Origin of the sequence: Bordetella genomosp. 2 (assembly GCF_002261345.1) — a bacterium.
Classification (GTDB): domain Bacteria; phylum Pseudomonadota; class Gammaproteobacteria; order Burkholderiales; family Burkholderiaceae_B; genus Bordetella_A.
Genome location: NZ_NEVT01000002.1, coordinates 1 through 110625 on the forward strand (window position 1 = coordinate 1; position 110625 = coordinate 110625).

Here is a 110625-nt window from a genome sequence, read left to right on the forward strand (position 1 = left end):
GGCCGGGCCGCGGCGCCCTGGCGCGGCGCCTGGCCGGGGCGGCCCTGGCGTTCGCCGCCGTTGCCGCGCGGCGCGCCGTGGCGGCGCGGCTGGCGGCTGTCCTCGTCGCGCTCCTGGCGCTCGTAGGCGGCGGCGCTGCTGCCGGCGGGCGGGGTCCAGCCCACCACCGGCTTGCGCTCGATGGTCTTGCCGATCAGGCGCTCGATGCCCTTGAGCAGCTTGATCTCGCTGCTGTCGACCAGCGACACGGCCGCCCCGGTGGCGCCGGCGCGGCCGGTGCGGCCGATGCGGTGGACGTAGTCTTCCGGCACGTTGGGCAGCTCGAAGTTCACCACTTGCGGCAACTGGTCGATGTCCAGGCCGCGCGCGGCGATGTCGGTGGCCACCAGCACGGCGACATTGCCGTCCTTGAAGCCCGACAGGGCGCGCGTGCGCGCCGCCTGGCTCTTGTTGCCATGGATGGCGGCGGCGCTCAGGCCGTCCTTCACCAGCTTTTCGGCCAGGCGGTTGGCGCCGTGCTTGGTGCGGGTGAACACCAGCACCTGGTGCCAGCCGCTTTCGCGGATGATGTGGCTGATGAGGTCGCGCTTGTGGTGCTGCTCGACCAGGTGCACGGTCTGCGTGACCAGCTCGGTGGCGGTATTGCGCGGGGTGACCGAGACTTCGCCGGGATTGTTCAGCACGCCGCGCGCCAGGCTGCGGATCTCGTCCGAGAAGGTGGCCGAGAACAGCAGGTTCTGGCGCTGCTTGGGCAGCAGGGCCAGCACCTTGCGGATATCGCGGATGAAGCCCATGTCGAGCATGCGGTCGGCTTCGTCCAGCACCAGGATCTCGACGCCGGACAGGTCGACGGTTTTCTGGCCGCAGTGATCCAGCAGGCGGCCGGGCGTGGCCACCAGGATGTCCAGCGGCTTCTTCAGGGCGCTGATCTGCGGGTTGATGTTGACGCCGCCGAACATCACCATGGACGTCAGGGGCGTGTGCTTGCCGTAGGTTTGCACCGACTCGGCCACCTGGGCGGTGAGCTCGCGGGTGGGGGTGAGGATCAGGCAGCGCGGGCGGCCCGGCTTCTTCAGCGCGGGCTTGTTCTGCATCAGCAGGTGCAGGATGGGCAGGGTGAAGCCGGCCGTCTTGCCGGTGCCGGTCTGGGCGGCGGCGAGCAGGTCGCCGCCCTTGAGGACCTGCGGGATGGCCTGGGCCTGGATGGGAGTGGGCGCGGTATAGCCGGTATCGGCGATGGCGCGCAAAAGGGGATCGGCCAGACCGAGGTCGGCGAAAGAAACAGTGGCAGTCAAAACAACTCCAGCGGCAGCCTGTCGCTCAAGTTGAGAGACTCCAATCCAGGCGTACGAGTGAGGAGAAAAGGAATGGCCCGAAACCGGGCCTGGCGTGGCGGCGGTGCGCCAGCGAACGTGTGCCGATTGGCTAGACACACTGCCCGCATTGTAGCGCATGCGTACAGGATTGAGCGGTGCCGTATCGCGTAACAATAGATAGAGCGCGTTACATCGCCGCCTGGGCAAACCCGCCCCGACCTGCTGTAATGGCGGCACTCCCGCACCGTGCCAAGGGGGCGCGGCGACGGGCGCCATGTTCCAGGACAGGAATCACGACACCATGAACATATCCCGCTGGCTGGGCCTTTCTTTGATCGCCATGGTTACCGCGCTGCTGTCGGGCTGCGGCTACAACAGCATCCAGGCCGCCGACGAACAGGTCAAGGCGGCCTGGTCGGAAGTCTTGAACCAATACCAGCGGCGCGCCGACCTGGTGCCCCAGCTGGTCAAGGCGGTGGACGCCTACATGACGCACGAGCGCGATGTGCTGACGCAAGTCACCGAGGCGCGCAGCAAGGTCGGCAGCGTGCAGATCACCGCCGACCAGCTCGAAGACCCGGCCGCCGTGCAGCGCTTCCAGGAGGCTCAGGGCCAGCTCACGTCCGCCCTGTCGCGCCTGATCGCGGTGTCCGAGAACTACCCGCAGCTCAAGGCCGATGGCCTGTTCCGCGACCTGCAGGTGCAGCTCGAAGGCACCGAGAACCGTATTTCGGTGGCGCGCGGCCGCTACGTGCAGTCGGTCCAGGCATACAACGTGCTGGTGCGCCAGTTTCCGGGCGTGATCACCGCCAAGATCTTCGGTTATGCCCCGAAAGCCAATTTCGGCGTCGCCGACGAGGCGGCCATTTCCCGGCCGCCGGAAATTCGTTTCAGCAATGATGCAAGTGCTCCCAAGCCGGCCCAGTAGCCGGCAGGCGGTCCCGCGGCGCGGGGTGCGCATGTGGCTGGCCGGCCTGCTGTTGCTGGCGCTCGGCCTGCTGGCGGGCGCGCCGGCAGGCGCCCAGCCGGCTCCCCCGGCCGCCGTGCCGGCCTTGCAGGCGCGCGTCACCGATACGACCGGCACGCTCGACGCGGCGCGCCGCCAGGCCCTGGAGCAGCGGCTGGCGGCGCTGGAGCAGCGCAAGGGCGCCCAGGTGGCGGTCCTGATGGTGCCCACCACGGCGCCCGACACCATCGAACAATACGCCACCCGTGTATTCGACCAATGGAAGCTCGGACGCAAGAATACCGATGACGGCGTGCTGCTGGTGGTGGCCAAGGACGACCGCGCCCTGCGCATCGAAGTGGGCTACGGCCTGGAAGGCGCCATTCCCGATGCAATGGCGGGCCGCATCATCCGCGAGCAGATCGTGCCGCACCTGCAGGCGGGCGACTTCGGCGGCGGCATCGAGGCCGGCGTCGCCGCCATCGAGAAACTGATCGACGGCGAGCCCTTGCCGGCGCCCGCGCCGCAGGCCGATGGCGGCGGCCAGGAAGAGAACTGGCCGTTCTTCCTCATGCTGGGGGCGTTCATGCTGGGGCTGCCGGCCATCGTGGCCGGCCTGGCCGCCGCGGCAACGTCGTGGATCGTGTTCGGCACCTGGTGGGCGGCCCTGCTGGGGGGCGTCGGCGGCTTCGCCATCAGCGGGCTGCTGGGCATGCTGGGCATCAAGCGCCGCTTGTTGAACTCGGCGCGCCGTGGCGGCCGGGGTGGCGGCGGCGGCTTCGGGGGAGGCTTTGGCGGCGGCCGTGGCGGCGGCTTCGGCGGCGGCGGCGGTTTTGGCGGCGGTGGCGGCCGCAGCGGCGGCGGCGGCGCGTCCGGCCGCTGGTAGCCGGGGCGCGGCGGCAGGCTCAGCCGCAACAATTGCCACGGTCCGCCAGCCGCTTCACCCCAGCGCGCCGGCCACCAGCACGCCCTGCTTGAACACGGCAACGTGGTGCTGCGCGTCGGCGGCCCGGCCGATGTCTTGCGTGGGGTCGCCGCGCACCAGCAGCAGGTCGGCCACGGCCCCCGCGGCGACGAATCCTCGGTCGGCCAGCCCCATCAGGTCGTGCGCCCGCGAGGTGCCGGCCACCAGCGCGTCGCTCGGCGTCATGCCGAACTCCACCATGTAGGCCAGCTCCTCGGCATTGCGGCCATGGCGGTTGAACGGCGTGCCCGCGTCCGTGCCCATGGCGATGCGTCCGCCGGCGCGGTAATACATCTGGAACGATTCCCGGTGGCGCTGCTCCACCGCGCGCGCCTTGTCCACGACGTATGACGGAATGCCGCGCTCGGCGTTGTCCAGGATGTTGCGCAGCGCGGCGATGGTGGGCACCAGGTAGGTCTGGCTTTCCAGCATCTCGCGCAGGCACTGTTCGTCCATGAAGATGCCGTGCTCGATCGAGTCGATGCCGGCGCGCACGGCGTTCAGGATGCCTTCGGTGCCCTGCGCGTGGCTCGCGGTGCTCTTGCTGAAACGCTTGGCCTCGTGCACGCCGGCGCGCATCTCGTCGAAGCTGTAGTGCGCGTCCATCGGGTTCACGCCCGGGGTCATGACGCCGCCGGTGGCCATGATCTTCACCAGGTCGCAGCCGGCATGCACCTGCTCGCGCACGGCCTTGACCACCTCGTCGCAGCCGTCGGCCACGCGGCCGGTGCGGTTGCCGTGGCCCCCCGTCATGCAGATCATGCGGCCGGCCGCCTTGATGGTGGGGCCGGGGAAGGTGCCGCGCGCGATGGCGTCGCGCACGCCGAATTCCAGATAGTCCTTGCCGCCGCAGTCGCGCACCGCGGTGATGCCGCCGCGCAGCGCCGCCTGCGCGTTCTCGAGCGCGGTAAGGGTGATCTGGGCCGGACCCTGGCGGCTCATCTGCGCATGCGGGTCGGCGCCGCCGGTGAACACCAGGTGCACGTGGCAGTCCGCCAGGCCCGGCATCAGCGTCATGCCGGCAGTATCCACGCGGCGGCCGGCGTAGCCTTCGAACTGGCCCGCCGGCGCGACCCGGGCGACCCGCCCGCCTTCCACCAGCACCGCATGGCCGGGCAGCAGCGCGCCGCGCCCGTCGAACACATTGCCGCCCGTGAACAGCAAGGGGTCGGGCTCGCTCATGATTCCACTTCCAATCCTTCGCGGGACATCGCCTGCAGCTTCGGCATCAGGCCCAGCAGGTGCCTGGTGTAGTCGTGCTGCGGGGCGTTGAACAGGGTTTCGGTATCGGCCACTTCGAGCAGCTCGCCGTATCGCATGACGCCGACCCGGTCGCACATCTGGCGGATGACCGGCAGGTCGTGGCTGATGAAGAGCATCGTCAGGCCCAGTTGTTCCTGCAGGTCCTTGAGCAGGTTGAGGATCTGGGCCTGGATCGACACGTCCAGCGCCGAAGTGGGCTCGTCGCAGATCAGGAAGCGCGGCCGGGTGGCCAGCGCCCGCGCGATGCAGATGCGCTGGCGCTGGCCGCCGGAAAACTCGTGCGGATAGCGGCGCGCCGCCGCGGCGCCCAGCCCGACGATATCCAGCAGGTCGGACACCACCTGGCGCGTCTGCGCTTCGCCGTCGGCCAGCCGGTGGAATCGGATCGGCTCGGCCACGATGTCCAGCACGCGCATGCGCGGGTTCAGCGACGAATACGGATCCTGGAACACCATCTGGATCTGGCGCCGGAAGGCATTCATCCGCTTTTCGTCCTTCAGCGCGGTGAGGTTGGTGCCGTTGAACGTCACCGCGCCGCCGCTGGGCGTGTACAGCCCGGAAATCAGCCGGGCCACGGTGGATTTGCCCGAGCCGGATTCGCCCACCAGGCCGAACACTTCGCCTTGCCCGATCGCCAGGCTGACGCCCTTGACCGCGTCCAGGGTGCGCCGGTTGCGCACCAGGAAGGCGTTCTTCAGGATGAAGCGCATGCTGAGGTCCTGGGTCTGCACCAGCGGGCCGCCCGCGTCCTGCCCGAAGTCGCGGCGCTGTCCCAGCCAGTGCGTCCCGATGTCGAGCGGCTTGGTGGGCGTCTTGACGTCCTCGATGTACGTCACCAGCGGAAAGCGCCGCAGTTTCACGTCGGGCCGCGGCACCGCGGAGATCAGGCTGCGCGTGTAGGGATGGTCGGGGTCGCCCAGGATCTTGGCGGTGGGCCCCTGCTCCACCAGCTTGCCGCGGTACAGCACCGCCACGCGGTCGGTCACATCGGCGATCACGCCCATGTCGTGCGTGATGATGATCATGCCCACCTGCTTTTCCTTGCACAGCTTGCGCAGCAGGTCGAGGATCTGCGCCTGGATCGATACGTCCAGCGCCGTGGTCGGCTCGTCGGCGATGATGATCTCGGGCTCGCAGCACAGGGCCAGCGCGATCACCACGCGCTGGCGCATGCCGCCGGAAAACTGGTGCGGATACTGCTTGACGCGCAGCTCCGGCGAATCGATGCCGACCTGCCGCAGCAGGTCCACGGCGCGCTGCTGCGCCTGCGCCGGGGTGAGGTCCAGGTGCACCAGCATGGTCTCCACCAGCTGGCTTTCCACGGTCTGCAGCGGGTCCAGCGAGGTAAGCGGATCCTGGAAGATCATGCCGATGCGGCGCCCGCGCACCTTGCGCTTGTCCGCCTCGGGCAGGGCATCGATGCGGCGGCCATCCAGGTGGACTTCGCCGCCGGCCAGGCGGCCGGGGAACTCCAGCAGGCCGATCACCGCGTTGCCGATGGTGGACTTGCCGGCGCCGGATTCGCCCACCACGCCCAGGATCTCGCCGCGGTCGAGCGTCAGCGATACGCCGTCGACGGCCACCAGCGTGCCGCGCCGGCTGGCGAATTCGATGCGCATCTTGTCGATGTCGAGCAGTGCCATGGCGTCCTCAGCGCAGCTTGGGGTTGAGCGCGTCGCGCAGCCAGTCGCCCAGCAGGTTCACCGACAGCACCAGGGCGACCAGCGCAATGCCCGGGAAAATGGAGATCCACCACATGCCGGAGAACAGGTAGCTGTTGCCGATGCGGATCAGCGTGCCCAGTGACGGCGCGGTGGGCGGCACCCCCACGCCGAGGAACGACAGGGTGGCCTCGGTGATGATGGCGATCGCCAGGTGGATGGTGGCGATCACCAGCACCGGGCCCATCACGTTGGGCAGGATGTGGCGGCGCAGGATGGTCAACGGGCCGATGCCGATCAGCTTGGCGGCCTGCACGTATTCCTTGTTGCGCTCGACCATGGTCGAGCCGCGCGCCGTGCGCGCGTACTGCACCCAGCCCGATATGCCGATGGCGAAGATCAGCACATACAGCGCCAGCTGGTCGTGCAGGTGGCGCGGCAGCAGGCCGCGCGCCACGCCGTCGATCAGCAGCGCGATCAGGATGGCGGGAAACGACAGCTGCACGTCGGCGATGCGCATGATGACGCTGTCGACGCGCCCGCCCACGTAGCCGCTGATCAGCCCGAGCGATACGCCCAGCACCATCGAGAACACCACCGAGGCGAAGCCGACGAACAGCGACACGCGCGAACCGTACAGAATGGCGGACAGGATGTCCCGGCCCTGGTCGTCGGTGCCCAGCAGGAAGGCGGCGTTGCCGTCCGGGTTCCAGGCCGGCGGGGTGTTGGCGTCCATGATGTTCAGCGACGCCAGGTCGAACGGGTTGTGCGGCGCGATCACCGGCGCGAACAGCGCGCCGGCCAGGATCGCCAGCGTGACCACGGCCGAGATCACCGCGCTGGGCGAACTCTTGAAGCTGTGCCACAGGTCGCTGTCCGCGGCGCGCGAGAAAAACGGGGCTATGCGAGCAATCATCCGGCTTCCTTTACTACTTGCTCTGCACGCGCAGGCGCGGGTCGACGGCCACGTACAGCAGATCGACGATCAGGTTGATGACCACGAAGAAAAAGGCGATCAGCACCAGGTAGGCCGCCATGACGGGGATGTCGACCATGCTGATGGCCTGGATGAACAGCAGGCCCATGCCGGGCCACTGGAACACGGTCTCGGTGATGATGGCGAAGGCGATGATGGAGCCGAGCTGCAGGCCGGTGATGGTGATCACCGGCACCAGTGTGTTCTTCAAGGCGTGGCGGAAATTGATGAGCCGTTCCGGCAGCCCGCGGGCCCGCGCGAACTTGATGAAGTCGGCGCGCAGCACCTCCAGCATCTCGGCGCGCACCAGCCGCATGATCAGCGTCATCTGGAACAGCGCCAGCGTGATGGCGGGCAGTATCAGGGCGGCCAGCCCGGACGGCGTGAGCAGCCCGGTGGTCCAGCCGCCGATGGCGATGACCTCGCCCCGGCCGAAGCTGGGCAGCCAGCGCAGCTGCACGCTGAACACCAGGATCAGCAGGATGCCGATCAGGAAGGTCGGCAGCGAGATGCCGGCCAGCGACAGGGCCATGAAGGCGCGCGACAGCGCGCCATGGCGCCGCAGCGCCGTGTAGATGCCCATGGGGATGCCGAACGCCAGCGCCATCAGCGCCGAAATGAACGACAGCTCCAGCGTGGCGGGCAGGCGTTCTTCGATCAGGTCGCTGACCGGGCGGCGATGCCGGTACGACATGCCGAAGTCGCCCTGCGCCGCGTCGCGCACGAAGCGCGCGTACTGCACGATGAACGGGTCATTCAGCCCCAGGCGCTCGCGCAGTTCGGCGCGCTGGGCCTCGGTAGTATCCTGGCCGACCATGCTGACGATCGGGTCGCCGACATAGCGGAACATGGCGAACGCGATCAACGCGACGGTCAGCATGACCAGCAGCGACTGCAGCAGGCGTCGCCCGATGAAACCAAGCATGAATCAGCGTCCTGTTGGAAGGCCGGCCGTGACGCCGGCCGGGTGGGAATGGGTCAGTCGTTCATGCCGGACCCGGCGCTGCCCGGGCATGGACGGGATAGGTGGCAGGTGTCTGACACCCTTTGGGTGCCAGACACCTGTAAGAGGCGGAACGCGCGCAGCGCTTCAAAGGCGGCCCCGCTTCACGGCATGACGACGTGGCGCAGGTCCAGCACGTCGTCGGCGCGCTGGATCACTTGCAGGCCGTCCTTGATGCCCCACGACATGGGCTGCTGGTGCAGCGGCAGGTAGCCGTAATCGTTGCGCACGATGTCGAAGGCTTCCTTGATCATCGCGTTGCGCTTGGCCTGGTCGGTTTCCACGCCGATCTTGGCGGTCAGCTCGTCGACCTTGGGGTTGCAGTAGCCGCCCAGGTTGAACTGGCCGGCGGCCGTCTTGCTGTCGCGGCACGCCGCCAGGTTGAGCAGCACGTTGTGCGCGTCGGTCGAGCTGGGGGTCCAGCCGAGCATGTACATGCTGGTCTGGTTGCCGGCCTGCAGCAGGATCTTGCCGAAATACTTGGACTTGGTCTGCGCCAGCAGATTGATCTTGATGCCCACGCGCGCCAGCATGCCGGCCACTGCCTGGCAGACCTTTTCGTCATTGACGTAGCGGTCGTTGGGGCAGTCCAGCGTGACCGTGAAGCCGTCCGGATAGCCGGCCTCGGCCAGCAGCTTCTTGGCCTTGTCCGGATCGGGCTTGTAGGGCGTGCCGAACGAATCGTCATAGCCGTTGACCGAGGTGGCCACCAGCGAGCCCAGCGGCTTGGCCGCGCCGCGCATGATCTTCTTGTTGATGGCCTCGATGTCCACCGCCAGTACCACGGCCTGGCGCACGCGCGCGTCCTTGAAGGGGTTCTTGCCCTTCACGTTGGAGAACAGCAGTTCGTCGCGATCCTGGTCCATGCCGATGAAGATGGCGCGCGCCTCGGGTTCGGTCAAAGGCTTGACGCCCGGCGCGTCTTCCAGGCGCTGCCAGTCCTGCACCGGCACCGGCTGCACGATGTCCATTTCGCCGGAGATCAACGCCGCCACGCGGGTGGCTTCCTGGGTGATCGGCTGGAAGATCACTTCCGTGACGTTGGTCTTGATGTTCTTGTCCCAATAGCCGTCGAAGCGCTTGAGCACCGTCTTCACGTCGGGCTGGCGCTCCACCAGCATGAACGGGCCGGTGCCGTTGGCGTGCAGGTTGGCGTAGTTGCCCTGGTTGTCGCCTTTGACGTTGGTGGCTTCCGTGGTCTTGTTCTTCTCGGACCACGACTTGCTCATGATGTAGAGGAAGGTCCACTCGCGCGGCAGGATCGGGTTGGGCGTCGGCGTGGTGACCTCGATGGTGTGGTCGTCGATCTTCTTCACGTCGGACGCCTTGGCGCCATAGCCCTTCATGTCCGAGCCGGGCGTCAGGCTGCGCTTCCACGAGAAGATCACGTCATCGGCCGTGAACGGCGAGCCGTCGTGGAACTTGACGTCCTTGCGCAGTTTGAAGACCCACTTGGTGGGTTCGGTGTTTTCCCAGCTTTCGGCCAGCAGCGGGGTCAGCTTCATGTCGCCGTCATAGCCGGCCAGGGTTTCGTAGATGTTGCCCTGGAAGCCCAGCGTGAACGTTTCGTTCAGCGCCATCGGGTCCATGGAGGTGGCGTCGCCCTGGTAGGCCCAGCGCAGCGTCTTGGCGTGCGCGGTGCCCGCCAGCGCGGCGGTGCAGATGGCCAGCGCCAGCGCTGATTTCTTGATGAAGGGAGTGATACGCATAGCCCTTTTGCTCCGTGTGGTGCGCGGGTGGCGCACAGAAGTGACAGGGCCCCCGCCCCAGTTCGGTTCAGGCCGGGGGCACGGCGTGCTGCTTAGGACGACGCGAGGTCTTGCGGATGGCGCTTGGCGGACGCACGCGCGGCGTGCGGGAAGGCGGCGGCGATCACTGCATAGGGCTTCGGGTTCACGATAGACCTGACCTCTGGTGATTCTGTTTTCTGGCGCGGGGTCGCCGGCGCCAATGTAGTCGAATCTTATAGAGGCAATGATTTAAGCGTCAATCGTTTTGACTTGGGGTTAGTACTTGGTTGCGTCGCGTTGGGAATGCTGGGGTGTCTGGCGTTTGCGGGGGAGCGTTCTGCTGGCCGTCGTGGCGGGGCGGGGCAGCGGGGCGGGCTTCACGGGGCCAGTCGGCCCCCTCCGCGGCCGACACCGCGTCGCTCACCTCGTCCGGGCCCTGCGGCCCTCCCTCACCCAGGTGTCAGGCACCCCATGCATGTGAGCTTGCCAGGCGAGACAGTGCACAGGGGGGTGTCTGACACGCGCACGCTCAGAAGACCGCGGGTCGAGAAGTCTTCTTCCCCCCGTCATTCCTCGGCGGCCAATTCCCGCGCCAATTCCGCGACTACCAGCTTGCGCCGCGCATCGTCTTCATGTCCCTTGGCCAGCGCCGACCATTCCGGCCGGCTGCGGGCTTCTTTCAGGGCGTCGGGCAGGCGGCCCGTGCGCCACGCCTGGTCGGCCGGGCGGTCCAGGCGCAGCGGGTCGCGCGCGGCGTGGCCGCGGTGTTCCAGGGCATGGATCAATTGCCGTTGCCGCAGCGCCAGCAGGCGCAGCACGGCGTCGTCCACGCTGATTTCGCGGTAGCCGCGCAGTTTGCCCAGGACGCGTCCGCCGAAGCGTTCCACGCCTTGCCACAGCCCGCCGGCCGCTGCGCCGATCAGCATGCCGGTGCCCAGGCTCAGGCCCGCGCTGAACAAGTCGACCGCCGCGCCCGCCATGGCGCCCGCCGCCATGCCGGTGCCCAGGTGGATGCCCATGTCTTTCAGCGCCTGCGGGTGGAACAGGTCCATGCCCCAGCGCGTGCCGTCCAGCGGCAGCTCGTCTTCGGCATAGTCGCTGCGGCGGAAGTTGTACAGGGCCAGCAGCGCGTCCACGCAGGCTTGCTCGCGGCGGCGCACCTGGTCGCGCAGCTTGCCGGCGTGGGCCTGCAGGGCGTCGTCGTCGGGCGGGCTGGCCAGGCGCAGCGCGGCCACGTCGACCAGCAATTCCGCCGCCAATTGCCAGGCCGCCTGGACGCGTTCGCGCCGTTGGCGGACCAGATCGTCAGACAAGCGTGTCAGCATGGCGGCGTGGCGATCCAGCAGCACGGCCAGCTTGGCGTACAGCTGCCGCTCGCCGTCGAGCGGCGGGGCCACGGTGTCGAATTCCAGGGCGGCATGCAGCCCCAGCCGCGCCATCGCGTCGCGCCATTCGGCCGCGCGGTGCGTCGGCGCGTTGACGAAATTCAGTATCGGCAGCAGCGGACGGCCGCAGGCGGCCAGCAAGGCCAGTTCGTCGCGATGCTTGCTCAGGACCGGATCGCGCGCGTCGATGACGTACAGCGCCGCATCGCAATCGAGCATCTTGGCCAGCACGCGCGCTTCTTGTTCGTAGCGGCGGTGCGCTTCGGGCGAGTCCAGGAAGCGCCGGATGCGCGCCGGCCCGTCCAGGCGCTCGCCCGGGGCATCCAGGCGCTCCAGATACTCCAGCAGGGCGATGCTGTCTTCCATGCCGGGCGTGTCGAACCATTCGAGCACTGGCCGGCCGTCCAGCCGCAGGCGCGCGCCTTCGACGTGGCGGGTGGTGCCGGGGCTGTCGGCCACCTGGCCGAATGCGCTGTCGCGCGTCAGCGTGCGCAGCAACGAGGTCTTGCCGGTGTTGGTGTGGCCGACCACCGCCACTTTCAACATGGATTCAGTCATCGCCGGTCTCCAGCCAGCGCAGCGGCTGGTCGGCATCGCGCAGAATGTCGGCCGGCGCCATGCCGGCGGCTGCCAGGCGCTCGCGCCAGGCGTCCAGGCGCGCGGGGGCCGCGCCGTTCTCGGCCTGGCCGGCGGACAGCCAGACGCGCGTCCGGCCAGCCTTGCCGGCCAGCGCGGCGATGAGCGCCAGCGTGCCGCGATCGGGCGTCTGGCGCGCGTCGCAGGCGATCAGCAGGCGTCGCGCGCCGGCCTGGGCCAGCGCATCGAGCAGCCGATTGCGCTGCTCGCGCGTATCGAGGTTGCCCGCGTCTTGTACGCCGGCCGGCAGATCCATGGGCGGCCAGGCGCGATCGGACGGCAGTTCCAGGCCCACCAGCACGGGCTGGTCGCCCAGGTTGGCCAGTTGCGCCGGGCCGACCTGGGGTTGATGCAGCGGATCGGCGGGCCGGTCGATGCCGGTCGATTGCGCCGGCGGCTGCAGCCGGTCGCGCAGCGCCGCGTAGCCCGGCAGGGCCGTGTCGATGCGCAGCCGCCGGCGTGCCCGCCCGGCCTGCGCCAGGCACAGCAGCCCGGCCAGCAGGCGCGGCAGCACACCATAGACGGCCACCACGCCGATCAGCCACACCGACCATTGCGCCTGCGCGGCCGCCGGCAGCACCTGGCTGTTGTCGCTGGCGCGCACCACCGCATCGGCCGGGGCGGCGAAGCCGAGCTGCGCCGGCAGCCAGCCCAGCACCCGCGTGAGCGCGACGAATGTGTCGGGTTGCAGCAAAGTGGTGGCCCAGACGAAGCGGTAGCTGGCGGTCGACAGCATGACGACCAGCGTGGCCAGCGCCGCGCCCAGGCCCACCAGCCAGAGCAGGTGGCTGATCGTGCCGAACAGCCAGCGCAGCGCGCCGGCCCGCGCCAGCAGGTTCATCAGTGCCTGGGGCACCAGGGCGGCGTCGGGGCCGCGCGCCAGCTTGCGGGTCGCCCACAGCCACAGCCGGCCCAGCCCGGTGGCGCCGCCGGGGCGCAGCAGGAACGAAGCCAGCCACAGCAAGAAGGTGACGACATGCAGGCCCAGCAGCGCGCCCACCGCCCACAACACATTGACCGGGCGGCCGCCGTCGCCGAGCGCGCCGGCCGCCGAGGCGATGCCGGCCGCCAGCGCAACCAGCAGCAGCGCGGCGAGGCTCAGCACGGCGCCCTGGCGCCAGCGGGCCACCAGGCTGTCGAGCCCTTCGCGCCGGCCGAGCAGCGCGGCGCGCAGCAGGATGCGCGCTTCCAGCGCGTCGGGCCCGCCGCGCGCCTGGCGCACCGCATCGGCGTCTTCGAGCGGGCCCCAATGTTCTTCGCGCAGCCGGATGGTCTCGGCCAGCCAGTGCGCCTGCCAGCCGTCGGATGCGGCGGGGGGGAGAGAGTCGGCGGCCGGCCGCGTCATGTCAGCGCGGCCCCGGGCAGGCGCGCCGGCCGCGGGCCGGCGGAAGGCGGCATGCGCCGGTGGCGGGAATGGCCATTCACCCGGCGCGGGGCGGGGCGGAAGGCGCGGTCGCGCCGAACCAGTCGGCCAGCTTGCGGCTGGCCTGCTGCTTGACGTCGTCGTTGATATAGAACGCCACGGTGGCCAGCGCGGCCGTCATGACGCCGAGGTCGTCGGTGTAGCCCACCAGCGGCGCCAGGTCGGGGATGGTGTCCAGCGGCAGGACGAAATAGCCCAGCGCGCCATAGATGACCCGGCGCGCCCACTTGGGCGTGTCCGGGCTTTTTACGGCGTAGTACAGCCAGAGGGCTTTCTCCAGGGCCTGCCGGCCCGCCGCGGACGCGTGGCGCGTCGCCTTGCGCCAGAAGCGCTGGTCGGAGTAGGCCTTTTCGTAGGTCGGATTGGCAATCGGCATGGTCGGTCGGGATACGGGTTGCGTCCCCGGTCAGTCATGGGCAATAGCCCATTGTAGACCCCCGGCGGGGGTTGTGCCGCGGGCGCGCCGCGCCTACCGGCGCCCGCGCATCGCCGCGCGATATTGGCCGGGAGTCACGCCGGTGGCCTGCAGGAACGCCCGGCTCAGGTGGCTGGCATTGCCGAAGCCGCAGGCCTGGGCCACGCTGGCCAGGTCGTCCGGCGTGGCGGCCAGCAGCGTCCGGGCGTGCGCCAGGCGGCGTCCCAGCACCCAGGTATGGGGCGGCTCGCCGAACGAGGTGCGGAACATGCGCGCAAAATGGTAGGTGGACAGGGCCGCCACCCCCGCCAGCGTGTCCAGCGTCAGGGCGTCGGCCAGGTGCGCGTCGATATAGTCGCGCACGCGGCGCCGCACCGCCGGCGCCAGGCCGCCCAGCGCCGCCGGGCGGCGCGGCCGGCCGGTGTTCTCGGCCAGCAGGTGGTGCAGGATGGCCTCGGCGGCGCTGCTGGCCGCCAGCCGCGCCGCCGGCGCGTCCCAGTCGGTGGCCAGCAGGCCCCGGCACACGGCGGCCAGGGACGGGTCCTGGATATAGGTGCGGTCGCGCAGCTCCAGTTCGCGCGGTTCGCGGTCCAGGCGCATGACCGCTTCGCGCGCCAGGCGTTCCGGCGCGATGTACAGGTGCAGGAAACGCACTTCCTCGTTCATGCTCCAGCGCGAATGGTGGCGCGCCGGCAGCACGCAGAACTTGCCCGCGCCGCCGTGGCGGTCGCGCTGTTCCAGCCGGAAGCAGGTTTCGCCGCCCTGCAGGTACAGCGACAGCGTATGGTGGCCGGGAGTGTCGTAGTCCATCAGCGCGCGGCCGGCGCGCTGGTCGCGGTCCCATTGCGCCACCGCCAGGCCGGCGCCCAGCGAGGCGGCACGGTCCAGCCGGACGTGCGCGTCCCGCAGGGTGTGGAACAGGGCGAAATCGGACGGTGCCGATGCGATCTTGGCCATGACACGGCCATCGTACGCCAAGGCGCCGCCGCCTGCGCGCCGGCGCCCGGCGCCTGGCGGCAAAAACCGCAAGAAACGGCAATCGCCGCCCGCCCCGGCATCCTAGACTGGGCGCTCCACGCCATTGTTCCGGCCCGCCATCGTGAATCTGTTCCTGTATTTGTTGACCGTGCTGGTATGGGGGTCCACCTGGATCGCCATCAAGCTGCAGCTGGGGGTGGTCGCCATCCCCGTATCGATCTTCTACCGCTTTGCCCTCGCCGCGCTGCTGATGCTGGCCGGCCTGGCCGCCCTGCGGCGCCTGCAGCGGCTGGACCGCCGCGGCCATCTGCTGTGCCTGGGACAGGGCGTGTGCCTGTTCTGCCTGAACTTCCTGTGCTTCTACAGCGCCACCCAGTGGATTTCCAGCGGCCTGGTGTCGGTGGTGTTCTCGGCCGCGACCATCTGGAATGCGCTCAATGCCCGGCTGTGGTTCGGCACCCCCATTGCGCCGCGCATCATGGTGGGCGGCGCGTTCGGCCTGTGCGGCCTGGCCCTGCTGTTCTGGCCCGAGCTGGCCGGCCAGCAGGCCAGCCACGAGACCTTGCTGGGCCTGGGGCTGGCCCTGCTGGGCACGCTGTGCTTCTCGACCGGCAACATGCTGTCGTCGGCGCAACAGCGCGCCGGCATCGGCCCGCTGACCGGCAATGCCTACAGCATGCTGTACGGTTCACTGGTGCTGCTGGCCGGGTGCCTGCTCAGCGGCCAGCCGTTCGCCTTCGATCCGGCGCCGGCCTACGTGGGCGCCTTGCTGTACCTGGTGTTCATCGGCTCGATCGTCGGGTTCACCGCGTACCTGACCCTGGTGGGCCGGCTGGGCCCGTCGCGCGCCGCCTACTGCACGGTGCTGTTTCCCGTGGTGGCGCTGGCCATTTCGACAGTGGCGGAGGGCTATCGCTGGACATTGCCCGCCGTGGCCGGGCTGGCGCTGGTGATGCTGGGCAACGTCCTGGTGTTTGCCCGCCGCGGCGCGGGCCGGGCGCCGGCCCCGGCCGGGGCGACGCCGGCCAGGTAAGGCCCGCGGATTTCAGCGGAACGATACATCGATGGTGGCGGTGGCCTGGAAGGGGCCGATGCGCGGCGTCGGGCTCAGCCACTTCAACGAAGCGATGAAGCCGTGCTGCACCACATTGCTGTTGATGACGCCGAGCGGCACCACCGTGTTCATGGCCAGCTCGCGCGTCGGCTGCTCCGCATCCGCCAGCACGATGCCGAAGCCGCTGTCGCTGCGCGGCAGGATGGTCGTGCCGTTGACGACCGGATGGCTGGTGCTGAAGCTGCCCACCAGCGACCGGTTGCTGCACTGGTTGCCGGCGTTCGGGCCGGTCATGTTGATCTCCACCGTGAACGGCACGGATTTCTCGATCGCGCCGACTTGCGCGCGGTTGGCCGGGATGCGCCCGAAATTCACCGAGTTGCCCTGGTTGGCAATTACCTTGATGTCCGGGTTGCAGGCGATGAAGTGGATGCGTCCCAGGCCCGAGATCGCGGCGCGGTAGTTGGAGTTGGGACGGCTGTTCAGGCCGCCCACGCCATCCACCTGGAACAGGTCGTAGGTGCCGGTGTTGTTGATCTGCCCGTTGGCCGGCGGCGCCGCGCCGGTGGCCCTGATGAACACCGAAAACGTGACCGTCACCACTTGCGAGGTGGCGCAGCGGGACGCCCGCGAGGTGTTCCAGTACAGCCTGCAGTTGGTGCTGTTGGCGGGCGGCGCGGTGCCGGGGCCGACAATGACCCGACCGCCGTAGTCCAGCTCGTGGTTGACCGACTGGTAGGTCACGCCGACCTCAATGGAGGGATGGATCTGCGACAGCGTCTGGGCCGGGTCCCAGTACAGGTAGGCGTTCTCGCCCTGCGGGAAATTGTCGGTATCCACGCAGCGGAAGCTTACCGTGAAGTTCTCCGAGCGCCACAGCAGCCGGCCCGCGGTGATGTCGCCGGTCGACACGTAGATGTCCTCGTTCAGCGTGATGGTGCGGCGTATCGCCTCGGTCTGCGCATCCTTGCACGACAGCGCCAGGGCCGCCTGGGGCACCCCCAGCAAGGCCGCCAGCAAGACGATGAGTTTGGTCCAGTACGGATGAAACATGGCTAGCTTCCTTGTGGCCGCCCGTCGGGACGGCATTGCATTGCGACGTGCCGGTAGCCCGCCTCGGACGGCTCGAGCTCGGCAGGCGGCAGGTCATCCAGGTTCAGCAGGCAGCGCTCGCCCGGGGCGTCGCCCCACTGCACCGCCAGCACGTCGCCCGGCCGGACGCCGCTGACGAAGACCTGGCCTTGCGGGCCGGCCACGCCGCGATTGAGCCCGTCGCTGTTGAACACGTTGGCGCCCAGCGGCAGCGGCTTGCCATCGGGCCGCGTGGTGCGGATCATCAGGCTGCTGCCGCGCCGCGTGTCGAAGTCGACCCGGGCGATTGCTCCGCGCGTCGGCACTACGTTCACCGCCGCCTTGCTGGCGTCGATGTCGCTGCCCAGGTCGTCGGTGCGCAGCGCCACGCGGTTGAAGCGGTACGGGCTCATGCCCGAAATGACGGCATAGCCGTTGTCATCGACGCGCACGCCCGACTGGTTCTCGACGCCGATGCCGGCGCCGTCCGGCGCATGCACCAGCACGCTGGTGCGCTGCAGCGGCTGGCTCAGGGTCAGGCCGCCGCCGTGCACGATCGCGCCGCCTCGCACGCCCCAGTTGAACTGGCTGTATCGCTCCGAGCTCATCACGCCGGCGCTGAGCGCGCCCTTGCTGCCCAGGTAGTCCACGTTGGCCGTGCCGGTGGTGCCGGCGCCGTCCGAATGGCCGGCGCTCACGCCGTAGCCCAGGCGGTTGTCGTCCAGCGCGGTGCCGCTGACGCCGGTCTGGTAGCTGCTGCCGGACTGGCGCGAGTGGGTATAGGAAGAATTGGAACTGATGCGCGACGTCTCCGGGCGGCCCAGCGGGAACGACAGCGTCAGGCCGACCATGCGGTCGTTGTAGCCGTACTGGCTGCGCGTATCGCGCACGAACAGGCCGTACGTCATGAATTTCACGCGGCCGTTCACGCCGACCTGGATGTTGCGCTCCTTGTCATTCGAGCCCCAGTACGTCTGGTTGTTGTAGCTGGCGTACAGCGAGTGATCGTTCGACAGGCGCTGGTTGACGGCGACTTCCAGCCGGCTGCGCTTGTTGTAATAGCGATTGGACTGCACGTGGCGCTCGCGCGACGAGGACCAGCTCGGCGTGCCGTCGAAAGTCTCGCGCGGGTCCCAGTAATTGGCCTCGTAGTAGCCGTTGCGCCATTGATCGCGCTCCGCCGCCGCGTCATTGAAGTCGTAGTAGCCCGAAGTCGAATAGCGGTGGCCCACCAGGCGGAACTCGGTGCCGAGCTCATTGAGCGACTTGGAATACAGGAAGCGGTAGCTCTGCCCGGTCTTGGTGTCGCCGTTGGCAAGCTTGGTGCGGGCCGCCGTGACGTCGAACGACACCGACCCGAAGCTGCCCAGGCTTTGCGCCACGCCGAGCGCGGCCGCGCTGTAGTTCTCCGCCAGCAGCAGGCCGCCGTACGGGGTCGTGTTCGATTCCAGGCCGCGCGCCAGCGTGGCCTGCACGAAGGCCGGCCGATAATCCGTGTAGCCGTTGCGCAGTTCGCCGGCGTTGATTTCATAGCGCCACAGGCCCGGGCGCAGCATGGTTTCCACCGCCGAGAATGCCTGGCTGTAGCGCTGCACCGAGCCATCGGCCTCGATCACCGACACTTCCAGGTCGCCGCTCATGCGGTTGGGCACGATGTCGCTGATCTGGAACGGGCCCGGCGCCACATTGACCGCGTAGATCAGGCTGCCGTCCTGGCGGATCTCGACTCGCGCATTGCTGGCGGCCACGCCGCGCACCACTGGCGCGTAGCTGCGCTGGCTGTACGGCAGCATTTCGTCGTCGCTGGCGAGCTGGGCGCCGCGGAACTGCACGCTGTCGAACACGCCGTTGGCCGTGTAGGTGTCGCCCAGCGTGACGCGGCTGCGTATCGATTGCAGGTCGCGTTCCGCCCACACGCTTTGCGTGCGCCACTGCGTGTCGCCGCCGCTTTCGTGGTTGACCGTGGCATTGTGGCGCAGGCGCCAGGCGCCCAGGTTGATGCCGCTGTTGAACGAGGCGAAAAAGTAGTCCGAGTTGCCGTAGCCTTTCTGGTGGTTGTGCGTGCCGTTCAGGTTGTAGTTCACGAACGCGGCATTGATGCCCTGGTCGCGCAGCGACGGCTGGATGAAGCCGCGCGGCACCGCCACCAGGTAGCGCTGCGGCACGCTCAGGTCCAGGCGCTGCTGGTTGCCGTTATAGGCGACGTGCGCGTCCGGAATCAGCGCGGCGATGTTGGCGCAGGCCGCCGGCGTGGCGGCCTCGGTGGCCGTTTCCGGCAGCAGCACGCCCCAGTTGGCCAGTTGTGTCCGGTTCAGGCAAGGTTCGACGCGGGCCGCGGCGGACTTGACGAAAACGATGTCTTCGCGCGCGGTTTCCGTGCCGTTCAGGTAGACCGTGAACGGATACGTGCCCGGCAGGATGCCGCCCGGGCTGGTCAGCGCGGATACGTCGGCCTGGCGCGCGTCGCCGCGCAGGAAGTCCAGGTTGAATTCCTCTTGGGCGGCGGCGGGCTGGCCTGCGCCCAGCGCGCAGACAGCGGCGGCCAGGGGCGCCAGGCGAGGGACGACGAGGCCCCTCCGCGCCGCGGCGCGGATTCTGCAAAGCAAGATAGGCATGGTGAGCGGCGTGCGGGTCGTCAGTGCTGCAAGGGCACGTCGGCAACGTCGGAAACGCCGCCGTAGTCGTTGATGTAGCCGAAGCGCAGCGTGCCGCGCGAGGCGAGGTTCAGCTGCCGGAGCGGCACGGACAGCGTCTGGCCGGGCGCGATCATGTCTACATCGATGCCCTGGCCGGTGCCGCCGGCGGGCCGGTCCTGGATGTGCGCGAAGGTGACATGCAACGGGCTGGCGTTGCTGATCTTCAGCGTCTGGCCGTCGATACGCCATTGCAGGGCGCGCGCGGCCTCATCCAGGGTCGTCTTCAGGCCGGCCGGCCGGTAGAACAGCTTGATGCGGGTGCGGATCGCCACTTGCAGCGCATTGGCGGCCTCCGAGCGCGGCGGGATTTCCTGGATGTTGATCCAGAACAGGGATTCTCGGTCGCCAGGCAGGCCCTGGCCGGCATAGATGGTGCGCACCAGGGCTTCTTCCCCGGGCGCCAGCCGCATCAGCGGCGGCGTGATCGCCATCGGCAGGTTTTCCGGCATGACCGTGGCGTCGCCGGTATCCAGCCAGGTCTGCACCATGTAGGGCAGCGTGCTCTTGTTCGAGATCGCCACTGATGCCGAGGCGGCCTGTCCGTGGTAGACCACGCGCGTGGCCTGTACGTGGACGGCTGCCTGCGCGGCGCCGTGCAAGGCCAGGCCGAGCGTCGCCGCGCAGGCCAGGCGCCTGGCCCATGCCGCGCAGCGGTCGAATGCTTGGAAGAAAATCATGACAGTGCTCTGCGATAAAGCTGGCTATGCGCGGCGACCGGTGCGGGAATCGCTCCGCCCGCCGCGTTGCTTCGTTGCCGGACGCCGGCCGGATACCGCCCCGGCCGGCGCCCCGCCTTGCCGATCAGCGATACTCGATCGAGAAGGTCGAGGTGGCGTTGGCTTCGCCGGCGCCCACGGTCTGCTCGAAGGACTTGTAGCGAGCCTTCAGGTTGACCGTCGCGGTGCCGTCGGCGCCGACATTGACGATGGCCGGATCGGTGATGTCCTGGTTCAGCGGGAACACCTTGTCGGTGTTATCCAGGATTTCGATCCCCACGCCGGTGGCCACGCTCACGGCCAGCAGCTCGGGATGGCCGGCGGGAGCCTGGCCGTCGAAGCGGATGGTGTAGGCGCCCGGGTCGCAGTTCTCCAGGCCGATGGTGAAGGCCTTGGACGACGACACATCGCCGACGTTCTTGAACAGCGAAGTCGGGTACGTGCCGATGACCACGGTCTGGTCCTTGGTGGCGCTGGTCACGTCGCAGGTCGACTGGATGATCTCACCTTCGAATTTGACCGTGCCGGTCGCGGCCTGCGCGGCCACCGGCAAGACCCCCGCCAGGGCCAGGCCCAGGGCGGTCCGTTTGAAAATAGAAGTCACGCTGGAGTTCATGAAGAGTTTCCTGAAAATAAAAAAACGGAGATCCGGGCAAGTGCCTTATGGCAGTTTGTTTCGTGTCGCCGGCAATTATTCGAATGAATTGCAATGAGCCCAGCAGTTAATGCCCTTCTCCTTTCCGAATAATGCCGAACAACACAACTGATAATGAGCTCGGCGACAGAATATCGAAGGGATAACAAAAAGCTACGTTTTCTACGATCAAGAAAAGTCAATTTTCAAACCTTTTGTTTTTTGCGATGTCAGGTTTGAAAAGCAAATCGAAAGCTGCGTTTTTATTCGTATGAATATCCACTTCTTTCATTATGTCGGCTGAATGGACATAATTGGAAATGTTGTTTTAGTGGCTTAATGTAAATAACGCGCCGGCATTCCGCCCACGACAAAAAAGGGCTGGTGTCAAGCCCTTCGTACCAATGACTGACGGCATGAAACGGTAAGTGGGACAATAGGTTATCTATTGCGGAGGCGGCTATGGGAGGTCTCAGTATTGTGAGCTAGGAGCCACATAGGAGCGTCGGGAGAGTAAGGGGCATCGTGCTTCGTAGGGCTCGATTGCCTACACAGCGGCGCTTATCGGTTCATCGTAGCCCAATACGTCGTCACTTTTCAGAACAACGAATGCGCAGCTTCGGGCTACGCGCCCGAGGAATCATCCGTTTAGTCAGCGACCAGCATCCGCTCGATTTCGGGTGTGTGGTATTGCTGCAAAGGGATCGGGCGACTCATGCCGGCTGATGAACGCAATGCGCATCAGCCGGCCAGTCGATTTTTCGGATCCACGCTTGGCGTTGGAAAGCGCCACGCTCGGCTTGTCCCCTGATGGAGGACGCGCACAGTCTCATGCAAGCGACCGGGTCAGGCTTCCAACAGGTGCTGCAGGTAATGCGCGACATCGACTGTTTCAATGCCGTGTTTTGCATTGAAGGTGTTGGCCTTGTCCCACCACATCCCATCACCCAGCGCGAAGGCGGCCCGGTAGCGCGTCATGACATCATCAGGAGCCAATGCAAGGTCGGCGCGCAACTTATCCAGCGACCACAGCGTCTTCTCGAACGCATATCCGGTGACGCGCTCGACGACCTCGGCCAACTCGCCATAGGAAATCGTATCGCCGGCCACATACACCACCTCGTTGGCGATGCGCGGCTCGGCCAGCAGTATCTCCGTGGTGAGCCTGCCAATGTCTTCCGGCGTCGTGACCGTGACCCTGGTGTCCCAGGTGCCCAGGCCATGGACAGTCCTGGCGGCAAGGTTCACCACGTCGAACGCCGGCTCGAACAGGAAGCTGGTGAACATGCCGGTGGAGATGATCACCCACTCGGTCTGCTGCTGCGCGCGCAGCAGTTGGCGTACGTCGTATTGCTCGTCGAACACCGGCTGGCCGCTGCCTTGTCCGACCACATCGTAGTCAACGCCGAACTGCCACGGGAAATAGCGCTCGACCTCGGCGTCTAGCGCGGCGCGGGTGATTTTCAACTGCGTGCCGGGGCCAGCGACAAAGCCGGTGCAATTGACTACCGTGCGATAGCGCTCAAACAAGGCTTGCAGGGCGGCGGCATCGCCCGCCAGATCGAAGCCAATGACCTCCACGCCCAACGCCTGCAGGATACCGAGACTTTCGATATCGCCGGGGCGGGAGCTAGAGACAGTCTGCGGTGAGACAACAACCGTGACCGATTGGCGGCGCTCGGCCGCGCGCGGAGCGAGCGCACGCAGCACCGCCATGCCCAGTTGACCGGCGCCAAGGACCAACAGGTCACGGCGATTGGATTCTTTTGCTGACATAGACATAATTTCTCATAATCAAATAAATGAATGATTTCGCACCAGCCCGCGAGAACGGTCAACGAGCGACTCCGTGACGAGAATCACGCAAAATTGTGCTTCCATACTTGTCACATGCATGGAAGTTTAGTTCCATGGCAGTAGATGAAAAAGCGGACAAAGCAACATTCAATATTTGAATAAATGCAATAATTAGTCATTTCAGTCCTGATGCGATGAAGGCTCCAACCCTGGCGCCTTAGCGCGCCCACCCTCACAAGGAGATGTTCACCATGGATAGACTGCAAGCCATGGAGACTTTCGTGCGCGTGATCGAGGCCGGCAGTTTCAAACAGGCTGCCAATACGCTGAACGTGCTTCCCTCAACCGTCACGCGCAACATCAAGGAACTGGAATCGCACCTCGGCACGCGGCTGCTCAATCGCACGACGCGCGCTGTCAGCGCCACCGATGCGGGTCTGCGCTTCTACGACAGTTGCAAGGCGATCCTGCGTGAACTGCAGGAGGCAGAGGCCCAAGCCTCTCAACAAGCCGAAGCGCTGCACGGCACGATCAAGATCGGCACCACCTCGTCGCTGGCGAGGCATTGCCTGATTGCAGCCTTGCCGGCGTTCATGCGCCGCCACCCCCGAGTCGAACTGGAACTGCATCTGTCTGACACCACGGCAGATGTCGTTCGACAGGGACTGGACTGTGTCATCCGCACCGGCACCCTACGCAGCTCACAGTTGGTGGCCCGGCGCATCGGCCGCTTTCACTGGATCGTCTGCGGCGCCCCGGATTACCTTTCGCAGCACGGAACGCCTGACAGCCTGCAGGCCTTGCAACAGCATGTCGCGGTAGGCTACCTCGGCGGCCACGCTGGCCGCCTGGCACATTGGAATTTCCAGGACGGCGCGCAGACCATTGCCATTGCCATGCGGGAATGCATACGCGTTGATGACACCGACGCCTACGTGGAAGCCGGTATCGCCGGCCTGGGCCTGATCCGCGTGGCCAGCTACATGGTGCGAGATCACTTGGCTGCAGGCCGACTGGTCCGTGTGCTGGAGGCGGCGCATGCCGAACCGGAGCCAATTTCCGTTCTTTACCCACACAGCCGGCACCTTTCCCCGGTCGTGCGGGCTTTCGTCGACTGGGGCAGCGAAGTGGTGGCGCGGGCATCAAGCCAGTGGTGATGCAACTGGCCATTGAAGACCTGCGGCTCCACCCTGATTCTGCGCTCTTACAAGTTTTCGATCCTGTGCGATGAAGGCTCCCAGCACGCGGGTGACTACGACTGCCTCAGTCCCCCGGCTGTGCTCGCCAGAATCTCGGCCAGAGAACACGGCGCGCATCCAGTCAAACGCTCGATGTCACCGCTGACGAGGTCATAAGCGCCGCGCGCCTGCCGCGCCTTCATGGATATCACTGCGTCGATAATGACCTCAGGCAGCCCCGCCTTGATCAGCCCGGCTCGCAGTCCTTCGGCGGGCATCACGTTCAAGACGAAAGGACGCTGCACAAGCTGCTCAATCAACCTGCAGACCGTTTCACTGCGCAGGACGTCAGATCCCGTCAACTGATAAATGGCGCCCTCGTGGCCCTCACTGGTCAGTGCAGCGGCTGCCGCTTTGGCCACATCACTGCGCGAAACGAAACTGACGCGACTGTCCGCGAGCGCGGAAAGCCCGCCTGCAGTCAAGGACATCCGCACCTCTTCGGCCAGCGTCTCGGAAAAATAGCTCATTCGCAGAATCGTCCAAGCCGGGATCGTGCTCTTGATCAACGCCTGCTCACTGTGCCAGTACGCCGCGCCAACGGCTGGCTCCTCCTCACGTTGCGTCCCGGTTGCCGACAACAGGAAGACGTGGCCGACCTGGGCGCGTGCCGCCGCATCCAAGGCCGCCAGCATCTGGCGTGAGCGGATCCCCGGCCGCAAATCAGGCCCGGGAATCAAGAGCAGGCGATCCAGGCCCTGATAGGCCGCCACCAATGTCTCGGGTTGGTCGTAGTCGCCCACGCGGCCTGCATAGGCTCGATCGGTCTTGGGCGTGCGCGAAATCGCCACCAGATCTTCGGTCGCGACCGTTTCCACCAATGCCTGGACCACTGCGCTGCCAAGCTGGCCACTGGCACCGCTCACACCTATTCTCATCATCACACTCCATAGTTATTTATTGTTCGTTAGGATAAATTGGTTCCTATAATCCAACAAGAACGCACTAATTCATGCGTGAGGTACACCAATGTTCCTGTCGGCACAAAGGAGAAGCCATGGAGAATTTGGAGGCTGAATGTCGCGGCCTGGCAGACGTGATTGCACGCATTGGCGACAAGTGGACGGTCATGGTCTGTGGCCATCTGTCAGAAGGCACCCACCGTTTCAACGCGTTGAAGCACCGTATCCCCGGCATCTCTCACCGGATGCTGACCATCACCCTGCGCGGACTCGAACGCGATGGACTGGTGGCGCGCAAGGCCTATGCCACCGTCCCGCCGAAGGTCGAGTATTGCCTGACCCCATTGGGGCGAAGCCTGACAGAACCTCTGGCAGCCCTGGCAAGTTGGGCGCGAGAGAACCGGCCGGCCCTTGAACAAGCCCGTGCCGCATTTGATCGTCGTACCGCGCAGGACTGACCTGACCTTGTCGGAGAGCAGCGCTGGCGCTGTGAAGTGATGAAGCACGCCGGTAATCAGCGGCGCATGCGAGGCCTCATCCCATCAAGTCGCGCCACTTGGTCATGCGCGCGCCCAGGTCGAGCGTATCGCCATCCACGCTGAAGCGGCCGTCGCCCTGGTGATGGATCAATCGCGTTTCCTTGCGCGCGGCGTCGATCCAGATACGCTGGACCTCCAGCACCCAAAGGTTGTAGCGGCGTGCCCAGCCGTCATCGGCGACGCGGCATTCCAGGTTCGCCCAACACTCGCGCACCAGTGGCGCCTCCACGGTTTGCGCGGATGCGGGTGTCAGGCCGAAATGGGCGAACTTGTCGAGCGACTCGCCCGAGCAGTTGCCGATGTCCACCACCGCCTCGGCCAAATCCACCGTGGGCACGGCCAGCACGCATTCGCCTGTGTCCGACAGGGCGTGATGGCTGTGGTCCCATGGCCCTATGATGGCCCCGACCAGGGGCGGATCGTGCTGCATCATCATGTGGAAGCCCATCGTCATCAGGTTGGCGCGGCCATCGGCATCGCGCGTGGCGACCAGCACGATAGGGCCGGATTCGAGGATGCGGTAGGCCTTTTCGGCAGGCAACTCGTTGAGCATGGTGTGATCTCCTGATGCACCAGAGAGGCACGCAGCATCCAGCCGCGTGCCCGCCCTCGTGCGAATTTACTCCGCGAAATCAGTGGCATCGGATGCGCCACGCCATGCGTCCAGATCCTTGCGAACCGCCTGCATCTTCTGCTCGGCCTCGACGATCCGGCGGCCAATCTCCCAATAGCTGGCCGTCATCAGCGCATTGACACTGCGCGCCGTTGCCTGCCGCGCAGCATCCAGTAACTCCACAATGCCGCCGTGGATGCCGGCATAGCCAGTCGGTAAGGCGGCGCGTTTCCCCGCTGCCGTAGGCGTCTTCCTTGTCATGCTGTCGCCTCCATAGAACGGGATGCCCCAGTAATGGCCAGCCGCCGATTCGCCACCAGTTCGGCCGCATCCCGCACCGGCTTATCCTCGGTATGAACATAGTGCATAAACATCGCCACGGTCTTGTGGCCTGTGAGCCTCATGCCCACCTTGGTCGGCACGCCCGAATTGGCAATATCGGTCGTCGCACGGTGGCGGATGCCGTGCGTACCGACGTGCGGGACACCGGCAGCCTTGAGCACGCGCGTCCAGCCACCGTAGTGTTCGCCGTGAGTCATGTGCCGGGCCGGGTCATTGGGTGACGGCAGGACGTAGGGGCAGCCCTCCCGGCGCGGCGCAGTGGACAGCAACCGATAGGCTTCCTCGCTCATGGGCTTGGAAATGCCACCCGTCTTGCTGTCGGGCCAGACGACCCGCCGATTCTCCAGATCAACCCAGCCCCATTCGAGTGGGCAGATTTCAGAGCGGCGGGCAGCGAACTCGAATTGCAGGCGAATCGCCAGCGGAATGACGTAGTTCTCTAGTCCCTCGGTCTCCAGATGCTCCAGGTGACGGAAGATCCGTACCAACTCGTCGTCCACGATAAGCCGGGTTTCCTTGCCGGGCGGGTACATCGGGACGTGGCGGCACGGATTCGTGCCGTCCGGGCGCAGCCCCCACACCTCGGCCAGGTTGAACATCTTGCGCAGCACGCCGAAGGTACGGTTGGCCTCGGCCTGCTTGTAGGCCAGCTTCTTCATCAACGCAGCCACGTCCGGGCGCTTTACGTCCTGCACCTTCGTCCGGCCCATGATCGGGATGATGCAACGGTCGATGACGCCCTGATAGCCGCGCTGCGTGCTGGGCTTGTTGCGCTGCTTCGAGTAGTCCTCCATGAAGGTGTGGCAAAACTCCTTCATCGTCGGTGCCTTGCGGGCGGCATTCTTGGCTGCGCTGGGGTCGCCGCCCTTGCGCACCTCGGCCAGCCATTCCTGCGCCATTGTGCGTGCCTGATCGACCGTCAGTTCCCCGTACTGGCCCAGGGCAGGCTTGCGGCGCTCGCCGGCGTTCGTGCGGTACTGGAGCATGAACACCTTGCGGCCCGCCGGGGTGATCTTGCACAGGAAGCCGGGCACCAAGGTGTCCCGCAGTTCGACGGCCTTGTCTTGGGGGTGTGCCGCATCGACTGCGGACTTGGTGAGCTTGATCTTCGCCATGATGACTCCTAGGAAAGCCCGGTTTACAAGAGCCGCATGGGAGCCACGCGAGGGGAAGCCGGGTCAAGTTTCGGAAAGCACCGGCATATGTTGAACTCGCCTAAGTGATTGATAAACCTGCTGTATCGAGCCTTGGCGTAGTCCAGCGAAATGCGATGCTGGAGTCATCGTGAAACAAAAAACCCGCTACGCGGGCGTCGTCGTAGCGGGTTTCAGGGGGGCTAGAAGGGAATAGCGATGGTGCCGGTGAAAGGAATCGAACCCTCGACCTTCTCATTACAAGTGAGCTGCTCTACCAACTGAGCTACACCGGCGGGTGCGCCGCTGCGCGGAGGCGGCGGGCAAAGGGACTGCATTGTAGTAAATCCGGGCGCCACGGCCCAGCGAGCGGCCTACTTGACGATGGTCAGGTGCGGGCGCTTGGGTTCGTCGCCCCCTTCGGCCGGTTCCGCGGGCGCGGATTCGGACTGGCCGGGGACGGCCTCGGCCGCCGGGGCGGCGCTGTCGTCGCGGACGGGAGGCTCATAGGGCTGGACTTCGAAACCCATGCCGGCGCCTGTCTCGCGGGCGTAGATGGCGCTGACCGCCCCGATCGGCACCGACACGTTCTCGGTGACGCCGCTGAAGCGGGCCTGGAATTCGATGAATTCATTGCCCAGCACCAGCTTGTTGGTGGCCAGCGTGCCCACGTTCAGCGTGATCTGGCCGTCGCGCACGTGGGCCGCCGGCACCATGGTGTGCTCGTCGACCTGCACGGTGATGTACGGCGTATAGCCGTTGTCGGTGCACCATTCGTGCAGCGCGCGCAGCAGATAAGGCTTGGTGGAAGTTTCACCCATATTGGACAACCCTTGGCGCTCAGCGACGCATGACTTTTTCGGACGGCGTCAGCGCTTCGATGTAGGCCGGACGCGAGAAGATGCGTTCCGCGTATTTTTGCAGCGGCGCGGCGTTCTTCGGCAGTTCGATGCCGTAGTGGTCCAGGCGCCACAGCAGCGGCGCGACGGCCACGTCCAGCATCGAGAACTCGTCGCCCAGCATGTATTTGTTCTTGAGCAGCAGCGGGGCCAGCTGGGCCAGCCGGTCACGGATGTTCTGGCGGGCGTTGACCAGCTTCTTCTCGTCGGGCTTGGCGCTGCGGTCTTCCAGCGTGGAAACGTGGACGAACAGTTCTTTCTCGAAGTTGTACAGGAACAGGCGGGTGCGCGCGCGCATGACGGGATCGGCCGGCATCAGTTGCGGGTGCGGGAAGCGCTCGTCGATGTACTCGTTGATGATGTTCGACTCGTACAACACCAGGTCGCGCTCGACGAGGATGGGCACCTGCCCGTACGGGTTCATGACCGAAATGTCTTCGGGCTTGTTGTACAGGTCGATGTCGCGGATCTCGAAATCCATTCCCTTCTCGAACAGCACGAAGCGGCAGCGTTGCGAGAAAGGGCACGTGGTTCCGGAATAGAGCACCATCATGGCGGTAAGTCCTTGTATGAAAAGCGAAAGGCCAGCGCTGCTAATCTAGCAGGCGCTGGCCCCGATTGCCAGGGTGGGATAGGTGTGCCGCCCTATCGGGATTGCGTTGCCGGCCGGCGCGGAGCCGGGCCGGCAACCTGGCGGGGCATTGATAATCAGCGCACGTGTTTCCAGTAGGAAGCGTTCAGGCGCCAGGCTACCACCAGGAACAGGCCCAGGAACAGCAGCACCCATACGCCCAGTTGCTTGCGGAAGAGCTGGCCGGGTTCGGCCATCCAGGCCAGGAACGCGGTCAGGTCGGCCACGTCGTTGTCGTACGCGGCGGCCTTGGCGGGATCCAGCGCCTTGAACTTGGCGTCGACCGAGGCATGGCCGTGGAAATCGGCCACCGGTTCGGTCTTGACGGTGGAATAGCCCTGGGCGTCGTAGGTGGTGGTGACGCGTTCCCAGCCCTTGGCGCCGTCCTGGCCCGTGACCTCGTGCATGGCCACCGTGGTGAGCTCGCGCGGCCCCTGCAGTTCCCACAGGGCGTGCGGCATGCCGACGTTGGGGAACACCAGGTTGTCCCAGCCGGTGGCGCGCGCGGTGTTGCGGTAGAACGTGCGCATGTAGGTGTAGATGTAGTCGGCGCCCGACGGGCCGGCGTTGATCGACTTCGCGCGCGCGATGACGGAGAGGTCCGGCGGCGTGGTGCCGAACCATTTCTTGGCGTCCTCGGGCTTCATGGCGACGGTCATGAGGTCGCCGACTTTCTCGCCCGTGAAAAGCAGGTTTTCCTTGATCTGGTCGTCGGTCAGGCCGATGTCCTGCAGCTTGTTGTAGCGCATCGAGGACGCGCTATGGCAGTTCAGGCAGTAGTTGACGAACAGCTTGGCGCCGTTCTGCAGCGCCGCGACGTCGTTGACGCGGTTGGGCGCGGTTTCCAGCGGGTAGCCGCTCTCGGCGGCGTACGTGGCGGTACACGTGAGCGTCAACGCTACGGCACCAATCAGCTTCTTGATCATGGTCATTCCGTTATGGGTTCGTGGCTCAGTGGGCATGGAACGTGACGCGGTCGGGAACCGGCTTGAACGTGCCGAGGCGGCTCCAGACGGGCATCAGGAAGAAGAAGCCCAGGTAGATCAGCGTGCCGATCTGCGAGGTCAGGTTGTACGCGTCGCTGGGCGGCTGCGTACCCAGGAAACCCAACACCAGGAAGTTGACGATGAAAATGCCGTACAGGACCTTGTGCCAGCCCGGACGGTAGCGGATGGACTTGACGGGCGAGTGGTCGAGCCACGGCAGGAAGAACAGGATGACGACGGCGCCGCCCATGGCCACCACGCCCCAGAACTTGGCGTCGATGACGCGCAGCAGGACGGCGATGACGATCAGCAGGCCGGGCACGGCGATGCGCATGAAGCCCTTCAGGTTGCTCTTGACCAGCAGCGCGACGGCGCCCAGCACGGCGGCCCCGGCCAGCACCCACGTGAATTCGTTGGTGGTGGCGCGCAGCATGGAGTAGAACGGCGTGAAGTACCAGACCGGCGCGATGTGCGGCGGGGTCTTGAGCGGATCGGCCGGAATGAAGTTGTTGTATTCCAGGAAGTAGCCGCCCATTTCAGGCGCGAAGAACACGATGGCCGCGAAGACGATCAGGAAGCCCGCCACGCCCATGATGTCGTGGACGGTGTAGAACGGGTGGAACGGGATGCCGTCCTTCGGGCGGCCGTGCTTGTCCTTCGGGCCCTGCTTGATCTCGACGCCGTCGGGGTTGTTGGAGCCGACTTCGTGCAGCGCCACCAGGTGGGCGGCCACCAGGCCGATCAGCACCAGCGGGATGGCGATGACGTGGAACGAGAAGAAGCGGTTCAGGGTGGCGTCGGAGACGACGTAGTCGCCGCGGATCCAGATGGAAAGCTCGGGGCCGATGAACGGGATGGCCGAGAACAGGTTGACGATCACCTGGGCGCCCCAGTAGGACATCTGGCCCCAGGGCAGCAGGTAGCCGAAGAACGCTTCGGCCATCAGGCACAGGAAGATGGCCACGCCGAAGATCCAGACCAGTTCGCGCGGCTTGCGGTACGAGCCGTAGAACAGCCCGCGCAGCATGTGCAGGTAGACCACCACGAAGAACATCGAGGCGCCGGTGGAGTGCATGTAGCGCACCAGCCAGCCCCACGGCACCTCGCGCATGATGTATTCGACCGACTGGAACGCGCGTTCGGCGTCGGGCTTGTAGTGCATCACCAGGAAGATGCCGGTGACGATCTGGAGCACCAGCACCAGCAGCGCCAGGGATCCGAAGAAGTACCAGAAGTTGAAGTTCTTGGGCGCGTAATACTCGGACAGGTGCGCTTTCCAGGTGGAAGTCACCGGGAAGCGCCGGTCCAGCCAGCCCAGCAGGCCTGTTGTCTCGACGGTTTTTTCGCCAGCCATCAATGGCTCCTTCTATACGGGGCGTATTTTGCTAAGGTCGGGGTAGGAGGCTGCGCTGCTCGCGTCAGGCCTTGTTATCTTCGTCAACCCCGACGATGATGCGGGTGTCGCTCAGGTATTGGTACGGCGGGACTTCGAGGTTGTCGGGCGCGGGCTTGTTCTTGTACACGCGGCCGGCCATGTCGAAGGTGGAGCCGTGGCAGGGGCACAGGAAGCCGCCTTCCCAGTTGGCGGGCAGGCCGCCGCCGCCGCCGGTCTCGAAGTGGGCGGTGGGCGAGCAGCCGAGGTGGGTGCAGATGCCGACGCAGACGAACAGGTCGGGCTTGCGCGACCGGTATTCGTTCTGGGCGTATTCGGGCGTGAAGCCCGGGCGCTCGGAGTTGGGGTCGGCGACGAACGCGTCCTGGGTCTTCAGGCCGGCGAGCTGTTCCTCGGTGCGGCGGATGATCCAGACCGGCTTGCCGCGCCATTCGACGGTGCGCATCTGGCCCGGGGCCAGGGTGGCCACGTCGACTTCGACGGGCGCGCCGGCGGCGCGGGCTTTTTCAGAAGGGGCGAAGGTGCTGACGAACGGGACGGCGGTTGCCACGCCGGCGACTCCGCCCACCGCACAGGCGGTCGTTACCCAGAAACGGCGCGAAGGATCTGGTGGGAGGTTGGGATCAACCGCACCGTCATCGTCATGCACCAGCGTATCCTGACTCATCTTCCTATCCTTGTTGATGCGCCCGCAGTGCCTGTAGCATCAGGCTTGCAGCATCCGTTATGCCGAAATATGTAACAACATAGCAACCGCGTATTATAGCGCCTGCCCACTGACGGGCGAACGACGTAAGGAGCATTCATGAGCAAAGCATCGGGTTTTCTCAAGGAATTTCGCGATTTCGCCGTCAAGGGCAATGCGATCGACCTGGCGGTTGGGGTAATCATTGGCGCGGCATTCGGCAAGATCGTCGATTCGGTGGTCAAGGACCTGATCATGCCGCTGGTCAACTTCATCCTGGGCGGCTCGGTCGACTTTTCCAACAAGTTCCTGGTGCTCTCGGCGCCGGAAGGCTACACCGGCCCCATGACCTACGCCGACCTCACCAAGGCCGGCGCCATCGTGCTGGCGTGGGGCAACTTCCTCACCATCCTGATCAACTTCCTGCTGCTGGCGCTGGTGGTGTTCATCATCGTCAAGGCGATCAACGCGGCGCGGCGCAAGGAAGAAGAGGCCCCGGCTCCCGAAGCGCCCGCCGAAGACCTGGTGGTGCTGCGGGAAATCCGCGACCTGCTGAAGAAATAAGCGCGGCGCGGGTGGCCGGCCTACACCGGGTTGTCGATGTCGACGAATTCGACCCGGATGCCGAACTGGCGCGCCAGCGCGTCGCCCAGCGCCTGCACGCCATAGCGCTCGGTGGCATGGTGGCCGGCGCCGATGAACCCGACGCCGGTCTCGCGGGCCAGGTGCACGGTGGGCTCGGACGCCTCGCCGGTGATGTAGGCGTCGACGCCCGCTTCCACGGCGTCGGCGAGCATTCCCTGGGCGGCGCCCGTGCACCAGGCCACGCGGCCCAGCGGGCGATCCGGCTCGCCCACCACCAGCGGCTCGCGCTGCAGGCGCTCGCGCACCCGCTGGGCCAGCGCGCCCAGCGTGGCCAGGCCGGGCGCCGTGCCCAGCCAGATGAGGTTGTCCGGCCCGCAGGCCGCGGGCGCGCCGTCGGCCAGGTACTGCGGCGCCAGGCCCAGCACTTGCGCCAGTTGGGCGTTGTTGCCCCATTGCGGGTGCGCGTCCAGCGGCAGGTGGTAGGCGAACAGGTTCAGTTCGTGCGCCAGCGCCAGGGCCAGCCGCGTGCGGCGCGGCCCGCGCACGCGCGGGTCCTCGTTCTTCCAGAACCAGCCATGATGCACCAGCACCGCATCCGCGCCGCGTTCGATGGCCGCGCGCAGCAGCGCCTCGGAAGCAGTGACGCCGGTGATAATGTGGCCTATCTGCGGCCGGCCTTCCACTTGCAGGCCGTTGGGACAGTAATCTTTGAAGCGCGCCGCTTGCAGCGTGGTGTCCAGCCAGGCTGCCACTTCGCGGGTGTCGACAGTTTTCATTGCCCTACCTTGTCAGGATCATGCGTCGCTACTGGCTGATATTCGCTCAGGCCGTCACGGTATGTCTGGCCATTTTATTCGTCGTGACCACCTTGCGGCCCGACTGGCTGCGCCTGTCGGCGCCCGCCCCGGCCGGCGCGCCCGCCCTGCCGCCGACGGCGCCGGCGGATTCCAGCTATGCGGCGGCGGTGACCAAGGCCGCGCCGGCAGTGGTCAATGTGTTCACGACCAAGCACGTCAATGTGCCGGTCGTGCCGCTGCCCGATGATCCGGTGCTGCGGCAGCTGTTCGGCGAGGTGCCGGGCCTGAGCCGCCGTCAGGCGTCCACCAGCCTGGGTTCGGGCGTGATCGTCAGCGGCGAAGGCTACGTGCTCACCAACTATCACGTCGTGGAGGCGGCCGACGCCATCGAAGTCGCGCTGGCTGACGGCCGCAGCGGCAGCGCCAAGGTGGTGGGCGCCGATCCCGAGACCGACCTGGCGGTGCTGAAGCTGGACCCCGGCATCCGGCCCCTGCCCGTCGCCGCGTTCGCCGCCGATCGCAGCCTGCGCGTGGGCGACGTGGTGCTGGCCATCGGCAACCCGTTCGGCGTCGGGCAAACCACTACCCAGGGCATCGTATCGGCGCTGGGACGCAACGGGCTGGGCATCAACACCTACGAGAACTTCATCCAGACCGACGCGGCGATCAACCCCGGCAATTCCGGCGGGGCGCTGATCGACGCCCAGGGCAACCTGATCGGCATCAACACCGCCATCTATTCCGAATCGGGCGGCTCGCTGGGCATCGGGTTCGCCATTCCGATCGATGCCGCGCGCAAGGTCATGGAGGACATCATCAAGACCGGCTCGGTGCGGCGCGGCTGGCTGGGCATCGAGCCCCAGGATGTCACGCCCGACCTGGCGCGCGCCTTCGGCCTGGCGCCGGACACCCGCGGCGTGGTCATCGCGGGCGTCATGCGCGGCGGGCCGGCGGGCAAGTCGGGGCTGCGCGTCGGCGACATCGTGCTGACGGTGAATGATGCGCCGGTGCAGGATACGGTGTCGATGCTGCGCTTGATCGCGGCGCTGCCGCCCGGCGAGAAGGCCACCTTGGGCATCCTGCGCGGCGGCAAGGCGCGCGATGTCACGGTGGTCGTGGGCACGCGGCCCGCGCGGCCGCGCTAGTAGCGAAGGCGCTCAGGCGCCGGCGGGCGGTTCCGCGTCGGCCTTCGCGGCGGCCGGTGCGCGCGGGCCATCGGCGATCAGCCGCGCGATGGCCACGATTTTCTTGCGGGCGTCGGTGGGCAGGCGGTCCATCAGGGCTTGCAGTTCGGCGGCGTAGCCGTCGGGCTCGGCCGCCGGCGGCGGTTGCCGGGCCTGCGCCCCGGATGGCCGCGCCAGGGGTTCGACGCCGTCCGTGAGCCAAGGCACCGATGTGTTCAGTGCCAGGGCGAGGCGCTGCAGCGTGCTGCGGGCGGGTGAGTACGCGTCACCCCGGGCCAGTATGCGGTGGATGGACGACTGGGGCACGCCTGAGATACGTGCCAATTGATTCTGGCTTTTGATGCCGCGCCATCGCATCTGGGCGCGCAAACGGTGTGCGAGCGTCATGCCGGCAATTTACGGTTGCCGGGCGCGGGCGGACAAGAGTAAAAGCGTCCGCTTTATGTGTGGCGACGACATAGGCCGGGCGGCGGCCGTCCAGGGCAGCGCCCGGGGTAGAGGGACGGTGTCAGCGGTGTTCGGTCAGGCTGCCCGCCGCGTCTTCGGCGTCTTCGTCTTTCCTGCCGGGCGTGACCATGCGCGCGCAGATCAGGCCGACTTCATACAGCAGGCACAGGGGCACCGCCAGCATGAACTGGCTGACGACGTCGGGCGGCGTGACCACGGCCGCGATCACGAAGGCGCCGACCACCACGTAGCCGCGCGCGCTGCGCAGCTTGTCGAGTTCGACGATGCCGGTCTTGACCAGCAGCACCACCGCCACCGGCACTTCGAAGGTAATGCCGAAGGCCATGAACATGGTCATCACGAAGCTGAGATAGGCCTCGATGTCCGGCGCCGGCGTGATCGACTGCGGCGCGAACGTGGCGATGAAATGGAAGACCGTGCGGAACACGAAAAAGTAGCAGAACGCCATGCCCAGGATGAAGAGCAGCGTGCTGGAGACGATCAGCGGCAGCGCCAGGCGTTTTTCGTGCCGGTACAGGCCGGGCGCCACGAAGGCCCAGGCCTGGTACAGCACGACGGGCAGCGCGACGACGAAGGCGGCCATCAGGGTGACCTTGACGGGCACCATGAAGGGCGTGATGACACCGGTGGCGATCATGCGCGTGCCTTCGGGCAGCGAGGCCAGCATGGGCTGGGCCAGCACGTCGTAGATGACGGAGGCGCCCGGATAGATGAACAGCACGACGAACACGCCGATCACGGCGAGCGCCGCCTTCATGAGGCGGCTGCGCAGTTCGACCAGGTGCGAGATGAAGGTTTCTTGCGGCTGTTCCTGGTCCAGCGTGTCTTGCTTGGCGTCCTGGGTCACGGTGCGGTACCGGTGTTTTGCTTGGTGGGGGACTGCGGCTCGGACGGCGCGGCGGGCGCCGGCTCGCCGGACGGCGCGGGGACGGCGGCCGGCGCCGGTTCGGCCGAAGGTGGCGGGGCAACTGCCGGCTGGGCACCGGATACGGCCTGCGTGGCTTCGCGCGCGGTGTCGTTCAGGCCGGTGCGCAGGGAATTTTCGGTCTCGCGCAGCGACGAGGTCATGCTGCTGGCCGCCTCGTCCATTTCGCTCTTGAACTTGCGCAGCTCGTCGAGCTCGATTTCGCGCTGGATGTCGCTCTTGACGTCATTGACGTAGCGCTGCGCGCGGCCGAGCAGGTGGCCGACGGTGCGCGCCACTTTGGGCAACCGTTCGGGGCCGATGACGATCAGCGCGATGACGCCGATTACCATCAGCTCGGTGAAACTGACATCAAACATGCGGCGTCTGCTCGCTCAATCAGATGGACAGGAGCAATGCCTGGCGGCATTGCTCCGGGAGAGGCTGGTGGCGGGGATCAGGAGTTGGTCTTTTCTTTGGCCTGGACGTCGATGGTGTCGTCCGCGACCTTCTGCTGGGTGACCTGGTCGGCGGGCTTGTCGGAATTGGCATCCTTCATGCCTTCCTTGAAGCCCTTGACCGCGCCGCCGAGGTCGCTGCCGATGTTGCGCAGTTTCTTGGTGCCGAATACGAGAGCAATGATGACCAGGACGATCAACCAATGCCAGATGCTGAAGCTACCCATGACGGTTCTCCGTGATTATGCGTTGGGAGCCATGCGCCCTTTCCAGGGACGCTGACCGCCGAGAATGTGGAAATGCAGGTGCGGGACTTCCTGGCCGCCTTCGGCGCCCGAGTTCGCCATCAGGCGGAACCCGCCTTCGGGCCCCGGACGGCAGCCGTTCTCGGCCGCCAGGCGGGACGCCAGAGTCACCATTCTACCCAACCAGCCGGCATCGTCGGCGCCGATGTCCTGCAGGGACGCGACGTGCCGGCGCGGAATGAGCAGCAGGTGCACCGGGGCCGCCGGGTTGATATCGTGAAAGGCCACGAATTCGTCGTCTTCGTGGACCTTCTTGGAAGGAATTTCGCCGCGGGCGATCTTGCAGAAGATACAGTTGTCGCTCATCTCAGGTTCCGTGCTCAGTGGGCGGGCCGCCGCGCTTTTTCTTCAAGGCCCGACAGCCCTTCCCGGCGTGCCAGTTCGGCCAGCACGTCTTCGGGCCGCAGATTGTAGTGAGTCAAAGTGACCAGGCAGTGAAACCATAGATCGGCGGTTTCGCTGATGATGCGATCGGGCGCGCCGTCCTTGGCGGCCATGACCAGTTCGGTGGCTTCTTCGCCGATTTTCTTCAGGAATGCGTCCGGCCCCTTGGCCAGCAGCTTCGCCACGTAGGACGTCTGCGGATCGCCGCCCTGGTCGGGGCGGCGCGTGGCGAGGGTGTCGGCGATGCGCGCCAGGGTGTCGGCGCCGGCGGCGGGGGCGGTCATTTGTAGATGTGTTCCGGGTCTTTCAGGACGGGGTCGACGGTGACCCAGGAAGCCTCGCTGGAGGCATCTTCCAGGCGGCGGAAGAAGCAGCTCGCGCGGCCGGTATGGCAGGCGATGCCGCCGTGCTGGTGGACCTTGAGCAGGACCACGTCGCCGTCGCAGTCCAGGCGCAATTCATGCACGGCCTGCGTATGCCCGGATTCCTCGCCCTTGCGCCACAGGCGCTGGCGCGAGCGCGACCAGTAGACCGCGCGCCCGGTGGCGGCGGTTTCGGCCAGCGCGGCGCGGTTCATCCAGGCCACCATGAGGATCTGGCCGTTTTCGGCGTCCTGGGCGATGGCGGGAATCAGGCCGTTGTCGTCGAAGACGACGTCGGCCATCCAGGCGGGATCGGTATTCATGGGATGCAGTCTAGCCCAGTCTCACGGCGATGCCTTGATCGGCCATGAATTGTTTGCATTCGCGCACCGTGTGCTGGCCGAAATGGAAGATGCTGGCGGCCAGCACGGCGCTGGCGCGCCCGGTGGTGACGCCGTCGGCCAGGTGCTGCAGGCTGCCCACCCCGCCCGAGGCGATGACGGGGACCGGCACGGCGTCGGACACGGCGCGGGTGAGTTCGAGATCGAAGCCGGACTTGGTGCCGTCGCGGTCCATGCTGGTGAGCAGGATCTCGCCGGCGCCGTAGGCCGCCATGCGGCGCGCCCACGCCACGGCGTCCAGGCCGGTCGGCTTGCGCCCGCCATGGGTGAAGACTTCCCAGCGGGCGGGTTCGCCGGCGGCCGACACGCGGCGCGCGTCGATGGCCACCACGATGCACTGCGAACCGTGGTATTCGGCCGCCGCGCGCACCAGCTCGGGGTTGGCCACGGCCGCGCTGTTGATGCTGATCTTGTCGGCGCCGGCGTTGAGCAGGCGCTGCACGTCGGACACCTGGCGCACGCCGCCGCCTACGGTCAGCGGGATGAACACCTGCGAGGCCACCTGCTCGATGATGGGCAGGATCAGGTCGCGGTCGTCGCTGGTGGCGGTGATGTCGAGGAAGGTGAGCTCGTCGGCGCCCTGCTCGTCGTAGCGGCGGGCGATCTCGACCGGGTCGCCCGCGTCGGTCAGGTTGACGAAATTGACGCCCTTGACCACCCGCCCCGCGGTGACATCCAGGCAGGGGATGATGCGGCGGGTCAGCGCGCCGGCGGCGGGTTGCGAAGTGATGGCGTTCATTGGCTGAGTTCGTCGGCGCGGGCCTGCGCGGCCTTGAAATCGAGCGCGCCTTCGTAGATGCTGCGGCCCAGGATGGCGCCTTCGACGCCCTCTTCCTCGACCGCGCACAGCGCCTCGATGTCCTGGATGCCGGCGATGCCGCCGGAGGCGAAGACCGGGATGCGCACGTGCTGCGCCAGGCGCACGGTGGCGTCGACATTCACGCCCGACATCATGCCGTCGCGGCTGATGTCGGTGTAGATGATGGCCTCGCAGCCGTAGTCCTCGAACTTCTTGGCCAGGTCGAGGACATCGTGGCGGGTGAGCTTGCTCCAGCCGTCGGTGGCGATCTTGCCCTCGCGTGCGTCCAGGCCGACGATGATGTTGCCGGGGAAGGCGCCGCAGGCGTCCTGCAGGAAGCCGGGGTTCTTCACGGCGGCCGTGCCGATGATCACATACGAAATGCCGGCGTCGAGATAGGACTCGATGGTGTCGAGGTCGCGGATGCCGCCGCCGATCTGCACCGGGATGTCGTCGCCGACGGCATCCAGGATGGCCTTGATGGGCGCGTCGTTCTTGGGCTTGCCCGCAACGGCGCCGTTGAGGTCGACCAGGTGCAGGCGCCGCGCGCCGAGGTCGAGCCAGTGCGTGGCCATGGCGGCGGGGTCTTCGGAGAATACCGTTGCCTCGTCGAGGTCTCCCTGGCGCAGGCGTACGCAGCGCCCGTCTTTGAGATCGATGGCGGGGATCAGCAGCATGGTGGATAGCGAGCGTTGAAAAATCGGTTGAAGAAAGGCCGGCCGAGGCTCGTACGGGGCGGCTATGGGTTCCAGTCTACAAAATTGCGGTACAGGCGCAAACCGTGCGCGGCGCTTTTCTCGGGGTGGAACTGCACCGCGAAAATGTTAGCCGCTGCCACGGCGCAGGTAAATGTAACGCCGTAGTCGGTCTCGCCCACCGTGAGGCCGGGGTCGGCCGGCGCGGCATAGTAGCTGTGCACGAAATAGAAGTGGGTATGGTCCGGAATGCCCGCCCACAAAGCATGAGAGCGCGTCTGGCGGACTTGGTTCCAGCCCATGTGCGGCACCTTGAGGCGTTCGGCGCCATCGGCGGCGGCCGCGGCGTCGGCGAAGGCGTCGCCGGCGAAGCGGCGCACGGTGCCGGGAAACAGGCCCAGGCAGGAGGTGTCGCCTTCTTCGCTGCGTTCGAAGAGCATTTGTTCGCCGACGCACACGCCCAAGAGCGGCTTGCCGCGCGCCGCGCGCTCGACGGCTTCGCGCAGGCCGGATTCGTTCAGGGTGCGCATGCAGTCGGCCATGGCGCCCTGGCCGGGGAAGACGACGCGATCGGCCGCGTCGATGTCGGCGGCGCGGTTGCAGATGCGGATATCGGCGTCGGGCGCGGCATAGCGCAGCGCACGCGCGACGGAATGGAAGTTGCCCATTCCGTAATCGACGATGGCGATGGAGGTCACTGAGGTCTGCCTGGCGGGTCGGTTACAGCACGCCCTTGGTGGACGGCACCACGTCGCCCATGCGCGGATCGTGTTCCAGGGCCATGCGCAGCGCGCGGCCGAAGGCCTTGAAGACCGTCTCGCACTGATGGTGGGCGTTGACGCCGCGCAGGTTGTCGATGTGCAGCGTGACCAGGGCGTGGTTGACGAAGCCCTGGAAGAACTCGCGGGCCAGGTCGACGTCGAAGTCGCCGATGCGCGCGCGGGTGAACGGGATGTGATATTCCAGGCCCGGGCGGCCGGAGAAATCGACGACCACGCGCGACAGGGCCTCGTCCAGCGGCACGTAGGCATGCCCGTAGCGGCGCAGCCCGGCCTTGCCGCCGACCGCCTTGGCGACGGCCATGCCGAGGGTGATGCCGACGTCTTCGACCGTGTGGTGGGCGTCGATGTGCAGGTCGCCTTCGGCCTTGATGTCGAGGTCGATCAGGCCGTGCCGGGCGATCTGGTCGAGCATGTGGTCCAGGAACGGCACGCCGGTGTCGATGGTCTGCGCGCCGGTGCCGTCCAGGTTGACGGCCACGCGGATGCGCGTTTCGTTGGTGTTGCGGGTGATTTCGGCGGTACGCATAAACGGTGGGGGCGAGCCTAGTGGGAACGGAGAATGTCTTGCAGGGCGGCCAGCAGCGCGGCGTTCTCGGCCGGCGTGCCGACCGAGATACGCAGGCAGCCGGCCAGCAGCGGGTGGGCGCCGGAAAAGTTCTTGACCAGTATTTTGCGCGTTTTCAGGGCAAGATGCACGGCGTTGCCGTCCGGCTGGCCGGAAAAGCGCGCAAGCACGAAATTGCCGGCGCTGGGAAAGACGCTGACCCCGGGGAGGGCCGCCAGGGCGGCCGCCAGCGGTGCGCGGTCGGCGCGCAGCCGCGCGGCCTGGGCGTCCAGCACCGGCTTGTGGCGCAGGACCGCGCGCAGGGCCGCCTGGGTCAGCACGTTCAGGTTGTAGGGCGGGCGCACCTTGTCGAACTGGGCGATCCAGTCGGGATGGCCGGCCAGGTAGCCGAAGCGCAGGCCGGCCAGGCCGATCTTGGACACGGTGCGCAGCACCGCCACGTTGGGCAGCGCCGGCAGGCGCGGCATCCAGGTCTGGCCGGCGAACGGCTGGTAGGCCTCGTCCAGCACCACCAGCCCGGGCGCGGCGTCGATGATGGCCTGCACCGCCTGGTCGGGCCACAGGCCGCCGGTGGGGTTGTTGGGCAAGGCCAGGAAGACAACCTTGGGGCGATGCTGCGCGATGGCCCGCAGCATGGCGGGCAGGTCGAGTTCCAGGCTGTCGGTGAGCGGCACGCCCACGAAGCGGGCATGGTCGAAGCGCGCCGCCATGTCGAAGTACACGAACGACGGCCACGGCGACATGACGGCATCGCCGGGCTCGCAACAGGCCTGGACGATCAGGTGGATCAGTTCGTCGGACCCGTTGCCGAACAGCAGGCCGGCCTCGGCGGGGATGCCGAAGGCTTGCCGGACATCCTGGTCGAGCGCGCCAGTGCCGCCCGGCGGGTAGCGATTGAGGGCCGCGTCGCGCACGGCGCGGGCGATGTCCTCGCGCACCGTTTCGGGCAGCTCGTACGGGCATTCCATGGCGTCGAGCTTGATGCCGTCGGCCGCCGGCGCCACCGCGTAGGCGGCCAGCGCGCGGATGTCGGCGCGCACCGTGCCGGCGATGCGGCCGGCCACGGCCTCGGCCGCCGCTGGCCCGCGTTCGGGCGGCCGGGCGGCGTTCACGGGTTGTCCAGCCGGTATTGCGCGCTGGCCGCGTGGGCCGGCAAGCCCTCGCCCAGCGCCAGCTCGGCGGCGATGCGGCCGAGCGTCTGGGCGCCCTGCCGCGACACCTGGATCAGGCTCGAACGCTTCTGGAAGTCGTACACCCCCAGCGGCGAGGAAAAGCGCGCGGTACGCGAGGTGGGCAGCACGTGGTTGGGCCCGGCGCAGTAATCGCCCAGGGATTCGGAACTGAAGCGGCCCATGAAAATGGCGCCGGCATGGCGGATGCGGGCCGTCCAGTGCTCGGGCTGCTCGGTGGAGATCTCGAGGTGCTCGGGCGCGATCTCGTTGGCGATGGCGCAGGCCTCGTCGAGGTCGCGCACCAGGATCAGGGCGCCGCGGTTGGCCAGGCTGACGCGCAGGATGTCGGCGCGCGGCATGGTGGGCAGCAGGCGGGCGATGGCGGCCTCGACTTCGTCGATGAAGGCGGCGTCGGGGCACAGCAGGATGGACTGGGCCAGTTCGTCGTGTTCGGCCTGCGAGAACAGGTCCATGGCGATCCAGTCGGCCGGCGTCTTGCCGTCGCAGATGACGAGGATCTCGCTGGGGCCGGCGATCATGTCGATGCCCACGGTGCCGAACACGCGACGCTTGGCGGCCGCCACGTAGGCGTTGCCGGGGCCGACGATCTTGTCGACGGCCGGCACGGTGGCGGTGCCGTAGGCCAGCGCGCCGACCGCCTGCGCGCCGCCGATGGCGAAGGCGCGGTCCACCCCGGCGATGGCGGCGGCGGCCAGCACGATGGGGTTGCGCGTGCCATCCGGCGTGGGCGTCACCATGATCAGCTCGGGCACGCCGGCGACCTTGGCCGGGATGGCGTTCATCAGCACCGACGAGGGATAGGCCGCCTTGCCGCCGGGCACGTACAGGCCGACGCGGTCCAGCGGGGTGATCTGCTGGCCCAGCAGGTTGCCTTCGGCGTCGGTGTAGGTCCAGGTTTCGCCGCGCTGGTGCTCGTGATAGGCGCGCACCCGGTCGGCCGCGGTCTCGAGCGCGTTGCGCTGCGCCGTGGGCAGCGCCGCCAGCGCGGCCTGCCAGTCGGCCTTGGGGATTTCCAGCGCCTGGGCGGAAGTGGCCGCCACGCGGTCGAACCGCTGGGTGTATTCCAGCAGGGCGGCATCGCCCCGGCTGCGCACGTCGGCCAGGATGCCGGCGGCGGCGCGGTCGATGGACTCGTCCTCGGCGGCCTCGAAGGCCAGCAGCCGGGACAGCGCGGAGGAGAATCCCGGTTGGCGGGAATCAAGGCGATTGATCAGGGCCATGGCGTCTGGTGATGCAAGAAAACAGGCCCGCGGCGGCGCTGATGCGGGTGCCGCCGCCGTGGGCAAAAACGTAGTGTAGCGGGCGCGGGCGGCCCGCAGGGCGTCAGGCCTGGCCGGCTCCCCGGCGGGCGGCCCGCTCGAAGGCGTCGAGCAGCGGTTGCAGGCGCGCGCCGCGGGTCTTGAGCGAGGCCTGGTTGACGATCAGGCGCGAGGAGATGGCCATGATGTCTTCGACGGCGACCAGGTCATTGGCGCGCAGCGTGCCGCCGGAGGAAACCAGGTCGACGATGCAGTCGGCCAGCCCGACCAGCGGGGCCAGTTCCATGGAGCCATACAGCTTGATGATGTCGACGTAGACACCCTTGGCGGCGAAGTGTTCGCGCGCCGATTGCACGTACTTGGTGGCGACCCGCAGGCGGGCGCCCTGGTGCACCGCCGCCTGGTAGTCGAAGCCGTTGCGCACCGCCACGCACAGCCGGCATTTGGCGATGTCGAGGTCGATCGGCTGGTACAGGCCGCCCGGCTGCTGGGCGGCGTGTTCGATCAGGACGTCCTTGCCGGCGATGCCCAGGTCGGCGGCGCCGTACTGCACGTAGGTGGGCACGTCGGAGGCGCGCACGATGATGAGCCGCAGCGCCGGATCGCTGGTGGGCAGGATCAGCTTGCGCGAGCTTTCCGGGTTCTCGGCCACGTGGATGCCGGCCTCGGCCAGCAGCGGCAGGGTTTCTTCGAAGATGCGGCCCTTGGACAGCGCCAGGGTGATGGGCGCGGCGGTCATGAGGCTTCCTTGCCGGTCAGGCGCTGGATGTCGGCGCCCAGCGAGCGCAGCTTGACTTCCATTTTGTCGTAGCCGCGATCGAGGTGGTAGATGCGGTCCACCTGGGTCTGGCCCTCGGCGGCCAGGCCGGCGATCACCAGGCTGGCCGAGGCGCGCAGGTCGGTCGCCATGACCGCGGCGCCGGACAGGCGCGCCACGCCGCGCACCACGGCGGTGTGGCCGTCGATGTCGATGTCGGCGCCCATGCGGCGCAGTTCCTGCGCGTGCATGTAGCGGTTTTCGAAGATGTTCTCGACGATGACGGCAGTGCCCTCGGCGACGGTGTCCAGCGCCATGAGCTGGGCCTGCATGTCGGTGGCGAAGCCCGGGTATTCGTGGGTGCGCACGCCGACCGCGCGCGGCCGGCCCTGCATGGCGGCGCGGATCCAGTCGGGGCCGGTTTCGATGGTCAGGCCGGCTTCGAGGAGCTTGTCGAGCGTGGCGCCCATGGTCCCGGGCGCGGCGTCGCGCAGCATGATGTCGCCGCCGGCCGCGCCCACGGCGCACAGGAACGTGCCGGCTTCGATGCGATCGGGAATGACGCGGTGCTCGGCGCCGTGCAGGCGGTCGACCCCGTCGATCACGATACGGTCGGTGCCGTGGCCCTGGATGCGGGCGCCCATCTTGATGAGCAGTTCCGCCAGGTCGATGACCTCGGGTTCGCGCGCGGCGTTCTCGAGCACAGTCCGGCCTTCGGCCAGCGCGGCCGCCATCAGCAGGTTCTCGGTGCCGGTGACCGTCACCATGTCGGTGCGGATCGACGCGCCCTTCAGGCGCTTGGCGCGGGCCACCACGAAGCCGTGCTCGATGCTGACGTCCGCCCCGAGCGCGGCCAGGCCCTTGATGTGCTGGTCGACCGGGCGCTGGCCGATGGTGCAGCCGCCGGGCAGGCTCACGCGCGCCTCGCCGAAGCGCGCCAATAGCGGCCCGAGCACCAGGATCGAGGCGCGCATGGTCTTGACCAGTTCGTACGGCGCCTCCAGGTTGTCGACGCGGTCGGCTTGCACGGTGACGACGCCGTCGGCGCCGCGCTCGGCCTTCACGCCCATGCGGCCGAGCAGGCGCAGCATGGTGGAGGTGTCGTTGAGGTCCGGCACATTGGCCACCGAGATGGCGTCGGCCGTGAGCAGGCCGGCGCAGAGGATCGGCAGGGCCGCGTTCTTGGCGCCGGAAATGGCGACTTCGCCGCGCAGTTGCGGGCCGCCGGTAATGCGTAGCTTGTCCATCAGTTGCCCGCCTTGGTGTATTCGTCGGGAGTGAGCGTGCGCATGGAAAGCGCGTGGATTTCGGCCTTCATGCGTTCGCCCAGCGCCGCGTAGACCAGCTGGTGGCGGGCGACCGGACGCTTGCCCTCGAAGGCCCGGCTGACGATGAGGGCGTCGAAGTGCGAGCCGTCGCCCTGTACGTCGAGGTGCTCGCACGGCAGGCCATCGGCGATATATTGGCGGACCTGCTCGGGGGTGGGTAGCATGGACTTCAATTCCTGAGTTTGTAGCCGCTGGCCAGCAAGCGCATCGTGGTGATCGCCAGGACGACGAATACCCCGGCCACTACCGCCAGGCTGCGCCACGGCGAGACATCCGACACGGAGAAAAAGCCGTAGCGAAAGCCGTCGATAGTGTAGAAGATGGGGTTCCAGTGCGATACGGCCTGCCAGAACGGCGGCAGCGTATGAATGGAATAGAACACGCCGGACAGGAATGTGGCCGGCATGATCAGGAAATTCTGGAATACCGCCAGCTGGTCGAATTTCTCCGACCACAGGCCCGCGATCAGGCCCAGCGCCCCCATGATGCCGCAGGCCAGGATGGCGAAGACGATGATCCAAAGCGGGTGGGCCGGCGGCAGCGGCGTGAAGCAGATGGCCACCAGCCACACACAGGCGCCCACCGCCAGGCCGCGCGCCACGGCCGCCAGCAGGTAGGCGGAGAAGATCTCGCGGTGCGACAGCGGCGGCAGCAGCACGAACACCAGGTTGCCGGTGATGCGGCTCTGGATCAGCGAGGATGACGGGTTGGCGAAGGCATTTTGCAGCATGCTCATCATCATCAGCCCGGGAATCAGGAACGCGGTGTACGGCACGGTGCCGTACACCATGACGCGGCCTTCCAGCACCTGGGCGAACACCAGCAGGTACAGCAGCGCGGTGACCACCGGCGCGGCAATGGTCTGGAAGGCGACTTTCCAGAAGCGCAGCAGTTCCTTGCGCAACAGCGTGGGAAAGCCCGAGCCGGCGTCCAGGCGGGGCTCCACCAGCGGTTGGGAGGTGGGAGTCAGGGGGGGCGTCACGACGAGACCTCTTCGGGTTCCAGGTCGGCCACGGGCGTGTCGTCGCGGTGCATGATGCGCACGAAGGCGTCTTCGAGGTCGACCCCGCCCACCCGCGCCAGCAGCGCCTGGGTGGTGTCCAGCGCGACGATGCGGCCGCCCTTGAGCATGGCGATGCGGCCGCACAGGGCTTCGGCTTCTTCCAGGTAGTGCGTGGTCAGCATGATGGTGTGGCCAGCCTTGTTCAGGCGCGAGATGAATTCCCACAGCGTGCGGCGCAGGTCGACGTCCACGCCCGCGGTGGGCTCGTCGAGCACGATGACGGGCGGGCGGTGCACCAGCGCCTGGGCCACCAGCACGCGCCGCTTCATGCCGCCCGACAGGGCGCGCATATTGGAATTGGCCTTGTCGGCCAGCCCGAGGTTGAACAGGATCTCGTCGATCCAGTCGTCGTTCTTGCGCAGGCCGAAATAGCCGGACTGGATGCGCAGGGTCTCGCGCACAGTGAAGAACGGGTCGTAGACCAGTTCCTGCGGCACCACGCCCAGGGCGCGCCGGGCGGCCTTGTAGTCGGTGGTCACATCGTAGCCGCAGACGCTGGCGCGGCCGCTGGAGGCGCGCGCCAGGCCGGCCAGGATGGAAATCAGGGTGGTCTTGCCCGCGCCGTTGGGGCCCAGCAGCCCGAAGAATTCGCCTGGCTCGATGGTCAGGCTGACGTCGTTCAGGGCCTGGAAGCCTGGTCCGGCGGAGTGTCCGAGCAGCTTCTTCCAGCCGGGCAGGCGCGGCGGGTAGATCTTGGAAACGTGTTCTAGGCTGACGGCGGACATGGTAGCGGCGAGGGCCCGGGAAAGAGCGAATCGCCCATTATAAAAGGCGGCGCGCCTCCCGGTGGCCGGGGGCGCGCCGCCTGCTGGCTTACTGGTTGCGCTGGTTGAGCGCCTGGATCAGGCCGTCGATGCCCGATTGGTTGATCTGCTGGGCGAACTGGTTGCGGTAGTTCTGGATCAGCCAGATGCCCTCGACGTTCATGTCGTAGATGCGCCAGCCTTGTGCGGGGTCTTTTTCGAGCCGGTAATCGACCTGCACCGGCTGGCCGTTGGCCTGGGTGATCAGGCTGCGCACCACCACGTCGTCGGCGTTGGGGTCGCCGCGGAACGGCAGCAGCTTGATGGTGGTGTTCTGGTTCACGCTGGTCAGCGCGCCGCTGTACGTGCGGATCAGGGTGCCGCGGAAGGCCTCGGCCAGCGCGTCGCGCTGCTCCGGCGTGGCCTGGCGCCAGTAGCGGCCGGCCGCCAGCTGGGTGGTCTTGCGGAAATTGACGTACGGCAGGATGTAGGTGTCGACCGCCTGGTTGATGCGGCTCAGGTCGCCGGCGCGCAATTGGCCGTCGGCCTTGATGGCGGCCAGCGCCTCGTTGGCGGCGTCCAGCACGAACTTGTCCGGCGCGCCGTTGGGATCGGGCTTGGCCTGGGCGCCGGCGGCGGCCATCAGGCCGAGCGCCGCGGCGAGGAACAGGCGTTGCAACACGGAATAGACAGGAAACCGCATGAGAACTCCTTGCTGAATGAGGCCGCGCCCTTACTGGCTGGAGGCGGGCGCGGCCGGCTGGACCGGGGCGGGCGCGGATGCGTCGCCGTCGTCGTCGCTGTAGTCGGGCAGGCTGTCTTCGTCGGCCGCCGTGCCGCGCACCATGGCCGCCCGTCGCTGCAGGTAGGCGTCGCGGACGAAGCTGTAGGGATCGAGCGCGACGCGGTCGACCATGTCGGTGGTGTCGAGCAGGCTGGCGCGGGTGTCGACGATGTCGAGGCCCCACAGCGAGTTGCGCCAGCGGGTGTTTTCGATGGCGCCCGGGTTGGAATAGGTGATCATGCCGCCCTGCCAGTCGCCGATCAGGCCGACGCCGTCGCGCACCGAGCTGGCGCCCAGGAGCGGCAGCACCAGGTAGGGGCCCTGGCCGAAGCCCCACACGCCCAGGGTGGTGCCGAAGTCGTTGGGAATCCGGCGCGCGCCGTTGGCCGAGGCGACGTCGAAGCAGCCGCCCACCCCCATGGTCGTGTTGAACAGGAAGCGTCCCAGGGTGTTGACGAAATCGTGGCCGCGGCCCTGCAGGAAACTGTTGGTGGCCGACCAGAGGTCGCCCACGTTGCTGAACATGTTGTGCACGCAGCTGCGCACCGGCTGCGGCGTGACGTAGGTGTAGGCCTGGGCCACCGGCTTGAACAGGGCGCGGTCGACGGTGTCGTTGAACTTGTAGACGCCGCGGTTGAAACCTTCCCAGGGGTCGCGCGGATCGGGGTTGCCGGGGGCGGCGCAGCCCGCGGTCACGGCACACACGGCCAGGGCGGAGGCGAGTCGAACGTAGGTAGGCGTCTTCATGGTGGGGTCGGCCCCGGGGACGTAAGGTTCAGGTGGTTCACTGGATGCCACGGATGGCGCTCGGGACGGCCCGGGAAATTATCCCCGAGCCCGGGCGGCGCGCCGTCAATTCCCCGGCGTGCTGCCCTGTTTTTCCGCGGTGCCGTACAGGAACTGGCTGATGAGCTGTTCCAGCACGACCGCGCTCTGGGTATAGCGGATTTTGCCGCCGTCGGCAAAGTTCTCCTCTTCGCTGCCGGCGGACAGGCCCACATACTGCTCGCCCAGCAGGCCGGAGGTGAGGATGGATGCCGAGGAGTCCTTGGGGAACTGGTAGCCCTCTTCCAGGTCGAGCGTGACGACCGCCTGGAAGACCTTGTCGTCGAAACTGATCTTGCTGACCCGGCCCACCACCACGCCGGCGCTCTTGACCGGCGCGCGCGCCTTGAGGCCGCCGATGTTGTCGAAATTGGCCGTCAGGGTGTAGGTGGGCGCGAACGAGAAGCTGCTGAGGTTGCCGGCCCGCAAGGCCAGGAACACCAGCGCGGCGGCGCCCAGCAACACGAACAGCCCTACCCAGAAATCGGTTTTTTCGCGTGACATGATGAATCCGTATCAATTGCCAAACATCAGGGCGGTCAGGAGGAAGTCCAGGCCCAGCACGGCCAGCGAGCCCACGACGACGGTGCGCGTCGTGGCGCGGGCCACCCCTTCGGGCGTGGGGCGGGCTTGCCAGCCTTCATAGAGCGCCACCAGGGTCACGGTGACGCCGAACACCAGGCTCTTGAGCACGCCGTTGGCCACATCGTCCCAGACGTCCACGCCGCTTTGCATCTGCGACCAGAACGCGCCGGCGTCCACGCCGATGAGCAGCACGCCGACGATCCAGCCGCCCAGGATGCCGACCATGGAGAACACCGCGGCGAGCACCGGCATGGCGATGATGCCGCCCCAGAAGCGCGGCACCAGCACCCGCCGCATGGGGTCGACCGCCATGACCTCCATGGCGGCGAGTTGTTCGCCGGCCTTCATGAGGCCGATTTCGGCGGTCAGCGACGTGCCGGCGCGGCCGGCGAACAGCAGCGCCGTGACGACCGGGCCGAGCTCGCGCACCAGCGACAGCGCCACCAGCAGGCCGAGGGCCTCTTCGGAGCCGTAGCGGTTGAGCGTGTAATAGCCCTGCAGGCCGAGCACGAAGCCGACGAACATGCCGGATACGGCGATGATCAGCAGGGAATAGTTGCCGATGAAGTGTACTTGCTGCGATACCAGCCCCGGACGCGACACGGCGATGCCGCTGCGCGCCAGCAGCGCGCCCAGGAACCGGGTGAAGAAGCCCACGCCGCTGACCTGGGTCCGCACCCAGCGGCCCAATGCGGCGAGAGCCTGGGTCGGCCCGCTCATGATTTGCGTCCTTGTTGCCGCGCCAGCCAGGCCTGGAAGGCCGGGGTGGCGGGGTACTGGAAGGCCACCGGCCCATCCGGTTCGCCGCGCAGGAATTGCCGCACGTAGGGATCTTGCGATTCCGACAGCGTCTGCGGCGTGCCCGCGGCCACCAGGCGGCCCTGGCCGACCAGATATACCTGGTCGGCGATGGCGAACGATTCCTGCACATCGTGGGTGATGAGCACCGATGCGCAATGCAGCCGGTCGGCCAGGTCGCGGATCAGGCGCGCGGTGATGCCCATCGAGATGGGGTCCAGCCCGGCGAACGGCTCGTCGTAGAGGATGAGTTCGGGCTCCAGCACCACGGCGCGGGCCAGCGCCACGCGGCGCGCCATGCCGCCGGAGATTTCCGCCACGCGCAGGTGCGCGGCGGCCCGCAGGCCGACCGCATCGAGGGTGTCGAGCACGCGCGCGGTGAGTTCCGCCTCCGGCTGGCGCGTGTGCTCGCGCAGCGGGAACGCGACGTTCTCGAAGACGTTCAGGTCGGTGAACAGCGCGCCTTGCTGGAACAGCACGCCCATGCGCTTGCGCAGCGCCTGCAGGCCGTCGCCGTCGACCTGGGCGAGGTCGGTGCCGAATGCCCGCACCTGGCCCCGCAGGGCTTGCAGCTGGCCGGTCGCGGCCCGCAACAGGGTGGTCTTGCCCGATCCGGAGCCGCCCATGACGGCCACGACCTGCCCGGGTCGGACTTCCATGGTGATGTCCTGCAACACCGTGAAATCGCCATAGCCTAGCGAAACCCTGTCCAGGGACAGGGCGTAGTCCGGGCTGTTGCGAGTTTGAACGGGCATAGGCAGCGGGGAGTTGAGGGGGCCGGCAAGAGGCTGGCCCCCGTGGCGACGGCCATTGTAGCGTGTAGCGGCCAGCCTGCCCGGCGGCGCATCTACTGCGCTATTGCAGCGTGATGTTGCCTTTTTTGATCACTTCGGCCCATTTCGCGGTCTCGCTGGCGATGAAGGCGCCGAATTCCTCGGGCGTGCCGCCGCCGGCCTGACTGCCGGTGTCGGCAATGGCTTTCTGCACTTCCGGGTCCTGCAGGATGCGGTTGAATTCGCTGTTGAGCCTGGCGATGATGGGCGCGGGGGTGCCGGCCGGGGCCACGATGCCTTGCCAGTTGTACGACTCGAAGCCGGGCAGGCCCGCTTCGGCCAGGGTGGGTACTTCGGGCAGCACGTCCAGCCGCTTGGCCGAGGTCACGGCAATGGGGTGGATCTTGTTGCCGCGTATGGCCGGCAGGGCCGAATAGCCCATCTCGAACATCATGGAAATATGGCCGCCCATCAGGTCGGTGGCCGCCAGGCTGCCGCCCTTGTACGGCACGTGCACGATATCGATGCCGGCCTGCTCGCGGAACATTTCGCCCGACAGGTGGTGGGCGCCGCCCACCCCGGACGAGCCGAAAGTCAGTTTCCCGGGCTCTTTCTTGGCCAGGGCGATCAGTTCCTGCAGGTTCTTGACCGGCAGGGAATTGTTGACGCTCAGGACCAGCGGGCTGTTCTCGATCAGGATGACGGGCGCCAGGTCCTTGGCCGCGTCATAGGGGATGTCGGGCATCAGGGTGGGGTTGACCGCCATCGGCGCCAGGTTGCCCGTGCCGATGGTGTAGCCGTCGGGGGCGGCCTTGGCGATCAGGCTGGTGCCGATCACGCCGCCGGCGCCGGCCTTGTTCTCGACCACCACGCTCTGCTTGAGCGAGTCGGCCAGCTTGCGCGCCAGCAGGCGCACGCGGGTATCGGCGAAGCCGCCGGGGGCGTAGGGCACGATCAGCGTGATCGGCTTGTTGGGCCAGTTGCCGGCATCCTGGGCGTGGGCGGGGGCGCCGGCCAGGACAGCGGCGGCCAGCAGGCCAGCCAGCAGGGGGCGTAGCGGTTTCATGCGCGGACTCCTCTTTTCGATATAGCGCGGAACCTGCCATTATGCCCGCTGCGGAATGGCCAGCGCGGCCAGCGCCAGCAGCGCGGCGCTGGCGCCCAGCACCATCGCCAGGTCGACGCCGAGCCGGCCCGCCCAGGCGGCCGCCAGCGGCCCGAGGATCTGGCCCACCGCGAAGGCCGCCGTCATGGCTGCCGCCGCGCGGGCCGCGCTGGCGCCGGCGCTGCGCCGTGCGGCCTGCATGCCCGCCTGGGTGATCACCACGAACGTGCCGCCCACCAGCAATGCCGCCAGGGCGATCGCGCCGAGCGAATCGCGCAGCGCCGGGGCCGCCATGCCGGCCGCCATGAGCAACTGGGCGGCCCGCCAGATGCGCCGTTCGTCGCCGCCGCGCGCCAGGCGCGGCGCGATCAGGCAGGACGCCGCGGCCGCGGCCCCGAAGCACGGCCATACCCAGCCGAATACGGCGGGGTCGGCGACCCGCGCCTGCGCCATGGCGGGCAGGAAGGTCGCCGGCACGATATAGCCCATGCCGAACAGCCCGTAGTGCAGGGTCAGCCAGCGGATGTCGCGCCGTTCGCCAGCCGGGGCGGCCGGCCTGCGCGCCGCAGCGGGCGCGGCCGCGGGCGCGGGCCGGCGCCACAATGCCAGCGCCGCCGCCAGCGCGGTCGCCCCCGCCAGCGCGCCCAGCGCCAGCCAGTTCAAGTCCGCCCCCGCGCCCGCCTGCATCAGGGCCAGGCAGGCCAGGCCGCTGGCGGCGATGCCGACGCCCACGCCGGCGTAGGTCCAGCTGAGGATGGCGGCCTCGGCGCGGGCGCCGGGCGGCACCGGGCGCCATGCCGCCACGCAAATGAAGGCCCAGGCGCTGGCATAGCCGGCCGCCAGTCGCAGCGCCAGCCACGCCGCCATGCCGTCCAGCACGGCCATGCCCAGTGTCAGCAGGACGACTGCCGCCAGGCTGCCCAGCAGGCCGGCGCGCACCCGCCGCACCGGAAATACCACCGCGGCCAGCGCCCCGGCCAGATAGCCGGCGTAGTTGGCCGAGGCTAGCCAGCCGCCCTGCGCCAGCCCCAGCCCGGCCTCCTGCGCCATCAGCGGCCAGATCGGCGTGAAGGCGAAGCGGCCGATGCCCATGGCCACGGCCAGGGCGGCCAGGCCCGGCCAGGCCAGCAGAATCGGGGCGGGGGTGCGGGAAGCGATCGAGACTGACATGACGGCAGTCTAGGCGCGTATTATTATCTTTAATAGTGAATTATTAAGAACATGAGTTCTTGAAATGAGAAATTTGGACCTCGATGCCCTGCAGATATTCAAGGCGGTGGCCGAGCGCGGCGGGGTGGCGCGGGCGGCCGCGCACCTGAACCGCGTGCAATCCAATGTGTCCACCCGCCTGCGCCAGCTGGAAGCGGCGCTGGGTACCACACTGTTCCAGCGGCACAACCGCCGGCTGGTGCTGTCCGCCCAGGGGCGCCTGCTGCTGGACTACGCCGACCGCCTGCTGCGCCTGTCCGATGAAGCGCGCGCGGCGCTGCAGGAAGGCGCGCCGCGCGGCACCCTGCGGCTGGGCACCATGGAGAGCACGGCCGCCGCGCGCTTGCCGCCCATCGTGGCCGCCTATCACGCCGCCTGGCCGCAAGTCAGCATGGAATTGGTGTCGGGCACCAGCGCGGCGCTGGTCAACCAGGTGCTGGCCGGCGATATCGAGGCGGCGTTCGTGGCCGAGCCGTATGCCGACGATGGCCTGCAGGCCATGCCGGCCTTTACCGAGACGCTGGCGGTGATATCGCCGCTGACCGGCCCGCCGCTGGATAGCGCGCGCGCCTTGCGCGGCGCGACGCTGATCGCATTCAGCGCGGGCTGCTCATACCGGCGCATCCTGGAGGCCTGGCTGGCCCGGGAAGGCATCGCCCCGGGCCGGGTGATGGATTTCGCCTCGTACCATGCGATCGTGGCTTGCGTGGCGGCGGGCGCGGGGGTGGCCATCGTGCCGCGTTCGGTGCTGGGCGTGCTGCGGGCCGAAGGGACGGTGCGGGTCAGCGCCCTGCCGCCGCCATTCGTCGAGGCGCGCACCATGCTGGCATGGCGCCGCGGGCATCAGTCGCCCGCGCTGGATGCGCTGCGTGCCGAACTGCTGGCGCAGACCCGGCCGCAGGCCGGCGCGGCCGTGCCTCAGAACCGGTAGCCCACCCCTACGGTGGCCACCCACGGGTCGATGCGCGCCGTGCCGATGCGCTGGCCGTCCAGCTTCACCTTGGAGGAAATGTCGATATAGCGCAGGTCGGCGTTCATGAACCAGTTGTCGCTGAGCTTCACGTCCACGCCCAGCTGGCCGGCCAGGCCCCAGGAGTCGCCCAGGTCCAGGTCGGACCCGCTGAGCGGGCCGCGCGCCTGCGTGTCGAAGAAATGGGTGTAGTTGACGCCCACGCCGACATAAGGCTGCACCGTGCTGTCGGGCAGGAAATGCCACTGCAGGCTCAGGGTGGGAGGCAGGTGTTTGGTGGAGCCGATCTTGCCCAGGCCGCCGCTGCCCCGGATATCGTGCTGGAAGGGCCAGGCGCCGAGCAGCTCGATGCCGACGTGCCGGGTGGCCATGTATGTCACGCTGAAACTGGGGCGGACGTTGCTGCTGACGTCCAGGTCCACGCTGCCGCCCAGCACGCTGCCGTTGTCCGACTTGGGCTTGACCTGCGTGACGCCCAGCTTGAACAGCCAGTCGCCCGCTTCGTGGGCATGGGCGGGGCCGGCCAGGCTGGCGGCGCACAGTGTGGCGGCGGCGACGGTACGGATCACTGACATGGAACGCTCCTAGAGAACAGGGAAGCGAGAGGATCGCAGGCCGGCCGGGTAACCGTTTTGATCCATGTCAGCAGTAGGGTTATTTATGATTCGGGTATAGACCGTGCAACATTGTGACGACAGCGGCGCACAGTAAAACGCCAGGTTTCGCAAGAAACCTGGCGTCTACAGCCAAGACCGGGGTGCGGGCTCAGCGCGGCAGTTCGCTGGCCCCCATCAGGTACTCGTCGACCGCGCGGGCGCACTGGCGGCCCTCGCGGATGGCCCACACCACCAGCGATTGCCCGCGGCGCATATCGCCGGCGGCGAACACCTTGTCCACGCTGGTGCGGTAATCGTCGGTATTGGCGCGCACGTTGCCGCGCGCGTCACGATCCACGCCGAAGGCATCCAGCACGTTCTGCACCGGCGACACGAAGCCCATGGCCAGCAGCACCAGGTCGGCCTGGATCTCGAATTCCGAGCCCTCGACCTCGCGCATCTTCATCTGGCCGGTGGCCTCGTCCTTGAACCATTCGACGCGCGCGGCCACCAGCTTCTCGACCTTGCCGTTGCTGCCCTTCAAGGCCTTGGTAGTGACGGCCCAGTCGCGTTCGCAGCCCTCTTCGTGCGACGACGAAGTGCGCAGCTTGAGCGGCCAGTAGGGCCAGACCAGCGGCTTGTCTTCCGCCTCGGGCGGCCGGGGCATCAATTCGAACTGCGTGACCGAGGCCGCGCCGTGGCGGTTGCTGGTGCCGACGCAGTCCGAACCGGTGTCGCCGCCGCCGATCACCACGACGTGCTTGCCCTTGGCCAGCGTCTGGCCGATCAGGCGGTCGCCCGCCACGGCCTTGTTCTGCTGGCGCAGGAAGTCCATGGCGAAGTAGACGCCGTCGAGCTCGCGGCCGGGCACGGGCAGGTCGCGCGGCGTTTCGGAGCCGCCGGTCATGGCCACGGCATCGAATTCGGCCAGCAGCGATTCCGGGGTGCGCACGGTCAGGCCGTCGGCCACCGGGTCGGCCGGGTTGCCCACATAGGTGGAGGGCGCGAACTCGACGCCTTCGGCTTCCATCTGGGCGATGCGGCGGTCGATCTGCGACTTCTCGAGCTTGAAATCGGGAATGCCATAGCGCAGCAGGCCGCCGATGCGATCGCTCTTTTCGAAGACAGTCACCGAATGGCCGGCGCGCGCCAGTTGCTGGGCGCACGCCAGGCCGGCCGGGCCCGAACCGACCACCGCCACCTTCTTGCCGGTCTTGCGGGCCGGCACTTGCGGCACGACCCAGCCTTCCGCCCAGCCCTTGTCGATGATGGCGTGCTCGATCGACTTGATGCCCACCGCGTCGCTGTTGATGTTGAGCGTACAGGCAGCTTCGCAGGGCGCCGGGCAGATGCGGCCGGTGAATTCCGGGAAATTGTTGGTGGAGTGCAGCACGTCGAGCGCGCGGCGCCATTCCTGGCGGTACACCAGGTCGTTCCAGTCGGGGATGATGTTGTTGACCGGGCAGCCGTTGTTGCAGAACGGGATGCCGCAATCCATGCAGCGGGCGGCCTGCTGCTTGGATTGCTCGTCGGACAGGTGCAGCACGAATTCGCGCCAGTTCTTCAGGCGCTTCTGCGGCGCTTCAGTGGCTTCCTGCAGCCGCTGAAATTCCATAAAGCCAGTGATCTTTCCCATTTCGAATCCTTAGGCAGCCAGTTGTTCAGGGTTGGCTGCACGCCACATTTCGCCCAGCGCACGGCGGTATTCCGTCGGCATGACCTTGATGAACTTGCCGCGCGAGGCCTCCCAGTCGCCCAGGATCTCGCGGGCGCGGAAACTGCCGGTGTAGCGGAAGTGGTCTTCGATCAGCCGGCGCAGGATGGTCTCGTCGGTTTCGCGTTCGCCGCCGCGCTGCGCGCTGTGCCAGCCTTCGCGGCTGTTCTGCGCGTGTTGCTCGGCATGCGGCACGATGGCTTCGAGTTCCACCATGGCCATGTTGCAGCGGTGCTTGAAGCTGCGGTCCGGGTCCCACACGTAGGCGACGCCGCCCGACATGCCGGCGGCGAAATTGCGGCCCGTGCTGCCCAGCACCACGACCGTGCCGCCCGTCATGTATTCGCAGCCGTGGTCGCCGGTGCCTTCCACTACCGCGGCCGCGCCCGAGTTGCGCACGGCGAAGCGTTCGCCGCCCACGCCGTTGAAGAAAGCCTCGCCGGCCAGGGCGCCGTACAGCACGGTGTTGCCGACGATGATGTGGTCGGGGCCGAAGCCGCGGAAATCGTTGGGGGAACGCACGATGATGCGCCCGCCCGACAGGCCCTTGCCGACGTAGTCGTTGGCTTCGCCCACCAGGTCCAGGGTGATGCCGTGCGCCAGGAAGGCGCCGAAGCTCTGCCCGGCCGTGCCGTTGCACTGGATGTGGATGGTGTCGTCCGGCAGCCCGTCATGCCCATAGCGCGCGGCCAGCGCGCCGGACAGCATGGCGCCCACGGTGCGGTTGCGGTTGCGCACCGGCGTGATGAACGACACCTTTTCGCCGCGCTCCAGCGCGGGCTTGCTGCGTTCGATGAGCAGGTGGTCGAGCGCGCCGGCCAGGCCGTGGTCCTGCGCCTCGGTCTGGCGCTTCTCGGTATCGACCTGCGGCTGGTAGAAGACGCGGCCGAAGTCCAGGCCCTGGGCCTTCCAGTGGTCGATGCCGGCGCGCATGTCGAGCAGGTCGGCGCGGCCGATCAGGTCGTCGAACTTGCGGATGCCCAGCTGGGCCATGATTTCGCGCACTTCTTCGGCGATGAAGAAGAAGAAGTTCACCACGTGCTCGGGCTTGCCCTGGAACTTGCGGCGCAGCACCGGATCTTGCGTGGCCACGCCCACCGGGCAGGTGTTCAGGTGGCACTTGCGCATCATGATGCAGCCTTCGACCACCAGCGGCGCCGTGGCGAAGCCGAATTCGTCGGCGCCCAGCAGCGCGCCGATGACCACGTCGCGGCCGGTCTTCATCTGGCCGTCGGCCTGCACGCGGATGCGGCTGCGCAGGTGGTTCAGCACCAGGGTCTGCTGCGTCTCGGCCAGGCCCAGTTCCCAGGGCGTGCCGACATGCTTGATGGACGACACGGGCGAGGCGCCGGTGCCGCCGTCGTGGCCGGCGATCACGACGTGGTCGGCCTTGGCCTTGGCCACGCCGGCCGCCACCGTGCCCACGCCCACTTCCGATACCAGCTTGACCGAGATGGAGGCCTTGCTGTTGACGTTCTTGAGATCGTGGATGAGCTGCGCCAGATCCTCGATGGAATAGATGTCGTGGTGCGGCGGGGGCGAGATCAGGCCCACGCCCGGCACCGAATAGCGCAGCTTGGCGATGTATTCAGACACCTTGTGGCCGGGCAGCTGGCCGCCCTCGCCGGGCTTGGCGCCCTGCGCCATCTTGATCTGGATCTGATCGGCGCTGGCCAGGTATTCGGCCGTGACGCCGAACCGGCCGGAGGCCACCTGCTTGATGCGCGAGCGCAGCGAATCGCCCGCCTGCAGCGGCACGTCGGCTTCGATGCGTTCGCTGCCCAGCACCGAGGCCAGCGTGTCGCCCTTCTTGATGCCGCTCTTGCCGTTGCGCATCTCGGCGCGGTAGCGCAGCTCGTCCTCGCCGCCCTCGCCCGTGTTCGATTTGCCGCCGATGCGGTTCATGGCCACGGCCAGCACGGTGTGGGCCTCGGTCGAGATGGAGCCGAGCGACATGGCGCCGGTGGCGAAGCGCTTGACGATTTCCTTGGCCGGCTCGACTTCTTCCAGCGGGATGGCGCGCGACGGTTCGAAGCGGAACTCGAACAGGCCGCGCAGCGTCATGTGGCGGCGGCTCTGGTCGTTGATGATCTGCGCGTACTCCTTGTACGTGCGGTAGTTGTTGGCGCGCGACGCATGCTGCAGCTTGGCGATGGAATCGGGCGTCCACATGTGCTCTTCGCCGCGCACGCGGTAGGCATATTCGCCGCCCGCGTCCAGGTCGTTGGCCAGCACCGGGTCGTTGCCGAACGCGGCGCGATGCTGGCGCAGCGCTTCCTCGGCCACCTGGAAAATGCCGATGCCCTCGATGTTGGACGCCGTGCCGGTGAAGTACTTGTCGACCAGGGCGCGCTGCAGGCCCACGGCCTCGAAGATCTGCGCGCCGGTGTACGACATGTAGGTCGAGATGCCCATCTTGGACATGACCTTGTTCAGGCCCTTGCCGATGGCCTTGATGTAGTTCTTGACCGCCTTGTCGGGGTCGGCCATGCGGCCCAGCGATTCCAGCGCCAGGTAGGGATGGATGGCCTCGGCGCCGTAGCCGCCCAGCAGCGCGAAATGGTGCACCTCGCGCGCCGAGCCGGTTTCTACCACCAGGCCGGTATTGGTGCGCAGGCCGGCGCGGATCAGGTGCTGGTGCACCGCCGACGTGGCCAGCAGCGCGGGGATCGCCACGCGCTCGCTGTCGACCAGGCGATCGGACACGATCAGGATGTTGTAGCCGCTCTGCACCGCGTCGACGGCGCGCGCGCACAGCGCGGCCACGCGGGCCTCGATGCCTTCCGAGCCCCAGGCCGCCGGGTAGGTGATGTCCAGTTCGTAGCTGCGGAACTTCTTGCCGGTGACCTGCTCGATGTCGCGGATCTGCGCCATGGCGGCGAAATCCAGCACCGGCTGCGACACTTCCAGGCGCAGCGGCGGGTTGACGTTGTTGATGTCCAGCAGGTTGGGCTTGGGGCCGATGAACGACACCAGCGACATCACCAGCTGTTCGCGGATCGGGTCGATCGGCGGGTTGGTCACCTGCGCGAACAGTTGGCGGAAGTAGTTGTAGAAGGGCTTGGCGCGGTTCGACAGCACCGCCAGCGGCGCGTCGTTGCCCATCGAGCCGACGATCTCCTCGCCGGTGGTGGCCATCGGCTCCAGGATGAACTTGTAGTCTTCCTGGGTCCAGCCGAAGGCCTGCTGGCGGTCGAGCAGCGACACGGACGACTGCGTGGCCGGCACGGCCTGGCGCGGCGCGGGCAGCGATTCGAGCTTGATCTGCAGGCGCTCGATCCATTGACGGTACGGGCGGCTGTTGGACAGCTGCAGCTTGATCTCGGCGTCGTCGATGATGCGGCCCTGTTCCAGGTCGATCAGGAACATCTTGCCCGGCTGCAGGCGCCACTTCTTGACGATGCGGTTCTCGGGAATGGACAGCGTGCCGGCCTCGGACGCCATGATGACCATGTCGTCGTCGGTGATCAGGTAGCGCGCCGGGCGCAGGCCGTTGCGGTCCAGCGTGGCGCCGATCTGGCGCCCGTCGGTGAAGGCCACGGCGGCCGGGCCGTCCCACGGCTCCATCATGGCCGCGTGGTATTCATAGAACGCGCGGCGGCTCTCGTCCATCTGCGTGTGCTGTTCCCAGGCTTCCGGGATCATCATCATCATGGCGTGGGCCAGCGAATAGCCCGAGTTCACCAGCAGTTCGAGGCAGTTGTCGAAGGTGGCGGTATCGGACTGGCCTTCGTAGACGATCGGGTACAGCTTCTTCAGGTCGTCGCCCAGCACGGCCGACTGCATCATGCCTTCGCGCGCGCGCAGCCAGTTGAAGTTGCCCTTCACGGTGTTGATCTCGCCGTTGTGCGCGATCATCCGGTACGGGTGGGCCAGCGGCCAGGCGGGGAAGGTGTTGGTCGAGAAGCGCTGGTGCACCAGGGCCAGGGCCGACACGGTGCGCGGGTCGGCCAGGTCGCGATAGTAGCGGCCGACCTGGTCGGCCAGCAGCAGGCCCTTGTAGACCACGGTGCGCACCGAGGCCGACGGCACGAAATATTCCTTGCCGTGCGCCAGGCGCATGGCCTGGATGGCGTGGCTGGCCGTCTTGCGGATGACGTACAGCTTGCGCTCCAGCGCGTCGGGCACCATGACGTCGGCGCCGCGGCCGATGAACAACTGGCGGATGACCGGCTCGACCGAGCGCACGGTGGGCGACATGGGCATGTCGACATCCACCGGCACGTCGCGCCAGCCCAGCACGATCTGGCCCTCGGCGCGCACGGCGCGTTCGAGTTCCTGTTCGCAGGCCAGGCGCGAGGCGGTTTCCTTGGGCAGGAACACCATCGCCACGCCGTACTCGCCCGGCGGCGGCAGCGTCACCCCTTGCTGGCTCATCTCGTCGCGGTACAGCGCGTCGGGGATCTGGATCAGGATGCCGGCGCCGTCGCCCATGAGCTTGTCGGCCCCCACCGCGCCGCGGTGGTCCAGGTTTTCCAGGATCTTCAGGCCCTGCTGGATGATGGCGTGGCTCTTGCGGCCCTTGATATGGGCCACGAACCCGACGCCACAGGCGTCATGTTCATGCTGGGGGTTGTAAAGGCCCTGCGGCGCCGGCAGACCGATGCGGCTGGCATCGATGGGCGTCGCGGCGGGGCGACAGGAAGCATCGTGGGAAGTAGGTGACATAGCGCGCTCCGCAGTGGCCTGCGTCGGGATGTTGCAGTGCAAGGGAAGGACGATACTGCGGCACGGCAAGCGCTGCAATACAAACAAACAGGGTGTGTCCCTATATTATTTATTTCACCAAAATGGTGCACATATATGGTGACGCATTAAAAGTACTTATAAAACAATCAGATGGATTGTCACGAAGAAGGCGTGAACCTGCGTCGCGTGGCCTCTGGCCGCGAAAAGCTATTATGCGTCCCTATATTTTTGTGGCGAAATCGCGAATCGGAAGGATGCGCGGCAGGCGGGATGGCGCGCGGGGGCGACGGGGTCGGCGCGGCCTGGTGTGGCGGGAGATTCAGGTTTCGGAGGCGCCGTTGCCGTCGGCGGGCGCGGCGGCGGTGACGGGCTCGACCGGCTTCTTGCGGGGACGGCCGCGCTGCCCCGGGGCGACCCGCCGGCTGGCGGTGTGGGCCAGGCTGGCGATGAAGGCCGGGCCGCCCAGCGCCCACTGGCCGGACACGGCCTGGTCGATGCGCTGGCTTTGCTCGCGCGACAGCCCTTCCTGCAGGCGGCGGCGGTAATTGGCCTGGCGGTCGAACGGCGTATTGCCGCAGGCCCAGTAATCGGCGTGGTCGGATTGCCACGGCGAGGGCGGCGTGGCTGGCGAAGTGTTGCCGGTATGGCTGCCGGCGGACGACCAGGGCCAGGAATCGGGGTCATGGGCGCCGCCGCTGCGCACGGGGTAGGTTTCGAGCCAGACCAGCGCCGGCAGCACCCATACGCCGGGCTCGAGCAGCGCCGAGCGGTAGCGGCCGGCGAACACGCGCCCGCCGCGCAGGCGGGCCGCCAGGTTGCGGCCCAGGGTCTGCATCAGGCGGGGCAGGCCTTCTTCGTCGGCCGGCGTGGCCAGCAGCAGGATGCGGTCGTTGGCCAGCACCCAGCCGTGCACCGCGACACGGTGCCGCTGGGCGGAATCGCCCAGCCACGCTGCCAGCTGGTTCAGGATGTCCTGCGGCGCCGGCTGCGAGGGCGCGGCCAGCGGCTGGACAAAATTGGCCTGCACCAGTTGGGGCAGCCCGGGGGCATACAAACGGGGCAGACGGGCCATAGTAGGGAGGCGTGCGCAGCCAAAAGAACGTTGGGGTCGATCAACTATATATAAATAGTGCCATAACCGTCGAGGGTCAAGCGTTGCGGGTGCGCAAATGGCCGCCCGCTGGACTGCCGATGCGCCCGCCGCGGCCTTCACGGGCCGGTCGCTCATGCAGGTTAACATCGGGGCTGCAAACGCAATAGCCGTAGAAACACCTCAAGGAGAGCCCTGCATGAAGACCAAAGCCGCCATCGCCTGGAAAGCGGGTGCGCCGCTGACCGTGGAAGAAGTGGACCTGGAAGGTCCGCGCGCCGGCGAAGTCCTGATCGAGGTCAAGGCTACCGGCATTTGCCACACGGATTACTACACCCTCTCCGGCGCCGACCCGGAGGGCCTGTTTCCCGCCATCCTGGGCCACGAAGGCGCCGGGATCGTGGTCGACGTGGGCCCCGGAGTTGCGTCCCTTAAAAAGGGCGACCACGTCATTCCGCTCTACACGCCGGAATGCCGCCAGTGCAAATTCTGCCTCTCGCGCAAGACCAACCTGTGCCAGGCCATCCGCACGACGCAGGGCAAGGGTCTGATGCCGGACGCCACCTCGCGCTTTTCGCTGGACGGCAAGCCACTGTTCCACTACATGGGCACCTCCACCTTCTCGAACTACATCGTCGTGCCGGAGATCGCCGTCGCCAAGGTGCGCGAGGACGCGCCGTTCGACAAGATCTGCTACATCGGCTGCGGCGTCACCACTGGCGTGGGCGCGGTGGTGTTCACCGCCAAGGTCGAGGCCGGCGCCAATGTGGTGGTGTTCGGCCTGGGCGGCATCGGCCTGAACGTGATCCAGGGCGCCAAGATGGTGGGCGCCGACAAGATCATCGGCGTGGACCTGAACCCCGAGCGCGAAGCCATGGCCCGCAAGTTCGGCATGACGCACTTCGTCAACCCGAAGGAAGTCGAGAACGTGGTCGACCACATCGTCCAGCTGACGGACGGCGGCGCCGACTATTCCTTCGAGTGCATCGGCAATACGCAGGTCATGCGCCAGGCGCTGGAGTGCTGCCACAAGGGCTGGGGCCAGTCCGTGATCATCGGCGTGGCCGAGGCCGGGGCCGAGATCAGCACCCGGCCGTTCCAGCTGGTGACCGGCCGCCAGTGGAAGGGCTCGGCGTTCGGCGGCGCGCGCGGCCGCACCGACGTGCCCAAGATCGTCGACTGGTACATGGACGGCAAGATCAACATCGACGACCTGATCACCCATACCCTGCCGCTGGAGCGGATCAACGAGGGCTTCGACCTGATGAAGCGCGGCGAGTCGATCCGTTCCGTGGTGCTGTACTGACGCGCCGCCGTCTTCAATCGCCAACAGGAAAGCACAGGCCATGGCAGACCTGGAACTGATCTCGCAACATCGCTGCTTCGGCGGCTGGCAGCGCTTTTACCGCCACGCATCGGCCGAGATCGGCCTGCCCATGCGGTTTTCCGTGTTCGTGCCGCCGCAGGCCGAACAGGGCCGCGTGCCGGTCTTGTTCTACTTGGCCGGGCTGACCTGCACGGAAGAGACCTTCATGATCAAGGGTGGCGCCCAGCGCCTGGCCGCCGAGCACGGCCTGATGCTGGTGGCGCCCGACACCAGCCCGCGCGGCGCCGGCATTGCCGGCGAGGACGACGACTGGGACTTCGGCACCGGCGCCGGCTTCTACCTGGATGCGACCGCCGAGCCGTGGCGCGCCCACTATCGCATGGAAAGCTACGTTGCGGGCGAGCTCTACGGCATCGCCACCGGCGAGCTGCCCGGCGATCCGCAGCGCACCGGCATATTCGGCCATTCGATGGGCGGGCACGGCGCGCTGGTGCTGGCGCTGCGCCATCCCGGGCAGTTCCGTTCGGTGTCGGCCTTTGCGCCGATCGCGGCGCCGACGCGCTGCCCATGGGGGCGCAAGGCGTTCAGCGGCTACCTGGGGGCCGACCCCGAGGCCTGGAAGGCCCATGACGCCAGCGAGCTCATGGCCCGCGCGCAGCGGCCATTCCCCGCCGGCATCCTGGTGGACCAGGGGCTGGCCGATGGTTTCCTGGCTGAGCAGCTGTACCCGGAAGCCTTCGAGCAGGCCTGCCGGCAGGCCGGCCAGCCCCTGACGCTGCGCCGTCACGAAGGCTACGATCACGGCTACTACTTCATTTCCACGTTCATGCAGGATCACATCCGCTTCCACGCGGACCAATACAACACGTAGTCCTGCGCCGGAGCGCGCCGCCCGCATGGCGCCGGCGCGCATGTCCAAGGAGGCCCACAGTGATATACGGCTTGGCTCCCTTCGTCTGGATGGCCGTGGCGGCCTGCATCGTGCTGGTCCCGGGCCTGGCGCTGCTGTTCGGCCGGGGCGGGCCGCGCGATGCGTCCGGGCGGCGAGTGTTCCGGCTGCGCCCGGTGCGGCGCCTGTTCGGCGCCCTGCTGGTCGCGCTGGCCGCCGTATCGGCCGTGCTGGCACTGACGCTGGTGCAGTTCCTGCGCCTGACCACCGACGAGCCGGTGGCCCGCGTGCAGATCCACGAACAGGCGCCGGGGCAGTTCCAGTTGACTGCCGAAGCGCCCGGCCTGGGCACCCGCATGTATCCGCTGGCCGGCGACCAGTGGCAGATCGACGCCAAGGTGGTGCGCTGGCGGCTGCCCGCGCTGCTGGCCGGCGTGCCGCCGCTGTATGCCTTCGAACGCCTGTCCGGCCGCCATAGCGACATTGCCCGCGAGCAGGCCGCGCCGCGCTCGCTGCACTCGCTGGCCGACTGGCCGGTGCCCGACCTGGCCGCCCTCAAGCGCGTGTTCCCGAACTGGCTGCCGTTCGTCGACGTGCAATATGGCAGCGCCGCCTACATGCCCATGTTCGACGGCGCCCGCTATCGGGTCTATATGGACCCGCGCGGCGCGGTGGTGATACGTCCCGAGGGCGAGGCCACTGAACAGCGGCTGCGGGAACTGGGATGGTAGGCTGGTTGTTCAGTCATCGTCGAAATCCCCGGCGCCCAGCTTGATCACGCCGTCCGAAGGTACCCATTGCGCTTTTTTTGCAAGCGCCTGGATTTTTTCCTGTCCGTTCTCGAACGCGCGCAGCAATTCGGCGCCCGTGCCGTCGGCGGCGCCGAAATAGCGCCGCAGCGCGTCCCCGGAGATCTCGAACTGCCGCGTGACACCGCCCGTCTCGAGTTCGAAGACGATGTCGTCTCCGCGGGCCTGCGCGTGCGTGGCTTTGGCGAATGCGTTCATATGGAGTCCTCGCGTCAAAGGGCTGGCTTGCCGCCCGTGAGGGCTGTCTGGCAAGCGGCGTGCCGCGGGGCGGGCCGGCCGGCACGCGCCTTGCCGGACACCGCAAGGTAGCGGGCGCGCGAGAGGTAAATAGGGACGTATTATCGCGGGCTTGCCCGGGAACTCTGCGGCAGTGCAGCAGTCGAATTAGCACTCGCATGCCGAGAGTGCTAACATCAATCTGATACAGTCGTCCACCCCTACCCTGGAGACCGCAACCATGAAACAACCCAGCAGCTCGTTGGCCCTGTCCGGCAACGCCCTGGCGTTGGCCATTGCCAATCCAGGCTCGCTCGGCACCATCGAAGCCTATATTTCGGCGGTGAACCGCCTGCCGGTGCTCACCGCCGAGCGCGAAACCGAGCTGGCCCGCCGCCTGCGCGACCGCGACGACCTCGACGCCGCCCGCGAACTGGTGTTGTCGCACCTGCGGCTGGTTGTTTCGGTGGCGCGCCAATACCTGGGCTACGGCCTGCCGCACGCCGACCTTATCCAGGAAGGCAATGTCGGCCTCATGAAGGCCGTCAAGCGTTTCGACCCGGAGCGCGGCGTGCGTCTGGTGTCGTTCGCCGTGCACTGGATCAAGGCCGAGATCCACGAATTCATCATCCGCAACTGGCGCATGGTCAAGGTGGCCACCACCAAGGCCCAGCGCAAGCTGTTCTTCAACCTGCGCAGCATGCGTCCCGACGGCCACACGCTCGATCCCGAACAGGTCGATCGCATCGCCCAGGAACTGAACGTGCGCCGCGAGGACGTCAGCGAAATGGAAGTGCGCCTGTCCGGCCGCGACCTGTCGCTGGAAAAGCAGGACGATGACGAAGAGCCGTTCGCTCCCATCGCGTACCTGTCCGACGATTGCCGCCAGGAGCCCACCCGCGTGCTCGACCGCCGGGCGCACGACGAACTGCAGGGCGCCGGCCTGGCCCACGCGCTGGAAGCGCTGGATCCGCGCTCGCGGCGCATCATCGAAGCCCGCTGGCTGCAGGATGACGGCGGCATCACGCTGCAGGAACTGGCACAGGAATTCGGCGTGTCGGCCGAACGCATCCGCCAGATCGAAGCCGCCGCCCTCAAGAAGATGCGAGGCACGCTGGCCGCGGCCTGACGCGTCGCCGGCCAGCCGGCCTCGTTGATACATTTTGATTCAAAATCGACGCGGCCCAACCCCATCGGAGCGGAAACTTAATCCGCGTCCCGCCGCCTAACTTCATGTAGACCGCATATACCGGTTCCCGGCATGCAGTCTTGTCATCCGTTTCGGCTTCTCCTCTTTCCCCTCCCCTATGAAACGGATGCTTATGGGGCACCTAGCATATCGGTGCCCCGTTTTTTTTGCGCCGCCAACGCGGCGCCCCTCATTCCACCCTGCTTCCGCTACGCGGCCAGCGCTTCGCGCCAGATGGCCGTATCCAGGCGCCGTACCCCGGTCGCCAGCGAGCCGTCGCGATACAGCTTCAGCCAGCGATAACCCGGCGGGGCCGCGTCGAGCTCGTGCCGGCCGTCACGAATGGCGAACTGGAAGCAGGTGGACGGCGTGGCCAGCATGCGCATGTGGTGGCGCCGGCGGTCGAAGGCCTGGTGCACATGGCCCCATAGCAGCACCCGCGTGCGGGGCAGTTCCGCCAGGCGCCGGAACAATGCCTGGGCATTGTCGACCATCATGGTGTCCTGCCAGGCGCTGTCCATCTGCAACGGGTTGTGGTGCAAGGCCACCAGCACGTGGCGGTCGCCCGCAAGGGCGGCGGCGCGCTCCAGTATGTCGAACTGGGCTTCGTCGATGTGGCCCGCGTCGGAGCCCGGCACGGTGGAGTCCAGCAGCACGATGCGCCAGCCGCCGATGTCGGTGACCGGCTGGGTCCATTGTCCCAGGGCGTCGCGCAGGGCCTGTGGATCGTCGTGATTGCCGGGCAGGCAGCGCACCGGCCAGTCGGTCTGCTCGAGCAGTTCGCGCAGGCGGCGGTACGCCGCCGGCGAGCCGTCGTGCGACAGGTCGCCGGTGGCCAGCAGCAGGTCGGGGCGATGGCCATTGGCGCGCACCAGGTCCAGCACCGCGCGCAGGCTCGCGTCGGTGTTGACGTGGCACAGCACGCCTGCCGGATCGGCCATCAGATGCGTGTCGGTGAGTTGCACCACCAGGATCGGTGCGTCGGCGCGGCCGGCGCTGGAAGTCTTTGCCGGCACGGGCGGCTCCTGCGGATATCGAACGAACCCCGTAACCTTACCGAAAAAAACGGCCTGGCCAGCCGTGACGCGTAACGAAACATGGATGGGGCTCTTTTGCCTTGGGGCGGTCCGGCGGTAGGGAAGGCCCCCACGCTGCGCCTGCGGCTTGCTGCCCCCCATGGGGGCTCTTTTGCCTTGGGGCGGCCCGGCGGTAGGGAAGGCCCCCCACGCTGCGCCTACGGCTTGCTGCCCCCCATGGGGGCTCTTTTGCCTTGGGGCGGCCCGGCGGTAGGGAAGGCCCCCACGCTGCGCCTGCGGCTTGCTGCCCCCCGTGGGGGCCTTTTGCCTTGGGGCGGCCCGGCGGCAAAAGAAGCTATTCTTGTTGCTCCGCGCGATGCGTCTCCGGAATGCCCGGTTCATGGATATTGGTTTTGTTGTGTTCGGCCTGGCTGGTTTGCTGACGCTGGTGTGCTTCATGCCGCCGCTGGCCGGCCGCTTGAAGTTGCCTTATTCGGTGTTGCTGGCGATTGTCGGTTGCCTGCTCGGCATCGGCCTGCACCTGCATGGCTGGGCGCCGCCGGTGCTGGGCGATTTGTTCGACACCATCGAGCACTTCGAGATCTCGTCCGAGACGTTCCTGATGGTGTTCCTGCCGGTGCTGCTGTTCGAGACGGCCCTGGCCATGAATGTGCGCCGGCTGATGGACGACATCGGGCCGATCCTGATGATGGCCATCGTGGCGGTGGTGGTGTGCACGGTGGTGGTGGGCTTTGCCGTCAGCGCCGTATCGTCGTATGGCCTGGTGGCCTGCCTGCTGCTGGGCGCCATCGTGGCCACCACGGACCCGGTCGCGGTGGTGGGCATTTTCCGGGAAGTGGGAGCGCCCAAGCGCCTGACCACGCTGGTCGAGGGCGAGAGCCTGTTCAACGACGCCGCGTCGATCGCCCTGTATTCGGTGCTGCTGGCGGTACTGGGCGGCCGCGGGACGCTGTCGGTGGGCGGCATCTTCAACGACTTCGTTTTCCACTTCGTGGGCGGCGGCATCGCCGGCTATGCGATGGGCCGCGGTGCCTGCTTCCTGTTCGCCTGGCTGCGCGGCTTTCCCACCGCGGAGATCACGCTGACGCTGACCCTGGCGTACCTGTCTTTCTTCATTTCCGAACACTACCTGGCTGTGTCGGGCGTGGTGGCCACGGTGGTGGCCGGCCTGGTGGTCGGCTCGACCGGCCGCACCCGCATGTCGCCGGTCACGTTCGAGCACCTGGCCAGTTCGTGGGAGCAGTTCGGCTTCTGGGCCAATTCTCTGATCTTCCTGTTCGCCGCGATGCTGATCCCGAAGCTGATGGCGGCCGCCGACCTGGAGGAACTGCTGCTGGTGGCCGTGGTGTTCGTGGTGACGCTGGTGGCGCGCGCCATCGTGGTGTTCGGCCTGCTGCCGCTTTTGGGGCTGACGCCGCTGGGCACCAAGGTCAGCACGCCCTACAAGACCGTGATGCTGTGGGGCGGCCTGCGCGGCGCCGTCTCGCTGGCCCTGGCGCTGGCCGTGACCGAGCAGGCGGCGGTGCCGGAGGCGTCGCGGCAGTTCATCGCGGTGGTGACCACTGGCTTCGTGCTGGCCACGCTGTTCATCAACGGCATCACCCTGCGGCCGTTGATCCGCATGCTGGGCTTGAACCAGTTGTCGCCGGTGGAGCGCACCATCCGCAACCAGGCGCTGGTGGTGGCGCTGGAAGACTTGCAAGGCAAGGCCGACGAGGTCGCGAAGACGGACCACATCAGCCCGGAGGCGAGCGAGCGCATCCACGCGGTGTTCGATGCCAGCCTGGCCAGCGTGCACGATGGCCAGGTCAGCCAGATGACCGACGAGCAGCGGGTTGCGGTGGGCCTGGCCATCGTCGCACAGCGCGAGCAGGAAATGTTCTTCGACATTCTCAAGGCGCAGATCGTCGACTGGCGCATGGCGGAGTCGCTGCTGGCGCGTTCCGAGCGGCTCGAGGACGCCGTGCGCACCGGCGGGCTGGAGGGCTTCGAGCGCGGCGTCGAGGCCGACGTGCGGTATTCCACCGCTTTCCGGCTGGCCTTGCGCATGCACTACATGTTCGGGTTCCAGGGCTGGCTGGCGCGCGAGCTGGGGCAGCGTTTCGCCAACCTGATGACCAAGCGCTCGGTGGCGCAGCGGCTGATCGCGTTCGCGCGCGACCAGATCGCGCCGTTGCTGGGCGACGCCGCGGCCCAGCGCATCGTGACCGCGCACCAGCGCCGCCTGGACCTGATCGATCACGCCTTGCAGGCGCTGAACCTGCAGTATCCGTCCTATGCGCTGTGGCTGCAGGAGAGCTACCTGGGCCGCACCGCGCGCGAGCTGGAACGCATGCGCTACCGCGACATGCTGGAGCAGTTCCTGATCAGCGGCGAGGTCTATGCCGACCTGATGGCGCAGTTGAAAAGCCGCTGGCGCCACATCGACAAGCACCCGCCGCTGGACATGGAGCTCGGCGCCGCCGAGCTGATTACCCGGGTGCCGCTGTTCGAAGGCCTGAGCCCCGATTCGCTGCGCGCCATCAGCAAGCTGCTCAAGCCGCGCCTGGCGCTGCCCGACCAGCCGATCCTGACGCGGGGGCGCCATGGCCTGGAAATGTGTTTTGTCGCCTCCGGCGCGGTGGCGGTGCACCTGCCCGATGGCACGACGGTCGAACTAGGCAGCGGCGAGTTCTTTGGCGAGCTGGCGCTGTTGGGCGAGCAGCAGATCAACCCCGACGTGCATTCGCTGGGCTACAGCAAGCTGCTGATGCTGTCGCTGCGCGACTTCGAAGCGCTGTTGGCGCGCGATCCGGACCTGCGCGACCGCATCCAGGTGGTGGCCAAGCAGCGGCTGCGCGCCATCGAGGTGTGGAAGCAGTTTTCGCAGACCGGCACCACCACGCCGCCGGCGCCGCCCGCAGCGCCGCCCGCGGCGCCGCCGGCCCCGGCCGATGCATGAGGCCGGCGTCCGGCGCGGGCTTCAGGTCGTCTCGCGCCGCACCAGCGTGAAACCGAGGTCGACATGGCGCTGGTCTGGCGGATTGCCGGCCAGTTGTTGCAGCAGCAAGCCGGCCGCCGTGGCGCCGATCTGGTAGCGCGGCGTGGCGATGGTCGACAACGGCGGGGTGGTCCAGGCGGTGCCGGGAAAGTCGTGGAACCCCACCAGCCCCATGCGGGCCGGCACCGCGATGCCGCGCCGGGCGCATTGGAAGACCGCGCCCTGGGCCAGGTCGTCATTGCAGAAGAACAGGCCGTCGCAATCGGGGTGCCGGTCGACCATTTGATCGAGCAGTTCCGCGCCGAGGGCGATGGACGATTTCTGGGGCGTCATGATTTCGAGCGCCGGGTCGTACAGCCCGGCCTCGCGCAGCGCGTGGCGGCCGCCTTCGCAGCGGCGCAGCGACCGCGGGTCGAGCTGCGCCCCGATGATGCCGATGCGGCGGTAGCCGCGCTCGGCCAGGTGGCGGCAGGCGGCCTGGCCGGAGTCGAATTGCGAGAACCCCACGCTGAGGTCGGTGGCGGCCGGGTCCAGCGTTTCGATGGTGTGGACGGTGGGCACGCCGACGCTGGCCAATAGCTGCCAGACGCCGGGCGTGTGGTCGATGCCGGTCAGGATCAGGCCGTCGGGCGAATGCTGCAGGTAGGTGCGCAGCAAGGTTTCCTCGGCGTCGAGGGAGTAGCCGGTCAGGCCGACCAGCAGGTGGTAGTCGTGCGCGTCGAGGGTTTCCTTGATGCCGGCGATGATGTCGACGAACACCACGTTGCTCAGCGAGGGGATCAGCGCCACGATGTTGCGCGACCGGGCCGAGGCCAGCGCGCTGGCGGCGTGGTTCGGCACGTAGCCGAGTTCCTGGCAGATGCGCGGGATGCGCTCGCGCAGCGCGGGGGCCACCTTCTGGGGCAGGCGCAGGGCGCGGGATACGGTGATGGCGCTGACGCCGGCGCGCCGGGCTACCTGTTGCATGGTGACCCGGCCGTCGCGGGTGCTGCGGGGCTTGCGTGCCGACATGTCCGATTTGTTTCCGGAAAAATGCGTAGTCTGCCGCAAGGGGTTTACAGCAGCCGAATGTTAGCGCTAACATCGCACAACATTCGAAAAAGATCAATCGGAGACAAGCATGCAGGCTGCTTCCCCGCGTCCGCCCCGGGGCCCCCGGACCTGGCTGGACCGCGCCGCCGACGGCTGCCGGCGCCTCCAGACCTGGCTCATGGTGGCCTGTCTGGTCGTCATGGTGGTGCTGCTGTTCGGCAACGTCACGTTGCGCTACGTATTCAATTCCGGCATCAACGTCTCCGACGAGATGTCGCGGCTGGCCTTTGTGTGGCTGATTTTCCTGGGCTCGGTGCTGGCGCTACGCGATCACCAGCATATCGGGGTGACCATGCTGGTCGCGCGTTTCGGGCCCGGCGCGCGCAAGGCCAGCCATATCGGCTGCCAGTTGCTGACGCTATGGGTACTGTGGCTGATGGCCGAAGGCAGCTGGAAGCAGACGGTCATCGGGCTGGATACGCGCCTGCCGGTCACCGGGCTGCCCATGGCCGTGTTCGACGCCGCGGTGCTGTATGCCGCCGTCGCCATGGGCGTGCTGACCCTGGTCGACCTGGCGCGGGTGCTGGCCGGCGGCGCGCCGCCGCTGGACGCCAGCCCCGAAGACCCGCTCGTCTGAGCCTCGCGACCCCGCTTCTTCCGCGCACCTAGCCATGACCCTGACCCTGTTCCTGGTGGTATTGCTGGGGCTCATCGCCCTGGGCATGCCGATCGCCTTTGCCTTGTTGCTCAGCGCGGTCGCCTTGATGTTCCAACTGAATTTCTTCGATCCGCAGATCCTGGCGCAGAACATGCTGTCGGGCGCCAACAGCTTTACGCTGATGGCCGTGCCGCTGTTCATGCTGGCCGGCGAATTGATGAACGCCGGCGGCATCTCGCGCCGTATCGTCAACCTGGCCGGCATGTTCGTCGGCCATATCCGCGGCGGCCTGGGCTACGTGGCGATTTTCGCCAGCGTGCTGCTGGCGGCCTTGTCGGGCTCGGCGGTGGCCGACGCGGCCGCGCTCGGCACGCTGCTCATTCCCATGCTGCGCGAACAGGGCTACAGCGCCGAACAGGCGTCGGGACTGATCGCCGCCGGCGGCATCGTGGCGCCCATCATTCCGCCCTCGATCTCTTTCATCATCTTCGGCGTGGCCACCAATGTGTCCATCACCAAGCTGTTCTTCGCCGGCATCGCGCCGGGCCTGCTGATGGGACTGACCCTGGTGGCCGTGTGGTCCTGGGTGGCGCGCCGGCAGGGTGCGCTGGCGCCGGCGCCGCGCCAGCCGTGGCGGGCCCGCCTGAGCGCGCTGCGGCAGGCCGTCTGGGCGCTGATGCTGCCGGTCATCATCATCGGCGGCCTGCGCGGCGGCATCTTCACGCCCGCCGAGGCGGCCGTGGTGGCCGCCGTCTATGCCTTGCTGGTCAGCCTGTTCGTATACCGCGAGATCACCTGGCGCGACCTGGGCCCGCTGTTCGTCAATGCCGCGCGCACCACGGCAGTGGTGATGTTCCTGGTGGCCGCCGCCATGGTGTCCTCGTACATGATCACGCTGGCCGACATGCCGCAGGACCTGATCGCGCTGCTCGAGCCGGTGCTCGACCAGCCCAAGATGCTGATGTTCGCGCTGCTGGTGCTGTTGACGCTGGTGGGGACCGTCATGGACCTGACGCCCACCATCCTGATCCTGGCGCCGGTGCTGATGCCGGTCGTCACCAAGGCGGGCATCGATCCGATCTATTTCGGCGTCATGTTCGTCATGGTGGGCTGCGTGGGCCTGCTGACCCCGCCCGTGGGCACGGTGCTCAACGTGGTGTGCGGCGTGGCGCGCATCAACATGGAAACCATTTGCCGGGGGGTGTGGCGCTACGTGGCCGCCTACACCGCCCTGCTCGTCATTCTGGTGATCTTCCCGGAACTGATCACCGTACCCGCGCGCTGGCTTTACTAGGACCCGTCCACTCAAAAAGAGTCCTGGATTTCCCTGCCACGGCAACCAAGCCCGCGCACGTCCCAGCAACCAAGGAGGAACATCATGAGCAAGACCTGGAAGAGAACCCTGTTGGCGATCACGGCCGCCGTGTCGTGCGCCTGCGCCGGCGTGGCGGCCGCGCAGGACATCAAGCCGCGCCTGATCCGTTTCGGCTATGGCCTGAACGAAGACAGCGTGCAAGGCCGCGCGGCGCGCCACCTGGCCGAGGAGCTGGAAAAGCTCAGCGGCGGCAAGATGAAAATGAAGACGTTCGGTTCGGCCAGCCTCGGTTCGGACGAGCAGATGCAAAGCGCCCTGGTGGGCGGCGTGCAGGAAATGATGGTGGGCTCGACCGCGCCGCTGGCCACCATGGTGAAAGAGTTCGGCGTATTCGACCTGCCGTTCCTGTTCAACACCGACCAGGAAGCCGATGCCGTACTGGACGGCCCGCTGGGCGAGCGGCTGCTGAAGAAGCTGGAGGCCAAGGGGCTGGTCGGCCTGGTGTACTGGGAGAACGGCTTTCGCAACCTGACCAACTCCAAGCACCCGGTCGTCAAGGCCGAGGACCTGGAAGGCATCAAGCTGCGCGTGATGCAGAACCAGGTGGCGCTGGGCGTATTCAATGCGCTGGGAGCCAACGCCGTGCCGATGCCGTTCTCGGAGTTGTTCACCGCGCTGGAGACGCGCACCGTCGATGGCCAGGAGAATCCCGTCACGACCATCCAGAGCAGTAAATTCTATGAAGTGCAGCCGTACCTGACCATGACGCGCCACGTCTATACGCCGTGGGTGTTGCTGGCGTCCAAGAAATGGTGGGACACGCTGTCGCCGGACGAGCAGAAGCTGATCCGCCAGGCCGCCGTGGCGTCCCGCGATTTCGAGCGCAAGGACAGCCGCGCCGACTCCCAGAAGGCCATGGACACCCTGAAGTCGCACGGCATGAAGATCAATGTCGTCTCGGACGAGGAAATCGCCCGCATGCGCCAGAAGGTGCAGCCGGTGGTGGACAAGTACACCCAGGAACTGGGCCCCGAACTGGTCAAGGAACTGCAAGACGAAATCCAGAAGGCGCGCGGCTGAGCCGCGTCGCCCCGCGCCGGGTCCGGGCGGACCCGGCGCCATCGTCCACTGTTGCATCGTAGTGATTCGCCATGTCCCAGACGCCCCGCAAGCTGCGCAGCCAGAAATGGTTCGACGACCCCTCCAACGCCGACATGACCGCCATTTATGTCGAGCGCTACCTGAATTACGGCCTGACGCGCGCCGAGCTGCAGTCGGGCCGTCCCATCATCGGCATTGCCCAGACGGGCAATGACCTGGCGCCCTGCAATCGCCACCATTTGCAGCTGGCCGAGCGCGTGAAGGCGGGCATTCGCGATGCCGGCGGCATTCCCATGGAATTCCCCGTGCACCCGCTGGCCGAACAGGGGCGCCGGCCCACCGCCGCGCTGGACCGCAACCTGGCCTACCTGGGCCTGGTCGAGGTGCTGCACGGCTATCCGCTGGACGGCGTGGTGCTTACCACCGGCTGCGACAAGACCACGCCGGCCTGCCTGATGGCCGCCGCCACGGTGGACATCCCGGCCATCGTGTTGTCCGGGGGCCCGATGCTCGACGGCTGGCACGACGGCAAGCGGGTCGGCTCGGGCACGGTGATCTGGCATGCGCGCAACCTGATGGCCGCCGGCGAGATCGATTACGAGGGCTTCATGACGCTGGCCACGGCCTCGTCGCCCTCGGTGGGGCACTGCAACACCATGGGCACGGCGCTGTCGATGAACTCGCTGGCCGAGGCCCTGGGCATGTCGCTGCCGGGCTGCGCCAGCATTCCCGCGCCCTATCGCGAGCGCGGCCAGATGGCCTATGCCACCGGCATGCGCATTTGCGACATGGTGCGGGAGGACCTGCGGCCCTCGCACATCCTGACCCGCGAGGCGTTCGAGAACGCCATTGTGGTGGCCTCGGCGCTGGGGGCGTCCAGCAATTGCCCGCCGCACCTGATCGCCATGGCGCGCCACGCCGGCATCGACCTGTCGCTGGACGACTGGCAGCGCCTGGGCGAGGACGTGCCGCTGCTGGTCAATTGCGTGCCGGCCGGCGAACACCTGGGCGAAGGGTTCCACCGCGCCGGCGGCGTGCCCGCCGTGCTGCACGAACTGCAGGCCGCCGGCCGCCTGCATGGCGATTGCCGCACCGTGTCGGGGCAGACCATCGGCGCCATCGCCGCCGCCGGCAAGACCCGCGACCGCGACGTGATCCGCACCTGCGACGCGCCGCTGCGGCACCGCGCCGGCTTCATCGTGCTGTCGGGCAACTTCTTCGACAGCGCCATCATGAAAATGTCGGTGGTGGGGGAGGATTTCCGCCGCGCCTACCTGGACACCCCGGGCGACGAGAATGCCTTCGAGGCGCGCGCCATCGTGTTCGACGGCCCGGAGGACTACCACGCCCGCATCGAGGATCCGGCGCTGAACATCGACGAGCACTGCATCCTGGTGATCCGCGGCTGCGGCACGGTGGGCTACCCCGGCAGCGCCGAGGTGGTCAACATGCGGCCGCCGGCCCACCTGCTCAAGCGCGGCGTCGAATCGCTGCCGTGCCTGGGCGACGGACGCCAGAGCGGCACTTCGGCCAGTCCGTCGATCCTCAACATGTCGCCGGAGGCGGCGGTCGGCGGCGGCCTGTCGCTGCTGGAGACCGGCGATCGCCTGCGGGTGGACCTGAACCAGCGCTCGGTCACGCTGCTGGTCGACGCCGGCGAGCTGGAGCGGCGCAAGGCGGATGCCCGGCCGGTGCCCATCCCGCCGTCACAGACGCCCTGGCAGGAGATCTACCGGCAGATGGTGGGCCAGCTGTCCACCGGCGGTTGCCTGGAGCCCGCCACGCTGTACTTGCGGGTGGTCGAGACGCGGGGCGATCCGCGCCATTCGCATTGACCGGCCGGGTTAGCGCGCGGGGATTTCCCCGCGGGCGCGGCGCTGCGTGATGTCTTCCAGGATCACCAGCGCGGCTTCCGCCGTGAATTCGCCGTTGGCGATGCGCTGCACCGCCTCGCCTACGTCCACCTGGGCGATCTCCATGACTTCGCCGTCGCGGTTGGCCGGCTGTGTGCCGGCCGGCAGCACGCAGGTGCTGGTGAGCAGGTCCTCGACCTGGTAGCCCTCGGGCAGCCGGCGGTGCATGCGCAGGATGGTGCGCAGGGGCGAGCGGGCGGCGAGCTGGGCCGGCTCCAGCCCGGCTTCTTCGGCGCATTCGCGCAGCAGCGCCTGCTGCAGGTCTTCGCGGCTGCCCGCCAGGCCGCCCACCAGGGTGTCCCACATGCCGGGGTCGGTGGCCTTGCTGAGCGCGCGGCGGGCGATCCACAGCCGGCCGTCGGGCGTCCAGGCGTTCAGGTGCACCGCGCGCGTCAGCAGCCCGAGCGGGCGCATGGCGGCGCGCTCGATGGCGCCGAGGCACTCGTCCGCGGCCAGGATGTCCAGCAGTTCGTCGCGCCAGCCGCGCAGGCAATCGGCCTCGCGCAGCGTCCGCGCCACCTCGGCCAGCAGGGCGTCGAGGGGTTCCCCGGCCTGCAGCCCGCTGCCGATGCGCAGCGCGTCCGGGCGCAGTTCGATCTGCGCCACGCCGCGCAGGGCGTCGCAGGCGGCCTGGGTGGCCCAGCCGCAGCAGCGGTCGGCCACGTACAGCGGCAGCGCCAGTTCGGGCGGATGTTCCTGCACGCGCTCGGCGAGTTGCGCATACAGCGCGGCCAGGCGCGCCGGATCGTCGTGGCGTGAGGGGTTCGGCATGGCGGCGATTGTAGTGCAGGCCCATCGCAGAGCCGTCAAGTGGGGGCAGCGGGGCTCAATGTCAAGAGGCTAAATTACATTGGGTTGCGCGTCCGCTATAATTCTGCGGTTTCTTTGTGATTCGAGTGGGGTAGACCGGGCAGTGCTAGCCCGGCTTCGCACCTGCCGTCTAATAATTGCGTGTATTCCGCTCTCGCCGCCAAGCGGGCGTGGAAACGCCCGCGCCGTGTTTCGAGGTAAGCATGAAGAAGTGGAGAGGGATACTGGGCGCTTGTGCACTGCTGATGGGCAGTGTCGCCAACGCGCAGGTACAAGACATGCCCGGCGGCCCGAAAGTCAACCAGCTCAACCTGCACGAAGGCGTGACCCAGATCGCGCAAGACGTCATGTGGTTGCACTGGCTGCTGCTGATAATCTGTGGCGTGATCTTCATTGGCGTCTTCGGCGTCATGTTCTATTCCATCTGGGCGCACCGGAAGTCGCGCGGGCACAAGGCCGCCACCTTCCATGAGCACCTGGGCGTGGAAGTCGCCTGGACGGTCATCCCCTTCATCATCGTCATCGCGATGGCGCTGCCGGCCACCAAGACCGTGGTCGCCATGAAAGACACTTCCAGCGCCGACCTGACCGTCAAGGTCACCGGCTACCAGTGGAAGTGGGGCTACGAATACGTCGACGGCCCCGCCGCCGGCGTCAAGTTCCTGTCCACCCTGTCCACGCCGCGCGCCCAGATCGAAGGCCGCGAGCCCAAGGGTGAGTTCTACCTGATGGAAGTCGACAACCACCTGGTGGTGCCGGTCGACAAGAAGGTGCGCATCGTGCTGACCGCCGCCGACGTCATCCACTCCTGGATGGTGCCGGACTTCGGCGTCAAGCAGGACGCCATCCCGGGCTTCCTGCGCGACACCTGGTTTCGCGCCGAGAAGACCGGCATCTACCGCGGCCAGTGCGCCGAGCTGTGCGGCAAGGACCACGCCTTCATGCCCATCGTGGTCGAGGTCAAGTCGCAGGAAGACTACGACAAGTGGGTCGAGGATCAGAAAAAGAAAATGGCCGCCTCGGCTGACGATCCCAACAAGGAATGGACCAAGGAAGAGCTGGTCGCCCGTGGCGAGAAAGTCTACGCCGCCAACTGTGTGGCCTGTCACCAGGCCAACGGCAAGGGCGTGCCGGGCTCGTTCCCGGCGCTGGACGGCGACAAGACCGTGCTGGGTCCCAAGGATGCGCAGATCCAGACCGTGCTGCACGGCCGGCCCGGCACCGCGATGGCCGCGTTCGGCGGCCAGCTGAACGACGTCGAGATCGCCGCGGTCATCTCGTATACGCGCAACGCATGGAGCAATGCGGGCAAGGGACAGGATCCCGTGGTACAGCCCAAGGATGTCGTGGCCGCGCGCTGAGCGCGCCCCGCGTATCCTGTCAGTAGAACCCGTTACGTAGAGACACCTGCCGGCCTCCTGGACAGAGGCCGGCATACAGCAGGAAGGAGTCCATCATGAGCAGCGTCACTGTAGACCACGTGTCGCCTGGCCACAGCCACGGTCACGATCACGATGACCACCACGCCACGCCGACCGGCTGGCGTCGCTGGCTATTTGCCACCAACCACAAAGACATCGGGACGATGTACCTCATCTTCTCGTTCGTCATGCTGCTCGAAGGCGGCACGCTGGCCCTGCTGCTGCGCACCGAGCTGTTCGAGCCCGGCCTGCAGTTCTTCCAGCCCGAACTGTTCAACCAGTTCACCACCATGCACGGCCTGATCATGGTGTTCGGCGCGATCATGCCGTCGTTCGTGGGCTTCGCCAACTGGATGATCCCGATGCAGATCGGCGCCTCCGACATGGCTTTCGCCCGCATGAACAACTTCAGCTTCTGGCTGCTGCCCGTGGCCGCCATCATGCTGACCGTCTCGTTCTTCGTGCCGGGCGGCGCCACCGCCGCCGGCTGGACGCTGTACGCGCCGCTGTCGGCCCAGATGGGCCCCGGCATGGACCTGGCCATCTTCGCCGTGCACATCATGGGCGCCTCGTCCATCATGGGCGCCATCAACGTCATCGTCACCATCCTGAACATGCGCGCGCCCGGCATGACGCTGATGAAGATGCCGATGTTCTGCTGGACCTGGCTGATCACCGCGTTCCTGCTGATCGCCGTGATGCCGGTGCTGGCCGCCGCCATCACCATGGTGCTCACCGACCGCCACTTCGGCACCGGCTTCTTCAACGCCGCCGCCGGCGGCGACCCGGTGCTGTACCAGCACGTGTTCTGGTTCTTCGGGCACCCCGAGGTCTACATCATGATCCTGCCGGCCTTCGGCATCGTGTCGGCCATCGTCCCCGCGTTCGCCCGCAAGAAGCTGTTCGGCTACGCCTCGATGGTGTACGCCACGTCGGCCATCGCGGTGCTGTCGTTCATCGTGTGGGCGCACCACATGTTCACCACCGGCATGCCCGTCACCGGCCAGCTGTATTTCATGTACGCCACCATGCTCATCTCCATCCCCACCGGGGTGAAGGTGTTCAACTGGATCGCCACCATGTGGCGCGGCTCCATGACGTTCGAAACCCCGATGCTGTTCGCGGTGGGCTTCATCTTCGTGTTCACCATGGGCGGCTTCACCGGCCTGATCCTGTCGGTGGCCCCGATCGACATCCAGGTGCACGACACTTATTACGTGGTGGCGCACTTCCACTACGTGCTGGTGGCGGGCTCGCTGTTCGCCCTGTTCGCCGGCGCCTACTACTGGGTGCCCAAGTGGACTGGCCGCATGTACAGCGAAAAGCTGGGCAAGCTGCACTTCTGGTCGACGCTGATCTCGTTCAACGTCACGTTCTTCCCCATGCACTTCCTGGGCCTGGCGGGCATGCCGCGCCGCTATGCCGACTACGCCGCGCAGTTCACCACCTTCCACCAGGTGGCCACCATCGGCGCCTTCTGGTTCGGCCTGTCGCAGCTGCTGTTCCTGTGGGCCATCCTGCGCTGCTACCGCGGCAAGGGCGAAGTGGCCGCGGCCAAGCCCTGGGAAGGCGCGGAAGGCCTGGAGTGGACCGTGCCCTCGCCGGCCCCGTTCCACACCTTCACGACCCCGCCGGAAGTGAAGTGAGGAAGTGAAGTAAGCTGTCATGACACCTGAGCAACGCCGTCGCAACAAAATTGTCGGGTTGGTCCTGCTGGCGATCGTCCTTGCCCTCTTCGCGTGGACGTTCTTCCGCGGCTCGGCCATCCTGACCGGCACGGCCGTCAAGTAGGGCGACATGACACAGGACATCCGCGAAGCCTCGCAGCGCAAGCTGAACTTCCTGCAGACCCTCAAGGCGGTGCTGTGGGGCATGTTCGGCGTGCGCAAGGGGGCGGGCTACCAGGAAGACGCCGGCAAGCTCAACCCCGTGCACCTGATCGTGGCGGGCCTGCTGGCAGGCGTCATATTCGTCTTGGTGCTGGTCGCCATCGTGCGCTGGGCGGTGGCCAGCCTGACGTAAGCAACGCATTTCAACAAATCAGTACCAGGGAGAAGACCATGAGTGCAAGCCACTCGGTTCAAGGTAAAGAGGCACCGTATTACTACGTGCCGGCGGACTCGGGCCATCCCGTGCGCACCGCCGTGGCTCTGTTGGCCATGGGTCTTGGCGCGGCCGCCTGGGTGAACGACGTCAGCTGGGGCAAGTGGCTGGTGCTGGTGGGCGTGCTCGGCCTGATCGCGGTCCTGTACTTCTGGTTCGGCGATGCCATCCAGGAATCGGAAAGCGGCCTGAACAGCAAGCGCATCGACCTCTCGTACCGCTGGGGCATGAGCTGGTTCATCTTTTCCGAGGTCATGTTCTTCGCCGGCTTCTTCGGCGCGCTCTGGTACGTGCGCACCATCACCACGCCGTGGCTGGGCGACCTGGACCACAAACTGCTGCTGTGGCCCGACTTCCAGGCCGTGTGGCCCAACTTCGGCCCGGCCGGCGTGGTCGAGCACTTCCAGACGGTCGGCCCGTTCTGGCTGCCCACCATCAACACCGCGCTGCTGCTGTCGTCCGGCGTGACGCTGACCATCGCCCACCACGCGCTGCGCGAGAATCACCGCGGCAAGACCATCTTCTGGCTGTTCGCCACGGTGCTGCTGGGCTTCATCTTCGTGGCCTGTCAGGCCTACGAATACCACCACGCCATCACCGAACTGAACCTGAAGTTCAACTCGGGCGTGTACGGTTCGCTGTTCTACATGCTGACCGGCTTCCACGGCTTCCACGTCATCATGGGCGCCACCATGCTGACCGTGATCCTGATCCGCCTGATGAAGGGCCACTTCACCGCCGACCATCACTTCGGCTTCGAAGGCGCCGCCTGGTACTGGCACTTCGTCGACGTCGTCTGGCTCGGCCTGTACCTGTTCGTCTACTGGTTCTAGGAATAGCCGGGCAGGCGGCAGTCATCGAGGACTGTCGCCTGCCCGGGCCCATCCCCGCTGCGGACAGGGCGGCGCCCTGAATACCTCCGCGAGGGGCATCGCATGCCGGCAGGTGCGTCCAGCGGCAGCGGAACCGGCCCGGCCGGTTCCTATCTAATGCCTGTACTTTCTATCCAGCCCAGGTGGTGGGCCAGCAGAACGAACAGGAACAGGGCTACCGATAGCCCGATACGCACGGTCAACGCATTGACCGTCCGGTTGGTAGTGCCCTTGTCCCTCATCAGGTAGACCAGGGCGGATGCCAGGCTGGCCAGAATGCCGATGAAAGCCAGGGCGACGAGTACGCGCATTTTGGCCTCCGGTTAAAACGGAATTATTGCAGACATGGCTCACTCGGTTCGGCGCACTTTCGCGGCATTGCTCCTGCTGGGCGTGGCCGCCGCCGTACTGGCCTCGCTGGGCGCCTGGCAATTGCGCCGCGCCGACGAACGGCGCGCCGTGCTGGCGGCCATCGAGGCGGGCCGGGCCCAGCCGCCGCTGGCGTTGACCCCGTCCACCCCAGCCGCCGAGCTCACCCCGTGGCGGCCGGCGCAAGCCAGCGGGCAATGGCTGGATCAATACAGCGTACTGCTGGACAACCGCAACCAGGAAGGGCGGCCCGGCTACTGGCTGGCCACCCCTCTGCTGCTGGATCCGCCCGACCGCAGCGCCGTGCTGGTGCTGCGCGGCTGGCTGCCGCGCGGCGCGCCGGGCGCGCCGCCGCCAACCCCGCCGGCCGTGCCGGCCGGCACCGACACGGTAGTGGGCGAGCTGGCCGCGCGCGTGCCGCGCCTGTTCGAACTCTGGTCGCCGGGCGACTCGTCGCGCGGCCAGTTGCCCGCTACACTGCCGGTGGCTGGCGGCGTCGTGCCCCAGGTGCAGAACCTCGAATTGCTGGCCTATGCGCAGGCCACCGGCCTGGCCCTGCTGCCCGCCGTGCTGATGCAATCCGGCGGCGGCGATGCCCTGGTGCGCGACTGGCCGCAGCCCTCGGTGGACTACAACCAGAACCAGGGCTATGCCCTGCAGTGGTTTTCGTTCGCCGCCATCGCGGCGATCGCCTGGCTGGCAGTGGCCTGGCGCGCGCTGCGCCGGCGCAGCTCCCCCGCCCATTGATCCATATCCACAACACGATTCCCAGGAAGAACAAGCTCGTGGCTCGCGAAACCCCTCCCGCTTCCACCACCGCCAGAAAGCGTTCGCTGACGCCGCTGGTGCTGGTGTTCCTGTGCACGCTGGCGCCCATCGTGGTGGCCTTCGTCCTTTACAGCAACCCGCAGTGGTGGCCGGACGAGTCCAGCAACTACGGCACGCTGCTCGACCCGCAGCGCCCCATGCCGCCCGCCGCCGAGCTGCAGCTCACCACGCTGGACGGCCAGCCCTTCGACCTGGAGAGCCTGAAGGGCAAGTGGCTGCTGGTGAGCGCCGGCGAGGCCGCCTGCCCGGAAGCCTGCGCGCGCAAGCTGTTCATCACGCGCAACTCGCATGCCAGCCAGGGCAAGAACGTCGAGCGCCTGGCGCGCGTCTGGTTCATCACGGACGACGGCGAAGTGCCGGCCAAGGTGCTGGAAGCCTATGAAGGCACGGTGATGGTGCGGGCCCGCCCCGACCAGCTGGCGCGCTTCCTGCTGGCGCGCGATACGGCGGCCGGCCAGCCCAGCCTGCTCGATCCGATCTGGATCATCGACCCGCTGGGCAACCTGATGATGCAGTTCCCCGCCAACGCCGACGGCGTCAAGGTGCGCAAGGACATCAGCAAACTGGTCTACAACTCGCGCATCGGCTAGGCCCGCACCATGGAACGCATCAAGCAACGCTACCGCAAGCTGGTCTTCTTCACCTGGTTCCTGACGCTCGACTTGATCATGTTCGGCGCTTTCGTGCGCCTGACCGATTCCGGGCTGGGCTGCCCCGACTGGCCCGGCTGCTACGGCAGCGTGACGCCCCTGGGCGCCATGAGCGACATCCACCAGGCTTCGCAAGCCATGCCGTTCGGCCCGGTCACCCTGTCCAAGGCCTGGATCGAGATGATCCACCGCTACGTCGGCGCCTTCCTGGGCATGCTGATCATCGCCATTGTCTACATGGCCTGGCGCTACCGGCGTGAGCTGGGCCGTTCGCCCGCGCTGGCGGTGGTCACGCTGGTCGCGGTATGCGTGCAGGGCGCCTTCGGGGCCTGGACCGTCACCCACAAGCTGATGCCCGCCGTGGTGACCGCGCACCTGGTCTTCGGGCTGTCGGTGCTGGCGCTGATGACCTGGCTGTCGGCCCGTGAACGCCCGCACCTGCCCCTGGCGGCGCAGGCGGCGCGCTGGCGGCCCTGGCTGGTGGGCGGCTTGCTGTTGCTGCTGGTGCAGATCACCCTGGGCGGGTGGGTCAGCACCAACTATGCGGCCCTGGCCTGCCTGGATTTCCCGACCTGCCACGGCCAGTGGCTGCCCGACATGGATTTCCGCAGCGGCTTCTCGGTCATCCGCGGGCTGGGCGAGCTGCCGTCCGGGGAAATGATCTCGCAGAACGCCCTGACCGCGATCCACTGGGTGCATCGCAATTTCGCCTTCGTGGTGCTGGCCTACCTGGGCGTGCTGGCCTGGCGGCTGCGCGCCGAGCCCGGCCTGCGCGGGCCGGCTACCCTGGTGCTGGCGCTGCTGGCGGCCCAGCTGTTCACCGGCCTGACCACCATCTTCTTCCAGTGGCCCCTGCTGATCGCCGTGCTGCACAACGGCGGCGCGGCCGGCCTGACCCTGGCCTGCGTGGTGATGCTGGTGCGCCTGTCCACCGCCGGGCGCGGCCCGGCGCCGGCCGCCTGAGCCCGCTCGCGTTTAAAATAGCCCCATGACCAGTCTTGCCGCCCCCCAATCCGGACTGCTGCGCCAGTATCTCGTGCTGACCAAGCCGCGCGTGACGCAGCTGGCCGTGTTCTGCGCCATCATCGGCATGTTCCTGGCCGTGCCCGGCCTGCCCGATCCCGGCCGCGTGGTGTTCGGCACGCTGGGCATCTGGCTGCTGGCCGCCGCGGCGTTCGCCATCAATTGCCTGATCGAACAGGAAATCGACGCGCGCATGCTGCGCACCGCGCGGCGCGCCACCGCCCGCGGCACGATCTCGGCCGCGCAAGTCATCACGCTGTCGGGGCTGCTGGGCGGGGCGGGCATGGCGGTGCTGTACCACCTGGTCAACCCGCTCACCATGTGGCTCACCTTCGCCACCTTCGTGGGCTACGCCATCATCTATACCGTCATCCTCAAGCCGCGCACGCCGCAGAACATCGTCATCGGCGGGCTGTCGGGCGCCATGCCGCCCGCCCTGGGCTGGGCCGCGGTGGCCGACGCCGTGCCGGCCGAAGCCTGGGTGCTGGTGCTGATCATCTTCATCTGGACGCCGCCGCACTTCTGGGCGCTGGCCCTGTACCGCAACCACGACTACGCCAAGGCCGGGCTGCCCATGCTGCCGGTCACGCATGGCCAGCAGTTCACCCGCCTGCACATCCTGCTGTACAGCCTGGCGCTGGTGGCCACCACCACGCTGCCGTACGTCATCCGCATGAGCGGCCTGCTCTACCTGGTGTGCGCGCTGGCGCTGGGCGGCATGTTCGTGTCCTATGCATGGCGCCTGTACCGCGAATACAGCGATGCGCTGGCGCGGCGCCTGTTCCGCTTTTCCATCCTGTACCTGGCGCTGCTGTTCGCCGCCTTGCTGGTGGACCACTGGGCCGGCCTGCTGGCCTGATCTCGGAGACCCTGCTTCATGTCCGTGTTTTCCACCCACCGCCGCAGCGTATTGCGTGGCGCGGCGGCCGTTGCGCTGGCGGGCGTGCTGGCCGGTTGCGGCCCGTCGGCCCCCGCGTTCAAGGGCAACGACATCAGCGGCACCCAGCTCGGCAAGAAGCTGGCGCTGACCGACCACAACGGCCAGGCCCGCACCCTGCAGGACTTCTCCGGCAAGGTCACCGTGGTGTTCTTCGGCTTCACCCAGTGCCCCGACGTCTGCCCGACCTCGCTGGCCGAGCTGTCGCAGGTCATGCAGAAGCTCGGCGCGGACGCCGAGCGCGTGCAGGTGCTCATGGTCACCGTCGATCCGGAACGGGATACGCCTGACATCCTCAAGCAATATGTAACCACGTTCGATCCGCGCTTCCTGGGACTGACGGGCACGCCCGACCAGATCAAGCAGGCCGCCGCCTCCTTCAAGGCGTACTACGCCAAGGTGCCCACCGAGGACGGCAAGAACTACACCATGGACCACACCGCCGCGTTCTACCTGTTCGACGGCCGGGGCGAATCGCGGGTGCTGGCCAACAACACGCTGGGCGCGGACGCCCTGGCGCACGACATCAAGGCGCTGCTGGATTCGTAAGCAGGCCGGGGCTCAGGCGGCGCCGTGCGCGGCGCGCCAGCCCAGGTAGGCCGCCAGCGCGGCGGGGCTCAGTTCGCGCGGGTCGATTTCCCGCCGATGACCGATGATCATCAGCGCATAGGGCGTGGCCAGCGCCGAGGCCTCGGCGCACAGCCTTGATTCATCGCCTTGCGACGGCAGGCGGCTGCGCCAATAATTGATGGCCTGTTCGAGCTCGGGCAGGGGAATCGGCTTGTCCATACGGCCATTGTCCCAGAATGCGGGCCGATCGGCCGGGCCGGCCTTGCAAAGGGTCACTATCGCAACACGCCGATACGGCTGCCGGATGCTATACAACGGGCCGTATTGTCGATGGAGAGCCATCATGAACAGTCCCGCATCCCCCGGCGCGTCGCCGCGTCGCGGCCTGCACCCGCTGGTGGCCACCGCGGCCGTGTCGGTCATCGTCCTGTGCGCGGTGGCGGTCGCGGCCCTGGTGGGCTGGCTGCCCACGCCCTGGGCCGAATCCTCCGGCCAGGCCCCGCTGCACGAAGCCCAGGTGCAGGCGGCCCAGGAAGCCCAGCAGGCCCAGCAAGCCCAGCAATCCCAGGACGGCGCGGCCCAGGCGCCGGCCGACAGCGCTCCGCCCGCCGCTGCCCGGCCGGCGCCCGCCAAGGTCGCGAGCGCGCCCAAGGCGCCCGCCAAGCCGGCCGCCTGCGCCACCTGCGGGGTGGTCGAAACCATCCGTCCCATCCAGGTGCCGGTGCAGAACAACGGGCATAACCTGGTGGGCACGGTCGCCGGCGGCGTGGTGGGCGGCGTGGTCGGCCACCAGTTCGGCGGCGGCAGCGGCAAGGACGCGCTGACCGTCCTGGGCGCCGTGGGCGGCGCTTTGGCAGGCCGCGAAATCGAGCGTAATATCAGGCAGCAACAGACCGTGACGCACTACGAGATGATCGTGCGCATGAACGACGGCAGCGCCCGCACCTTCCGCAGCGCGCAGCCGTTCGCCTACGCGTCCGGCGACCACGTGCGGGTCGAGAACGGCCAGGTGCTGCCGCGCTAGGCATCGCAGCGCGTTTCTGGAGACTGAATGTCCGAACCCACTAGCAACCCGTTCGTCCTGCCCGGCCTGGGGCAGGGCGGTGATCTTTCCGGCAATCCCCTGCTGGCCAGCATGGAAATGATGCGCAAGGCCTGGAGCGGGCTGGCCGGTCCGGGCGGCCTGGCGCAAAGCCTGCCGATGACGCCGCCCATGAACCTGGAAGACCTCGAGCGCCGCATTGCCGACCTGCGCACCATCGAAAGCTGGCTGCGCATGAACTTGTCGATGCTCAGCAGCACGATCCAGGGGCTGGAAGTGCAGCGCGCCACCATCGCGACGCTGCGCTCGTTCGTGAACCCCGCCGCCGCGGGCGGCGACGCCTCGCCGCTGGAAGTGGCGTTGGGCTTGAAGCCGGCGCCCGCCGCGCAGCCGCCGGCCGGCCAGCAGAAGCCCGCCGATGCGCCCCAGCCCGAATCCGGCCCGGCCACGACGGCCGAGCAGGTGAACCAGGCGGCGCAGTCCGCCTCGCAGGCATGGTGGAACCTGCTGCAGCAGCAATTCAACCAGATCGCCGCGGCCACCGCCGCCACCTTGCCCGAATCGGCGGCCGTGCCGCCCGCCGCCCCGGCGGACCCGCCCGCCGGCGGCCCGGCCCGGCCCGATGGCGACGCCGCGGCGCCGCGCAAGCGGGCGCCCCGCAAGGCCGCCGCCAAGCGCGCGCCGGCACCACGCAAGTCATAATTTTCCGCTTCAATCATCATGCGGCAGGCAGCCGCCTGCCGCTTCACGCCATTTCCGAATCTCTATGCTAAATGTCGTCATTCTCGCCGCCGGACTGGGCAAACGCATGCAGTCCGATCTTCCCAAAGTGCTGCATTCGCTGGCCGGCAAGCCCATGCTGGAACACGTGCTGGATAGCGCCAGCCAGCTCGAGCCGGGCCGCATCGTCGTGGTGGTGGGTCATGGCGCCGACCGTGTGCGCGGCGCCTACGAAGGCCGCGCCGACCTGAGCTTCGCCTTGCAGCAGCCCCAGCACGGCACCGGCCACGCGGTACAGCAGGCCGTGCCGCTGCTGCAGGAAGACGGCAAGGACGACGTGACGCTGGTGCTGTACGGCGATGTGCCGCTGGTGCAGGCCGACACGCTGCGCCGTCTGCTCGAGGCGCGCGGCCAGGGCATGGCCGTGCTGACCGAAATCCTGGACGACGCCACCGGCTATGGCCGCATCGTGCGCGACGACCAGGGCCACGTGGTGCGCATCGTCGAGCACAAGGACGCCAGCGAAGCCGAGCGCGCCATCCGCGAAGTCAATACCGGCATCCTGGTCGCGCCGACCGCCAAGCTGAAAGACTGGCTCGGCCGCATCGACAACAACAATGCGCAGGGCGAGTACTACCTGACCGACGTGGTCGGCCTGGCGGTGGCGGACGGCGTGCCCGTGGGCGCCGCCCAGCCGGCTGCCGGCTGGGAAACGCTGGGCGTCAACAGCCGCGTGCAGCAGGCCGAACTGGAACGGCGCTGGCAGCGCGAGCAGGCGCGCCGCCTGCTCGAAGCCGGCGTGACGCTGGCCGATCCGGAACGCTTCGACGTGCGCGGCACGCTGGTTTGCGGCCGCGACGTGTTCATCGACGTGGGCTGCGTCTTCGAAGGCACGGTGGAGCTGGCCGACGGCGTGCGCGTCGGCCCGCATTGCGTGCTGCGCGACGTTGCCGTGGGCGCGGGCACGCAGATCGACGCCTTCAGCCACGTGCAGCAGGCCGCCATCGGCCGCGATGCCCGCATCGGCCCCTACGCCCGGTTGCGGCCGGGCGCGCGCCTGGGCGACCGCAGCCACGTCGGCAACTTCGTGGAAATCAAGAACAGCGTGCTCGACGCCGACAGCAAGGCCAACCACCTGGCGTATATCGGCGATGCCGACATCGGCGCCCGGGTGAACGTGGGCGCCGGCACCATCACCTGCAACTACGATGGCGCCAACAAGCATCGCACGATCATCGAGGACGACGCCTTCATCGGCTCGGACACGCAATTGGTCGCGCCGGTGCGCGTGGGCAAGGGTGCGACGCTGGGGGCGGGCACCACTCTGACGCGCGACGCGCCGGCCGGGCAGCTTACGGTCTCGCGCAGCCGGCAGACCACCGTGGACGGCTGGCAGCGCCCCCAGAAAAAATCGTGAGCGCCGAGCGACCCGCCTCGGCTTCTCCAGGCCGTCCGGCCCTGCCCGACGGCCTGCCCGCTCCCCGGCGCTATTGGGCCGCCGCCACCGTCCTCACCGGCATCAGCATGTCGGTGCTGGACACCACCATCGCCAACGTGGCGTTGCCCACCATCGCCACGGACCTGAACGCGCAGCCGTCCCAGGCGGTGTGGATCGTCAACGCCTACAACCTGGCGGTCGTGGTGCTGCTGCTGCCCCTGTCGGCGCTGGCCGAGCGCATCGGCTTTCGGCGCATGTTCACCATCGGCCTGGGCCTGTTCGCGACCGCCTCGCTGTGCGGCGCCCTGTCCACCGCGCTATGGCAGCTGACGTTGGCACGCGTGGTGCAGGGCGTCGGCGCGGCCTCGCTGATGTGCATGTTCGGCGGGCTGGTGCGCAATATCTACCCGCTGCGCATGCTGGGCCGCGGCATCAGCCTGAACGCCACCACGGTGGCGGTCATGTCGGTGCTGGGGCCCACCCTGGGCTCGATCATCCTCGAGGTTGCGCACTGGCGCTGGATCTTCGCCATCAACCTGCCCGTCTGCGCCGGGGTGATGCTGGGCCTGCGGCACCTGCCCGAAGTGCCCCGCAACAATGTGCGGCTGGACTGGCTGAGCGCCCTGCTGTGCATGCTGACCCTGGGCGTGTTCATTTCGGGGGTCGACACCCTGGGGCAGAGCGCCTGGCAGGGCGTGGCCATGATCGTCTTCGCCACGGTGGCCGGCTGGCTGCTGGTGCGGCGCGCCGGCAACCAGCCGGCCCCGCTGGTGCCGGTGGACCTGCTGCGCATCCGGCCGCTGGCTTTCGCGGTGGCCGCCTCGGCATGCACCTTCGCGGCACAGATGGCTTCGTACGTGTCCTTGCCGTTCTACTTCCAGCAGGTGCTGGGCCGTCCCTACCTGGAGGTCGGCATGCTGATGGGCGCCTGGCCGGTGGGAACGGCCATCGTGGCGCCGCTGGCCGGCCGCATGTCGGACCGCTATTCGGCCGCCACGCTCAGCGGTGTCGGCGCGGCGGTCATGGTCGCCGGCCTGGCCGCGCTGGCCCTGCTGCCGCTGAGCGCCAGCAATCCCTGGATCATGGCCGCGATGTTCGTGGTCGGCATGGGCTTCGGTTTTTTCCAGACGCCCAACAACCGCGCCATGCTGTCCTCCGCGCCGCGCCAGCGCAGTGGCGCCGCCGGAGGGCTGCAAGCCACCACGCGGGTGTTTGGCCAGAGCTTCGGCACCGCGCTGGTGGCCATCGCCTTCGCCGTCGGCGGGGCGCGCGGGCCGACATTCGCGCTGCTGCTGGCCACCGTGTGCGCCGCGCTGGCGGTCGGCGTGAACGCGGTACGGGTCAACAAGCTGAAGACCTCATAGGGCGAACGCGCGCCGGCCCCCGGCGCGGCGTCCCTCTATAATTTGCCCAACGGACCCCTATAGGCATTGCGCATGAAAATCACGGTAATCGGCACGGGCTACGTTGGACTGGTTTCGGGCGCCTGCCTGGCCGACATGGGCAACGAGGTCATGTGCCTGGATGTCGACGCGGCCAAGATCCAGACCTTGCAGCAGGGCGGCATTCCCATCTACGAACCCGGCCTGGAAGAGCTCGTCAAGCGCAATGCCCAGGCCGGCCGCCTGCGATTCACCACCGATGTCGCCGCCAGCGTGGCCTTCGGCGACGTGCAGTTCATCGCCGTGGGCACGCCGCCCGGCGAAGACGGTTCGGCCGACCTGCAGCACGTACTGGCCGCGGCCCGCAATATCGCGCGCCACATGACGACCCGCAAGGTCGTGGTCGACAAATCCACCGTGCCTGTCGGCACTGCCGACAAAGTCAGGCAGGCCATCGCCGAGGTGCTGGCCGGGCGCGGCGTGGACGTTCCTTTCAGCGTGGCCTCCAACCCCGAGTTCCTGAAGGAAGGCGCGGCCATCAAGGACTTCATGAGCCCCGACCGCATCATCGTGGGCGCCGACGACGATTACGCCGTCGATGTGATGCGGCGCATCTACGCGCCCTTCCAGCGCACCCACGAGCGCCTGATGGTCATGGACGTGCGCTCGGCCGAGCTCACCAAGTACGCCGCCAACGCCATGCTGGCCACCCGCATCTCGTTCATGAACGAGATGGCCAACCTGGCCGAGGCCTTGGGCGCCGACATCGAGCAGGTGCGGCGCGGCATCGGCGCCGATCCGCGCATCGGCTATCACTTCCTGTACCCCGGCGTGGGCTACGGCGGCTCGTGTTTCCCCAAGGATGTGCAGGCGCTGGCGCGCACCGCCGCGGAACACGGCCTGCCGATGCGCGTGGTCGCGGCCGCCGAGGCGGCCAACGACGCGCAGAAGCTGCGCCTGTCGCAAAAAGTGGTGGCGCGCTACGGCGAGGACTTGTCCGGCCGCAGGTTCGCCTTGTGGGGCCTGGCCTTCAAGCCCAATACCGACGACATGCGCGAGGCGCCCAGCCTGACCGCCATCGCCGAACTGACCCGGCGCGGCGCGCGCGTGCGCGCCTACGATCCCATCGCCATGCCGCACGCGCGCCAGCTGCTGGCCGGCAATGCGGCGGTCGAGTTCGCCGACGACATGTACCAGGCGCTGGACGGCGCGGACGGCCTGCTCATCGCCACCGAATGGAAGGTGTTCCGCGCGCCCGACCTGGAGCGCGTGCGCGCCCTGCTCAAGGCGCCGCTGGTGATCGACGGCCGCAACCTGTATTCGCCCGCCGACATGCGCGCCCAGGGCTTCGAGTACCAGGGCATCGGGCGGTCATGAGGATCCTGCAGCTCAACTTCGAGAAAGGCTGGCGCGGCGGCGAGCGCCAGACGCTGTACTGCATGCGCGCGTTCCGCGCGGCGGGGCACGAGGTCGAGCTGCTGTGCCGCGCCGGCGGCCCGCTGCAAGCGCGCGCCGGCGAAGAGGGCTTCATCGCCCATGGCGTGCGCAACGTGCCGGCCCAGCTGGCCTTCCTCGCGCGCGCCGGGCGCGGCTACGACATCATCCATGCGCAGACCGCCAACACCGTCACCTGGGCCGTGCTGACCAAGGCCCTGCATCGCCGTCCGGTGGCGTTTTCGCGGCGCACGTCGTTCGTGGTCGAGCCCAACGAGGAATGGAAGACCGGCGCCAAATGGCGCCGCGTCGACTGCTTCGTCGCCATCAGCGAGATGGCGGCGGCCGAGCCGCGCCGGCTCGGACTGCAGCCCGTCATCATCCGCAGCGCGGTCGAGCCGCACGTCATCGACCGCGCCAACGTCGACCGCCTGGCCGACGAGCTGGGCCTGCGCGGCCGCAAAGTGCTGGCCACATCGGCCGCGCTGATCCGCGACAAGGACCCCTTGACGCTGATCCGGGCGGTCGGCGAGCTGGCCCGCACGCGCGCTGACTTCGTTTTCGTGCACTTCGGCGCCGGCGGCGACCGCGAGGCCGAATCGCGCGCCGAGGTCCAGCGGCTGGGCTTGCAGGACGTCTACCTGTTCGCCGGCTTCCGCAAGGGCGTCGAGGATTTCTACAGCATCTTCGACGTCTTCGTCATGAGCTCCCAGGAAGAGGCCCTGGGCAGCAGCGTGCTGGACGCCTTCCTGCAGCGCGTGCCGGTGGTGTCGACCGACGCCGGCGGCTTGAAGGAAAGCGTGGCCGACGGCCGCGGCGTGCTGTGCCCCACCGGCGACGCGCATGCCCTGGCCCAGGGCATGGCGCGCTGCCTGGACGACGCCGCGTTCCGCGCCGACTGCACGCAGCGCGCCTACGATTACGTGCGCACCGAGCACGACGTCACCGAAATGGGCCGCCGCTACCTGGCGCAGTTCGAGCAGTTGCTGGCGCGGCGGGGATAGGCCTGCACCTGCGAAGAACACCTGCGGCGCCTACTCCGCCGATACGTCGATCCGCGTCTCGAACTTGGACCGGTGCACCGAGAAGAATGTCCGCACATTGCGCACATTCGCCTGTGCCGTGAAGGCCCGGTGCACCAGCGCATGGTAGGCCGGCATGTCGCGCACCTGCGCCACCACCACGAAATCCGGCCCGGGCGACACGCGGTAGCACTGCAGCACGGCCGGCTCGTCCACCAGGCTGCGCTCGAAGGCGTCCAGGCTCTCGGCCGCCTGCACATCCAGGGTGATCTCGACGATGGCGGTCAGCGTGCTGCCGAGTTTCTCCGGCGCCAGGATCGCCACTTGCCGATCGACCACCCCCGTTTCCACCAAACGGCGCACCCGCCGCAGGCAGGTCGGCGGCGACGCATGCACGCGCGCGGCCAGTTCCTGGTTGGTCAGCGCGCAGTCGCATTGCAGCTGGTCCAGGATGCGGCGGTCCAGATCGTCCAGTTCGACAGGGCTGGCAGGTGTTTCTTGCATTTATATTTCACTGAACAGGGAGATACGAAATAATATTTAATCACTTTTCTGTAAGAAAATCAGCTTTCACATAAGCCGAAAGAAAGAAATCAAATTTCAGCCGGGGAGGCGCACAATGCGCCGATACGCAAATTCACGGAGATTCCCCTATGTGCGGCATTGTTGGCGCCGTCGCCCAGCGCGACATCACCCCGATCCTGGTCGAAGGCCTGAAGCGGCTGGAATACCGCGGCTACGACTCGTGCGGCGTGGCGCTGTACATCGACGGCCACCTGCGCCGCACGCGCAGCACGCAGCGCGTGTCCGAGCTGGCCGACCAGATCGCCCAGGACAAGCTGGCCGGTTTCACCGGCATCGCCCACACCCGCTGGGCCACCCACGGCGTGCCGGCCACCCACAACGCCCACCCGCATTTCTCGCACCTGGGCAAGGACGAGCCGCGCATCGCGCTGGTGCACAACGGCATCATCGAGAACCACGACGAGCTGCGCGCCGAGCTGCAGGCCGCCGGCTATGTCTTCGAAAGCCAGACCGACACCGAAGTCATCGCGCACCTGGTCAACCACCTGTACAACGGCGACCTGTTCGAGGCCGTGCAACAGGCGGTGCGCCGCCTGCATGGCGCCTACGCCATCGCCGTGTTCTGCCGCGACGAGCCGCACCGCGTGGTGGGCGCGCGCCAGGGCTCGCCCCTGGTGGTGGGCGTGGGCCAGAACGAGAACTTCCTCGCTTCCGACGCCCTGGCCCTGGCCGGCACCACCGACCAGATCATCTACCTGGAAGACGGCGACGTGGTCGACCTGCAGCTGTCGCGCGTGTGGATCACCGACATGGAAGGCAAGCCGGTCGAGCGCAAGGTCAACACCGTGCAGGTGCATACCGGCGCGGCCGAGCTGGGCCCGTACCGCCACTACATGCAGAAGGAAATCTTCGAGCAGCCGCGCGCGGTCGGCGATACCTTGCAGGACATCGAGTCCGTGACGCCCGAGCTGTTCGGCGACGAAGCCTACAAGATCTTCAAGGACATCGACTCGCTGCTGATCCTGGCGTGCGGCACCAGCTACTACGCCGGCCTGACCGCCAAGTACTGGATCGAATCCATCGCCAAGATCCCCGTCGCGGTCGAGATCGCCAGCGAATACCGCTACCGCGACAGCGTGCCGAACCCGCGCAGCCTGGTGGTCACCATCTCGCAATCGGGCGAGACCGCCGACACCCTGGCCGCGCTCAAGCACGCGCGTTCGCTCGGCATGGAACACACGCTGACCATCTGCAACGTGGCCACCAGCGCCATGGTGCGTGAGTGCAAGCTGTCGTACATCACCCGCGCCGGCGTCGAGATCGGCGTTGCCTCGACCAAGGCCTTCACCACCCAGCTGACGGCGCTGTTCCTGTTGACGCTGGCGCTGGCCCAGACGCGCGGCCACCTCAGCGCCGAGCAGGAAGCCCAGCACCTGAAGGACCTGCGCCACCTGCCCGCGGCCATCGGCTCGGTGCTGGCGCTGGAGCCGCAGATCATGGCCTGGGCGGATCGTTTCGCCAGCAAGGAAAATGCCTTGTTCCTGGGGCGCGGCATGCACTATCCCATCGCCCTGGAAGGCGCGCTGAAGCTGAAGGAGATCAGCTACATCCACGCCGAGGCCTATCCGGCCGGCGAGCTCAAGCACGGGCCGCTGGCGCTCGTCACCGAGCAAATGCCGGTGGTCACCATCGCGCCCAACGACGCCCTGCTGGAAAAGCTGAAGTCGAACATGCAGGAAGTGCGCGCCCGCGGCGGCGAACTGTATGTATTCGCCGACGGCGACAGCCGCATCACCAGCAGCGACGGCATGCACGTGATCCGCATGCCCGAGCACTACGGCGCCTTGTCGCCGATCCTGCACACGGTGCCGCTGCAGCTGCTGTCGTACCACACCGCGTGCGCCCGTGGCACGGACGTGGACAAGCCGCGCAACCTGGCGAAGAGCGTGACGGTGGAGTGAGCGAGAGCGGATTCCCGCAAGGCTTGAAAACGGGAAGCAAAGCCGGTCGCGCGGAATAAAGTCGGTCTCGGCGCTAACGGCTGCCTTTTCGCGATTTTTGTCTCCCCGCTCACCTTCAACTTCGAAAATGGAGAAGGGCCGCCAAAGCGGCCCTTCTTTGCGTTCCGGTGTATTGAGACCGGGGGCTCGGGCAACTTCCGCCCGGAACCCGGCGCCTAGCATGGGCGGGACGTTTTACAACTTATAAATTGTAAATCGTAAATACAATTTCGGCGTTGTAGTGTGGTTTTACAACTTATGTTGAGTATTTTAAATTTACTAAGTAGAATTTGTAAATCGAAAAAACAACGTGAGGCTTGTATGTCCGACTTCACCGTCCGCACGGCGGAGCAACTGCCAGCACTGCTTCAGGGTTTTCGCAGACAGTCGGGCCTGACCCAAGCGGATACGGCTATGCGCCTGGGCATCAGCCAGCAGGCCTTGTCTAATCTTGAGCGCCATGCAGACAAGGTTAGCGCCGACCGCCTGCTGGAGCTTCTGAGCATCCTGGGCGTCGAACTCGTGCTGCGCAAGACCAGCAGCGAATCGCTGTCGCCCAAGGCGTCGGCTGGTCCCAACTGGTGAGCGCATGGGTCGACGCTCACACACCCGCACCCTGAATCTCTGGATGAACGGCGAATTCGTCGGCACCTGGAGTATGCAACCGCATGCCGGAGAAGTCCTGCAGTATGCCGACGCCTGGGTGGCTTCCGACCAGGGGCGCCCGCTGTCGCTGTCCCTCCCCTTCACCCCGGGCAATCCGCCGCACCGTGGCGAAGCCGTGCGCACCTACTTCGAAAACCTGCTGCCGGACAGCAAAGAAATCCGCGAGCGCGTCGCACGTCGGTACCAGGCCGGCTCGACCAACGCGTTCGCCCTGCTGGCTGAAGTCGGTCGGGACTGCGTCGGCGCCCTGCAGGTGGTGCCGGGCCCCGAGGCGCCGGACCGCGTTCAAGAAGTGAACGCGGTTCCGATGACCGACGCCGAGATTGCCCAGCTGCTTCGCAACACCCTTGCGCCAGGCCCTCTCGGCCGGGACGCCGCCGAGGATGAAGACTTCCGCATCTCCATTGCCGGTGCACAGGAAAAGTCGGCCTTGCTCTGGTACGACGGGCGGTGGTGCCGGCCGCATGGCGCAACACCGACCACTCACATCTTCAAGCTGCCACTGGGCCTGGTCGCAAACATGAAGTTCGACATGAACGATTCGGTCGAAAACGAGTGGCTGTGTTCCGAAGTCCTGCGCGCCTACCAAATGCCTGTGGCGCGCACCGAGCCCCTGATGTTCGAGGACATGAAGGTGCTGGCGGTCGAGCGCTTCGACCGGATGTGGTGGGAGAACCCCGAGGGCAAGCGCTGGCTCATCCGGCTGCCGCAGGAAGACATGTGCCAGGCGACGGCAACTCCGCCGCATTTGAAGTACGAGTCCGACGGCGGACCGGGTGTGCGCCAAATCATGAAGCTGTTGGGCACGTCGCGCGCTCCTGACCGCGACCGCCGCACGTTCTTCCAGGCCCAGGTCCTCTTCTGGATGCTGCGTGCCACGGATGGCCACGCGAAGAACTTCAGCATTTTCCTGCGCCAGGGTGGCACCTACGAACTCACCCCGCTGTACGACGTGCTGTCGGCTTACCCCATCATCGGCAAGGGTGCGAATCAGCTGTCTCCGTACGACGCCAAGATGGCCATGGCCGTGCGTTCGAAAAACCCCCACCGGGTCATGCGCGACATCCTGCGTCGGCACTGGATCGCCGTGGGCACCGAGCATGGCGTAGTGGATCACAACGGTCTGGGAGTGGCGCATGTCCTCGACGACCTGGTGGCGCGCACGCCCGAGGTCGTGAAGACCGTCCGCGCGCTACTGCCGGCTGGATTCCCCATGCACGTGGCCGACTCCATCCTCAACGGCCTCCAGGATGCCGCCGACAAACTGGCGGGTTAGCGCCGGAGGGTCAGCGGGGCGGAGTAGCCCAGCATTTCGCGCCCAGGCACGGCGTCGTCCCGGCCGATGCCGTGCCTGGCGCGCCGAGTTCAGCCGGCCCAGCCCGAGTTGCGGATCACGCTGCAGAAGTTGGCGGGAACGAAACCCGGCTCCTTGTCGGCAATGACGTCGGCCTTCACGTTGCCAAAGGTCGTGTGCGGCTTGTGTTTGATGCCGTCATAGAAGGCCTGGATGATGTCCTCCTTGAATCGCGGCTCGCGCGGATGCGCGGCCATCACGGCCTGGCGCTGGGCATCGCTGTATTCGTCATAGCTCAGGCCCAGCACATCCATTTCCACGCCCGCGGTGACCAGCGCCACGACCGGGTGCATGAATTCCGGGATGCCCGGGGTGGTGTGCAACGCGATCGCAGTCCAGACCAGGTCGATGTCCTGCCGGGAAATTCCACGGCTTTGCAGAAAATCGCGCGCCGCGTTGGCGCCGTCCACTTCAAAGCGGCAGCAGCCGCTGCTGTGCTGGTGCGTGAGGCCCATGTCGTGAAACATGCAGCCGCAATACAGCAGTTCGGGGTCGAACTTCAGGCCGCGCCGCTTGCCGGCCAGTGCGCCGAAATAGTAGACGCGGCTGGAATGATGGAACAGCAGGGGCGATTCGGTGTCGCGCACCAGCTCGGTGATTTCGCGCGCCAACTGGCTGTCGGGGATCTGGATACCGTCGATGGAGACGTTCATGGCATTGGCCCTGTCGGAAAACCTATGGCTATTTTCCGGTTGCGCTAGAATGTCTTCAATAAACGTATTACGTGATTTTCTGCCAAATCACGCGATTCTCAGCCATGACCAGAACCATTGCCGTGTTGGCCTTGCCGGGGGTGCAGATGCTCGACGTATCGGGCCCGCTGGATGTGTTCGCGCAGGCCAATACTGAGCTGGGGCGGGCGTTCTATTCGCTGCATGTGGTGGCCTGCGAGCCCGGGCCGGTCCGCAGCTCATCCGGGCTGTGCCTGCTGCCGGACTCGACGGTCGCGCAGCCGCTGGCCCGGGTGAACACCCTGCTGGTCGCCGGCACGCCGAACGCCGCCCGCACCGTTTTCGGCAGCGCCATGCTGCAATGGATTCGCGCCACCGCCCGGGGGGCCAGGCGCTACGGCTCCGTCTGCACCGGGGCCTTCGCCCTGGCCGCCGCCGGCCTGCTGGACGGCCGCCGGGTGACCACCCACTGGAACGCCGCCCGCGAGTTGCGCCAGGCCTATCCGCGCATCACGGTCGAAGAAGACGCGCTGCAGGTGCGCGACGGCAAGGTGCGAACCGCGGCCGGCGTGACGGCCGGGCTGGACTTGGCCCTGTCGCTGGTGGAAGAAGACCTGGGGCGCGAGCTGGCGGCCGACGTCGCCTCGCAATTGGTGATGTATTTCAAGCGCCCCGGCGGGCAACTGCAGTTCAGCCGCAAGGGGCAGGCCGGGCCGGTCGGACGGTCGGCGCTGCAGGATGTGCAGCGCTGGGCGGCGGCGCACCCGGAACGCGACTTATCAGTGGAGGCCCTGGCCGGACACGCGGGGTTGAGCCCGCGCCATTTTGCGCGCCTGTTTCATGCCGAGGTCGGCGTGACGCCAGCGGCATGGGTGGAGGCCATGCGCGTCGGCGCCGCGCGCGAATGGCTCGAGTCGGGGGCCATGACGCCCAAGCAGGTGGCGGCGCGCTGCGGCTTCGCCAGTGTCGATACGCTGCGCCGCGCTTTCGTGCGGCATGTGGGCGTGTCGCCGGCTGTGTATCGACGCCACCACGGTGCAAACGCCGATGATGCGAGCCCCCGGTAGCGGGGCAGCGCCGCGTCGCGGATCCGCGCGCCTGCTCAGCGACCCGGACAGTGCTACGCGGCCGCGCCGTCCTGTCGGTCCCGCGGCAGGCATGCCAGCACCAGCAGCGAGCAGGCCCCCGCGCAGATGAAGGCATAGGTGTATCCGCCGCCAGCCGCGACAAATGCCGCGAAAGCGGTGGGCGCGACCATGTTGGTCAGGTTGACCAGTATGCTGGAGCCGGCCGCCGTTTCGGCGATGAGGTGCGAGGGCGAGCGCCGCGCCACTTCCGCGATCTGCACGCCGTTCCAGCTGGCTGCCGAGCAGCCCGCGACAAACGCCAGCAGGATGACGGCCCAGAGCGGCCATTGTGGGCTGGTCAACCCCAGCAGCGCGGTCGTCGCTGCGGAGAAGACCGCCGCGATCGACAAGGTGGCGGTGGCCGAGCGCAGGTAATCGGACAACCAGCCCAGCGCGATGCGGCCGATCACGCCGCCGGCCTGCATCACGGCGAACACCGCGCCGGCCAGCCCCAGGGAGAAGCCCAGCCCGTCTATCAGGTAGATGACGGTGAACGTGAACCAGCAGCTTTGCGAGACCGCGAACAGGCTGCCCACGACGGACATCTTCAGCAGGCCGCGGTTGTGCCCCAGGGCCGCCAGCGGCACGCTGAGCGTGCGCAGCGATTGCAGCGTCGGCATGTGCAGGGCGCGGCGCTTTTTCGCGGGCGTTTCATCGAGGCCCGCGCTCAGCCGCCAGGTAAGCAGGGTGGGCAGCAGCACGACCAGCGCGCAGACCAGCAGCGCCATGCGCCAGCCGGCCAGCGCCACCACCACGGGCACCAGCAGCCCCGCCACGACGCCGCCTACGGGAACCCCGGCCTGCTTGATCGAGAACATCAGGTTGCGCTTGCCCGGCGGCGAGAAGCGTTGCAGTACTTCGCTGCCGGCCGGGTTGGCGGCGCCGTTGCTCAGGCCCATGATGAAGCATGCTGCCAGGGCGATGCCGACACTCGGGTACAACAGCAGCGCCATGCAGATGGCGCCCAGGAACAGCGTGAGCTGCAGCGTGCGCATGCCGCCTATCTGCTTGAGCAGGGCGGAGCCCGCCACCAGGATGGCGAGCCCGCCCAGGGAGTTGCTGGCCGTCAGGTAGCCGATGGAACTGCCGCTCCAGCCGAATTCGGCGGACATGGCCGGGGCGACAATGGGAATGAGCCGACTCAAGAATGACGATGTGGTCTGCAGGGTGAAGATAGCCACGACAGGCATCAGCCAAGCGGGTGCAGCGCGGGTCATTGCGTCTCTTGAGTCGTTCTTGTGGGGGAAGGGAATTACCTGCCGCTTGGCCCGGCAGGTTTGATTGCTCTATTCATCATACCCCTGTGCAGCACCGCATCGCGGCGTAGCCCAGCCCCAGGCACGCCGGATGCTGCGGCGCATTGATAAATCGGGGATAGGACCCTATCCTATATTTATCCCTGGCGGCTTCGGTGCGCCGATGGTTGCCGCAACCCTACGATGAGCGGGCGATTATGGAGTTCAAGGACTACTACAGCGCGCTGGGCGTCGAGCGCGACGCCTCGGAGGACGACATCCGCCGCGCTTACCGCAAGCTGGCTCGCAAATACCATCCCGATGTCAGCAAGGAAAGCGATGCCGAGTCGCGCATGCGCGACATCAACGAAGCCTACGATGTCCTGCGCGACAAGGAAAAACGCCAGGCCTACGATAATCTCGCCGCCGGCGTTTCGCCCGGCGGGGGGTTCCAGCCGCCGCCCGGCTGGGACGAAGGCTTCGAGTTCCGCCGCGCCGCTTCCCCCGGCGAAGAAGCGCAGTTCAGCGAGTTCTTTTCTTCGTTGTTCGGGGGCCGCGCGCGCCGCGCCGCCGGGCAAGAGTTCCGCGCCCGTGGCGAAGACCACCACGCCGCCATCGAGATCGACCTGGAAGATGCGCTCAAGGGCGCCACGCGCGACGTCACCCTGCGATCCATGCACATGGACGACCAGGGGCGTCCGCAAATGCAGTCGCGCACGCTCAGCGTGCGCATCCCGGCGGGCGTGCGCGAGGGGCAGTACATCCGGCTGGTCGGGCAGGGCATGCCCGGCTATGGCGGCGGCGACAGCGGCGACCTGTATCTGGAGGTTCGCTTCAAGCCGCATCCGCGCTACCGCGCGGAGGGGCGCGACCTGTACATGACGCTGCCGGTGGCGCCCTGGGAGGCGGCTCTGGGCGCCAGCGTCAACGCGCCCACGCCCGGCGGCATGGTAGAGGTCTCCGTGCCCGCGGGTTCCGCCAACGGCCGCAAGCTGCGCCTGCGCGGCCGGGGCATCCCCGGCGACCCGCCCGGGGACCTTTATCTTGTGCTCGAATTGGCGCTGCCGCCGGCCGATACCGAGGCCGCGCGCGCCGCCTACCGCAAGATGCAGCAGGACCTGCCCTTCAATCCGCGACGCCACATGGAGGCCTGAACATGAAAACGGTAGTGATCGCCGCCACCGGTACCGTCGTGGGCACGGCGCAGCCCCTGAGCGCCGACGACCTGGCGCGCGCCTGCGGCGCCGAAGTGGAATGGGTGGCCCGGCTGGTTGAAGTCGGCATCGTCGAGGCTTCGGGGTCGCAGCCGGCCGATTGGTGCTTTTACAGTGCCGACCTGCAGCGCGCGCTGGAGGCGCGCCGGCTCGAGCGCGATTTCGGCGCCGGCCTGGACGCGGCGGCGCTGATCCTGGACCTGAGCCGGGAAGTGCGGCAACTGCGCGCGCAGTTGCGCGCGCTGAGCGCCTCCGGGCGCTAGCGGCGGCCCGTTGCCGGCCGTGCGCTAGCGGGCGCGTGCATTGTCGCGCCGGCACGTCGCCTTAAGATTCCCTTCATCCTGTGGCGTATAGTCACTGGATGCGCATTCTATTGGCCGAAGACGACGTATCCCTGGGTGAGTCGATCGAGTCCTGGCTGGAGCTCGACGGCTATGTCGTCGACCGCGTGACGCGCGGCGACCTGGCCGAGACGGTGCTGGCCACCCACGACTACCAGTGCCTGCTGATCGACCGGGGCCTGCCGGGCCTGACCGGCGACGCCTTGCTGCGCCGCCTGCGCGCCCGCCGCGCGACGGTGCCGGTCATCCTCATCACGGCGCGCGACGCGGTGCGCGACCGGATCGAAGGGCTGGACCTCGGCGCCGACGACTATCTGGTCAAGCCATTCGATCTCGAAGAGCTGTCGGCGCGGATCCGCGCCGCGATCCGGCGCCACGACGGCCGTCCCAGCGTGGCGTTGAGCCACGGCGGCCTGGTGCTGGACGAAGCCGGCAAGCAGGTGAGCCTGAACGGCGCGGCCATCGCCCTGACGGCGCGCGAGTTCGCCGTGCTGCATGCGCTGATCCGGCGGCCGGGCCATGTGGTGTCGCGCGCCCAGCTCGAGGAGGCCCTCTACGGCTGGGGCGACGAGGTGGACAGCAACGCCATCGAAGTGCATATCTATAACCTGCGGCGCAAGCTCGGCCCCGGCTCGATCAAGACAATCCGGCGCCAGGGCTACCGGCTGGCCGACTGACATGAGGTTGCGTCGAAACCCCGGCAAGCCGCGCGGCTACTCGCTGCGTCGGCGGCTCATCGCGACGACGGTGGGTTCCAGCGTCCTGGTGGGTCTGGTCAGCACGGTCATCGTGCTGGCAATCGCCTGGAAAGAGGTGAGCGAGGCGTTCGACGATACCCTCGAAGAAGGCGCACGCATCGTGCTGGCCTTTGGCGAAGGCGCGTCCAGCGGGGTGCTCGCCTCGCGCGACCGCGACGACGCCGATCCGACGCTGCGTCTCGATTACCAGATCGTTTCGCCGCGGGGCGACGTGGTCCGGCGTGGCGAGGACGCGCCCGAACGGCCCTTCGTCGATCCGGACCGTCCCGATGAGCGCTTCTACGACGTGCGCGTGGACGGCGAACGCTGGCGTGTCTATGTGCGCCGCCACGAAACCCTGGGTTTCTCGGTCCAGGTCGGGCAGGAATGGGATGAGCGTATCGAGCTGATCCGCGATGTGCTGGAATCGCTGGCCTGGCCGCTGGTAGTGCTGTGGGGCCTGCTCGGGTTGATCAACTGGTGGGTGATCCGGCGGCTGCTGGCTCCGCTGGAGCGCATGGCGCGCGGCATCGAAGCGAAGTCTCCGGCCGACCTGTCGCCGGTGCCGGATGACGGCCGGGCCATCGAGGTCCGCTCAGTGGTCGGGGCGCTGAACCGCTTGCTGGAGCGGCTGTCGCGCGCGCTGGAGGGCGAGCGCCGCTTCACTGCCGACGCCGCGCATGAGCTGCGCACGCCGCTGGCGGCGCTGGCATCGCGCATCCAGGTCATGCAGCGCAGCCACGCGGCCGACGGCTCGCCGGCGCTGACCGCCGGGTTGCAACGCCTGCGTGACGATGTGGCGCGCAGCACCGCCATGGTCGAGAACCTGCTGCAGCTGGCGCGGCTGGACCCGCAGTCCGCCGACGCCGTCGCCATGGGCGATGTTGATGTGCGAATCCTGTTCGAGGACGTGGTGAAGGCATGCGCGGCCGCCGCGGCGCGGCGACGCGTCACGCTGTCCGTCGACTGCCGTGCCGCCACGGTCTACGGCCACCGGGACTGGCTGTTCAGCGCGCTGCGCAATCTGCTGGACAATGCCATCCGCTACGGCCGCGCAGAAGGCCGGGTATGGTTGTCGGCGACGACGGATGGCGGGACGGTCGAGCTTGCGGTGCGCGACGATGGCCATGGGGTGTCCGATGCGGATCTGGAGCGGCTGACCCAGCGCTTCTTCCGTGTGCTGGGCACGGGCGAACAGGGCAGCGGCCTGGGCTTGTCCATCGTGGCGCGCGTGGCGGAACTGCACGGCGCGACCCTGCGCTTCGGCCCCGGCATCGAAGGCGCCGGCCTTGGCGTGACGCTCGGGTTGCCGCGCACGCGGGCGCGCTGAGGCCCGGCCGGCCCGCCGCGACCTCAGGTTCGCTTCATCTTCGGCTGGTCCAATGGCTATGTGTTCAACACCAACCGCGCCAACGGCGCAAGGAGCCACTACCATGAAGAACCTTTTTACCCGCTCGAATGGCCCTCGCATTCTTCTGGCCACCGCAGCGCTGGCGGGCGCGCTGGCCGTCGCCGGCGTCCAGGCACAGGGCTACACCGGCCCCCGCTCCGACACGGCGGCGCAGCAGCAGGGATATGCCGGCCCGAGCACGATTGCGCCCATGAGTGTGAAGGACCTGATGGCCAACGGCAAGGACGACCAGAATGCCGTCTTGCGCGGCCGGATCGTCTCGCACGATGGCGGCGATCACTACACCTTCGATGATGGCACGGGCCGTATCCGTGTCGAGATCGACAACGACGATTTTCCGGCGGGCCGGCAGATCGATGACAAGGTCACCGTGGAGCTGATCGGCGAACTGGACCGCGATCGCAATTCGGTCGAGTTCGACGTCGACCAGGTGCGCATCCCCTGATGGGTGGCGTGTCTGGCGCGCCGGCTCATCACCGGACAAGGCCATGCAATAGTCCCGGGTGTCATGCCCGGGCCGGCTGCCACAGCCGCGCGTCGCGCACGACAATGCGGCGCGGCAGCAGCTTGTTGGCGAGAAACACGTCGGCAATCTGCTGCTGGCTGTCGAGGTTCTGCCCGGTGACCGGCCGCACGTCGTAACTGCGCCGGTCATTGGCCGCCGCGACGATCCGCGTGTCCAAGCCCCACAATGGCGCCAGCAAGGCGGCCGCCGCGTCCGGATGTTGCTTGGCCCAGCGCCCGGCGGCTTGCAGGGCCGCGTATACCTGCTCCACGATTGCCGTATGCGCCTCGGCATAGGAGGTGGCGGCCAAGTAATAGCGCGCGTAGTCGGCCAGGCCGTCGCGGCCGTCGGCCAGGACGCGCACGCGCTCGTGCTGCTGCGTGGCGGCATAGAAAGGATCCCAGATCGCCCAGGCGTCGATCGAGCCGTTGCCGAATGCGGCGCGGCCGTCCGCGGGCGCCAGGAAGGCTTGCTGGATATCGGCCAGCGCCAGCCCGCTGCGCTGCAGGGCCGCAATGACCAGGAAATGCGCGCCGGCCGCCCGCGCAAAACCCACCTTGCGACCCTTCAGGTCGGACAGCGCGCGGATCGGCGAATCTTCCTTGACCAGAATGGCCTGCGCGGCGGGCGCGGGTGTTTCCCTGGCGTAATAGGTCAGGGCGGCGCCCGCCGCCTGCGCGAACAGCGGCACCGTGTCGGCGACGTCGGCGCTCAGGTCGATGGCGCCCACGTTGAGCGCTTCCAGCAGCGGCTGGCCGTTCGCGAACTCATGCCAGGATATCGCCACCCCCTGGTCGGCCAGTCGGGCCTGCAGGTGCCCCTGCGCCTTGACGATGGCGAGCAGTGTCGAGGATTTCTGGTAGCCGATGCGCAGGCGGGCGCGCTGCGCGCTGCGCGCCGGACGCGGCAGGCCGGCGGCCAGGCCAGTGGCGGCAATGGCGGCCAGGGCCTTGCGCCGGGCGGGGTGGAACAGGTGTGGCGGCATGGAGCGGTCGATGGCGAAGGACAATCGTGGCCGCCATCATGGGCCGCGCCGCCGCACGCGACAAATACAAAATCAGGATAAAAATATGAGCCGGGCGCTGGCGAGTTATGCTTGCATTTCTCGTCCCGCACCTTCCATCATGACAAATCCCGTCCCCGCCGGCTTCGTACCCTGGCAGCCCAGCAGCCCCTTCATGACCCACCTGGCCGAGCTGGGCGCGTTCTACCGCCGCGACGCCGACGGCGTGCTGGCCATCCGCCTGGGCACGCCGCACACCAATATGCACGACATCGCCCACGGCGGCCTGCTGGCCACGCTGGCGGACAGCGCCCTGGGTTTCAACATCGCGCGGCGGGCCAATGTGTCGGTGGTGACGGTGCAGATGTCGGTGGAGTACCTGAATCCGGTCAAGCCGGGCGACTGGCTCGAGGCGCACGTGCAGATCGACAAGCAGGGCCGGCGCCTGATCTACGCCACCTGCCTGCTGCAAGTGGAAGGGCAGACCATGCTCAAGGCCAATGCGGTGTTCGCGGTGCGCGCCGCGCGCACCGCCGCCTCGGACGGCTGAGGCGCCATGTGGATCCAGAAATCGCTGACGCTGGCCGCCCGCAGGCGCGGCTTTCACCTGGTCACGGATGAAATCCTCGGCCAGCTGCCCGAGCTTGGCCGGGTCAAGGTGGGCCTGATGCACCTGTTCATCCAGCACACCTCGGCCTCGCTGACGCTCAACGAGAACGCCGACCCCACCGTGCGCGCCGACTTCGAGCGCTATTTCAACCACGCGGTGCCGGAAGGCGAGCCGTATTACCAGCATACCTACGAAGGCAGCGACGACCTGCCCGCCCACCTGAAGTCGAGCATCCTGGGGGCGAGCCTGAGCATTCCCGTCAGCGACGGCCGCCCGTGCCTGGGCACGTGGCAGGGCATCTACCTGTGCGAACATCGCAACCATGGCGGCGCCCGCACCGTGGTAGTGACGGTACAAGGGGAGTGAGCCGGCGGCCGAGTTCGTGCACAATCGAGGCTTATTTCTAAGCGGAGACACGCATGGAAACTCTCGATTCAATCGTGAACAGCGTCAACGGCCTGGTGTGGGGGCCGCTGATGCTGGTGCTGATCCTCGGCACCGGCCTGTTCCTCATGCTGCGCCTGGGCTTCATGCCGCTCACCAAGATCGCGGCGGGCTTCCGCCTGGCGTGGCGCAGCCGCGCCAAGGGCGACGACTCCACCGGCGAGATCAGCCCGTTCCAGGCCCTGATGACCAGCCTGGCCGCCACGGTGGGCACCGGCAATATCGCCGGGGTGGCCACCGCCATCTTCCTGGGCGGCCCCGGGGCGCTGTTCTGGATGTGGGCGACGGCCCTGGTGGGCATGGCCACCAAGTACAGCGAAGTGCTGCTGGCAGTGCATTTTCGCGAGAAAGACCCGCGCGGCGAGTTCACCGGCGGGCCGATGTACGCCATCCGCAACGGTCTGGGCCCGAAATGGGCCTGGCTGGGCGCATTGTTCGCGCTGTTCGGCGGCCTGGCCGGGTTCGGCATCGGCAACATGGTCCAGGTCAACAGCATGGCCGACGCGCTGGGGGCCTCGTTCGGCGTGCCCGACTGGGTCACCGGCGTGGTCACCATGGTGCTGATCGGGCTGGTGGTGCTGGGCGGCATCCGCCGCATCGGCGCGGTGGCCGAGGCGCTGGTGCCGTTCATGTGCGTGGCCTATATCGTGGCCTCGGTGATCGCGCTGATCTTCATGGCCGAGGCCATCCCGGCCGCGCTGGGGCTGATCTTCACGCATGCCTTCACGCCGGTCGCCGCCACGGGCGGCTTTGCCGGGGCGGCCGTGATGGCGGCCATGCGCTACGGCGTGGCGCGCGGCATTTTCTCGAACGAAGCCGGGCTGGGCACGGCCGGCATCGTGCAGGCCGCCGGCACCAGCAACAGCCCGGTGCGTTCGGGCATGATCGGCATGATCGGCACCTTCATCGACACCATCGTCATCTGCACGATGACGGGCCTGGTCATCGTATGCTCGGGCCTGTGGACCAGCGGCGACAGCGGCGCGGTGCTGTCGGCCGCCGCGTTCGACGCGGCGCTGCCCGGCATCGGCCAGTACGTCATCGCGGTGGCGCTGGCGATCTTCGCCTTCACCACCATCCTGGGCTGGAGCTACCTCAGCGAACGCTGCTGGGAATTCCTCGTGGGGGTGCGAGCCATTCTGCCGTTCCGGATCGTCTGGGTTATTGCCGTGCCGTTCGGCGCCATTGCGCACCTCGACTTCGCCTGGCTGCTGGCCGATACGCTGAACGGGCTGATGGCGGTGCCCAACCTGATCGCGCTGGTGCTGTTGTCGCCGCTGGTAGTGAAGCTGACGCGCGAGCATTTCGCCGCCAACCGCGAGTAGCGCCCGGCCGCGCCGGTGCTGCTACCGGCGCGCGCGGGCGGGGCGCGCGGCGCCGTCGTCCAGCTGGTCGGCCAGCGCGTCCAGTTCGCGCGCCACTTCATGCCAGGCCCAGCGGATGACCTCGACGGATTCTCTTTCCGTCGGGTCGAAGCCGCCTTCGCGCATGGCGTCCTCGATGATCTGGTCCAGCCGCCGCAGCGGCGAGCCGGGGCGCCGCGGCGCCGCCGCCCGGCTGTCCTGGCGCACGGCCTGCGCCAGGCCGTCGACCTGCTTCCTGGCCGCCGCGGCGACCTTGTCCAGCGCCGGCCCCAGGCGCCGGCAGATATTGTCGGTGAGCGGCACGTCGCTGGCGCGCTCCATCAGCGAGACCGTGCGCCACAGGCGGTCTATGCCGTCATGCAGCCGGTAGGCGGCGCCATGCCGGTACAGCAGGTCCATGGGGAAGGTCCGGGCTTGCGATGACATGTCGCGCGCGCGCTGGCGCGCTTCTTCCATGGCTGTCCGGCCATGCAGGCGAGGGCGCCGGTTGCCATCGTTCAGCGCCGTGGCCCATTGCACCAGCAGGTCGCCGAAGGCCTCGATGGAGGCGGCCAGGCTGGTGCGCACGCCGCGCCGCGCCGACAGCGGCAGGACCGCCGCGGCGGCCAGGATGCCGGAGGCCGAGCCGATCACGATGGCGACGGTCTTCTGCATGGCGCCAGCCAGGATGTCGCCGTCCGGCGTGACCGTCAGGATAGTGACGGTGACCAGGCTGTAGCTCAGGGTCGGCCAACGCATGGAAATGTAGGCGGCAAGGCCGACCCCGATCACGATGCTCCACCAGGCCGCCAGCCCGGCGACCTGGGACAGCACTACCAGCGAGACGCCGATCGCCACGCCGATGAAGGCCCCCAGGATGCGGGCCGTGCCTTCCCCGACGGTGCCCTCGACGCTGGCCCGCACGACGAACAGGGCCGAGAAGGCGCCCCAGGCAATGGCGGGCAGGTCCAGCCACTTCATGCAGGCATAGGCCAGCAGCACCGCCGCGACTGTTTGCACCGGCAGGCGGATGATGTCGCGGCCCAGCGGGCCGTCGGTGGGCCGGCCTTTCAGCAGGTGGGTGAGAAATGCAAAGGGAGCGCGGCGGCGCTGCGATGACGCGGAGTTTTTCAAGATATCGGCGAGCGGGCGGGAACCGATACTCGATGAGCAAGCGACATGCCCGGGCGGGCAGCGGCCGCTGGAGGCCTCAGATACCCCGTGGGAAGGAGAGGTGTCAGACACCCTCAGGGGTGTCTGACACCTGCGGCGCCGGGCGGCGTCAGCGCGCGGGCTGGGGCGCGGCCCCTACCTCCTCGCGCACTTTCGCCACATCGGCGGCGCTGACCGCCGATGCCTGGTTGCCCCAGCTGGACCGCACGAAGCTGACCACCGATGCCACTTCCTGGTCGGTCAGGCGCCAGTCGAAGCCCGGCATCGCGTACCGGGTGGGCGCGTGCGCCGTGCCCGGCAGCTGCGCGCCCTTGAGCACGATGTGAATCAGCGAGGTCGGGTCCGCCGAATTCACCGTCGAGCTCAGCGCCAGTTGCGGGAAGGTCTGCGCATAGCCCTTGCCGGTGCTGCGATGGCAGGCGGCGCAGTTATTGAGGAAGGCGATGGCGCCTTCGCTCTGGTCCTTGCCCGTGCGCAGCGCCTGCGCGGCGGACTCGTCGTAGGCCATGGGCTGGGTGGCATCCGGGTTGACCGGCGAGAGCGTCTTCAGATACGCGGCGATTGCGTTCAGGTCGGCGTCCGTCAGGTGCTGGGTGCTGTCCGCCACGACTTGCGACATGCCGCCGAAGGTGGCCGAATGGCCGTTCACGCCAGTCTTCAGGAAGGCGACGATATCTTCCTTGCTCCAGCTGCCCAGGCCGTCGACCGTGTCGCCGCGCAGGTTCTTGGCCAGCCAGCCTTCGACCACGCCGCCCGACAGGAAGGCGGTGCCGTCGGCGTCCGTCAGCGCCTTTTCCTGCAAGGCGAAGCCGCGCGGCGTATGGCAGGTGCTGCAGTGGCCCAGACCCTCGACCAGGTATTTGCCGCGCAGCACCTCGGCATCCGCGGCCGGGCCGGCCGGGGCGGCGTCGGCCGGGGCGCCAGCGACGACGTCGGGGGCGAACATCCAGCGCCATACGCCCAGGGGCCAGCGCATCGACAACG

At 67.6% G+C, this 110625-nt stretch carries 110 protein-coding genes, 1 tRNA gene and 1 pseudogene (1 of these 112 only partly in view); 45 read left to right on the top strand and 67 right to left on the bottom strand.

What is annotated here, in order from left to right:
* On the bottom strand, positions 1-1295 hold a 1295-nt coding region (locus CAL24_RS00520), incomplete at its 3' end, for a DEAD/DEAH box helicase (RefSeq protein ID WP_249278452.1).
* Positions 1296-1617: 322 nt separating this feature from the next.
* Here CAL24_RS00520 and CAL24_RS00525 point away from each other — a divergent pair.
* Both CAL24_RS00525 and CAL24_RS00530 read left to right on the top strand, forming a co-directional pair.
* A complete protein-coding gene (locus CAL24_RS00525) occupies positions 1618-2244 on the top strand; it encodes a LemA family protein (protein WP_038853286.1) in 627 nt (208 codons plus the stop codon).
* A gap of 31 nt (positions 2245-2275) precedes the next feature.
* Positions 2276-3148 (top strand): TPM domain-containing protein, encoded by an 873-nt coding sequence (locus CAL24_RS00530; RefSeq protein ID WP_028353776.1) that lies wholly within the window; start codon positions 2276-2278, stop codon positions 3146-3148.
* Positions 3149-3202: 54 nt separating this feature from the next.
* Here CAL24_RS00530 and CAL24_RS00535 read toward each other — a convergent pair whose 3' ends face one another.
* From CAL24_RS00535 to CAL24_RS00575, 9 genes are all read right to left on the bottom strand, one after another.
* Positions 3203-4408, bottom strand: coding sequence for a metal-dependent hydrolase family protein (locus tag CAL24_RS00535; RefSeq protein ID WP_028353775.1), 1206 nt, complete (start codon positions 4406-4408; stop codon positions 3203-3205).
* A complete protein-coding gene (locus tag CAL24_RS00540; RefSeq protein WP_094805463.1) occupies positions 4405-6132 on the bottom strand; it encodes an ABC transporter ATP-binding protein in 1728 nt (575 codons plus the stop codon). The genes CAL24_RS00535 and CAL24_RS00540 overlap by 4 nt, the downstream gene beginning before the upstream one ends.
* 7 nt (positions 6133-6139) lie before the next feature.
* A complete protein-coding gene (locus tag CAL24_RS00545) occupies positions 6140-7066 on the bottom strand; it encodes an ABC transporter permease (RefSeq protein WP_094805464.1) in 927 nt (308 codons plus the stop codon).
* 13 nt (positions 7067-7079) lie between these two features.
* Positions 7080-8051 carry an ABC transporter permease gene (locus CAL24_RS00550; RefSeq protein ID WP_028353772.1) on the bottom strand — a complete coding sequence of 324 codons (972 nt, stop codon included), beginning with the start codon at positions 8049-8051 and terminating at the stop codon, positions 7080-7082.
* A 182-nt stretch (positions 8052-8233) separates the two neighbouring features.
* Positions 8234-9838 carry an ABC transporter substrate-binding protein gene (locus CAL24_RS00555; RefSeq protein ID WP_028353771.1) on the bottom strand — a complete coding sequence of 535 codons (1605 nt, stop codon included), beginning with the start codon at positions 9836-9838 and terminating at the stop codon, positions 8234-8236.
* 587 nt (positions 9839-10425) lie between these two features.
* Complete coding sequence (locus tag CAL24_RS00560) at positions 10426-11802, bottom strand: GTPase/DUF3482 domain-containing protein (protein ID WP_028353770.1); 1377 nt, start codon at positions 11800-11802, stop codon at positions 10426-10428.
* Positions 11795-13225, bottom strand: coding sequence for a DUF2868 domain-containing protein (locus tag CAL24_RS00565; protein ID WP_028353769.1), 1431 nt, complete (start codon positions 13223-13225; stop codon positions 11795-11797). Before CAL24_RS00565 ends, CAL24_RS00560 begins: the two co-directional genes overlap by 8 nt.
* Positions 13226-13301: 76 nt before the next feature.
* The gene (locus CAL24_RS00570; RefSeq protein ID WP_028353768.1) at positions 13302-13679 is read right to left on the bottom strand and encodes a YkvA family protein; all 378 of its coding nucleotides are present in this window, start codon (positions 13677-13679) and stop codon (positions 13302-13304) included.
* Between the two features lie 93 nt (positions 13680-13772).
* Positions 13773-14675, bottom strand: coding sequence for an AraC family transcriptional regulator (locus CAL24_RS00575; RefSeq protein ID WP_094805465.1), 903 nt, complete (start codon positions 14673-14675; stop codon positions 13773-13775).
* Between the two features lie 142 nt (positions 14676-14817).
* On the opposite strand from CAL24_RS00575, the gene CAL24_RS00580 reads away from it, so the two are divergent.
* Positions 14818-15729 carry a DMT family transporter gene (locus tag CAL24_RS00580; protein ID WP_028353766.1) on the top strand — a complete coding sequence of 304 codons (912 nt, stop codon included), beginning with the start codon at positions 14818-14820 and terminating at the stop codon, positions 15727-15729.
* Positions 15730-15741: 12 nt separating this feature from the next.
* On the opposite strand, the gene CAL24_RS00585 is transcribed toward CAL24_RS00580, so the two are convergent.
* The 5 genes from CAL24_RS00585 to CAL24_RS00605 form a co-directional block, all read right to left on the bottom strand.
* Positions 15742-16803: a fimbrial protein gene (locus CAL24_RS00585; protein ID WP_028353765.1), complete on the bottom strand. Its 1062-nt coding sequence runs from the start codon at positions 16801-16803 to the stop codon at positions 15742-15744.
* A 2-nt stretch (positions 16804-16805) separates the two neighbouring features.
* The gene (locus CAL24_RS00590; RefSeq protein ID WP_051439357.1) at positions 16806-19436 is read right to left on the bottom strand and encodes a fimbria/pilus outer membrane usher protein; all 2631 of its coding nucleotides are present in this window, start codon (positions 19434-19436) and stop codon (positions 16806-16808) included.
* A 20-nt stretch (positions 19437-19456) separates the two neighbouring features.
* Positions 19457-20194, bottom strand: a complete 738-nt coding sequence (locus CAL24_RS00595; RefSeq protein WP_081760369.1) for a fimbrial biogenesis chaperone — start codon at positions 20192-20194, stop codon at positions 19457-19459.
* A gap of 124 nt (positions 20195-20318) precedes the next feature.
* The gene (locus tag CAL24_RS00600; protein ID WP_028353762.1) at positions 20319-20849 is read right to left on the bottom strand and encodes a fimbrial protein; all 531 of its coding nucleotides are present in this window, start codon (positions 20847-20849) and stop codon (positions 20319-20321) included.
* A gap of 864 nt (positions 20850-21713) precedes the next feature.
* On the bottom strand, positions 21714-22643 hold the full coding sequence (locus tag CAL24_RS00605; RefSeq protein ID WP_028353761.1) for an aromatic alcohol reductase: 930 nt from the start codon (positions 22641-22643) through the stop codon (positions 21714-21716).
* 272 nt (positions 22644-22915) lie between these two features.
* On the opposite strand from CAL24_RS00605, the gene CAL24_RS00610 reads away from it, so the two are divergent.
* Entirely contained in the window at positions 22916-23821 is a 906-nt protein-coding gene (locus CAL24_RS00610; protein WP_094805590.1) for a LysR substrate-binding domain-containing protein, read from the top strand.
* 95 nt (positions 23822-23916) lie between these two features.
* Here the strand turns inward: CAL24_RS00610 and CAL24_RS00615 are convergent, their stop codons facing one another.
* Positions 23917-24768 (bottom strand): NAD(P)H-binding protein, encoded by an 852-nt coding sequence (locus tag CAL24_RS00615; RefSeq protein ID WP_231501696.1) that lies wholly within the window; start codon positions 24766-24768, stop codon positions 23917-23919.
* 131 nt (positions 24769-24899) lie between these two features.
* On the opposite strand from CAL24_RS00615, the gene CAL24_RS00620 reads away from it, so the two are divergent.
* A complete protein-coding gene (locus CAL24_RS00620) occupies positions 24900-25262 on the top strand; it encodes a winged helix-turn-helix transcriptional regulator (RefSeq protein WP_028353758.1) in 363 nt (120 codons plus the stop codon).
* A 76-nt stretch (positions 25263-25338) separates the two neighbouring features.
* On the opposite strand, the gene CAL24_RS00625 is transcribed toward CAL24_RS00620, so the two are convergent.
* The 9 genes and pseudogenes from CAL24_RS00625 to petA all read right to left on the bottom strand — a co-directional run bounded on the left by CAL24_RS00625 (position 25339) and on the right by petA (position 32007).
* Positions 25339-25896, bottom strand: a complete 558-nt coding sequence (locus CAL24_RS00625) for a flavin reductase family protein (RefSeq protein WP_028353757.1) — start codon at positions 25894-25896, stop codon at positions 25339-25341.
* Between the two features lie 135 nt (positions 25897-26031).
* Positions 26032-26217: pseudogene (locus CAL24_RS00630) on the bottom strand (DUF1016 domain-containing protein); the annotation flags it as partial.
* Positions 26214-27413 carry a tyrosine-type recombinase/integrase gene (locus CAL24_RS00635; RefSeq protein WP_094805466.1) on the bottom strand — a complete coding sequence of 400 codons (1200 nt, stop codon included), beginning with the start codon at positions 27411-27413 and terminating at the stop codon, positions 26214-26216. The gene CAL24_RS00635 and the pseudogene CAL24_RS00630, both read right to left, overlap by 4 nt.
* 238 nt (positions 27414-27651) lie before the next feature.
* Positions 27652-27727: transfer RNA gene (locus tag CAL24_RS00640), tRNA-Thr, on the bottom strand.
* A gap of 78 nt (positions 27728-27805) precedes the next feature.
* Complete coding sequence (locus tag CAL24_RS00645) at positions 27806-28252, bottom strand: ClpXP protease specificity-enhancing factor (RefSeq protein WP_028353754.1); 447 nt, start codon at positions 28250-28252, stop codon at positions 27806-27808.
* A 19-nt stretch (positions 28253-28271) separates the two neighbouring features.
* Positions 28272-28883 carry a glutathione S-transferase N-terminal domain-containing protein gene (locus tag CAL24_RS00650; protein WP_028353753.1) on the bottom strand — a complete coding sequence of 204 codons (612 nt, stop codon included), beginning with the start codon at positions 28881-28883 and terminating at the stop codon, positions 28272-28274.
* A 155-nt stretch (positions 28884-29038) separates the two neighbouring features.
* Positions 29039-29893 carry a cytochrome c1 gene (locus CAL24_RS00655; RefSeq protein WP_094805467.1) on the bottom strand — a complete coding sequence of 285 codons (855 nt, stop codon included), beginning with the start codon at positions 29891-29893 and terminating at the stop codon, positions 29039-29041.
* Positions 29894-29912: 19 nt separating this feature from the next.
* Positions 29913-31301, bottom strand: a complete 1389-nt coding sequence (locus tag CAL24_RS00660) for a cytochrome b (protein ID WP_028353751.1) — start codon at positions 31299-31301, stop codon at positions 29913-29915.
* Between the two features lie 64 nt (positions 31302-31365).
* Positions 31366-32007 carry a ubiquinol-cytochrome c reductase iron-sulfur subunit gene (petA, locus tag CAL24_RS00665; RefSeq protein ID WP_028353750.1) on the bottom strand — a complete coding sequence of 214 codons (642 nt, stop codon included), beginning with the start codon at positions 32005-32007 and terminating at the stop codon, positions 31366-31368.
* Positions 32008-32145: 138 nt separating this feature from the next.
* On the opposite strand from petA, the gene mscL reads away from it, so the two are divergent.
* Positions 32146-32589, top strand: a complete 444-nt coding sequence (gene mscL / locus CAL24_RS00670; RefSeq protein ID WP_028353749.1) for a large conductance mechanosensitive channel protein MscL — start codon at positions 32146-32148, stop codon at positions 32587-32589.
* A gap of 20 nt (positions 32590-32609) precedes the next feature.
* Here mscL and CAL24_RS00675 read toward each other — a convergent pair whose 3' ends face one another.
* Positions 32610-33386, bottom strand: coding sequence for a Nif3-like dinuclear metal center hexameric protein (locus CAL24_RS00675; protein ID WP_094805468.1), 777 nt, complete (start codon positions 33384-33386; stop codon positions 32610-32612).
* A 20-nt stretch (positions 33387-33406) separates the two neighbouring features.
* Between CAL24_RS00675 and CAL24_RS00680 the strand changes: the two genes are divergently transcribed.
* The gene (locus CAL24_RS00680; RefSeq protein WP_028353747.1) at positions 33407-34552 is read left to right on the top strand and encodes a S1C family serine protease; all 1146 of its coding nucleotides are present in this window, start codon (positions 33407-33409) and stop codon (positions 34550-34552) included.
* A 12-nt stretch (positions 34553-34564) separates the two neighbouring features.
* On the opposite strand, the gene CAL24_RS00685 is transcribed toward CAL24_RS00680, so the two are convergent.
* The 25 genes from CAL24_RS00685 to CAL24_RS00805 form a co-directional block, all read right to left on the bottom strand.
* Entirely contained in the window at positions 34565-34978 is a 414-nt protein-coding gene (locus tag CAL24_RS00685) for a helix-turn-helix domain-containing protein (RefSeq protein WP_051439356.1), read from the bottom strand.
* Positions 34979-35099: 121 nt separating this feature from the next.
* Positions 35100-35906: a twin-arginine translocase subunit TatC gene (gene tatC, locus CAL24_RS00690; protein ID WP_094805469.1), complete on the bottom strand. Its 807-nt coding sequence runs from the start codon at positions 35904-35906 to the stop codon at positions 35100-35102.
* Positions 35903-36343 carry a Sec-independent protein translocase protein TatB gene (tatB, locus tag CAL24_RS00695; RefSeq protein ID WP_094805470.1) on the bottom strand — a complete coding sequence of 147 codons (441 nt, stop codon included), beginning with the start codon at positions 36341-36343 and terminating at the stop codon, positions 35903-35905. Before tatB ends, tatC begins: the two co-directional genes overlap by 4 nt.
* A 77-nt stretch (positions 36344-36420) precedes the next feature.
* Positions 36421-36648: a Sec-independent protein translocase subunit TatA gene (tatA, locus tag CAL24_RS00700; RefSeq protein WP_028353744.1), complete on the bottom strand. Its 228-nt coding sequence runs from the start codon at positions 36646-36648 to the stop codon at positions 36421-36423.
* Positions 36649-36663: 15 nt separating this feature from the next.
* The gene (locus CAL24_RS00705; protein WP_094805471.1) at positions 36664-37032 is read right to left on the bottom strand and encodes a histidine triad nucleotide-binding protein; all 369 of its coding nucleotides are present in this window, start codon (positions 37030-37032) and stop codon (positions 36664-36666) included.
* A 14-nt stretch (positions 37033-37046) separates the two neighbouring features.
* Positions 37047-37394 (bottom strand): phosphoribosyl-ATP diphosphatase, encoded by a 348-nt coding sequence (locus CAL24_RS00710; RefSeq protein WP_028353742.1) that lies wholly within the window; start codon positions 37392-37394, stop codon positions 37047-37049.
* Complete coding sequence (gene hisI, locus CAL24_RS00715; protein WP_094805472.1) at positions 37391-37795, bottom strand: phosphoribosyl-AMP cyclohydrolase; 405 nt, start codon at positions 37793-37795, stop codon at positions 37391-37393. Before hisI ends, CAL24_RS00710 begins: the two co-directional genes overlap by 4 nt.
* A 10-nt stretch (positions 37796-37805) precedes the next feature.
* Entirely contained in the window at positions 37806-38612 is an 807-nt protein-coding gene (gene hisF / locus CAL24_RS00720) for an imidazole glycerol phosphate synthase subunit HisF (protein ID WP_094805473.1), read from the bottom strand.
* Entirely contained in the window at positions 38609-39349 is a 741-nt protein-coding gene (gene hisA / locus CAL24_RS00725; RefSeq protein WP_028353739.1) for a 1-(5-phosphoribosyl)-5-[(5-phosphoribosylamino)methylideneamino]imidazole-4-carboxamide isomerase, read from the bottom strand. Before hisA ends, hisF begins: the two co-directional genes overlap by 4 nt.
* A 62-nt stretch (positions 39350-39411) precedes the next feature.
* Positions 39412-40065, bottom strand: coding sequence for an imidazole glycerol phosphate synthase subunit HisH (gene hisH / locus CAL24_RS00730; RefSeq protein ID WP_094805474.1), 654 nt, complete (start codon positions 40063-40065; stop codon positions 39412-39414).
* Positions 40066-40087: 22 nt separating this feature from the next.
* On the bottom strand, positions 40088-40675 hold the full coding sequence (hisB, locus tag CAL24_RS00735) for an imidazoleglycerol-phosphate dehydratase HisB (protein ID WP_028353737.1): 588 nt from the start codon (positions 40673-40675) through the stop codon (positions 40088-40090).
* A gap of 17 nt (positions 40676-40692) precedes the next feature.
* Entirely contained in the window at positions 40693-41826 is a 1134-nt protein-coding gene (gene hisC, locus CAL24_RS00740; protein ID WP_249278453.1) for a histidinol-phosphate transaminase, read from the bottom strand.
* Positions 41823-43127, bottom strand: a complete 1305-nt coding sequence (gene hisD, locus CAL24_RS00745) for a histidinol dehydrogenase (RefSeq protein WP_028353735.1) — start codon at positions 43125-43127, stop codon at positions 41823-41825. Before hisD ends, hisC begins: the two co-directional genes overlap by 4 nt.
* 103 nt (positions 43128-43230) lie before the next feature.
* Complete coding sequence (gene hisG / locus CAL24_RS00750) at positions 43231-43905, bottom strand: ATP phosphoribosyltransferase (RefSeq protein WP_038853281.1); 675 nt, start codon at positions 43903-43905, stop codon at positions 43231-43233.
* A complete protein-coding gene (gene murA, locus CAL24_RS00755; protein ID WP_094805475.1) occupies positions 43902-45170 on the bottom strand; it encodes a UDP-N-acetylglucosamine 1-carboxyvinyltransferase in 1269 nt (422 codons plus the stop codon). Before murA ends, hisG begins: the two co-directional genes overlap by 4 nt.
* Positions 45170-45415 (bottom strand): BolA family protein, encoded by a 246-nt coding sequence (locus tag CAL24_RS00760; protein WP_028353732.1) that lies wholly within the window; start codon positions 45413-45415, stop codon positions 45170-45172. Before CAL24_RS00760 ends, murA begins: the two co-directional genes overlap by 1 nt.
* 5 nt (positions 45416-45420) lie before the next feature.
* Positions 45421-46233: an ABC transporter permease gene (locus CAL24_RS00765; RefSeq protein ID WP_094805476.1), complete on the bottom strand. Its 813-nt coding sequence runs from the start codon at positions 46231-46233 to the stop codon at positions 45421-45423.
* The gene (locus CAL24_RS00770; protein WP_028353730.1) at positions 46230-47039 is read right to left on the bottom strand and encodes an ABC transporter ATP-binding protein; all 810 of its coding nucleotides are present in this window, start codon (positions 47037-47039) and stop codon (positions 46230-46232) included. Before CAL24_RS00770 ends, CAL24_RS00765 begins: the two co-directional genes overlap by 4 nt.
* An 88-nt stretch (positions 47040-47127) precedes the next feature.
* Positions 47128-47760, bottom strand: a complete 633-nt coding sequence (locus CAL24_RS00775) for an MlaC/ttg2D family ABC transporter substrate-binding protein (RefSeq protein WP_094805477.1) — start codon at positions 47758-47760, stop codon at positions 47128-47130.
* Positions 47761-47790: 30 nt separating this feature from the next.
* Positions 47791-48588, bottom strand: coding sequence for an MlaA family lipoprotein (locus CAL24_RS00780; protein WP_028353728.1), 798 nt, complete (start codon positions 48586-48588; stop codon positions 47791-47793).
* Between the two features lie 105 nt (positions 48589-48693).
* Complete coding sequence (gene mlaD / locus CAL24_RS00785) at positions 48694-49170, bottom strand: outer membrane lipid asymmetry maintenance protein MlaD (RefSeq protein WP_028353727.1); 477 nt, start codon at positions 49168-49170, stop codon at positions 48694-48696.
* 12 nt (positions 49171-49182) lie between these two features.
* The gene (mlaE, locus tag CAL24_RS00790) at positions 49183-49971 is read right to left on the bottom strand and encodes a lipid asymmetry maintenance ABC transporter permease subunit MlaE (protein WP_028353726.1); all 789 of its coding nucleotides are present in this window, start codon (positions 49969-49971) and stop codon (positions 49183-49185) included.
* Positions 49968-50804 carry an ABC transporter ATP-binding protein gene (locus CAL24_RS00795; RefSeq protein WP_094805478.1) on the bottom strand — a complete coding sequence of 279 codons (837 nt, stop codon included), beginning with the start codon at positions 50802-50804 and terminating at the stop codon, positions 49968-49970. The genes mlaE and CAL24_RS00795 overlap by 4 nt, the downstream gene beginning before the upstream one ends.
* A gap of 100 nt (positions 50805-50904) precedes the next feature.
* Positions 50905-51888 carry a tripartite tricarboxylate transporter substrate binding protein gene (locus CAL24_RS00800; RefSeq protein WP_028353724.1) on the bottom strand — a complete coding sequence of 328 codons (984 nt, stop codon included), beginning with the start codon at positions 51886-51888 and terminating at the stop codon, positions 50905-50907.
* Positions 51889-51927: 39 nt separating this feature from the next.
* A complete protein-coding gene (locus CAL24_RS00805; protein WP_094805479.1) occupies positions 51928-53097 on the bottom strand; it encodes a YbfB/YjiJ family MFS transporter in 1170 nt (389 codons plus the stop codon).
* A 64-nt stretch (positions 53098-53161) separates the two neighbouring features.
* Here CAL24_RS00805 and CAL24_RS00810 point away from each other — a divergent pair, with 64 nt between their 5' ends.
* A complete protein-coding gene (locus tag CAL24_RS00810) occupies positions 53162-54067 on the top strand; it encodes a LysR family transcriptional regulator (protein ID WP_028353722.1) in 906 nt (301 codons plus the stop codon).
* On the opposite strand, the gene CAL24_RS00815 is transcribed toward CAL24_RS00810, so the two are convergent.
* From CAL24_RS00815 to CAL24_RS00830, 4 genes are all read right to left on the bottom strand, one after another.
* Complete coding sequence (locus tag CAL24_RS00815) at positions 54055-54681, bottom strand: OmpW/AlkL family protein (protein ID WP_028353721.1); 627 nt, start codon at positions 54679-54681, stop codon at positions 54055-54057. The two genes, CAL24_RS00810 and CAL24_RS00815, sit on opposite strands and share 13 nt — an antisense overlap.
* Before the next feature lie 190 nt (positions 54682-54871).
* Complete coding sequence (locus CAL24_RS00820) at positions 54872-56338, bottom strand: glutamate synthase subunit beta (protein WP_094805480.1); 1467 nt, start codon at positions 56336-56338, stop codon at positions 54872-54874.
* A gap of 9 nt (positions 56339-56347) precedes the next feature.
* Positions 56348-61084: a glutamate synthase-related protein gene (locus tag CAL24_RS00825; protein ID WP_028353719.1), complete on the bottom strand. Its 4737-nt coding sequence runs from the start codon at positions 61082-61084 to the stop codon at positions 56348-56350.
* A 340-nt stretch (positions 61085-61424) separates the two neighbouring features.
* Positions 61425-62177 carry a hypothetical protein gene (locus CAL24_RS00830; protein WP_028353718.1) on the bottom strand — a complete coding sequence of 251 codons (753 nt, stop codon included), beginning with the start codon at positions 62175-62177 and terminating at the stop codon, positions 61425-61427.
* Positions 62178-62394: 217 nt separating this feature from the next.
* Here CAL24_RS00830 and CAL24_RS00835 point away from each other — a divergent pair, with 217 nt between their 5' ends.
* From CAL24_RS00835 to CAL24_RS00845, 3 genes are read left to right on the top strand one after another with little or no spacing between them, the layout of a single operon-like run.
* Entirely contained in the window at positions 62395-63501 is a 1107-nt protein-coding gene (locus CAL24_RS00835) for an S-(hydroxymethyl)glutathione dehydrogenase/class III alcohol dehydrogenase (protein WP_028353717.1), read from the top strand.
* A gap of 40 nt (positions 63502-63541) precedes the next feature.
* Positions 63542-64393 (top strand): S-formylglutathione hydrolase, encoded by an 852-nt coding sequence (fghA, locus tag CAL24_RS00840; RefSeq protein WP_028353716.1) that lies wholly within the window; start codon positions 63542-63544, stop codon positions 64391-64393.
* Positions 64394-64452: 59 nt separating this feature from the next.
* Complete coding sequence (locus CAL24_RS00845; protein ID WP_028353715.1) at positions 64453-65142, top strand: hypothetical protein; 690 nt, start codon at positions 64453-64455, stop codon at positions 65140-65142.
* Positions 65143-65151: 9 nt separating this feature from the next.
* Here CAL24_RS00845 and CAL24_RS00850 read toward each other — a convergent pair whose 3' ends face one another.
* Positions 65152-65418 carry a DUF1488 family protein gene (locus CAL24_RS00850; RefSeq protein ID WP_028353714.1) on the bottom strand — a complete coding sequence of 89 codons (267 nt, stop codon included), beginning with the start codon at positions 65416-65418 and terminating at the stop codon, positions 65152-65154.
* 259 nt (positions 65419-65677) lie between these two features.
* Here CAL24_RS00850 and rpoH point away from each other — a divergent pair, with 259 nt between their 5' ends.
* The gene (gene rpoH / locus CAL24_RS00855) at positions 65678-66565 is read left to right on the top strand and encodes an RNA polymerase sigma factor RpoH (protein ID WP_038853279.1); all 888 of its coding nucleotides are present in this window, start codon (positions 65678-65680) and stop codon (positions 66563-66565) included.
* A 269-nt stretch (positions 66566-66834) separates the two neighbouring features.
* Here rpoH and CAL24_RS00860 read toward each other — a convergent pair whose 3' ends face one another.
* Positions 66835-67641, bottom strand: a complete 807-nt coding sequence (locus CAL24_RS00860; RefSeq protein ID WP_028353712.1) for a phosphodiesterase — start codon at positions 67639-67641, stop codon at positions 66835-66837.
* A gap of 400 nt (positions 67642-68041) precedes the next feature.
* Between CAL24_RS00860 and CAL24_RS00865 the strand changes: the two genes are divergently transcribed.
* Positions 68042-70603: a cation:proton antiporter gene (locus CAL24_RS00865; RefSeq protein WP_038853276.1), complete on the top strand. Its 2562-nt coding sequence runs from the start codon at positions 68042-68044 to the stop codon at positions 70601-70603.
* Positions 70604-70624: 21 nt separating this feature from the next.
* On the opposite strand, the gene CAL24_RS00870 is transcribed toward CAL24_RS00865, so the two are convergent.
* Positions 70625-71653: a LacI family DNA-binding transcriptional regulator gene (locus CAL24_RS00870; protein ID WP_094805482.1), complete on the bottom strand. Its 1029-nt coding sequence runs from the start codon at positions 71651-71653 to the stop codon at positions 70625-70627.
* A 199-nt stretch (positions 71654-71852) separates the two neighbouring features.
* Here CAL24_RS00870 and CAL24_RS00875 point away from each other — a divergent pair, with 199 nt between their 5' ends.
* From CAL24_RS00875 to CAL24_RS00890, 4 genes are all read left to right on the top strand, one after another.
* Positions 71853-72311 carry a TRAP transporter small permease gene (locus CAL24_RS00875; RefSeq protein ID WP_419670614.1) on the top strand — a complete coding sequence of 153 codons (459 nt, stop codon included), beginning with the start codon at positions 71853-71855 and terminating at the stop codon, positions 72309-72311.
* A gap of 34 nt (positions 72312-72345) precedes the next feature.
* On the top strand, positions 72346-73626 hold the full coding sequence (locus CAL24_RS00880) for a TRAP transporter large permease (protein ID WP_094805483.1): 1281 nt from the start codon (positions 72346-72348) through the stop codon (positions 73624-73626).
* Between the two features lie 84 nt (positions 73627-73710).
* Positions 73711-74727 carry a TRAP transporter substrate-binding protein gene (locus CAL24_RS00885; RefSeq protein ID WP_028353708.1) on the top strand — a complete coding sequence of 339 codons (1017 nt, stop codon included), beginning with the start codon at positions 73711-73713 and terminating at the stop codon, positions 74725-74727.
* 71 nt (positions 74728-74798) lie between these two features.
* Positions 74799-76583, top strand: a complete 1785-nt coding sequence (locus CAL24_RS00890) for an IlvD/Edd family dehydratase (protein WP_028353707.1) — start codon at positions 74799-74801, stop codon at positions 76581-76583.
* 9 nt (positions 76584-76592) lie between these two features.
* Here CAL24_RS00890 and CAL24_RS00895 read toward each other — a convergent pair whose 3' ends face one another.
* Positions 76593-77432, bottom strand: coding sequence for an NUDIX hydrolase (locus tag CAL24_RS00895; protein WP_094805484.1), 840 nt, complete (start codon positions 77430-77432; stop codon positions 76593-76595).
* Positions 77433-77674: 242 nt separating this feature from the next.
* On the opposite strand from CAL24_RS00895, the gene coxB reads away from it, so the two are divergent.
* The 5 genes from coxB (at position 77675) to CAL24_RS00915 (ending at position 81828) form a co-directional block, all read left to right on the top strand.
* Entirely contained in the window at positions 77675-78832 is a 1158-nt protein-coding gene (coxB, locus tag CAL24_RS00900; RefSeq protein WP_028353705.1) for a cytochrome c oxidase subunit II, read from the top strand.
* 95 nt (positions 78833-78927) lie between these two features.
* On the top strand, positions 78928-80538 hold the full coding sequence (gene ctaD, locus CAL24_RS00905) for a cytochrome c oxidase subunit I (protein ID WP_028353704.1): 1611 nt from the start codon (positions 78928-78930) through the stop codon (positions 80536-80538).
* Between the two features lie 19 nt (positions 80539-80557).
* Positions 80558-80683, top strand: a complete 126-nt coding sequence (locus CAL24_RS24210; RefSeq protein ID WP_028353703.1) for a cytochrome oxidase small assembly protein — start codon at positions 80558-80560, stop codon at positions 80681-80683.
* A gap of 6 nt (positions 80684-80689) precedes the next feature.
* Entirely contained in the window at positions 80690-80914 is a 225-nt protein-coding gene (locus tag CAL24_RS00910) for a DUF2970 domain-containing protein (protein ID WP_028353702.1), read from the top strand.
* Between the two features lie 38 nt (positions 80915-80952).
* The gene (locus CAL24_RS00915; RefSeq protein ID WP_028353701.1) at positions 80953-81828 is read left to right on the top strand and encodes a cytochrome c oxidase subunit 3; all 876 of its coding nucleotides are present in this window, start codon (positions 80953-80955) and stop codon (positions 81826-81828) included.
* Positions 81829-81977: 149 nt separating this feature from the next.
* On the opposite strand, the gene CAL24_RS00920 is transcribed toward CAL24_RS00915, so the two are convergent.
* Positions 81978-82178: a twin transmembrane helix small protein gene (locus CAL24_RS00920; RefSeq protein WP_028353700.1), complete on the bottom strand. Its 201-nt coding sequence runs from the start codon at positions 82176-82178 to the stop codon at positions 81978-81980.
* A gap of 34 nt (positions 82179-82212) precedes the next feature.
* On the opposite strand from CAL24_RS00920, the gene CAL24_RS00925 reads away from it, so the two are divergent.
* From CAL24_RS00925 to CAL24_RS00945, 5 genes are read left to right on the top strand one after another with little or no spacing between them, the layout of a single operon-like run.
* Positions 82213-82983, top strand: coding sequence for an SURF1 family protein (locus CAL24_RS00925; RefSeq protein WP_094805485.1), 771 nt, complete (start codon positions 82213-82215; stop codon positions 82981-82983).
* Between the two features lie 38 nt (positions 82984-83021).
* Positions 83022-83654: an SCO family protein gene (locus tag CAL24_RS00930; protein WP_094805592.1), complete on the top strand. Its 633-nt coding sequence runs from the start codon at positions 83022-83024 to the stop codon at positions 83652-83654.
* Positions 83655-83663: 9 nt separating this feature from the next.
* The gene (locus CAL24_RS00935) at positions 83664-84677 is read left to right on the top strand and encodes a COX15/CtaA family protein (protein ID WP_028353697.1); all 1014 of its coding nucleotides are present in this window, start codon (positions 83664-83666) and stop codon (positions 84675-84677) included.
* A 25-nt stretch (positions 84678-84702) separates the two neighbouring features.
* On the top strand, positions 84703-85596 hold the full coding sequence (gene cyoE / locus CAL24_RS00940) for a heme o synthase (RefSeq protein ID WP_094805486.1): 894 nt from the start codon (positions 84703-84705) through the stop codon (positions 85594-85596).
* 18 nt (positions 85597-85614) lie between these two features.
* Positions 85615-86223, top strand: coding sequence for an SCO family protein (locus tag CAL24_RS00945; RefSeq protein ID WP_028353695.1), 609 nt, complete (start codon positions 85615-85617; stop codon positions 86221-86223).
* Between the two features lie 12 nt (positions 86224-86235).
* On the opposite strand, the gene CAL24_RS00950 is transcribed toward CAL24_RS00945, so the two are convergent.
* Positions 86236-86463, bottom strand: coding sequence for a DUF3717 domain-containing protein (locus tag CAL24_RS00950; protein ID WP_028353694.1), 228 nt, complete (start codon positions 86461-86463; stop codon positions 86236-86238).
* 124 nt (positions 86464-86587) lie between these two features.
* Between CAL24_RS00950 and CAL24_RS00955 the strand changes: the two genes are divergently transcribed.
* The 6 genes from CAL24_RS00955 (at position 86588) to CAL24_RS00980 (ending at position 93264) form a co-directional block, all read left to right on the top strand.
* Complete coding sequence (locus CAL24_RS00955; protein WP_028353693.1) at positions 86588-87268, top strand: glycine zipper 2TM domain-containing protein; 681 nt, start codon at positions 86588-86590, stop codon at positions 87266-87268.
* A 27-nt stretch (positions 87269-87295) separates the two neighbouring features.
* On the top strand, positions 87296-87988 hold the full coding sequence (locus CAL24_RS00960; RefSeq protein WP_028353692.1) for a PhaM family polyhydroxyalkanoate granule multifunctional regulatory protein: 693 nt from the start codon (positions 87296-87298) through the stop codon (positions 87986-87988).
* Between the two features lie 64 nt (positions 87989-88052).
* A complete protein-coding gene (gene glmU, locus CAL24_RS00965) occupies positions 88053-89423 on the top strand; it encodes a bifunctional UDP-N-acetylglucosamine diphosphorylase/glucosamine-1-phosphate N-acetyltransferase GlmU (protein ID WP_028353691.1) in 1371 nt (456 codons plus the stop codon).
* Positions 89420-90808 carry an MFS transporter gene (locus CAL24_RS00970; RefSeq protein WP_081760368.1) on the top strand — a complete coding sequence of 463 codons (1389 nt, stop codon included), beginning with the start codon at positions 89420-89422 and terminating at the stop codon, positions 90806-90808. Before glmU ends, CAL24_RS00970 begins: the two co-directional genes overlap by 4 nt.
* A gap of 72 nt (positions 90809-90880) precedes the next feature.
* Positions 90881-92203: a UDP-glucose dehydrogenase family protein gene (locus CAL24_RS00975; protein ID WP_028353689.1), complete on the top strand. Its 1323-nt coding sequence runs from the start codon at positions 90881-90883 to the stop codon at positions 92201-92203.
* Positions 92200-93264, top strand: a complete 1065-nt coding sequence (locus CAL24_RS00980; RefSeq protein ID WP_028353688.1) for a glycosyltransferase family 4 protein — start codon at positions 92200-92202, stop codon at positions 93262-93264. The genes CAL24_RS00975 and CAL24_RS00980 overlap by 4 nt, the downstream gene beginning before the upstream one ends.
* Positions 93265-93294: 30 nt before the next feature.
* Here CAL24_RS00980 and CAL24_RS00985 read toward each other — a convergent pair whose 3' ends face one another.
* Positions 93295-93786: an Lrp/AsnC family transcriptional regulator gene (locus CAL24_RS00985; RefSeq protein ID WP_094805487.1), complete on the bottom strand. Its 492-nt coding sequence runs from the start codon at positions 93784-93786 to the stop codon at positions 93295-93297.
* A 149-nt stretch (positions 93787-93935) separates the two neighbouring features.
* On the opposite strand from CAL24_RS00985, the gene glmS reads away from it, so the two are divergent.
* The 3 genes from glmS (at position 93936) to CAL24_RS01000 (ending at position 97749) form a co-directional block, all read left to right on the top strand.
* The gene (glmS, locus tag CAL24_RS00990) at positions 93936-95768 is read left to right on the top strand and encodes a glutamine--fructose-6-phosphate transaminase (isomerizing) (RefSeq protein ID WP_028353686.1); all 1833 of its coding nucleotides are present in this window, start codon (positions 93936-93938) and stop codon (positions 95766-95768) included.
* A 360-nt stretch (positions 95769-96128) separates the two neighbouring features.
* The gene (locus CAL24_RS00995) at positions 96129-96392 is read left to right on the top strand and encodes a helix-turn-helix domain-containing protein (protein ID WP_028353685.1); all 264 of its coding nucleotides are present in this window, start codon (positions 96129-96131) and stop codon (positions 96390-96392) included.
* Positions 96393-96396: 4 nt separating this feature from the next.
* Positions 96397-97749, top strand: a complete 1353-nt coding sequence (locus CAL24_RS01000; protein WP_094805488.1) for a type II toxin-antitoxin system HipA family toxin — start codon at positions 96397-96399, stop codon at positions 97747-97749.
* Between the two features lie 89 nt (positions 97750-97838).
* On the opposite strand, the gene CAL24_RS01005 is transcribed toward CAL24_RS01000, so the two are convergent.
* Complete coding sequence (locus CAL24_RS01005) at positions 97839-98480, bottom strand: HD domain-containing protein (RefSeq protein ID WP_094805489.1); 642 nt, start codon at positions 98478-98480, stop codon at positions 97839-97841.
* Between the two features lie 104 nt (positions 98481-98584).
* On the opposite strand from CAL24_RS01005, the gene CAL24_RS01010 reads away from it, so the two are divergent.
* Positions 98585-99565: a GlxA family transcriptional regulator gene (locus CAL24_RS01010; RefSeq protein WP_094805490.1), complete on the top strand. Its 981-nt coding sequence runs from the start codon at positions 98585-98587 to the stop codon at positions 99563-99565.
* A gap of 53 nt (positions 99566-99618) precedes the next feature.
* On the opposite strand, the gene CAL24_RS01015 is transcribed toward CAL24_RS01010, so the two are convergent.
* Positions 99619-100842 carry an MFS transporter gene (locus CAL24_RS01015; RefSeq protein ID WP_094805491.1) on the bottom strand — a complete coding sequence of 408 codons (1224 nt, stop codon included), beginning with the start codon at positions 100840-100842 and terminating at the stop codon, positions 99619-99621.
* 236 nt (positions 100843-101078) lie between these two features.
* Between CAL24_RS01015 and CAL24_RS01020 the strand changes: the two genes are divergently transcribed.
* The 5 genes from CAL24_RS01020 to CAL24_RS01040 all read left to right on the top strand — a co-directional run bounded on the left by CAL24_RS01020 (position 101079) and on the right by CAL24_RS01040 (position 105008).
* On the top strand, positions 101079-102014 hold the full coding sequence (locus tag CAL24_RS01020) for a DnaJ C-terminal domain-containing protein (RefSeq protein ID WP_094805492.1): 936 nt from the start codon (positions 101079-101081) through the stop codon (positions 102012-102014).
* Positions 102015-102016: 2 nt separating this feature from the next.
* Entirely contained in the window at positions 102017-102337 is a 321-nt protein-coding gene (locus CAL24_RS01025) for a chaperone modulator CbpM (protein WP_028353672.1), read from the top strand.
* 98 nt (positions 102338-102435) lie between these two features.
* Complete coding sequence (locus CAL24_RS01030) at positions 102436-103092, top strand: response regulator (protein ID WP_094805493.1); 657 nt, start codon at positions 102436-102438, stop codon at positions 103090-103092.
* 1 nt (position 103093) lies between these two features.
* The gene (locus tag CAL24_RS01035; RefSeq protein ID WP_094805494.1) at positions 103094-104482 is read left to right on the top strand and encodes an ATP-binding protein; all 1389 of its coding nucleotides are present in this window, start codon (positions 103094-103096) and stop codon (positions 104480-104482) included.
* 103 nt (positions 104483-104585) lie between these two features.
* Complete coding sequence (locus tag CAL24_RS01040; RefSeq protein ID WP_094805495.1) at positions 104586-105008, top strand: YgiW/YdeI family stress tolerance OB fold protein; 423 nt, start codon at positions 104586-104588, stop codon at positions 105006-105008.
* 61 nt (positions 105009-105069) lie between these two features.
* Here CAL24_RS01040 and CAL24_RS01045 read toward each other — a convergent pair whose 3' ends face one another.
* Positions 105070-106053 carry an aliphatic sulfonate ABC transporter substrate-binding protein gene (locus CAL24_RS01045; protein WP_094805593.1) on the bottom strand — a complete coding sequence of 328 codons (984 nt, stop codon included), beginning with the start codon at positions 106051-106053 and terminating at the stop codon, positions 105070-105072.
* 139 nt (positions 106054-106192) lie between these two features.
* Between CAL24_RS01045 and CAL24_RS01050 the strand changes: the two genes are divergently transcribed.
* From CAL24_RS01050 to CAL24_RS01060, 3 genes are read left to right on the top strand one after another with little or no spacing between them, the layout of a single operon-like run.
* Positions 106193-106621, top strand: a complete 429-nt coding sequence (locus tag CAL24_RS01050) for a PaaI family thioesterase (RefSeq protein WP_094805496.1) — start codon at positions 106193-106195, stop codon at positions 106619-106621.
* Positions 106622-106627: 6 nt separating this feature from the next.
* The gene (locus tag CAL24_RS01055; protein ID WP_094805497.1) at positions 106628-107047 is read left to right on the top strand and encodes a secondary thiamine-phosphate synthase enzyme YjbQ; all 420 of its coding nucleotides are present in this window, start codon (positions 106628-106630) and stop codon (positions 107045-107047) included.
* Positions 107048-107100: 53 nt separating this feature from the next.
* Positions 107101-108450, top strand: coding sequence for an alanine/glycine:cation symporter family protein (locus CAL24_RS01060; RefSeq protein WP_094805498.1), 1350 nt, complete (start codon positions 107101-107103; stop codon positions 108448-108450).
* A gap of 21 nt (positions 108451-108471) precedes the next feature.
* On the opposite strand, the gene CAL24_RS01065 is transcribed toward CAL24_RS01060, so the two are convergent.
* The gene (locus tag CAL24_RS01065; RefSeq protein ID WP_249278456.1) at positions 108472-109602 is read right to left on the bottom strand and encodes an FUSC family protein; all 1131 of its coding nucleotides are present in this window, start codon (positions 109600-109602) and stop codon (positions 108472-108474) included.
* Positions 109603-109750: 148 nt separating this feature from the next.
* Positions 109751-110625: the 3' portion of a c-type cytochrome gene (locus CAL24_RS01070; protein WP_094805499.1), read on the bottom strand. The gene runs 445 nt beyond the window's last position; 875 of the gene's 1320 nt are visible here — the last part of the coding sequence; its start codon lies off the right edge, out of view — the gene reads right to left on this strand; the stop codon is at positions 109751-109753.

Excerpts from the sequence above, each read along its gene's own strand:
- CAL24_RS00525 (WP_038853286.1), top strand. The coding sequence starts at position 1,618 with ATGAACATATCCCGCTGGCTGGGCCTTTCTTTGATCGCCATGGTTACC.
- CAL24_RS00530 (WP_028353776.1), top strand. The coding sequence starts at position 2,276 with ATGTGGCTGGCCGGCCTGCTGTTGCTGGCGCTCGGCCTGCTGGCGGGC.
- CAL24_RS00535 (WP_028353775.1), bottom strand. The coding sequence starts at position 4,408 with ATGAGCGAGCCCGACCCCTTGCTGTTCACGGGCGGCAATGTGTTCGAC.
- CAL24_RS00540 (WP_094805463.1), bottom strand. The coding sequence starts at position 6,132 with ATGGCACTGCTCGACATCGACAAGATGCGCATCGAATTCGCCAGCCGG.
- CAL24_RS00545 (WP_094805464.1), bottom strand. The coding sequence starts at position 7,066 with ATGATTGCTCGCATAGCCCCGTTTTTCTCGCGCGCCGCGGACAGCGAC.
- CAL24_RS00550 (WP_028353772.1), bottom strand. The coding sequence starts at position 8,051 with ATGCTTGGTTTCATCGGGCGACGCCTGCTGCAGTCGCTGCTGGTCATG.
- CAL24_RS00555 (WP_028353771.1), bottom strand. The coding sequence starts at position 9,838 with ATGCGTATCACTCCCTTCATCAAGAAATCAGCGCTGGCGCTGGCCATC.
- CAL24_RS00560 (WP_028353770.1), bottom strand. The coding sequence starts at position 11,802 with ATGACTGAATCCATGTTGAAAGTGGCGGTGGTCGGCCACACCAACACC.
- CAL24_RS00565 (WP_028353769.1), bottom strand. The coding sequence starts at position 13,225 with ATGACGCGGCCGGCCGCCGACTCTCTCCCCCCCGCCGCATCCGACGGC.
- CAL24_RS00570 (WP_028353768.1), bottom strand. The coding sequence starts at position 13,679 with ATGCCGATTGCCAATCCGACCTACGAAAAGGCCTACTCCGACCAGCGC.
- CAL24_RS00575 (WP_094805465.1), bottom strand. The coding sequence starts at position 14,675 with ATGGCCAAGATCGCATCGGCACCGTCCGATTTCGCCCTGTTCCACACC.
- CAL24_RS00585 (WP_028353765.1), bottom strand. The coding sequence starts at position 16,803 with ATGTTTCATCCGTACTGGACCAAACTCATCGTCTTGCTGGCGGCCTTG.
- CAL24_RS00590 (WP_051439357.1), bottom strand. The coding sequence starts at position 19,436 with ATGCCTATCTTGCTTTGCAGAATCCGCGCCGCGGCGCGGAGGGGCCTC.
- CAL24_RS00595 (WP_081760369.1), bottom strand. The coding sequence starts at position 20,194 with ATGATTTTCTTCCAAGCATTCGACCGCTGCGCGGCATGGGCCAGGCGC.
- CAL24_RS00600 (WP_028353762.1), bottom strand. The coding sequence starts at position 20,849 with ATGAACTCCAGCGTGACTTCTATTTTCAAACGGACCGCCCTGGGCCTG.
- CAL24_RS00605 (WP_028353761.1), bottom strand. The coding sequence starts at position 22,643 with ATGTCAGCAAAAGAATCCAATCGCCGTGACCTGTTGGTCCTTGGCGCC.
- CAL24_RS00610 (WP_094805590.1), top strand. The coding sequence starts at position 22,916 with ATGGATAGACTGCAAGCCATGGAGACTTTCGTGCGCGTGATCGAGGCC.
- CAL24_RS00620 (WP_028353758.1), top strand. The coding sequence starts at position 24,900 with ATGGAGAATTTGGAGGCTGAATGTCGCGGCCTGGCAGACGTGATTGCA.
- CAL24_RS00625 (WP_028353757.1), bottom strand. The coding sequence starts at position 25,896 with ATGCTCAACGAGTTGCCTGCCGAAAAGGCCTACCGCATCCTCGAATCC.
- CAL24_RS00635 (WP_094805466.1), bottom strand. The coding sequence starts at position 27,413 with ATGGCGAAGATCAAGCTCACCAAGTCCGCAGTCGATGCGGCACACCCC.
- CAL24_RS00645 (WP_028353754.1), bottom strand. The coding sequence starts at position 28,252 with ATGGGTGAAACTTCCACCAAGCCTTATCTGCTGCGCGCGCTGCACGAA.
- CAL24_RS00650 (WP_028353753.1), bottom strand. The coding sequence starts at position 28,883 with ATGATGGTGCTCTATTCCGGAACCACGTGCCCTTTCTCGCAACGCTGC.
- CAL24_RS00655 (WP_094805467.1), bottom strand. The coding sequence starts at position 29,893 with ATGACCATGATCAAGAAGCTGATTGGTGCCGTAGCGTTGACGCTCACG.
- CAL24_RS00660 (WP_028353751.1), bottom strand. The coding sequence starts at position 31,301 with ATGGCTGGCGAAAAAACCGTCGAGACAACAGGCCTGCTGGGCTGGCTG.
- petA (WP_028353750.1), bottom strand. The coding sequence starts at position 32,007 with ATGAGTCAGGATACGCTGGTGCATGACGATGACGGTGCGGTTGATCCC.
- mscL (WP_028353749.1), top strand. The coding sequence starts at position 32,146 with ATGAGCAAAGCATCGGGTTTTCTCAAGGAATTTCGCGATTTCGCCGTC.
- CAL24_RS00675 (WP_094805468.1), bottom strand. The coding sequence starts at position 33,386 with ATGAAAACTGTCGACACCCGCGAAGTGGCAGCCTGGCTGGACACCACG.
- CAL24_RS00680 (WP_028353747.1), top strand. The coding sequence starts at position 33,407 with ATGCGTCGCTACTGGCTGATATTCGCTCAGGCCGTCACGGTATGTCTG.
- CAL24_RS00685 (WP_051439356.1), bottom strand. The coding sequence starts at position 34,978 with ATGACGCTCGCACACCGTTTGCGCGCCCAGATGCGATGGCGCGGCATC.
- tatB (WP_094805470.1), bottom strand. The coding sequence starts at position 36,343 with ATGTTTGATGTCAGTTTCACCGAGCTGATGGTAATCGGCGTCATCGCG.
- tatA (WP_028353744.1), bottom strand. The coding sequence starts at position 36,648 with ATGGGTAGCTTCAGCATCTGGCATTGGTTGATCGTCCTGGTCATCATT.
- CAL24_RS00705 (WP_094805471.1), bottom strand. The coding sequence starts at position 37,032 with ATGAGCGACAACTGTATCTTCTGCAAGATCGCCCGCGGCGAAATTCCT.
- CAL24_RS00710 (WP_028353742.1), bottom strand. The coding sequence starts at position 37,394 with ATGACCGCCCCCGCCGCCGGCGCCGACACCCTGGCGCGCATCGCCGAC.
- hisI (WP_094805472.1), bottom strand. The coding sequence starts at position 37,795 with ATGAATACCGATCCCGCCTGGATGGCCGACGTCGTCTTCGACGACAAC.
- hisF (WP_094805473.1), bottom strand. The coding sequence starts at position 38,612 with ATGAACGCCATCACTTCGCAACCCGCCGCCGGCGCGCTGACCCGCCGC.
- hisA (WP_028353739.1), bottom strand. The coding sequence starts at position 39,349 with ATGCTGCTGATCCCCGCCATCGATCTCAAAGACGGGCGCTGCGTACGC.
- hisB (WP_028353737.1), bottom strand. The coding sequence starts at position 40,675 with ATGCGTACCGCCGAAATCACCCGCAACACCAACGAAACGCGCATCCGC.
- hisD (WP_028353735.1), bottom strand. The coding sequence starts at position 43,127 with ATGGCCCTGATCAATCGCCTTGATTCCCGCCAACCGGGATTCTCCTCC.
- hisG (WP_038853281.1), bottom strand. The coding sequence starts at position 43,905 with ATGACCGCCGCGCCCATCACCCTGGCGCTGTCCAAGGGCCGCATCTTC.
- murA (WP_094805475.1), bottom strand. The coding sequence starts at position 45,170 with ATGGACAAGCTACGCATTACCGGCGGCCCGCAACTGCGCGGCGAAGTC.
- CAL24_RS00760 (WP_028353732.1), bottom strand. The coding sequence starts at position 45,415 with ATGCTACCCACCCCCGAGCAGGTCCGCCAATATATCGCCGATGGCCTG.
- CAL24_RS00770 (WP_028353730.1), bottom strand. The coding sequence starts at position 47,039 with ATGTCCGCCGTCAGCCTAGAACACGTTTCCAAGATCTACCCGCCGCGC.
- CAL24_RS00775 (WP_094805477.1), bottom strand. The coding sequence starts at position 47,760 with ATGCGGTTTCCTGTCTATTCCGTGTTGCAACGCCTGTTCCTCGCCGCG.
- CAL24_RS00780 (WP_028353728.1), bottom strand. The coding sequence starts at position 48,588 with ATGAAGACGCCTACCTACGTTCGACTCGCCTCCGCCCTGGCCGTGTGT.
- mlaD (WP_028353727.1), bottom strand. The coding sequence starts at position 49,170 with ATGTCACGCGAAAAAACCGATTTCTGGGTAGGGCTGTTCGTGTTGCTG.
- mlaE (WP_028353726.1), bottom strand. The coding sequence starts at position 49,971 with ATGAGCGGGCCGACCCAGGCTCTCGCCGCATTGGGCCGCTGGGTGCGG.
- CAL24_RS00795 (WP_094805478.1), bottom strand. The coding sequence starts at position 50,804 with ATGCCCGTTCAAACTCGCAACAGCCCGGACTACGCCCTGTCCCTGGAC.
- CAL24_RS00800 (WP_028353724.1), bottom strand. The coding sequence starts at position 51,888 with ATGAAACCGCTACGCCCCCTGCTGGCTGGCCTGCTGGCCGCCGCTGTC.
- CAL24_RS00805 (WP_094805479.1), bottom strand. The coding sequence starts at position 53,097 with ATGTCAGTCTCGATCGCTTCCCGCACCCCCGCCCCGATTCTGCTGGCC.
- CAL24_RS00810 (WP_028353722.1), top strand. The coding sequence starts at position 53,162 with ATGAGAAATTTGGACCTCGATGCCCTGCAGATATTCAAGGCGGTGGCC.
- CAL24_RS00815 (WP_028353721.1), bottom strand. The coding sequence starts at position 54,681 with ATGTCAGTGATCCGTACCGTCGCCGCCGCCACACTGTGCGCCGCCAGC.
- CAL24_RS00820 (WP_094805480.1), bottom strand. The coding sequence starts at position 56,338 with ATGGGAAAGATCACTGGCTTTATGGAATTTCAGCGGCTGCAGGAAGCC.
- CAL24_RS00825 (WP_028353719.1), bottom strand. The coding sequence starts at position 61,084 with ATGTCACCTACTTCCCACGATGCTTCCTGTCGCCCCGCCGCGACGCCC.
- CAL24_RS00830 (WP_028353718.1), bottom strand. The coding sequence starts at position 62,177 with ATGGCCCGTCTGCCCCGTTTGTATGCCCCCGGGCTGCCCCAACTGGTG.
- CAL24_RS00835 (WP_028353717.1), top strand. The coding sequence starts at position 62,395 with ATGAAGACCAAAGCCGCCATCGCCTGGAAAGCGGGTGCGCCGCTGACC.
- fghA (WP_028353716.1), top strand. The coding sequence starts at position 63,542 with ATGGCAGACCTGGAACTGATCTCGCAACATCGCTGCTTCGGCGGCTGG.
- CAL24_RS00850 (WP_028353714.1), bottom strand. The coding sequence starts at position 65,418 with ATGAACGCATTCGCCAAAGCCACGCACGCGCAGGCCCGCGGAGACGAC.
- rpoH (WP_038853279.1), top strand. The coding sequence starts at position 65,678 with ATGAAACAACCCAGCAGCTCGTTGGCCCTGTCCGGCAACGCCCTGGCG.
- CAL24_RS00865 (WP_038853276.1), top strand. The coding sequence starts at position 68,042 with ATGGATATTGGTTTTGTTGTGTTCGGCCTGGCTGGTTTGCTGACGCTG.
- CAL24_RS00870 (WP_094805482.1), bottom strand. The coding sequence starts at position 71,653 with ATGTCGGCACGCAAGCCCCGCAGCACCCGCGACGGCCGGGTCACCATG.
- CAL24_RS00875 (WP_419670614.1), top strand. The coding sequence starts at position 71,853 with ATGGTGGCCTGTCTGGTCGTCATGGTGGTGCTGCTGTTCGGCAACGTC.
- CAL24_RS00880 (WP_094805483.1), top strand. The coding sequence starts at position 72,346 with ATGACCCTGACCCTGTTCCTGGTGGTATTGCTGGGGCTCATCGCCCTG.
- CAL24_RS00885 (WP_028353708.1), top strand. The coding sequence starts at position 73,711 with ATGAGCAAGACCTGGAAGAGAACCCTGTTGGCGATCACGGCCGCCGTG.
- CAL24_RS00890 (WP_028353707.1), top strand. The coding sequence starts at position 74,799 with ATGTCCCAGACGCCCCGCAAGCTGCGCAGCCAGAAATGGTTCGACGAC.
- CAL24_RS00895 (WP_094805484.1), bottom strand. The coding sequence starts at position 77,432 with ATGCCGAACCCCTCACGCCACGACGATCCGGCGCGCCTGGCCGCGCTG.
- coxB (WP_028353705.1), top strand. The coding sequence starts at position 77,675 with ATGAAGAAGTGGAGAGGGATACTGGGCGCTTGTGCACTGCTGATGGGC.
- ctaD (WP_028353704.1), top strand. The coding sequence starts at position 78,928 with ATGAGCAGCGTCACTGTAGACCACGTGTCGCCTGGCCACAGCCACGGT.
- CAL24_RS24210 (WP_028353703.1), top strand. The coding sequence starts at position 80,558 with ATGACACCTGAGCAACGCCGTCGCAACAAAATTGTCGGGTTGGTCCTG.
- CAL24_RS00910 (WP_028353702.1), top strand. The coding sequence starts at position 80,690 with ATGACACAGGACATCCGCGAAGCCTCGCAGCGCAAGCTGAACTTCCTG.
- CAL24_RS00915 (WP_028353701.1), top strand. The coding sequence starts at position 80,953 with ATGAGTGCAAGCCACTCGGTTCAAGGTAAAGAGGCACCGTATTACTAC.
- CAL24_RS00920 (WP_028353700.1), bottom strand. The coding sequence starts at position 82,178 with ATGCGCGTACTCGTCGCCCTGGCTTTCATCGGCATTCTGGCCAGCCTG.
- CAL24_RS00925 (WP_094805485.1), top strand. The coding sequence starts at position 82,213 with ATGGCTCACTCGGTTCGGCGCACTTTCGCGGCATTGCTCCTGCTGGGC.
- CAL24_RS00935 (WP_028353697.1), top strand. The coding sequence starts at position 83,664 with ATGGAACGCATCAAGCAACGCTACCGCAAGCTGGTCTTCTTCACCTGG.
- cyoE (WP_094805486.1), top strand. The coding sequence starts at position 84,703 with ATGACCAGTCTTGCCGCCCCCCAATCCGGACTGCTGCGCCAGTATCTC.
- CAL24_RS00945 (WP_028353695.1), top strand. The coding sequence starts at position 85,615 with ATGTCCGTGTTTTCCACCCACCGCCGCAGCGTATTGCGTGGCGCGGCG.
- CAL24_RS00950 (WP_028353694.1), bottom strand. The coding sequence starts at position 86,463 with ATGGACAAGCCGATTCCCCTGCCCGAGCTCGAACAGGCCATCAATTAT.
- CAL24_RS00955 (WP_028353693.1), top strand. The coding sequence starts at position 86,588 with ATGAACAGTCCCGCATCCCCCGGCGCGTCGCCGCGTCGCGGCCTGCAC.
- CAL24_RS00960 (WP_028353692.1), top strand. The coding sequence starts at position 87,296 with ATGTCCGAACCCACTAGCAACCCGTTCGTCCTGCCCGGCCTGGGGCAG.
- glmU (WP_028353691.1), top strand. The coding sequence starts at position 88,053 with ATGCTAAATGTCGTCATTCTCGCCGCCGGACTGGGCAAACGCATGCAG.
- CAL24_RS00975 (WP_028353689.1), top strand. The coding sequence starts at position 90,881 with ATGAAAATCACGGTAATCGGCACGGGCTACGTTGGACTGGTTTCGGGC.
- CAL24_RS00980 (WP_028353688.1), top strand. The coding sequence starts at position 92,200 with ATGAGGATCCTGCAGCTCAACTTCGAGAAAGGCTGGCGCGGCGGCGAG.
- CAL24_RS00985 (WP_094805487.1), bottom strand. The coding sequence starts at position 93,786 with ATGCAAGAAACACCTGCCAGCCCTGTCGAACTGGACGATCTGGACCGC.
- glmS (WP_028353686.1), top strand. The coding sequence starts at position 93,936 with ATGTGCGGCATTGTTGGCGCCGTCGCCCAGCGCGACATCACCCCGATC.
- CAL24_RS00995 (WP_028353685.1), top strand. The coding sequence starts at position 96,129 with ATGTCCGACTTCACCGTCCGCACGGCGGAGCAACTGCCAGCACTGCTT.
- CAL24_RS01000 (WP_094805488.1), top strand. The coding sequence starts at position 96,397 with ATGGGTCGACGCTCACACACCCGCACCCTGAATCTCTGGATGAACGGC.
- CAL24_RS01005 (WP_094805489.1), bottom strand. The coding sequence starts at position 98,480 with ATGAACGTCTCCATCGACGGTATCCAGATCCCCGACAGCCAGTTGGCG.
- CAL24_RS01010 (WP_094805490.1), top strand. The coding sequence starts at position 98,585 with ATGACCAGAACCATTGCCGTGTTGGCCTTGCCGGGGGTGCAGATGCTC.
- CAL24_RS01015 (WP_094805491.1), bottom strand. The coding sequence starts at position 100,842 with ATGACCCGCGCTGCACCCGCTTGGCTGATGCCTGTCGTGGCTATCTTC.
- CAL24_RS01020 (WP_094805492.1), top strand. The coding sequence starts at position 101,079 with ATGGAGTTCAAGGACTACTACAGCGCGCTGGGCGTCGAGCGCGACGCC.
- CAL24_RS01025 (WP_028353672.1), top strand. The coding sequence starts at position 102,017 with ATGAAAACGGTAGTGATCGCCGCCACCGGTACCGTCGTGGGCACGGCG.
- CAL24_RS01030 (WP_094805493.1), top strand. The coding sequence starts at position 102,436 with ATGCGCATTCTATTGGCCGAAGACGACGTATCCCTGGGTGAGTCGATC.
- CAL24_RS01035 (WP_094805494.1), top strand. The coding sequence starts at position 103,094 with ATGAGGTTGCGTCGAAACCCCGGCAAGCCGCGCGGCTACTCGCTGCGT.
- CAL24_RS01040 (WP_094805495.1), top strand. The coding sequence starts at position 104,586 with ATGAAGAACCTTTTTACCCGCTCGAATGGCCCTCGCATTCTTCTGGCC.
- CAL24_RS01045 (WP_094805593.1), bottom strand. The coding sequence starts at position 106,053 with ATGCCGCCACACCTGTTCCACCCCGCCCGGCGCAAGGCCCTGGCCGCC.
- CAL24_RS01050 (WP_094805496.1), top strand. The coding sequence starts at position 106,193 with ATGACAAATCCCGTCCCCGCCGGCTTCGTACCCTGGCAGCCCAGCAGC.
- CAL24_RS01055 (WP_094805497.1), top strand. The coding sequence starts at position 106,628 with ATGTGGATCCAGAAATCGCTGACGCTGGCCGCCCGCAGGCGCGGCTTT.
- CAL24_RS01060 (WP_094805498.1), top strand. The coding sequence starts at position 107,101 with ATGGAAACTCTCGATTCAATCGTGAACAGCGTCAACGGCCTGGTGTGG.